Source organism: Clostridium brassicae (assembly GCF_026738875.1).
Taxonomy (GTDB): domain Bacteria; phylum Bacillota; class Clostridia; order Clostridiales; family Clostridiaceae; genus Clostridium_H; species Clostridium_H brassicae.
In genome coordinates, this window is the sequence record NZ_JAPQFJ010000009.1 from 57,672 (window position 1) to 167,691 (window position 110,020).

Here is a 110,020-nt window from a genome sequence, read left to right on the forward strand (position 1 = left end):
TTTTAATAGCTAAGATGTGTAAAGTTCCTATAGTACCTATAGGTATGACTGGAACAGAAAAACTTCTTCCAATAAATGAGGAAGGACAGATGGAGAAAGAAAAGTTCCATTACTCTGATATTAATGTGAATATAGGACAGCAATTTCTTTTACCAAAGAAAAAAGAAGAAGAAACAGGAAAAGAATATGAAATTAGAGCACTTGAGTTTTTAATGAAAAAAATAGCAGATCTTTTACCAGAAGAGTATAGAGGAGTATATCTATAAAGTCAATTGTAATCTTGGCTTTTGATTATTATTTCCTTTAGAGGGTAAAATTTCTCATGCAGGTTTATAGTGAAGTTTAACTCACCTCATTTAGTATGTTATATGTAATGTACATGGGATGAATTAAAATATGTTTATGTATAGGGGATAAATATGAGTGAAGATGATATAAAAAATGTTATTGATATATTGAGTAAAACTTATAGTGGAGCAAAATGTGGGCTTGAATTTAAATCTGCTTATGAACTTCTTATATCTACTATGTTATCTGCTCAATGTACAGATGAAAGAGTAAATTTAATTACAAAAGAATTATATAAAGAGTATAATACTCCGGAAAAAATAGTAACTTTAAGTGAGGATGAGTTAGGAGAAAAGATAAGAAGTTGTGGACTTTATAAAAATAAAAGCAAAAATATTTTAGCGACTTCAAAGGTCATTTTAACAAAACATGGTGGAAAAGTTCCTAATACAATGGAAGACTTGATAAGTCTTCCAGGGGTAGGAAGAAAGACGGCTAATGTAGTGCTTTCTAATGCTTTTGGTATTCCAGCTATTGCAGTGGATACTCATGTATTTAGAGTATCTAATAGAATCGGGCTTGCTCATGGTAAGAATGTAGAAGAGGTAGAAAAACAACTTATGAATAATATACCAAGAGAAATATGGAGTGATACACATCACTATATAATATGGCATGGAAGAAATATTTGTAAAGCAAGAAAACCTCAATGTGAAGTGTGTCCAATCGCACCATATTGTGAATCATTTAATATTAACAGCAAATAAAAAACAGTTGCTTATAGTAACTGTTTTTTATTTGCTGTTAATTCTTTATTATTTAGAACATTATTTAAGGTAGAACTTAAGTCCTCAATGGTATAGGGTTTATTTATAGCTCCTTTAAATCCGTAAGATTCATAATTATCAATTATACTTCCAGAAGAATATCCGCTGGAAATTATAGCACATACATTGGGATCTATATTTAATAAGAGGTTAATTGTCTCTTCACCGCCCATACCACCTGGTACAGTTAAGTCTAAGATTACTGCATCAAATGGACATAAAGATAATAAAGCTTTTTTATATATATCTATGCATTCGATTCCATTTTTAGCTAGTATCACTGTATACCCTAAGGATTCTAGCATTGAATATAAAATTTCCCTTATCTTAGGATCATCATCCATTACTAATAGTTTATTTTCTCTTCTTATTAAATGAGAATTGTTTTTTTGTAACTTGGATGGAGTACTTTCACAAGCTGGTAAATATATAGTGAAAGAAGTTCCTTTACCAGGTTTTGATTTTACATATATATGCCCATCATGTTTTTTTATTATTAAAAATGATGAGGTTAATCCAAGGCCAGTGCCCATTTTTTTTGTAGTAAAGTAAGGATCAAATATTTTCTTTAAATTTTTTTCACATATACCAATTCCAGTATCTTTTATGGTAATAGTGATATATTTACCAGGTTTTAATGAGTTAATTTCATTTTTTAATAACTGTGTATTTCTACAACGTATTTTGATTAATCCGCCTTTTGGCATAGCTTGATAAGCATTTATTATTAAGTTACTTATTACCTGACTAAATTGACCTTCATCAACTTCTACAGGCCATAAATTTTTAGGAATATTAAATTCACATAGTACATTAGAGCCACTTAAAGTTAAAGATACTGTATCTTCTATTAAATTATTAATGTAAATTTTATCTTTTAAAGGTGATTTATTTTTTGAAAAATTAAGCATTTGTTTTGTTAAGGATTTTGCGTGAATAGCTGTTTTTTCTATATTAGTAATAGTGCTGTTGATTTTAGGAGGATCATTAAGATTATTTTTAATTATATATGCATTTCCTAGAATTATAGTAAGTATATTATTAAAATCATGAGCAATACCAGCAGCTAGTGTGGAAATACAATTTTCCTTAAATTTTATACTAGTAATGTCATTTATAGAAAGTAAAGCTGAGCTTATATTATTATAAATTATTTTTGAAGCTTGAATATGTAGGTAAATAGTTTGAGATGATATTAGAACTTTTTTGTGAAAATCCATTTTTGTTAAATCACTTTTGAAAAATTTTTCCATTTTATCTTTTATAAATTTAGGAATGTATATATTATTTGAGTAATTATTACTATTAGAAATCAGTTGTTCTATAATATTTTCACCAGAAATATTTAAATATTCAATATCGAAATTTTCATTAAGAATAATCATAGGTGTGGATAAGTTCTGAAAAAGTGTATAGAACTGCTTATAATCGTTCATATTAACTTAACACCTCACAAAATTCATATAATAAAAGCAATAAATATTAATATTCTACATATTTCAAATAAAACCTTTTAATAGTATATAAAAAGATACTTAGGATTGTCTTATATTTGTGTTAATGAAGCTCTACAAATGTTTTACTTGTAAAGTATATTTAATTAATCTATTTAAAGAACATTTATTAAATTAAGGAATATAATATATTAGGTATTGATAAAAATACCTAATATTAAAAATCTAAATACTGTTAACGAGGAGGATACATTATGGGAAAAAATAATGAGCAATATTATGAATGTGGGCAATGTGAAACTGATAATATAAATAAACAAGGGGAATTTGTACTTGGTAACGTAACAAAAGAAATAGAAGTAACAAAAGATATAGAGTTCAGCGAAATAAGAGCTGATATAAATGTAAAAAAAGTAAAGACATTAAGAGTATGGGGACAGGTCAAAGATTGTGATGGAAAGCCTGTAAAAAATGCTTTATTGAAATTAGTACGAGTGGTTAAGGATCAATGTGGAAAAGTAGAATATGTAGGAGTTGCTCATGGAGTAAGCGACTGCTTAGGTTTTTATCAATTTGATATTTGTGTTCCACACAGTTGTAACGCAAATGTATATAGGATTTTTGTAAGTAAGCAAGCTTTAGGAAAAGAAGGATATATTACAGCAACTGAATGTAATCCATGCTTAGATAATTTAGAGTGTGCAAAGTAATCCCTTGTTAATTGGGGGGGAAATATGAAAAATAGTATGAAATATAAAATATATGATAGAATAATTGTTACAAATAATGTAGAGAAACGTGATTTGATCTTAGGTGATTTTTCGCCTAAGATTAAGTTGTGGAAATTTAAGGATAATGATGAACTAAGATTAGATTTTACTGTTAAAGCTGTACAATTGCTACAAATTAAAGGTAATGGAAAACAAGATAAATGTATGAAAAACAAACCCATAAAATTATTTCAAGAATATATGGATAAAAAAGGGACTGTAAGATTAAAAGAAATAGAAAGTTCAATGACTGAAGAAGATGGATCTTATAATTTTGATGTGTTGATACAGGAAAAGTATTTTCCTAAGTATTATACAGTATTAATTAAAATTTAAAAAATAGGTAATATTAAAATTTATTATGACATACAATAAGTTTTTGCTTGTTGTATGTTTTTTGTTTATGAGTGAACCTTATGTATAAATTTACTATGAACACAAATAAACATTATAAATATTATATATAGTAGGCTAGTAGTTTATTTAGGTCAATTAAGTATATTTATTTTAATAAAAATTGTAAAGTTATAAAGATTTATTTAGATGATGAAAAAATATTAGAATGGAGGAAATTTTATGGCTGCAACAATTACAGGAACAGTCTTTGACGACTTAAATCATAATGGTGTATTAGATCCAGGTGAACCCGGGATACCTAATGCCTATGTTGTTTTAAGAGATCCTAATGGAGTATGTACTACAGTACAAACAAATGCATCTGGAGTATATACCTTTACACCTATTAATTTAGCTGGTAGTTATACTATTTATGAAACAGCAGTAGATCCAGGAGGTACTTGTCCACCAACAACTTTTGGACAACCGGCAGGATACACTAATTCAAGTACTTTTAGAACAGATACAGTTAATGTAACATCAACACAAATAATCAATAATGTAACAATAAATGCTGCAAATTTTGGTCATGATAATCCAGACACTTTTTTTTGTGGACCTATTGCATATCAAGTTGCGGTAGAAGCAGGAGCTACCAATAGTGAATTTATAGAGATTAACTTAGTAACAGGTACTGCAACTGTAGTTAATCCTGATATTGGAGTTAACATTAATGCAATTGGATATAATATTTTAGATGATATGATATATGGTATAGAAGATAATAGTACAAATCTTGTAAGGGTGGCGCAAGATGGAACTACAACTAATTTCGGACCTATTACAGGATTACCATCACCATCACCAGGAAGGTATAATGTAGCTGATATAGATGATCAAGGGAATATGTATTTATTTAGACAAAATCAGACAACAATATATGTAGTTGATGTGAATCAAGACTCACCAACCTTTGGTCAAGTAATAAATACAGTACCATTATCATCAAGCGTTAATGTAGCTGATTGGGCCTATAGTGTAAGTGACGGTATGCTTTATGGTGTAGACGGCTCTACTGGTAATGTAGTAAGGGTTAATCCAGCAACAGGAGCTGTCACAGTATTAACAACAAATGGTATTCCTACTGGAAGCGCTTATGGAGCCACCTTCATGGATGCTGATGGTGTTTTGTATGCAATAAATAATAATACCGGAGTTGTTTATCGTATAACAATTTCAGGTAATAACGCTACAGGTGTGAATTTTTCCCAAAGTATACCAGCAGAGCTAAATGATGGGGCATTATGTGGCAATGCTAGAATTGAAGTAGATTATGGTGATGCTCCAGATCCAACAGCAGGAACTGGACCAGACGACTACAACACATTATTTGCTAATAATGGACCTAGACATTTAATATTAAATCAATTAACTTTAGGAACTCAAGTAACAGGTGAACCAGATGCTTATGCAAATTTAACTACAGATGCTACAGGAGATGATATACCACAGGGAATACAAGATGATGGTGTTACTTTACCACTTACGCCCTTATTAGCAACAGACACCACTTACTCCTTAACAGTAGATGTAGTAAATAACACAGGGTTACCAGCAAATGTATATGGATGGATAGATTTTAATAAGGATGGTGTATTCCAGGTAAATGAGGCTGCACCAGTTGTAGTAGTACCATCAGCCCCAGGAGTGCAACAAGTAGTATTAAACTTTACAGTACCTGCAGGGGTTATTTTAACACCAGATCATACCTTTGTAAGAGTTAGACTTACAACAGATGAGTTAGTAAATCAAAATCCTTCACCAACAGATGAAGATACAAGAAGTATAGGACCAGCGTCAGATGGAGAAGTTGAGGACTATTATTTAGAAATAATTCCAGAAGCGGATGTATCAGTAGTAAAGACATCAAGCCCAGACCCAGTAGCAGCAGGAGAGTTGCTAACCTATACAATTACAGTAACCAATGCAGGACCATCAGATGCAGAAAATGTAAGCCTGCAAGATATAGTACCACCAGAAATGCTAAATGCTGAATTCTCAATAGATGGAGGATTAACCTTTAATCCATGGGTAAGCCCTTATAATATAGGAAGCTTAGTATCAGGATCAAGTGTAACTATATTAATAAGAGGAATAGTAGACCCATCTTATACTGGAGGCAGTTTAAGTAATACAGCAACAGTAAGTAGTACAACACCAGATCCAGATCCAACAAACAATACTTCAACAGTAGTGACACAGGTAGAAACATCAGCAGATTTATCTATAACTAAAACAGTAAATCCAGATCCAGTGGTAGCAGGAGAAGAGGCCACCTATACAATTACAGTAAACAATGCAGGACCATCTGATGCATTAAATGTAATATTAACAGATGTAATACCAGCATGTATATTAAACCCAGAATTTTCACTAGATGGAGGAGTAACCTTTAATCCATGGGTGAGTCCTTATGTTATAGGTATAATAGCGGCGGGAGCTACAGTTACTATATTAATAAGAGGAACAGTAGACCCATCATGTACCGGAACAATAACAAATACAGCAAGAGTAGATAGTACAACACCAGATCCAGATCCAACAAACAATGAAACAACAATAGTAACCCCAATAGATACTTCAGCAGATTTATCTATAACTAAAACAGTAAATCCATATCCAGTAGTAGCAGGAGAACAAGCAACCTATACAATTACAGTATCTAATGCGGGACCATCCGATGCACAAAATGTAACATTAACAGATGCAATCCCAGCATGTATATTAAACCCAGAATTTTCAATAGATGGAGGAGTAACCTTTAATCCATGGGTAAATCCTTATGTTATAGGCACAATAGCAGCGGGAGCTACAGTTACTATATTAATAAGAGGAACAGTAGATCCAGCATGTATCGGAACAATAACAAATACAGCAAGAGTAGATAGTACAACACCAGATCCAGATCCAACAAACAATGAAACAACAATAGTAACACCAATAGATACTTCAGCAGATTTATCTATAACTAAAACAGTAAATCCAGATCCAGTAGTGGCAGGAGAAGAGGCAATCTATACAATTACAGCATGTAACGCAGGACCATCAGATGCACAAAATGTAATATTAACAGATGTAGTGCCAGCATGTTTGTTAAATCCAGAGTATTCACTAGATGGAGGAGTAACCTGGGCAGCCTGGACAGGGTCAGTAAATCTAGGCACAATACCAGCAGGACAATGTGTAACAGTATTAATAAGAGGAATAGTAGATACATCATGCACAGGAACAATAACAAATACAGCAAGAGTAGATAGCACAACACCAGATCCAGATCCAACAAATAATGAAACAACAATAGTAACCCCAATAGATACTTCAGCAGATTTATCTATAACTAAAACAGTAAATCCAAATCCAGTAGTGGCAGGAGAAGAGGCAACCTATACAATTACAGTAACCAATGCAGGGCCATCAGATGCATTAGATGTAACATTAACAGATGTAATACCAGCATGTATATTAAATCCAGAATTCTCAATAGATGGAGGAATAACTTGGAATCCATGGGTAAGTCCTTATAATATAGGAACAATAGTAGCAGGAGCTACAGTTACTATATTAATAAGGGGAACAGTAGAACCATCATGTATCGGAACAATAAGCAATACAGCAAGAGTAGATAGTACAACACCAGATCCAGATCCAACAAATAATGAAACAACAATAGTAACCCCAATAGATACTTTAGCAGACCTATTTATATCTAAAATAGCTAACCCAGATCCAGTAGTGGCAGGAGAAGAGGCAACTTATACAATTACAGCATGTAACGCAGGACCATCAGATGCATTAAATGTAATATTAACAGATGCAGTGCCAGTATGTTTGTTAAATCCAGAGTATTCACTAGATGGAGGAGTAACCTGGGCTGCATGGACAGGATCAGTAAATTTAGGAACAATACCAGCAGGACAATGTGTAATAGTATTAATAAGGGGAACAGTAGATCCATCATGCATGGGAACAATAACAAATACAGCAAGAGTAGATAGCACAACACCAGATCCAGATCCAACAAACAATGAAACAACAATAGTAACCCCAATAGATACTTTAGCAGATGTATCTGTAGTTAAAACAGCTAATGCGGATAATTTTACTACAGGAGATGTTGTAACTTATACAATAGCTGTGACAAATGCAGGACCATCAGATGCGCAAAATGTAATATTAACAGATGTAGTTCCACCACAAATTTTAAATCCAGAGTTTTCAATAGATGGAGGAGTAACCTGGAGTCCATGGGTAAGTCCTTATAATATAGGAACAATAGCTGCAGGAACAACAGTTACTATTTTAATACGTGGAACTGTAAGTGAAACTGCTATTGGAACAGTTAGAAATACAGCAAGTGTAAGTTCGGATACTGAAGATCCAGATCCAGCAAATAATGAATCAACAGTTGATGTGGAAGTTAAAGTAGCTAAATTAGAAGTAGTAAAATCCGCAGATAAAACTGCAGTAAAAGTAGGAGATAATTTAACCTATACAGTAACTATTAAAAATACTGGGAATACACCTGCTAATGATGTAGTATTCAAAGATCAAATACCTGTAGGAACTAGTTTTGTACCAGGAAGTGTAACTATTAATGGAATGCCAGATGTAGGTGCAAATCCGGAGGTTGGATTTGATATTGGAACAATAAATTCAGGTGAAACTGTATTAGTAAGTTTTGCTGTTAAAGTTGAATATCGTCCAACACCACCACAGGTTGTGAATGTGGCAGTGGCTGATTATAACTTTATAGTTGACCCTACTAGACCACCGATTGAAAAATCAGATACAAGTAATGAAGTGATAACACAGGTGGAGATAGTTCAAGTTGATGTATTAAAATCAGCAGATAAGACCTTTGCAGTAATAGGAGATATAATAACCTATACTGTTATAATAACAAATTCTTCAACAATACCTGTAAATGATGTGGTATTTACTGATTCAATACCAGATGGAACAAGTTTTGTGCCAGCTAGTGTAACAGTAAATGATAACCCAGTATCAGGAGATCCAAGTACAGGCATTAATTTAGGAACTCTTGATCCAGGTGAATCAGTAAAAGTAAGTTTTAAGGTTAAGGTTGAATTTGTACCATGTCCACCAAGAATAATAAACAAAGCTTTTGTAAGCTTTAAATATGCACTTGGAGATAATATTATAGAAGAAACTGTAGAAAGTAATAGTTCAATAATAGATGTAGGACCAACAAGCTTTAAACAATTAAGCAGAGAAGAATATGTTAAGATTCCATGTCAAAAACCAGATGCAGAAGAAATTTTAAATACAGTAGTGGATATTGAAATAACAAATACAAGGGTGATAAAAACTCCTATAATAACATCTTTAGAAGGACAAAATTTAACAGGCTTTAAATTGATAGTTGAAGGAGTACTAAATCAAAAGGTTGAATATATAGCTTGTGATGAGAAGCAGTCAGTACACGCAGCACACTTTAGAGTACCGTTTAGCACATTTATAATATTACCAGAAAGTTATGTAGAGGGTACTAATATAGAGATAGAAGCTGTAGTAGAGGATATTTACAGTAAACTTGTAAATAAGAGAACTGTATTTAAGAATATAACATTTATGATACTTGCAAAATTTTAATTATAAAATAAATTGAACTTATAAAGACATACAATAAAATTTTTATTTAATTGTATGTCTTTTGTTTATGTTTAAAAATCAAACTTATACAACTTAACTAGGCACATAAATAAGCATTATAAATATTATATATAGTAGGTAAGGAATTTATTTAGTTAAATTTAAAATTAATAACTAATAAGTAAATAAAACACCAAAATTTTGATACAAAAATTTATATTTGAGGTATATGTATAAAGAAAATAAATACTAAAATCATATATTTTACTAATAAATTGGAAATGAAAAGATTTTAAATTAGTTATAAAAATTTCATTTAAATGATGAAAAATATTAGAATGGAGGAAATTTTATGGCTGCAACAATTACAGGAATAGTCTTTGATGATTTAAATCATAATGGGGTATTAGATCCAGGTGAACCAGGGATACCTAATGCCTATGTGGTTATACGTGATCCTAATGGAGTATGTACAACAGTACAAACAAATGCATCTGGAATATATACTTTTTCAAATCTTATTGTAGCAGGTAATTATACTGTTTATGAAACTGCTGTAGATCCGGGAGCTACTTGTCCACCAACAACTTTTGGACAACCAGCAGGCTTTACAAATTCTAGTACCTTTAGAACAGAAACAATAAATGTAACTCAAACCCAGATAGATAATAATGTCATTATTAATGGAAGAGATTATGGTCATGACAATCCACAAACTTTTACTTGTATAGCTATTGGATATCAAGTTGCTATACCTGCTCCAGGTGCAAATAGTCAATTTTTAGAAATAAATTTAGTAACAGGTAATTTGACTGTTATAAATCCAGATATGGGAATTGCTATGAATTCTATAGGATATAATGTTTTAGATAATATGATATATGGTATAGAAGATGGTTCTAATAATTTAATAAGAGTTGCACAGGATGGAAGCATAACAAATTTTGGACCTATTACAGGATTACCAGCAGGCGTTGTTTATACAACAGGGGATATAGATAATCAAGGGCGTATGTATGCATATGCAAATGGTTCAACAACTTTTTATGAGATTGATGTAAATCAAAACTCTCCTACTTTTGGTCAGGTTATAAATACTGTACCAATAGCTTCTACTCCAATAGCAGATTGGTCATGGAACCCAATTGATGGACAATTATATGGTGTAACCAATACTGGAATTGTAGTAAGAGTAGATCCGTCTACTGGTAATGTTACCAATTTAACAACAGTAGGGGTACCAGCTGGAGCTTTCTATGGTGCTACTTTTATAGATGCATCGGGAACTTTATATGCTATAAGCAACGGTACAGGATTAGTTTATCGTATAACAATTTCAGGAAACAATGCAACAGGTGAAGAATTTTCTGAAGCTGTACAAACAACTGGAAATGATGGGGCTGCATGTGCTAATGCATTACTTGAAATAGATTTTGGTGATGCACCGGATCCAACACCAGGAACTGGACCAGATGATTATAACACATTACTTGCTAATAATGGACCTAGACATCAAATAATAAATCAATTAACTTTAGGAACTCAAGTAACAGGTGAACCAGATGCTTATGCAAATTTAACTACAGATGCTACAGGAGATGATATACCACAGGGTATACAAGATGATGGTGTTACTTTACCACTTACACCTTTATTAGTAACAGACACCACTTACTCCTTAACAGTAGATGTGGTAAATAATACAGGATTGCCAGCCAATGTATATGGATGGATAGATTTTAATAAAGACGGTGTATTCCAGGGAAATGAAGCAGCACCAGTTGTAGTAGTACCATCAGCTCCAGGAGTGCAACAAATAGTATTAAACTTTACAGTACCTGTAGGTGTTACTTTAACTCCAGATCATACTTTTGTAAGAGTTAGACTTACAACAGATGAGTTAATAAATCAAAATCCTTCACCAACAGATGAAGATACAAGAAGTATAGGCCCAGCATCAGATGGGGAAGTTGAAGATTATTATTTACAAATAGATCCAGTGGCAGATATATCTGTAGTTAAAACAGTAAATCCAGACCCAGTAGTAGCAGGAAATCAAGCCATATATACAATTACAGTATCTAATGCAGGACCATCCGATGCAACAAATGTAATATTAACAGATGTAATACCAGCATGTATTTTAAATCCAGAATTCTCAATAGATGGAGGATTAACTTGGAATCCATGGGTAAGTCCTTATAATATAGGCACAATAGTAGCGGGAGGTACAGTTACTGTATTAATAAGAGGAACAGTAGATCCATCATGTACAGGAACAATAACTAATACAGCAACAGTAAGTTCAGATGTGCTAGACCCGGATCCAACTAATAATACTTCAACAATAGTAACACAAATAGATACTTCAGCAGACCTATCTATAACTAAAACAGTAAATCCAGACCCAGTAGTAGCAGGAGAACAAGCCACCTATACAATTACAGTAAACAATGCAGGACCATCCGATGCATTAAATGTAACATTAACAGATGTAATACCAGCATGTATACTAAACCCAGAATTTTCACTAGATGGAGGATTAACTTGGAATCCATGGGTGAGTCCTTATGTTATAGGAACAATGGCGGCGGGAGCTACAGTTACTATATTAATAAGAGGAACAGTAGATCCATCTTGCACAGGAACAATAACAAATACAGCAAGAGTAGATAGCACAACACCGGATCCAGATCCAACAAATAATGAAACAACAATAGTAACACAAATAGATACTTCAGCAGACCTATCTATAACTAAAACAGTAGATCCAGATCCAGTAGTAGCAGGACAGCTAGCAACCTATACAATTACAGCATGTAACGCAGGACCATCAGATGCATTGGATGTAATATTAACAGATGCAATACCAGCATGTATATTAAATCCAGAGTATTCACTAGATGGAGGAATAATCTGGGCAGCATGGACAGGGTCAGTAAATCTAGGCACAATACCAGCAGGACAATGTGTAACAGTATTAATAAGAGGAACTGTAGACCCATCATGTACCGGAACAATAACCAATACAGCAAGAGTAGATAGTACAACACCAGATCCAGATCCAACAAACAATGAAACAACAATAGTAACACCAATAGATACTTTAGCAGATTTATCTATAACTAAAACAGTAGATCCAGATCCAGTAGTGGCAGGAGAAGAGGCAACCTATACAATTACAGCATGTAACGCAGGACCATCCGATGCACAAAATGTAATATTAACAGATGTAGTGCCAGCATGTTTGTTAAATCCAGAGTATTCACTAGATGGAGGAATAACCTGGGCCGCATGGACAGGGTCAGTAAATCTAGGCACAATACCAGCAGGACAATGTGTAACAGTATTAATAAGAGGAACCGTAGATCCATCATGTACTGGAGCGATAACAAATACAGCAAGAGTAGATAGTACAACACCAGATCCAGATCCAACAAACAATGAAACAACAATAGTAACCCCAATAGATACTTCGGCAGATTTATCTATAACTAAAACAGTAAATCCAGATCCAGTAGTGGCAGGAGAAGAGGCAATTTATACAATTACAGCATGTAACGCAGGCCCATCAGATGCACAAAGTGTAACGTTAACAGATGTAATACCAGCATGTTTGTTAAATCCAGAGTATTCACTAGATGGAGGAGTAACCTGGGCAGCATGGACAGGATCAGTAAATCTAGGCACAATACCAGCAGGGCAATGTGTAACAGTATTAATAAGAGGAACAGTAGATCCATCATGCATGGGAACAATAACAAATACAGCAAGAGTAGATAGCACAACACCAGATCCAGATCCAACAAATAATGAAACAACAATAGTAACCCCAATAGATACTTCAGCAGATTTATCTATAACTAAAACAGTAAATCCAGATCCAGTAGTAGCAGGAGAAGAGGCAACCTATACAATTACAGCATGTAACGCAGGACCATCAGATGCACAAAGTGTAATATTAACAGATGCAGTGCCAGCATGTTTGTTAAATCCAGAGTATTCACTAGATGGAGGAGTAACCTGGCTAGTATGGACAGGGTCAGTAAATCTAGGCACAATACCAGCAGGACAATGTGTAACAGTATTAATAAGGGGAACAGTAGATCCATCATGCATGGGAACAATAACAAATACAGCAAGAGTAGATAGCACAACACCAGATCCAGATCCAACAAACAATGAAACAACAATAGTAACACCAATAGATACTTTAGCAGATGTATCAGTAGTTAAAACAGCTAATGCTAATAATTTTACTACAGGAGATGTTGTAACTTATACAATAGATGTAACAAATGCAGGACCATCAGATGCACAAAATGTAATATTAACAGATGTAGTTCCACCACAAATTTTAAATCCAGAGTTTTCAATAGATGGAGGAGTAACCTGGAGTCCATGGGTAAGTCCTTATAATATAGGAACAATAGCAGCAGGAACAACAGCTACTATTTTAATACGTGGAACTATAAGTGAAACTGCTATTGGAACAGTTAGAAATACAGCAAGTATAAGTTCAGATACTGAAGATCCAGATCCAACAAATAATAAATCAACAGTTGATGTGGAAGTTAAAGTAGCTAAATTAGAAGTAGTAAAATCCGTAGATAAGTCTGCAGCTTTAGTAGGAGATACTTTAACCTATATAGTAACTATTAAAAATACTGGGAATGTACCTGCTAATAATGTAGTGTTCAAAGATCAAATACCACAAGGAACTAGTTTTGTATCAGGAAGTGTAACTATTAATGGAATGCCAGATGTAGGCGCAAATCCAGAGGCTGGATTTAATATTGGAACAATAAATCCAGGGGAAACTGTATTAGTAAGCTTTACTGTTAAAATTGAATTACGTCCAACACCACCACAGGTTGTGAATGTGGCAGTAGTTGATTACAATTTTATAGTTGATCCTACTAGACCACCGATTGAAAAATCAGATACAAGTAATGAAGTGGTAACACAGGTTGAAATAGTTCAAGTTGATGTATTAAAATCAGCAGATAAGACTTTTGTAATAAAAGGAGATACAATAACTTATACTGTTATAATAACGAATTCTTCAACAATACCTGTAAATGATGTGGTATTTACTGATCCAATACCAGATGGAACAAGTTTTGTGCCAGATAGTGTAACAATAAATGGTAATCTAGCTGGTGAAAATCCAAGTACAGGCATTAATTTAGGAACTCTTGATCCAGGTGAAACAGTAAAAGTAGGCTTTAAGGTTAAAGTTGATTTTGTACCATGTCCACCAAGAATATTAAACAAAGCTTTTGTAAGTTTTAATTATGTACTTGGAGATAATATTATAGAAGAAACTGTAGAAAGTAATAGTTCAATAATAGATATAGGACCAACAAGCTTTAAACAATTAAGCAGAGAAGAATATGTTAAAATACCAGTTCAAAAACCAGATGCAGAAGAAATTTTAAATACAGTAGTGGATATTGAAATAACAAATACAAAGGTGATAAAAACTCCTATAATAACATCTTTAGAAGGACAAAATTTAACAGGCTTTAAATTGATAGTTGAAGGAGTACTAAACCAAAAGGTTGAATATATAGCTTGTGATGAGAAGCAGTCAGTACACGCAGCACACTTTAGAGTACCGTTTAGCACATTTATAATATTACCAGAAAGTTATGTAGAGGGTACTAATATAGAGATAGAAGCTGTAGTAGAGGATATTTACAGTAAACTTGTAAATAAGAGAACTGTATTTAAGAATATAACATTTATGATACTTGCAAAATTTTAATTGTAAAATAGATAAACTGTACTGTTAAAGGAATAATTAAAAAAGCTTCAACTAGTTTTTTAGATCTAGTTGAGGCTTTTATAAGAAATCTAATTAGTTTAATATTCACATTAATAAAAATGGTATAAAGAAAAGAATTATATAAAAATAAATTTTTATGTAAACATTCATAAATAATATGAATATTATAAATTAGAGTCATATGTATTATAGTAAAATATTTGAATTTTATAGGGGGTATAATTTTATGGCCAGTGTAATGAGAAATTTCATTGAGATAGAAGGAATAAATTCAAATTGTATACCAGAAAATGTGTCAGCATTTAAACAATTTAATATAGAAGAAACTGCATGTTTACCAATTACAAAACCAGATATAGAACAAATTTTAAAAGTAATTGCAGATGTAGAAATTAAAAGCACAAGGGCAATAAGAACTCCAGTAGGAACCTCTCTTGAAGGTCAAGTTTTGACTGGTTGGAAGCTTGTAATAGAGGGAAAGGTAAATCAAAAGGTTCAATATGTAGCTGATCTTCCAGAACAACCATCTCATGCTGCACATTTTAGTGTGCCTTTTAGTACTTTTGTGGTATTGCCAGAGGATTTTGTTATGGGTACACCGGTAACTGTAACACCATTTTTAGAAGATATATATGTAGAACAATTAGATAAAAGGTGTATATTTAAAAATATAACTTTATTATTAGCAGTTGAATTTTGTTAAGAATAAGAAAGGGTGATATATATGGCAAAAATAATGAGAAATTTAGTTGAATATATAGGTATTGCTGATACTTTACCAACGAGCCCTAAATATTTTAAGGAATTAACAGTACAGGAAAATTTGGTAATACCAATGCAAAAACCAGATATAGAGCAATTGTTAGGAGTTATGGTAGAAGCAGAGGTAATTTCAACTAGAGTAGTAGAAACAGAAAAAGGAATATCCGATGAAGGGCAAAAGCTTTCAGGATGTAAGCTTATAATAGAGCTTAAACTTCATGAAAAAGTTAAATATGTGGCAGATGAGCCAACACAATCAGTTCATGTAGCAGAGTATGAATCACAATATAAGAGTGTATTTATAGTTGTACCTTGTGAAATAGATGGAACAGATGTATGTGAACTTGTTAGAAGAAATAAAATGAGTGTTAATGTATATATAGAAGATATATATGCTGAAATGATAGATTGTAGAAATATATTTAAAAATGTAACAATCTTTGTTGATGCTGTATTTAGAAAATAAAGATAGATATTTATGAGTTAAAAAATCAAGTTATATTTTAAAGAAAGGAAGTGTATATATGGCAGTAGTATTAACCAAAACTGCAGATAAAGTTAATGTTTTGCCAGGGGATATAGTAACCTATCAAGTTACGATAAATAATACAGATGACACTTTTAGCGAAACAAATATAACATTTACAGATATAATACCAAAAGGAACTACTTTTATCAAAGACAGTTTTTTTTTAGAAGATAAGTTACAACTAGGGAAAGATCCTAATGTAGGAGTGCCTATTCCTGATATACCTCCATTGGCAACAACAAAAGTTAAATATGATGTATTAGTTGATGAAAAAACTACTTCAGTACAATTAGTAAATATTGCTCAAGCAACTTCAATATTAAGTGGAACAATGATACCTATAACCTATGAAAGTAATCCATTTAATATAAATATAGCAGCGATAGATTTATTAAAATCTGCAGATAAATATAATATAGCTGTTACGGAAGAAATAACTTATAGTATTATTATTAATAATATTGGAGCAGTTGAACTTAAAAACCCTATATTAAAAGATTTAGTTCCAGAATGTCTTTCTTTTGTTGATGGGAGTTTTAGCATAAATGGTATTTTAGATACAAATGCCAACCCTAATAATGGAATTAATCTTGAAAATATATTACCAGGACAAATTTTAAATATAAATTTTAGAGCAACTGTAATTTGTACACCATGTTTACTAAAGTTTGTTAATACTGCTGCATTAAGTTATGAAATAGAAACAGTACAAAATGGACTAATTGAGACAAATACAATAACTACAAATAAAGTAATAACTACAGTTTCCCCATCTGCATTCAAACAATTAAGTAGAGAAGAATATATAAAAATTCCATGTCAAAAGCCAGATATGGAAGAAATTTTAAATACTCTTGTTAATATTGAAATAACAGATACAAAAGTTATAAAAACTCCTGTAATAACATCATTAGAAGGACAAAAACTAACAGGATTTAAACTAATAGTTGAGGGGGTATTAAATCAAAAGGTTGAGTATGTAGCTTGTGATAAAGAGCAGTCAGTACATGCAGCGCACTCTAGAGTTCCATTTAGTAGTTTTATTGTACTTCCTAAAAATTATGTAGAAGGTACTTCTATTAAGGTAGAAGGAGTAGTAGAAGATATTTATACTAAGCTTGTAAATAAGAGAACTATATTTAAAAATATAACTTTTATAATAAGGGCAACATATGAGTTGTAGGATAAATTATATAGATTATGAACTCCAATTGGAAATTAACTCTGATTGGAGTTTTTTTGTAAATATATTTATACCATTTAAAATGAAAAAGTATGGTTGTTAAATAGTTTAAACAGCTATTTGAAATTAATATTACTTTTTTATGGTAAATATGAATATATATAGTGTATAAGAAAAAATATATAGTTTTATATGGTGGGGAGGGTATAGAGTGAAAAACAATTATAAAGAATTTGTAGAAATTATAAATGACTCCAGTAAATTTTGGAATAATCCCAAGGCATTTAAGCAATTTTGTATACAAGATACATTTGATCTACCTTTAAATAAAATGAATATTGAAAAAATACTAAATGTAGTAGTAGATGTTGAAATAATAGATAAATTTATAATTGACACAATAATAGGGATGTCTATAGAAGGGCAACGTCTTAGTGGAAAAAAAATTATAGTTAATGGAAAAATAAGATATAGGGTAGAGTATGAAACTACAGAGGAAAGCCAAGTTATTAATACAATAGAGTTTGAAAAAAATTTTTCTAATCATGTAATGATAGAAAATCAAAAGTGTGACATATTACAAATAAAGGTGATAGCTAATGCTGAGTATGCATTAGTAAAACAAATTAACGAAAGGAAAATACTACATAATGCTGTAATATTGTTGAATGTAATTGATAGAATTTATGATTTAAATGATAATTATAATAAGATAAATTTAGCAAAAAATATTGATGATTTAATTGCAGTTAAAGATAAGGCAAACTATACTAAACATGATTTTTTTAAAAATTGTAGTATAGGAGAACAGTTACAAATTGATTGTAAGAAGCCGCTAGTTAAAAATGTGCTTTCAACAATTAATGAATCAGAAGTTATTTATTTTAAAATAATTGATACTATAGTAGGTAAATCATATGAAAGTCAATTTTTATCTGGTAAAGCAGTTGTTGCGATTATTAAAATAAGGCAAAAAATACTTTATGAAGCAGATAATAATGAAAAATCTGTACATGTTATAGAAAATCAATTATATAAATGTGTCCACGTGGTTATTCCAGAATTAATAGAGGGAACAGATCCTAAAAAATTGGTTAAAAATAAATTATTACGATATAATGCAGAAATAGAATATGTATCAGTAATAAATTCAAGTAATTATATATTTATAAATATATTTCTTAAAGTTACTATAAACACAATACCTACTTATGAAATATGCTGTTGTGAATGTGAAAATGATGATTCAAGTAAAATGTATATAATGTATGATGATGGTAGCTATAGTATTGAAATGGCTAAATATGATAATGCTAAGATAATAAAACCAACTTGGTCTCCGAATGGAAATTATATAGCATTTCTTTTAAGACAACATAATATGTGTAGATTTTATGTAATAAATTTTAGAGAATTGATGACTGAGAAAATTTTAAATTCACCTAATTTTAATAATATTAATGAGTATTGTTGGATAAAAGGGACAAATAAAGTAGTAATATCATCAACTTTGAATAACAAAAAAGATTTATACTTAATAGATTTAAATACTTTAAAATACAAACAATTAACTTTTGGAGATGGACTTAGTATGAGTTTAAGCCCAAAAAGTTTATCTGAAAATAATATATTATTTTTAAAATCAACTTCTAATATATCTGATATATGGAGCATAGATATTGAAGGACAAAATACAAAAAAGATTACTAAATGTGGATATATAAAAGAATTTAATTGTTCACAGGATGGTAAAGAGATTACCTATGTATTTGGTAAAGGGGGAAATGTAGATTATATATATATTATAGATGTTAGTACAGGTAAAGCAAAGTTAATAATAGATAGAGAAGATATTATTAGAAAAAAAAAGATTAAAATTTCTCCTAATGGTAGATACATTAGTTTTATAGGAAAGAAAAATGATATATTAAATATATATGTATTTGATAGAAATACTGAAATCATTAAATGTATTACTTGTTATTATAGTAGGTATATTAAAATATGTGATTATACTTGGAAGATAGATTCTAGAAAAATATACTATACATCTAATGAATTAGGATATTATAATGTATATTCTATAGATTTACAAACAAATAATAAAGAACAATTAACTAATAGTACAGCTTTAAATAGTTATATTTACTATAGGCCAAAAATAGATTAGAAATCATTAAAATAATTCTAGACATTGTTATAAAAATTATCAATTTTTTAAAATAACGTGGAAATTGCATAAGTAAAAATTCAAATATGTAATGAAATTTTTTCAATAATAATAAAAAGCAGTTAATGAACAATTTAAATTGTATTAACTGCTTTTAAAGTTAGAGCTTTCCCATATTATAAAGAAAGTCCCATTTAATTAGTGTATAGTATTAATTGTTTACTATTAAAATAAACATGGTTCTTGGCTTTAGGTGGAGTTTTACTCTATGTGAAAGTTTATTAACAGAATTCTTAGGCATTTTACTCCTTAGAAGTTGTTATTCTTTAGGAGAAACTGTTATTCATGGTAGTACCATTCTAATACTCCTACTTTAAAGAAGATAGAAGTATTAGAATGGTTAGAAATCGGATAAAATTGATTGACTCCTATTCAGTTATACAGCTATCATTATTTATTTGACTATGATGAAGACAATCGGTATCGCATGGATCAGGTTTTATGACTATAGGTTTAATTTTAACGCAATCATACCATATTTTTATTAAATAATGTGTATCGGCGCAAAGAGGACCAAAAAGAAATTGCCCACATTCATCAGTAAATGTATGTGTTAATGGTTTAGCTGAACAAGGATTGCATGGATTTACAAGTTCAAATAATTTAACTACAGCATCTTTAACAACATTATCGTTATGATCTTTTACTATACCATGTACAACACTTCTTTTTTCTTCAGGAACTTTAACCGTAACTTCTAGTTGCTCATTTTCTTTTGGACAAATATCAAATTTTACTAATCGTGCACCCATAAAAACCTCCTATAAAAATTAAATTTTATTAGCTATCAATTAAATTTATGCAATATAGGATTAAATTAGTATTTAATATAGAAAGTTACAAAAAATATACACAATACTTTATTTATATTAGAATGAAGTAAAAAAATAATATAAAATTACAAATATTATTTTTGAAAATATTATATGAATAAATAAATGATAAGGTTAATAAATATATTATTGATGTAGCTTAATAAAAAGGAGAAATATTATTATATGGGTATTATTAGGAATCATATAGATGTAGTTGGTATAACTCCAGAAGATCAACTTCCTAAAAAAATACAAAATGGACAGGTTATTGAATATTCAGAAGTGGAAAATATATTTATTCCTAGAAGCAACTCTAATATTAAGAGTATATATCAAATAGTATTAGACGTAAAAGTAACAGCAAAAAGAAATGTAAATATTCCTATAGGTAACATAGTTATAATTGATGGATTTAAAAAAATAAAAATAATTTATTGTGATAAAGGTCGATATCAAAAAGCTAATGTATTAGATTTAAAATTACCATATAATACTTTTGTTGAGATGCCGGAGGGCAAGGAGGTAGCAAGTGTATATATAAAGATAATAGATGCTTATTTTGACTTGATTGAGGGAAGAAAGTTGTATAGCCATATTGTATATTTGGTAGAGGTCAACTATAAAACAGATAGTTTTATAGAAGATAATTATGAAAAAGAAAAATTAAATGAAGATATTATAAAGGAAGTAGGAATATGTGATGAAAGGATCAATAACAATCAAGATAAATTTAAACCTTTAGTTAATATAGATGCTGAATTTTTATGAGGTGATTTTATGAAGGTGTGTATCGATGGAATAGGTCTAAATATGCTTCAAGGAACGAGCCTATGTTCATATACTTATGAATTCCTAAAAAATTTAACAAAGATATATCCAGAATTGAAGTATAATCTTATTTGGGATAATGATAAAGAAGAGAAGAAATACCTGGAAAATAAGTTAATCTATTTAAATTTAAATAGATTAACTAATGATTACAATATATTAGAAAATTATATAGAAGAAAATGACATAAATATATTTCATTCTATAAACAATGGATTTAGTATCCCTTATAATAAAAAATGTAAATATGTTAGTACAATATATGATTTACTTCCTATTTTTAATATGAGTTATACAGATAAACCGTATTATGAGAAATTTATGAATTCAATGCCTATAGCTATAGAAAATTCTGATAAAATTATTGCTGTTTCAAAATTTATAAAAGATCAGATTATTGAATATTTTCATGTGGATAATAAAAAAATTCAAGTAATATATCCTGGATGTTCTAATTATTTTAGAAGTATAGATAGTAATATAACTAAAGAATTTATTAAAAAGAACTATAATATATATGGAGAATTTTTACTTTATGTAGGCAGTATACATCCAAGAAAAAATTTACATGTACTATTAAAAGTTTTTAAAAGTATAAAGTATTATAATGCAACTAAAAATATGAAATTGGTAATAATAGGAAATTATAAAGGAAAAGCATATGAATATTATCTAAAGCTAAAATCATTAGCACGTTTTTTAAAAATACAAGATGATGTTATTTTTACAGGATCAATAGATTATCAAGATACTCTTTATTTTTATAATTCTAGTGAATGTTTAATAAATTTATCTTTATATGAAGGGTTTCCTTTATCGGTTATAGAGGCTATGGCCTGTGGAACTCCTGTTATATGTAGTAATAATAAGATATTTAATGAAATTATAGGTGATTATGCTATATTAGTAGATGTAGATGATGAAGTTTATATAAAAGAAAACATATTAGAATGTTTAATAAATCATAATTATAAAGAGAAACTTTGTAAAAAGGGGATAAAAAAAAGTCTAGAATATAAATGGGAAAACAATGTTTTTAAAATGCATGGTGTTTATCAATCATTAATGGACCCACATATTAAATGAATAAAAACTTGTGGTATTTGTTTAAAAAAGCATTTACTACAAGTTTTTATATGTTAGTTTCACATTTTCAATCATAATTATATGCTATAATGACTTATTACAATAGATATTATTAGATTGGAAACAATATATAATAAAAAATATATTAATAGTACAATTTAAACATATATTTAAGGAGATGTAAAAATGGGATATAAGTTGATATGTTTAGACATGGATGGAACTGTACTAGATGATAAAAAGAAAATTAGTCATAGAAATAAAGAAGCTATAAAAAGGGCTCATGATAAAGGTGTTAAAATTGCTATATCTACAGGAAGAGTATTTGCTTCAGCAAGATATTATGCTGAGATTTTAGGGATAAAAGCTCCTATTATAGCTTCAAATGGTGCATATATAAGAGAAAAAGATAAAGACGAAGTTATATACGAATCCTTATTAGATAAGGAAGTGTGCAAAAATATATGCCATATTATTGAAAAATATGATTTTTTTAATTATTTTAATACATATAATAGGATAATAGCTAATAAGCCTTTTCCAAAACAAAATATATATCGTTTAATGAATGAGGAATTACCTAATAATATGAAAATATCCTTGGATGTTGTATCAGACATTAAAGAGATTCTAGAGGATGATAGTAATAGAATTGTAAAATTTATATCCATTAGTGATGATTATGAAAATTTAAATAAGGCAAGAGAAGAAATAGATGCTTTAGGAGGACTTGAAATAGTAAGATCTAATATTAATAATTTTGAAGTTATGAATAAAGGTTGTTCAAAAGGAAGTGCAGTGGAGAGGTTATCAGAATTTTATGGTATTAAAAAAGATGAAGTGATCTGTATTGGTGATTCTGAAAATGATTTATCTATGATAAAATATGCAGGCATGGGAATAGCTATGGGAAATGGAGAAGATTATATAAAGAGTAATGCAAAATATGTTACAGATACAAACAATAATGATGGTGTTGCAAAAGCTATTGAAAAATTTGTTTTATAATATAAATAATGTTTCAGTGAATTTTTGAATTTATATAACTTTAAGGAAAATTCTAAGTTTAATAAAATTAAAAGAAAGTTTAAGATATAAATTTAAACCCAAATATACTAGATGTATTTTACACTTTACCTAAGATATTAATTAATGTAATATATAAGAAGTGATAGCTGAAGAGGGGGGAAAAAGATGAAAATAGAAAGTCCGAATTTACACATAGTTTTATTTGAACCAGAGATACCTCAAAACACAGGCAATATAGGAAGAACATGTGTATTAACTAACTGCAGATTACATTTAATTAAACCTTTAGGATTTGAATTGGATGATAAACATGTAAAAAGAGCTGGGCTAGATTACTGGCCTCATTTAGATATAGAGGTTCATGAATCTTTTAATGATATGATAGATAAATATCCAAATGCAACAGTATATCTTTCAACTACAAAAAACAGTAAACATCACCATGACGAAGTAAATTATAAAAAAGGAGATTTTATTGTTTTTGGTAGAGAGTCTTCTGGCCTTCCAGATTATATAAGAGATAGATATACCGAAAATAGAATCAGAGTTCCTATGATAGATACAACGACTAGATCTTTAAATCTTTCCAATACTGTTTCAATTGTAGCATATGAAGCACTAAGACAAATGGGTTTCCCAGGTATGAAATAAGGAGGAAATTCCATGGAAAAAATCAAGATAATAACAGATAGTACCTGCGATTTAAATGAAGATATAGTTAGTGGATTAAACTTAGAGGTTATTCCTTTGATAGTTAATTTTGGTGAAGAAAGTTATTTAGATGGGGTAACTATAGATGTTCATGAATTTTTAAGAAAATTAAAAGAACAGGATATTTTTCCTACTACGGCACAAATTAATCCTAAAAGATTTTATGATATATACAAGAAATATTTAGATGATGGATATAAAATAGTTTCAATACATTTATCTTCTAAAATGAGTGGAACGTATAATTCAGCTTGTATTGCAAAAGATATGCTTGAAACTGATGATATAGTTGTAATAGATAGCATGAATGTAACATCGGGTTTAGGGTTATTAGTTATGAAAGCTGCTGAGATGAAGGAAAAAGGCTATAATATATATGAAATAGAAAAAGAATTAAAAATAGTTATTCCTAGAATAAAATGTGCCTATGCATTTTCTAGTTTAGATAATTTAGTCAAGGGAGGAAGACTTTCAAAAACTGCTGGAGTTATTGGAAGTTTTCTTGGAATTAAATTAATATTATCTGTAGTGGATGGAGAAATGGCTTTAATCAATAAAGTGCGAGGTACTAAAAAAGCTATAAGAACTATATTGGAACATCTAGAGGAAAATGAATTAGATACTAAAGAAAGTTGTATACTACTTCATATAGATAATTATGATGTACTTCCAGTATTGAAGGAAGAACTGAAAAACAGGGGAAGTTTATATTCAGAATGTGAAGTAGGGTGTGTAGTTGGAACTCACAGTGGACCAGATGCTTGTGGTATAGCTTATATAGGAAAATAAGATGGTATCTTTTATAAAACACAAATATATAATTTATGATATATTTGTGTTTTATTTGAGTCGTGAAAACTAAATAAGTGTTAAGTTTTGTGGCAATTTGTATGATAATGTAAAACTATATATTTTTTTATATTTTAGATTTATGATATAATATAATTGTACTATATGTAAAGTGGTGATAAATTATGAAAATGGAGTTTAAACTGAATCTAACCCAAGAACAAAAGCTTATAATGACACAGCAAATGCAATTATCAGTAAAATTACTGCAAATGTCAAATTTTGAAATTCAAAAATATATAGAAAAAGAACTTCAAGAAAATCCTGTATTAGATGCTGAATACAAAAAAAATGATGATGATAAAATAAAAGATGAAATCGATTATAAGAAATTTATGAAATTTCTAGAATCTGATGATTATGGGCATGGAAGCTATGGCGGCTATAGTAAAGATGAAGAAGAGGTTTCACCCTTTAACTTTATTAGTGCAAAAAAATCATTAAAAGAATTTTTAATAGAGCAGGTTATAGAACTACAAGAAACAAATTATATAAAAGCTATATGTGAGTATATTATTGAAAATATAGATAAGAAGGGATATTTAGCTACCAACATAGAAGATATTTCAGAAGAATTATCTATTCCTGTAGAAGAATGTGAAAAATGTTTGGAAATTGTACAATCATTAGAACCTAATGGAATAGGAGCAAGAGACATAAAAGAATGTTTAAAGATCCAATTAATTAAAAAAGATTTAAAAGATAATAAACTTTTTAGCATAATTGATAATTATTTAGAATTGTTAGCAGATAATAAATATAATGTTATTGCCAAAAATTTAAGCATAACTCCTCAACAAGCTCAAAAATATGGAGATTTAATAAAAAATTTAGAGCCAAAACCATCAAGAGGTTTCTATACAGGAGAAGAAACAAAATATATTATTCCTGAAGCTTATATAAAGAAGATAGATGGGGAATACCATATTATAATGAATGACGGAGGTATGCCTAGATTAAATATAAATGCTTTATATAAGCAAATTATAAACAATGAAGAAGATAAGCAAACTGTTAAATTTGTAAAGGATAAATTAAATAGTGCTGTTTTTTTAATAAAAAGTATAAGTCAGAGAGAAAATACTATTTACAGAATTTTAGAAAAGATTTTAGAAGTTCAAAGGGAATATTTTGATTATGGGGATCAATATTTAAGGCCTATGACTTTAAAAGAAATTGCAGATTATCTTGAAATGCATGAGTCTACAGTAAGCAGAGCAATAAGAGAAAAATATATATATACAGATAAAGGGACAATTAAAATAAAAGATTTATTTACAACGGGCATATCAAGAGTAAATAGTTTTGAGGATGTATCAGCAAAAATAATTAAGAATAAGATTATAGAATTAGTAGAAAATGAAGATAAGAAAAAACCTTTTTCAGATCAAAAAATTGCGGATCTATTGAAAGATAAGAATATAGATATATCTAGAAGGACAATAGCTAAGTATAGAGAAGAGATGGGAATAAAGTCTTCAAGTAAGAGGAAAAGATTTTAGATCTTTTCCTTTTTTTTGGATGTGAATTTTACCTATAATGGTATATTGAAAAAAATTAACAATATTTTTTTATAAAATGGCTTTTAAAAATTGTGTATTCGGTTTATAATATTAGTGGGACATAAATCAAACAAGCGGGACATATTATGGCCGAAGAGGTGTTTTGTTTGCAAAATCATTTAGAAATTCAAAAAAAGATAGTTCCTGAATTATTAGAACTTTTAGAAAAACGATATAATATTTTAACTACTATATATTATAACCAACCTATAGGCAGGAGAATGCTTGCTAGTTATTTGGGAATAGGTGAAAGAATAGTAAGAAGTGAAGTTAGTTTCTTTAGAAAGCAAAATTTAATAGACATTAATAGTGATGGTATGACAGTTACAACTGAAGGAAAAGAAATCTTAGAAAAATTAAAAGAGTTTGTTCATGAATTAAAAGGATTATCTGAAATGGAAGAGTTCATGAGAAAAAATTTAAATTTAAAAGATGTTATTGTTGTTCCAGGAAATGTTGATGAAAACGAGTTGGTATTAGACGAGATTGGTAAAAGTGCTGCTAATTATTTAAAAGAATTACTAAAAGACAGAATGATAATAGCATTAACTGGAGGTACGTCTGTTAAAAAGCTAGTAGATAATATGTCTAAGATAAATGATTATAGACATTTGCTAGTTGTACCAGCAAGAGGTGGGCTTGGAAGAAAAGTTGAAATACAAGCAAACACCTTAGTAGCAAAACTTGCAGAAAAATTATCAGCAGATTATAGAATGCTTCAGCTATTAGAAAATGTTGATTATGCTGAGATATTTGCTATACTAAATGAAGAAAGTATAAAAGAAGTACAAGAAAACATAAATAATGCAAATATTCTTATCTATGGTATAGGTAAAGCAGATGAGATGGCAGCAAGAAGAGGTTTTCAAGAAGCAAAAATAAATAAGTTAAAACAGGCAGGGGCCGTAGGAGAAGCTTTTGGATGCTATTTTGATAGACAAGGAAACATAATATTCTCAACTTCTACAGCGGGTATAAAAAGCGAAAATACTAAAAAGATAGAGTATAGAATTTCAATTGCTGGAGGCCAAAGTAAAGCAGAGGCAATTATAAGTGTTCAAAGATATAATCCTCAAAATATATTAATAACAGATGAAGGGGCAGCAAAAGAAATTATAAATATCATTAAAAATGAGAATAATGATAAAGGTAATGATTAAATAAGATATATAAATTTAATATATAAATAAAAAAATATATATAAATATTAGGAGGTAATTTGAAATGAAAAAAGTTGCAATTAATGGATTTGGAAGAATCGGAAGATTAGCATTGAGATTAATGATTGACAACCCAGAATTTGAGGTGGTTGCAATAAATGACTTAACAGATGCTAAAACTTTGGCGCACTTATTCAAATATGACTCAGCTCAAGGTAGATTCAATGGTCAAATAGAAGTTAAAGATGGAGCTTTCGTAGTTAATGGAAAAGAAATAAAAGTTACTGCAGAAGCTAAACCAGAAAATTTACCATGGGGAGAACTAGGAGTAGATATAGTTTTAGAATGTACTGGTTTCTTCACTTCAAAAGAAAAAGCTTCAGCTCATGTAAAAGCTGGTGCTAAGAAAGTTGTTATATCAGCTCCAGCTGGTAATGACCTTCCAACTGTAGTTTATAATGTAAATCATGATATATTAAAAGGAGATGAAACAGTTATATCAGGGGCATCATGTACAACTAACTGCTTAGCTCCAATGACTAAAGTTTTAAATGATAGCTTTGGATTAACTAAAGGATTTATGACTACAATCCATGCTTATACAAATGATCAAAATACTTTAGATGCTCCACACAAAAAAGGTGATTTAAGAAGAGCAAGAGCTGCAGCTGCAAGTATCATTCCAAATTCAACAGGAGCTGCTAAAGCTATAGGTTTAGTTATTCCAGAATTAGCTGGTAAATTAGATGGAAATGCTCAAAGAGTTCCAGTTATAACTGGTTCAATCACTGAGTTAGTATGTACTTTAGGTAAAAAAGTTACTGTTGAAGAAATTAATGCTGCTATGAAAGCTGCTGCTAATGAATCATTTGGATATACTGAAGATCCAATAGTATCTTCAGATGTTATCGGAATCAATTTCGGATCATTATTTGATGGAACTCAAACTAAAATTATGGAAGTTAATGGAGAACAATTAGTTAAAGTTGCTTCTTGGTATGATAATGAAATGTCATATACTTCACAATTAATCAGAACTTTAAATTATTTTGCAAATCTTACAAAATAATTTAACATATTAAGTGAACTTATTAAGTTAATTAAAAAATTAACTTATGTAAACATAAATAAGAAAGCATCTATCTTGTGAAATCAACAAGATAGATGCTTTCTTATTTATATTAATAATAGTTACTAAATAAAATTAACAAGTAATTTTAGATCTACATGGAAAATTGATCAAAATCATAGTATTAAAAATAACAAAACAACGCAACAAGATGCATTAGAAAAGTGGAATATGGATATTTTTTATTTAGATTTTAAAATATGGAAAAATTAACTTGATTTTTCCATATAATTATCGTATATTAGAGATAAGATTTAATTGAAAATTAATAATTTATTGACTATTAATTTTATTAAATCTATTATTTTAAGTTTTAAAGTTTTCGGTAAGCGGTTACATATTGTAAACATTTACCGCACTAAATTAAGTTTATAATTAGGAGGGGAATAACAATGAAAAAAAGAAGACTAGTTGCTATTTTAGCAACAGTAGCTGTGGTTGCATCTTTGTTTGTAGGCTGCGGCGGTAAAACTGATAATAAGGATAATAAAGCAGGACAAGAGCAAAAGAAAGAGGAAGCTAAAAAATCAGATATAAAAATAGGCCTTTCAACTGATGAAGGTGGATTAAATGATAAGTCCTTTAACCAAGCAGCTGATATGGGAATTAAAAAAGCACAGAAAGAATTTGGATTTGAATATAAAGCTTTAGAATCAACTAAAAAAGAAAACTTTGTTCCACATCTTCAAACATTATCAACAAGTGCTAACTCTAATTTAACATTTGCTATTGGATATCAAATGGCTGAAGCTTTGGCAGAAGTAGCTAAATCAGCACAAGATAAGAATTTTGCTATTGTTGATTTTGCACCAGATAAACCTGAGGATGTGTTGAAGAATGTTCAGTATTTACGTTTTAATGATCATGAAGGATCATTTTTAGTAGGAGTTATAGCAGCAAAAACTTCAAAAACTGGTAAAATAGGATTCATAGGAGGAAAACAAAGTCCATTAATTGGAAAATTTGAAGCTGGATATATAGCAGGAGCTAGAGCTATAAATCCAAATATAAAAGTGGATGTTAGATATGCTGATAGCTTTAGTGATTCAAACAAAGGATATGAACTTGCAAAAGCTGAATATGGATCAGGATGTGATATAGTTTACCATGCAGCAGGTGGTGTTGGATTAGGATTGTTTAAGGCAACTAAAGAAATAAAAGATAGTGGAAAGCAAGTTTGGGCTATAGGTGTTGACCAAGATCAAGTATTAACAGTTACAGATGCAAATAAAAAACCTATGTATGCTGATATAATACTTACAAGTATGATAAAGAGAGTTGACACTGCAACTTATGAAGCAGTAAAAGAAATTGTTGAAGGAAAATTCCAAGGCGGAAAAATTAGAACATTTAGTCTTAAAGAAAACGGTGTTGGTATAGCTCCAACTTCAAGAGGACAAATACCAGATGACGTAAAAGATATAGTTAAACAAAATGTATCTAAAGAGGTTATAACTTTAGTTGATAAATATGAAGCAGCTATTAAAGAAGGTAAAATAAAAGTTCCAGAAAAACCAGAAGATGCTAAAAAATTCACAACTGATTTTAAAGCAGAATAAAAACCTTGATGGCATGAAAAAGCTAGATGTATTGCACATCTAGCTTTTTCAAAACCGCTTATATGTAAATTGCAATAAAAAATATTAATAAACAACTATATGTTTATTAAATCCTTGAAAGGAGGACAATAATGGAAAAAGTCATTGAAATGAAAGGCATTACCAAGGTTTTCCCGGGGACTACCGCTAATGATAATGTGGATTTTACATTGTTAAAAGGTGAAACTCATGTTTTACTTGGAGAAAATGGAGCTGGTAAAACTACACTTATGAATGTTTTATATGGGCTATACCAACCCGAGATGGGACAGATTTTTATAAGAGAGAAAGAAGTGAAAATAACTAGTCCTAATGATGCTATAAAGTTAGGAATAGGAATGGTGCACCAGCATTTTATGCTTGTACATAATTTTACTGTTGCTCAAAATATTGTATTAGGGATGGAACCAAGAAAAGGATTAAAAATTGATATTAATAAAGCTATAGAAGATGTTAAAGAAATTGCTAAAAAATACGGATTCAATATAAATCCTAAGGATGTAATTGAGGATATCAGTGTTGGTCAACAGCAAAAAGTTGAAATATTAAAAGCTTTATATAGAGGTGCAGAAATATTAATATTAGATGAGCCAACAGCTGTTTTAACTCCTCAAGAGATTGAAGAGTTAGGACAAATTATAGACAATTTGAAAAAGGAAGGTAAATCAGTAATACTGATTACACATAAGCTAAAAGAAGTTATGAGTATGAGTGATAGGGTAACAATAATAAGAAGAGGAAAAGTTACTGGTATAGTAAATACTAAGGATACATCTATAGATGAATTGGCAGAGCTTATGGTAGGAAGAAAAGTTCAATTGATAGTAGAAAAGAAAGAAAACGATTTAAAAGGTGAAATATTAAGAGTAGAAGATCTTCATGCTAATGATAATAGAAATTTACCAGCTTTAAAAGGGGTAACCTTCCAAGTCAATGGAGGAGAAATTCTAGGAATAGCAGGGGTTGATGGAAATGGTCAGACAGAGCTTTTAGAAGTATTGACAGGACTTAGAAAACCTATAAGTGGAAAAATAAGCATAAAGAATAAAGATATTTTTGGTAAGACACCTAGAGAAATAATAGATAGTGGGGTTGGACACATACCAGAAGATAGGCAGAGAAGAGGATTGATACTTAAATATTCCTTGTTTGAAAACGTTATTTTAGGAGTACATCATAAGAAACCTTTTAGTAAAAACAAAATTATAGATTATAAAGTAGTAAGAGAGTATGCTCAAAGAATAATAAAAGAGTTTGATGTAAGAACTCCTGGAGATGAAGTTTCAGCTTCTTCATTGTCAGGAGGAAATCAACAAAAATTAATTGTTGCTAGAGAAATATCAAAAGATCCAGATATTTTAATAGCAGCGCAACCTACAAGAGGAGTTGATGTTGGAGCTATAGAGTTTATTCATAAAAGACTTGTAGGGGAGAGAGATTCGGGAAAAGCTGTTTTATTAGTATCTTTTGAGTTGGATGAGATATTAGCTTTATCAGATAGAATTGCAGTTATGTATGATGGAGAAATAGTAGCTATTTTAGATAGAAAAGATGCAGATGAACAGAAATTAGGTATACTCATGGCTGGAGGAAGTTTAAACGCTGATAATAAAGGAGTGAACAAAATTGAGTAAAAAAGCATCCAATAGTAATTTTTTAAATATAATAAAACAATCAATTAAGAGTTTGATATTTCCTTTGTTTGCAATAATAATATCTATATTTGTTGCTGTATTCTTTGTTATGTGGTCTAAAGGATATGCTATAACACAATATTTTTCAGCTTTAACAGATTTATTTAGCATAATATGGGAAGGAAGTTTTGCTACTAAAAGGAATGCTCTTACTACTATTTCCTATGTAACTCCACTTATATTTACAGGTATAGCAAATGCTGTTGCATTTAAATGTGGTCTATTTAACATTGGAGTTGAAGGACAATTTATAATGGGTATGATTTCAGCAGCTATAATTGGATTAATACCAGGATTAAACCCTTTTATTCATATTATTTTAATAATACTTGGTGGTATGTTAGCAGGAACTATATGGGGCGGAATACCAGGTATACTAAAAGCTAAGTTTGGAACAAATGAAGTTATAAATACGATTATGATGAATTATATAGGTATGTACTTTGCAAATTGGATTGTTCAAAAGTCTGTATTTTCAGTGGCACCAACATATACAAATACTCCATTGATTCAACAAAGTGCCAGATTGATGCCTTTAAGCAAGCTTAGTAAAGCTAATATAGGTATATTTATTGCAATAGCTTTTGCCATATTAGTTTATTGGCTTTTATGGAAAACTACTATAGGATATGAAATCAGGGGAGTTGGAATAAATCCATCAGGAGCAGAATATGGTGGAATAAATGTAGCTAAAAACATGACACTTGCTATGGTTATATCAGGAGCACTTGCTGGTGTTGGAGGAGCAACACATTTATCTGGTGTATTATATCAATGTCAAGATTTTATGGCATTTCCTGGCTTTGGATTTGATGGTATAGCTGTTGCACTTTTAGCTAAATCTAATCCGATTGGATGTATTGCTTCAGCAATTTTATTTGGAGCTTTAAATAGTAGTGCTACTATGCTTCAATTTAATGATATACCAAAAGAGATAGTATTTTTAATTCAATCTATAATAATTATATTTGTTGCAACAGACTATGTAGTGAAATATTTTGCAGATAAGAAAAAGAAGGGAGAGATAATAAATGGATAACACAATATTCCCTTTAATAGCTTCTACTTTGAGAATGGCAGCACCGCTTATATTTACTGGAATCGGGGCAGTTTTTGCTGAAAGGTCTGGAGTAGTTAATATAGGATTAGATGGTATGATGATAATGGGGGCATTTTTCGCTGTTTTTGGTTCCAAAATAGATGGTCCTGTAACAGGTATATTATTTGCTATGCTAGCAGGTGGAGTTATGGCTACTATTCATGCTTTTTTAAGTATAAACCTAAGGGCCGATCAGATTATTTCTGGTACTGCAATAAATCTTTTTGCAACAGCACTAGCAAGTTTTTTAATAGGGCCTATATTTAAAACCGGTGGTCAAACTGACTTAGTTAAGGGACTTTCCTATGATTTACCAGGTTTTTTGGAAAAGGTGCCTATATTAAAAGATTTAAATTGGTTTGTAATAGGAGCTTTTATTTTAGTTTTTGTTGCTAACTTTGTGTTATTTAAAACTCCGCTAGGTTTAAGAATAAGAGCTGTTGGAGAACATCCAAGTGCAGCAGATACTCTTGGAATTAATGTTTATAAAATGAGATATTTATGTGTAATTTTATCAGGCATATTAGCAGGGCTTGGAGGAGCAGCATTATCTATAGGATTAACACCAGCTTATAAGGACGGTATGGTAGCTGGTAGAGGATTTATAGCTCTTGCTGCGATGATATTTGGTAACTGGAAACCAGTGGGAACTATGTGGGCATGCTTATTATTTGCTTTTGGTAATGCATTCCAAATACAAGCACAAGGTTTTACTATGATAAGATTACCAAATGAACTTTATTCTTCTATACCATATATATTAACAATGTTAGCTCTTGCAGGCTTTGTTGGAAAAACAACTGCACCTAGAGCCGATGGTCAACCATATGTTAAAGGACAAAGATAATTTAAATCAAGCTATGTTTTGATAAAAGAAAGTTTTAATTTATATTTGTTAGGTATAACTGAAATAGAGTTAAATTCAAAAATCTAGTGAAAAGATGAAAATATTTTTCACTAGATTTTTATTTATGTTAGATGGTTTATAAAATTTAAAAAAGAATATAATTCCAAATTCATTAAAAATAAGTTAAATTTATAAATTTCTATTTTTTTTTACGAAAGCTATTTTAAAATTAGTTACTTTACATTATAATGGAAGTGGGACAATATGAGTAACAGTGGGACAGAAAAAGACCTAAAGATTAAATAAATATTTAATAAAAAGTGTAGAATAATAGATAATATATTTAAATTGTACTTAATAAACAGGTTAATATCAAATTTTTATAAAATTGTTTATAAAAATGAAAAATTTTTCATTATAAATGGAGGAGATATTGATATGAAATTAAACAAAAAATCTGTAGAAGATATCAATGTTAAAGGTAAGAGAGTACTAGTAAGATGCGACTTTAATGTTCCCCTAAAAGATGGAGTAATTACTGATGAAAACAGATTAGTAGGTGCTATGCCAACGATTAAATACCTTATAGAAAATGGTGCTAAAGTAATACTTTGCTCACACCTTGGAAAACCAAAGGGAGAAGCAAAACCAGAATTATCTTTACAACCTGTAGCAAAAAGACTTTCAGAAATGTTAGGAAAAGAAGTTTTATTTGCAGCTGATGACAATGTAGTTGGAGAAAATGCTAAAAAAGCTGTATCAGAAATGAAAGATGGAGATGTTGTTTTACTTCAGAATACTAGATACAGAAAAGAAGAAACAAAGAATGAAGAAAATTTTTCAAAAGAATTAGCTTCTCTTGCTGATGTTTTTGTAAACGATGCTTTTGGAACTGCACATAGAGCTCATTGTTCAACAGTTGGAGTAACTAAATTTGTTCAAGAATCAGCATGTGGATATTTAATTCAAAAAGAATTAAAGTTCTTAGGTGATGCTGTTGAAGCTCCAGTAAGACCATTTGTTGCAATTTTAGGTGGAGCTAAAGTTTCAGACAAAATAAATGTTATAAATAATTTACTTGAAAAAGTTGATACATTAATCATAGGTGGAGGAATGGCTTATACATTCTTAAAATCTCAAGGATACTCAATTGGAAAATCCCTTGTTGAAGAAGAGAGAGTTGAATATGCTAAAGAAATGATAGATAAAGCTAAACAAAAAGGTGTTAATTTATTACTTCCTATGGATAATGTAGTTGGAGCTGAATTTGATGCAGAAACTGAACCAGTAACTACAGAAGATCAGAATATACCAGAAGGATATATGGGATTAGATATAGGTCCTAAAACATCTAAATCTTATGCAGAAGCAGTAAGAAATGCAAAAACTGTTGTATGGAATGGACCAATGGGAGTATTTGAATTTTCAAATTTTGCAAAGGGTACTATAGCTGTTGCTGAAGCTATGGCTGAGGCAGATGCTACAACAATAATTGGTGGAGGAGACAGTGCAGCTGCTGTTAACCAATTAGGATTTGGAGATAAAATGTCTCACATCTCAACAGGTGGTGGAGCTTCACTTGAATTTTTAGAAGGAAAAGAATTACCAGGAATAGTTGCACTTTCAGATAAATAATACAGAAATATAATATAGATTTACTGAAAATTAAAAAGGGGTGTTTTAATAATGAGAAAAGCAATTATAGCAGGAAACTGGAAAATGAATAATACTGTTGCACAAGCAGTTAAATTAGTAGAGGAATTAAAGCCATTAGTAAAGGATGCTATTTGTGATGTAGTAGTTTGCCCATCTACTATATGTTTAGATGCTGTTGTTAATGCAGTTAAAGGAACAAACATAAAAGTAGGCGCTCAAAATATGCATTTTGAAGAAAGTGGAGCATTTACAGGAGAAACTGCACCAGCTATGCTTGAAGAAATGGGAGTAGATTATGTTATATTAGGACATAGTGAAAGAAGAACATACTTTGCTGAAACTGATGAAGCATTAAACAAAAAGATAAAAAAAGCTTTTGAACATAATTTAATTCCAATACTTTGTGTTGGAGAGACTCTTGAAGAAAGAGAAGCTAATATAACAGAAGAAGTATTAGGAAAGCAAATTAAGTTAGATTTAGCTGGATTAACTAAAGAACAAGTTGAAAAAACTGTTATAGCTTATGAACCAATATGGGCTATAGGAACTGGTAAAACAGCTACATCAGAACAAGCTAATGAAACAATAGCTTATGTAAGAAGCGTTGTTGCAGGTATGTTTGGTAAAGAAACAGCAGAAAAAGTTAGAATTCAATATGGCGGATCAGTTAAACCAGCTACAATAAAAGAACAAATGGCTCAATCAGATATCGACGGTGGATTAATAGGTGGAGCTTCATTAAAAGCAGAAGATTTTGCTGCTATAGTAAATTTTGATAAATAATTATTTTAAGGCACCAGGTACTACTACCTAGTACCTTACGAAAGATGTATGGCGTTTTTCGTGTAACTCATTTATTGGAGGAGAGAATCATGACTAAAAAACCTACTATGATTATGATTTTAGATGGATTTGGTATGTCAGATCATGAGGATGGAAATGCTGTAAAAATAGCTAAACATCCCAATATAACAAAACTATGGAATGATTATCCTCATACAACTATAGCTGCTAGTGGATTAGCTGTTGGTTTGCCAGAAGGGCAAATGGGTAATTCAGAAGTTGGGCATTTAAATATTGGTGCAGGAAGAATAGTGTATCAATCATTAACAAGGATAACTAAGTCTATTAAAGATGGGGATTTCTTTGAAAATGAAGCATTATTAAAAGCTATAGATAATGCATTGAGTAATAAATCTTCACTTCATTTATTAGGACTTTTGTCTGATGGTGGTGTTCATTCCCATATAGATCATTTAAAAGGATTATTAGATTTAGCTAAGAAAAAGGGATTAGAGAAGATATATATACATGCTTTCTTAGATGGAAGAGATACTCCACCTTCTTCGGCTAGTAAATATATAAATGAAATAGAAGATTATATGAAAGAAATAGGAGTAGGAACTATAGCTACAGTATCAGGAAGATATTATGCTATGGATAGGGATAATAGATGGGAAAGAGTAGAACTTGCATATAATGCTTTAGTAAATGGAAAAGGAGAGTATGCTACTACTCCAGTAGAAGCAGTGGAGAGGTCATATCATGATAATAAAACTGATGAATTTGTACTTCCAACAGTTATCACTAAAGGGCAAGAACCTAAAGCTGTAATAAAGGATAAAGATTCAGTTATATTCTTTAATTTTAGACCAGATAGAGCAAGAGAGATGACAAGAGCTTTAAATGATAAAGAATTTAAAGGTTTTAAAAGAGATAACTTAGAGTTAACTTTTGTTACAATGACTGAATATGATAAAACCATTGAAAATGTAGAAGTTGCTTTTAAACCTGAGTTATATTCAAATACTCTAGGGGAATATTTAAGTAAGTTAGGTAAAAAACAGCTTAGAATTGCTGAAACAGAAAAATATGCTCATGTTACGTTTTTCTTTAATGGAGGAATAGAGGAACCCAATAAAAATGAGGACAGGGTTTTAGTACCTTCACCAAAGGTTGCTACATATGATTTAAAACCAGAAATGAGTGCCTATGAAGTAACAGAAAAAGTTCTTGAAAAGATAGATGCAGATGAGTATGATTTTATTGTTTTAAATTATGCAAATCCAGATATGGTAGGTCATACTGGAGTAATTGAAGCTGCAGTTAAAGCTGTGCAAGTAGTTGATGAATGTTTAGGTAAAGTTGTGGATAAAATATTAGAGAAAAAAGGTACTGTATTAATTACAGCAGACCATGGAAACTGTGAACAAATGATAGATTATTCTAATGGTAAACCTATGACAGCTCACACAACCAATATAGTACCATTTATTTATGTATCTGAAGAAGCAAAAGGAAAACAATTAAGAGAAGACGGAATTCTTGCAGATATAGCTCCAACAGCACTTACAACTATGGGAGAAAAAATCCCAACCGAAATGACTGGTAAAAGTCTTATAAAATAATGATAAACAAACAGTAAGAAGCTTAAAAAACATATTATTCTTACTGTCTGCATAAATAATTTTGTTTAGGAGGAAAGTATAAATGAAACAATATGTAGAAATAGTAGACGTTTTTGCAAGACAAATATTAGACTCTAGAGCTAATCCTACTGTAGAAGTAGAGGTAGAATTAGAAGATGGTACAGTGGGAAGAGCAGCAGTTCCATCAGGAGCTTCAACAGGTATTTTTGAAGCAGTTGAATTAAGAGATGAAGATAAGAATGTATATAAAGGAAAAGGTGTTTTAAAAGCTGTTGAAAATGTAAATACACTTATTGCTGATGAATTAGTAGGAATGAATGTACTTGACCAAGTAGCTATAGATAAAGTTATGATAGCTCTTGATGGTACTGACAACAAAGGTAAATTAGGTGCAAATGCTATGCTTGGAGTTTCTCTTGCATGTGCTAGAGCAGCTGCTGAATATTTAGGATTATCATTATATCAATACATAGGTGGAGTTAATGGAAAGGTTTTACCAGTACCTATGATGAACATATTAAATGGTGGTTCACACGCTGATAACAACGTTGACCTTCAAGAATTCATGGTAATGCCAGCAGGAGCTGAAAGTTTTTCACAAGCTTTAAGAATGTGTTCAGAAGTATTCCATACATTAAAAGGAATATTAAATAAAAAGGGATTAGCTACTGGCGTGGGTGATGAAGGTGGATTTGCTCCAAACTTAAACAGTAATGAAGAAGCTATTCAAGTTATAATTGAAGCTATAACAGCAGCTGGATATGAACCAGGAAAAGATATATTTATAGCACTAGATCCAGCATCTTCAGAATTCTTCAATACAGAAACTAATATGTATGAATTAAAAGGAGAAGGAAAAACTTTAACTCCAGCTCAAATGGTTGATTTCTACGCTAACCTAGTAGAAAAATACCCAATAATCTCAATTGAAGATGGAATGGCTGAAGAAGATTGGGATGGATGGAAGATCATGACTGAAAAATTAGGTAACAAGATTCAATTAGTAGGAGACGATTTATTCGTAACTAACACTAAGAGACTTGAAATGGGAATTGAAAAAGGAGTTGCTAATTCAATTCTTATAAAGCTTAACCAAATAGGAACATTAACAGAAACATTAAATTCTATAGAAATGGCTGAAAGAGCTGGATATACTGCAGTTGTATCTCATAGATCAGGAGAAACTGAAGATACTACAATAGCTGACTTAGTTGTTGCTGTTAATGCAGGACAAATAAAAACAGGAGCTCCTTCAAGAAGTGAAAGAGTTGCTAAATACAATCAATTATTAAGAATAGAAGAAGAATTAGCAGATATGGGAGAATATAGAGGATTAAAAGCTTTCTATAATATTAAAAAATAATCTAACTCTTGTCCATGTTTAATTAAATATATATTAAGATAGAGTCACAAATATAAAAATGTGACTCTATCTTTGCTTATGTATTAGGTTTATGTAAGGTTTTCTCGTATAGGTATAGTAAACATTTATTGTATTTTTATTTTTAATATGATAGAATAACTATTGATAATTGAAATTAATGGTTTTACATAAACTAGCTTAAAATTAGGAGGTGTATGTAGTGCATACATTTTTAGTAGCAATACAAGTTATTGTAGGAATAGCTTTAATTATAACTATTCTAAAACAGCCAGGAAAGACAGATGGATTTAACTTAGTTTCTTCAGGTGCAGAAACATTCTATTCAAAAAACAAAACTAAAACATATGAATCAGTATTAGCAAAAACAACTGTAATGTTGTCAATAATATTTGCTGTAGTAACTATGGCGTTAACATTAATAAAAAAATAATAAAATATATTTTTGTTATAGAAAAAGACTCCTCTATTCTAAAATGTCCTTAACAAAGGGTACACTTTATTCGATGGAGGTCTTTTATTTTTTGGATTAATGAATAATAAACTTAAAATATGTAAATATAATTATAAAGAAGTATTTTACTTTTATGGAAATAAATAATTGAAAAAATATATAGAATATTCTTTCGATTATTTGTTAAATTATAGAAAATATTAAATTTTTGATGTATAATAGGTTTAAGTTAATTTAGTTTAAAGATTATTACCAAAGTGGAAAGATTGACTAACTAAGGATGGCAAATATTACAAGGAAGAAGGAGGAGTAAAAAATGAATTTATATTTGCCAATTATATGTGGAATTTTAGCTTTAATTTTCGCGTTTGCTTTCAGTAGTGGAATCACTAAAGAGAGTGCAGGAAATGATAGGATGAAAGAAATAGCTGGTTATATTCATGATGGAGCTATGGCATTTTTAATGAGGGAATACAAATATTTAATAATTTTTATAGTCGCTGTAGCTGTATTAATAATAATAGCCATAGACATCAAAACTGCAATTTGCTTTATATTTGGAGCTATTTTCTCAATATGTGCCGGGTATTTTGGTATGAAGGTAGCAACTAAAGCAAATGTAAGGACTGCAGAAGCTGCAAGGACAGGTCAAGATAAAGCATTAAAAATTGCTTTTTCAGGTGGAGCAGTAATGGGGTTATCTGTAGTTGGTTTAGGTATTTTAGGTCTTACTATTTTCTATGTAGTCTTTGGAAATGACATTAATGTAGTTACAGGATTTGGATTAGGAGCAAGTTCAATAGCTTTATTTGCTCGTGTAGGTGGTGGAATATACACTAAAGCTGCAGATGTAGGAGCAGATCTTGTAGGGAAGGTTGAAGCAGGAATTCCAGAGGATGATCCAAGGAATCCAGCAGTTATTGCGGATAACGTTGGTGATAATGTTGGTGATGTTGCTGGTATGGGAGCAGATTTATTTGAATCCTATGTAGGATCTATAATTTCAGCATTAACTTTAGGATACACTTTGTTTAGTAATGATAAAACAAAGTTAATTTTTCCTTTAATTTTATCTTCTATAGGTGTTTTAGCTTCAATTATAGGAATTTTAATTGCAAGAAGAAGTAAGGGGGATAATCCTCAAAAAGCACTTAATACAGGAACATATATAGGAGGAGCACTTGTTATTATAAGTACATTTATTCTTAGTTCAAATATATTTGGAAATTATAGAGTTTTTGGAGCGATATTATCTGGATTAATTGTTGGAACTTTAATAGGTAAAGTAACAGAAATATATACATCTGCTGACTATAAGTATGTAAAGAAGATAGCTAGGCAATCTGAAACAGGTTCAGCTACTACCATAATATCAGGTCTTGCTGTTGGAATGTATTCTACAATGATTCCGATAATATTTATTGCAATAGCAGTATTATTCTCTTTTTATATTATGGGAGGAGCAAGTGATGTTGCTATGGGATTGTACGGAATATCTCTTGCAGCTGTAGGTATGTTATCAACAACTGGATTAACTGTTGCAGTTGATGCTTATGGCCCTATTGCTGATAATGCTGGAGGTATTGCTGAGATGTCAGAACTTCCATCAAGTGTTAGAGAAATTACAGATAAACTTGATTCAGTAGGTAATACAACGGCAGCTATAGGAAAAGGATTTGCTATAGGTTCAGCAGCGCTTACAGCATTAGCTTTGTTTGCTTCTTATGCACAAAAAACTAATTTAAATTCTATTAATCTTTTAACACCTGGTACTCTTGTAGGATTATTACTTGGAGCTATGCTTCCTTTCTTATTTGCTTCAATGACTATGGAATCAGTTGGGAAAGCAGCTAATGAAATGATAGAAGAGGTTAGAAGGCAATTTAAAGAAATACCAGGGTTAATGGAAGGAAAGGAAACTCCAGATTATAAAAAATGTGTTGATATATCAACTGCTGCAGCATTAAAAGAAATGATTTTACCAGGAATACTTGCAATACTTGTACCTATAATTATAGGTATTCTTCTTGGAGCAGAAGCTCTTGGAGGGTTAATAGGTGGTGCAGTTTCATCAGGAGTGCTTATAGCTATATTTATGGCTAACTCAGGTGGAGCCTGGGATAATGCTAAAAAATATATTGAAACAGGAGTACATGGCGGTAAAGGAAGCAATGCACATAAAGCAGCTGTTGTTGGAGATACAGTAGGAGATCCATTTAAAGATACTTCAGGGCCAGCTATGAATATATTAATAAAGCTTATGACAATAGTATCTCTAGTATTTGCACCTGTAATAGCAGCCTATGGTGGCGTTCTATTAAACTTATTTAAATAATTAGAATAATATTATGATGTAACATTATTTTAGTTCTTAGGTTAAAAGGGACTATGTACTAGATTAAGAGAGATTTTATTCTTAATATGAGAAAATCTTTAAGTTAAGTAAAAAAATAAGCCCATAATGAAAAATTAATTTTTCATTATGGGCTTTGTTATTTATTTAAACAAAAGAGCTGGTAAGTTCTTAAAAGCGATAGCTTATGGGATTCATCTCTTAACTTAAGATTAAAAGATAGTTGCTATAAAATACTGAATGAACATATATACTACCACTGAAAGAGTGAAAAAGCGTTTTAGTTTAAAGATTTTCTGACGTTAGGAAGAAAATCATCCTCTAGTATTCCTATCTCTCCCCAATATAGATTTTAAACTGTATTATTCATAAAAAATCAAGGCATAGGAATAAGATTTTCTTATATATGTAGTTAGCCGATTAAACGTTGAAGTAGCAATTAGAAGTACTTAAAGTGTAGAATTCTAAAAATCTGTAATTGCAGGAATGGATTCCTGCAGCCGAACTGCGTCATGGAAGACGCATAGTGAGGGTAGGATTTTTAGAAGGCTACGCCTTTAGTACTTCTTTGTATGCTGAAGGTTTAATGGATAACTACATATATTTAGAAAAATCTATTTCTATGCCGTTATTCATTACGTCACATTTTTATTCTACTGTGTAATAATTGTTTGACTACATTTTCCTTTTACTATACTATTGTAATATAAAGAAATGTTGAATACGATACATTTATTTAGTTAAAAATAAGAAATAGAGGAATAATACAAATAGTGGTGTGGTATATAAAATATTTTTGAAACAAATATTAAAAAAGATTGGAGGTAGAGATTATGAATATAAGAGAAGTTATTATTGGTTTTATGAGGGAACAGGCATATAAACCAATGGATATAAAAGAGCTAGCATGGGTTTTTGAAATACCAAAGAGAGAAATGGATGATTTTAAGAAATTACTTAAGGAAATGGAACAAGATGGTGAAATTATACAAACAAGAACAAAGCACTATGGAATACCAGAAAAAATGGGGCTTGTTGTAGGAAAACTTCAATGTCATCAAAAAGGATATGGATTTGTTATACCTGAAATTGATAGAAAAGACGTATTTATAACATCTTCTTTTATGAATGGGGCTATGAATGGAGATAGAGTTATAGCTAAAATTACAAGAGAAGAAAATGAAGGAAAAAAATGTGAAGGGGAAATAATACGTATTCTTGAAAGAAGTAATAAGACAATTATAGGAGTATATGAGAATAGCAAGAATTTTGGGTTTGTTGTTCCTGAGGATAAAAGGTTAAACTACGATATATTTATTCCTAAAACCGAAAAAAATGGGGCACAAACAGGAGATATAGTTATTGCTGAAATAACTGAGTGGCCAGGGAAAAGAAGAAATCCTGAAGGAAAAGTTACAGAAGTACTAGGTAAAAAGGGTGAAAAAGGTATTGATATTTTAACTATAATAAAAAAATATAAACTTCCTGAAGAATTTCCTATAAAAGTTAAAAAATTTGTTGCAAATGTACCTGAGGAAATTAAAGAAGAGGAATATGTAAATAGAGAAGATTTAAGAGATTTAAAAATGGTAACAATAGATGGAGAAGATGCTAAGGATTTAGATGATGCGGTATCAATACAAAAACTTGAAAATGGAAACTATTTATTAGGAGTACATATTGCAGATGTATCACACTATGTTAGAGAAAAAAATCCTTTAGATAAAGAAGCTTTAAAGAGAGGAACATCAGTTTATCTAATTGATAGAGTTATTCCTATGCTTCCTAAGGAACTATCTAATGGAATATGTAGTTTGAATCCTAAAGTAGATAGATTAGCTATGACTTGCTTTATGGAAATAAATGTTGATGGAAAAGTAGTAGACTATAGAATTACAAAGAGTGTTATAAAAACTAATGAAAGAATGACTTATACGGATGTAACAAAAATATTAAGAGATCATGATGAAGAATTAATGAAAAAATATGATTATCTATGTGAAGACTTTAAAAACATGGAAGATCTATGTGGTATTTTATATAACAAGAGATTAAGAAGAGGAGCAATTGATTTTGATTTTGAAGAGTGCAAAATAATATTAGATTATAATGGAAAGCCAGTTGAAATTAAGCCTTATGAAAGAGCTATTGCAAATAGAATTATAGAGGAATTTATGCTTGTTTGTAATGAGACAATAGCAGAACATATGTATTGGACTAAACTTCCTTTTGTTTATAGAATACACGAAGATCCAGATGAGGAAAAGCTTCAAAGATTTAAGGAATTTGCATATAACTTAGGATATTTTGTTAAGACTGGACAAGAAATTCATCCAAAGGCTCTTCAACAAGTTGTAGAAGAAGTTAGAGGTAAAAAAGAAGAAACTGTTGTAAATACATTGCTTCTTCGTTCATTGAAGCAAGCTAGATATGCTCCTCAATGTGTAGGACACTTTGGTTTAGCGGCGAGATATTACTGTCACTTTACTTCACCTATTAGAAGATACCCGGATTTAATAATTCACAGAATAATAAAAGAATCTTTAGATGGCAATATAGATGAAGAAAGAGTAAAACAATTGGATAAAGCTGTAGACTATGCATCAGTTCAATCTTCAGATATGGAAAGAGTTGCTCAAGAAGCAGAAAGAGAAGTAGATGATCTGAAGAAAGCAGAATATATGAGTGAGAGAATAGGAGAAGAATATGACGGAATAATTTCTTCTGTTACTAACTTTGGAATGTTTGTTGAACTTGCTAATACAATAGAAGGGCTTGTCCATATAAGTAATTTAGATGATGACTATTATATATATGATGAACAACACTTATGTTTAATAGGAGAAATGAGCAAGAACAAGTATAGATTAGGGGATGAGGTAAGAATAAAAGTAGCTAAAGTTGATTTAGATGCTCATGAGATTTATTTCGATCTTGTGAAACAAGAGAAAAATGACCTTGATCCAGAATTAAAAATAGATGAATTAAAAAACGAAGATGAAAAAGCTCAAGATAGAGAATTTGAATTGATATAATTGAATTTACCCCCATAATTCATTTTTGATTATGAATTATGGGGGTATCTGTTATTTTTGATATAATCCATATTTGATTATATCAATGTATTTATCAAATTCTTTAAATAAATCCTCATTATTAGTTAATAATTTATTCGTTTTACCCTTATATAAGCTGGTATATTTTTTACCTAATGCATCGAATAAAGTCATGGTAACAAATATAGCATCTTCTTTTGTTATTGATGGCTTTAATAATTTTACGTCCATGTATTTAATAATATAGTCTTCTATAAAATTCATATTGTCGCTATAATATTTTAAATAAAGCTTTTCTAAGTCAACCTTTATTTTTGGAGGCATATTTACAAATGCCTCCATAATTATTTTAGAATGCATAAAATATTTAACAATTATTTGTTGTTTAATTAGTGAGATATCTTTTATCCTCTCATAAAAATCATTAGATTGTATCTTTTCAGCTTCATTTAAAACTTCACTTGTGAGTAAATCAGCACAATACTCAACAATAAATAAAAACAAATTTTTTTTGCTCCCAAAATAGTGAAATAGACTGCCTTTAGCAATGCCTGCATTTTCTGCTATTATATCAGTAGAAGCGTTATCAAATCCCTTATCCCCAAATTCATTTATTGCTGAATTAATTATATTTTTTTGTTTTTCTTCCGATACTTTGTTAAATCTAATTGTCATAATATAGCTCCTTTAAATTACATATACTAATTATAATTCCCAATATAAGTATATTATGAATTACTATAATTTTAAATCCTTATTTTTATATTTATAAAAAGTAAATACTATTGAAATAATAATTACAATTAGTGATATTATTATATAGCTCATGTCAATAACTCCTTTTGATCTTAATAATTCATTTGGCATCACATATTGTACAGGAGATAGATATTTCATCCATTCAAGTTTTTCAATTATAGTTGAAAAAATACCCAATAAATATGAAGTGAAAAAAATACCTAAAGCTGTTGGTGTTGCAAGACTTACTTTGGAAATAATAGCAGATAATGCAAAACCTATAGACCAAAATATAAATTGAGCTAAAAACATTCCTTTATACATAAAAACAAGTTGAGAAATGTACTCATATCCTTCTTTCTTAAATATATGAAAAAATAGCATGGTTACAAGAAAAATAATTATATTAAATATATAAAGAATTGTAAAAGTAGAAAGCATTTTTACCATTACAATTTTAACTCTTGAAATAGGTTGAGCATATAAAAATTCTATAGTTCCCTCGCTTTCTTCTTTAATAAGAGAGTTAATTCCCAAAATAGCAGCATATATACAATTTCCTATTAAAATATATTGAGCGCAATATGCAAAGTATTGAAGTAAATCTGAAAAATCAACTGCGTTCTCTAGTCCAAAAGATTTTCGCATAGCTTCAGGAATAGCATCAATTTTTGTCTTAACTATTTCACTCATACCACTAGTGGACATAGAAGGAAACATAGACATAAATAATGTAATTATGCCCGCCATGATAATAGTCCAAATAATTAAGCTTTTTAACATGTTTTTTAGTTCAACTTTATACATATTCATACTAGTTATCCTCCTTTTCATAATAACTCATAAATGTATCTTCTAATGCAGGCTCTTCTATTTTAAGTTCTTTTAAATTAATTTCTTTAATTTTTTTAACAAGTTCATTAATATCTCCATCAAACAAAAATGATGTTTTATTTTCTTCTTTTCTTATCATTGAAATAAGTTTATTGTTCAATAAATCATTTAAATTTTCTTCACTTCTAATTGTAACTTTTACAACATTATTGCCTAGAAGTTCATCTATCTTTTTAACTTCAATAAGTTTTCCTTCTCTTATGATAGCTGCTTTATGGCAAAACTTTTGAACTTCTACTAGGTTATGTGATGAAAAGAATATAGTTGTTCCATTTTTATTTTCTTCTACTAATAGATTAAATAATTTTTTTTGCATTAAGGGGTCTAAGCCATTGGTAGGTTCATCTAATATCAGAAGCTTCGGTTTATTTAACAATGCTTGAATTATAGCTATTTTCTTTTTATTTCCCAATGAAAGTTCTCCTACCATTTTATTTCTATCTACTTCAAACATTTCACATAATTTTTCTAGTCTTTCAGTATCTTTTTCTTTCTTAAAGCTTTGGGCATAGTTTAAAATTTCACTAACCTTCATATTCTTATAATAGTTTACTTCACTAGGTACAAAACCTAAATCTTCTTTAATGAGTTTACTTTCTTTTATACAATCCTTACCAAAAATCTTCGCACTACCAGAACTAGGATAAATAAAATTTAAAAGTAATCTTATGGTTGTAGATTTCCCTGCACCATTAGGTCCTATAAATCCATAAAATTCACCTTCATTAATACTTAAGTTTATATTTTCTACTCCTCTATTTTTACCATAAGTTTTGGTTAAGTTATTAGTTTCAATTGCAAACATTTTATTCACTCCTATCTAAGGTATATTTAATAACCTATATATTGCAATAGTGTTAATAGTATATTAATTATTATTTACAAGGAACTGTTGTAATAAATCAATGTATTTATTGGGATAGAGTAAACTAATTTCTCCATGACCACTTTTTTCAATGATTTTTAAAAAGCTACCTTTAATAGTATTGTGTAGTAAATTTGCAGACTTTTTCATTATTGATAATTCGTTTTCTCCAACTAATATTAATGTTTTTGATTTTGTATTACATATTGTTGAGGGCAGTGAATAATTTCCATTACTTTTTGCAATATTAATTAGTGATTCTTTTGTCATTCGTGAACTGTCCTTATAATAGGTTTCAAATAATTCATCAGGTACGTTTAATGTTTTAGCCTGTAATTTTGAGTACCATGGTTTTTTTATCATTCCATAGAAAAGATTGTACATTGGAACAGTTAGTGCAACAGTCATTTTCATAGGATAAACCAAAGCACTTTCTATAACAGCATTTTCTGAAATATCATATTCTTTTGATAGTATCTCAACAACTATTTGAGCGCCAATAGAAAGGCCACAGATTGCAAGAACTTTTCCGTTGTGATTTTCTTTTATATATTTAATTACATCATTAGCTGATTTTTGTATACTTATAAAAGTTGTATCCCAGCCATCACCATGTCCATCTATAATAGGTGTAACTACGCAATAATCATTTTGTAATGCCTCAATTTGTGATTTCCATGACCACCATGACAATCCACCTCCATGAATAAGAACAATAACTGGCATGTTTTTATTACCGAATTCCTTAAATATCATATTTTTCCCTCCATTCCATAATTGGATAGATTAAGTGAACAGAAACTACTTCAAATTTTAATAAGTGTGGTTTATTCGTATCTTAATCATAATACAACCTCCAAGTATACATATATTAATTAAGTTTATAATTATATTGACTTACTAGTCAATATAATTATAAACCAGTACTGACTAGTAAGTCAATGTTGATTTATAACTTTAATGTTAGCATTTGTAATTATAATTTAATTAGTTAATGTAATTTTCTAGGCAATGAACAATGAACGTATATATATGCGTGCATTTGAGAAGATGTTTCATTTCATTAATTGACAAAATATTAAAACTAATTATAATTAAAGAAAAGGACACAAGCCATTTATTTCCTAAAAATAGATTTTAATGACAAATGATTATTATATGGTGGAATTTTTACTTAATTGAAATTATAAAAAAGTTTTTTATTAGTATAATAAAGAGACGAGTTATGATTAGGAGGTGATAATATGATAGTTAATGGTAAAGAAGTGGAGTTTAAGCCAGGAATGACTGTAGAAGATCTTCTTAGAGGATATCATTTACATGCATGCAGAGTTTATGTGGAAGTAAATTCAAAAGTAGTTACAAAGGAACATTATAGAGAAGTTCTTCTTAGTGAGGATGATAAAATTCAAGTTACAGCATTTATAGGTGGAGGCTGATATTACAACTGATACCTTTACAAATATATAATATAGAGTTATAATATAAAAGTAAAATTTAAAAATGAATAATTTGCTAGGAGTGCCTTATGGCTGAGATCGATTTATATCGGAATCCTTTGAACCTGAAATAATTAGTATTATCGTAGGAAAGCAGTGTTAAATAATTATGATATAACATTATAATGCTTTATTGTTATTATAATTATTATGAATGTATACAGCAAAGCTTACCTTCGGGTAAGCTTTTTAATTTTTTAAATATAATAAATTTTTAAAATTATATGAGGAGAATAAAATGCTTTATCTTATTACAAATAGGAGAATTATAAAACAAAGTGATATCTATGGAATTGTAGAAGAAGCTGTGAAAGGTGGAGTGGATAGAATTATTTTAAGAGAAAAAGACTTAGGATTCCAAGAATTATTAGAGATGGCAGAGAGAATTAAAGAAATTATAAAAAATAAAGATGTTAAGTTAATTATTAATGGAAATATAGAAGTAGCGAGAAAGCTTGGCGCTGAAGGGGTTCATGTAGGCTTTGAAAGTTTTATGAAAGAAAAATATAGGTTTGATGGCTTGATTGGAGTATCTGTTCACACTGTAAAAGAAGCTGTTATGGCAGAAGAAAATGGAGCTGATTATGTACTTGCAGGGCATGTATACGAAACAGATTGTAAAAAAGGGTTAAAACCGAGAGGAACAGATTTTATCAAAAGTATTACGTCTAAAGTAAATATACCTGTAATAGCGCTAGGTGGAATAAATGAAACAAATTTAAAATTAGTTGTATTATCGGGTGCTTATGGAATTGCAGTTATGTCATATATCATGAGTTCTAAAAAGCCTTATAATTCCACTAAAGTATTAAAAACAGAATTGAATAAAGCTAAATTAGATAGTTAGTTAAGAATATTTTTAATTAATAAAATATTAATAAAAGATGGAATATTCATAAAATATAAAATTTGATTTAATTAAGGAGGTGAGAAAATGATAGTTAATGGTAAAAATGAAGATATTAAATCAGGAATAACAGTTGAACATCTTCTTAAAGAATTTGATTTAAGTCTAGACAAAGTTGTAGTAGAAGTTAATTTTAAGATAATTTTAAAAGAAAATTATAAAGAAACACTACTTAATGAGAAAGATAGAATTGAAATTATAAGTTTTGTAGGTGGTGGATGATGTAATGAAAATATTTGTAAATGAAAAACAGTTAGAATTAGAGAATGGCATTACAGCTTATGAAGTTAGAGATAATATTAAAAAAAATGCAGATATAGTAATTTTAAATGGGTTTCCAATAGAAAAAGATTATATTTTAAGAGAAGGTGATAAGTTAGCTTTAATAAAAAAAGGAGAAGCTCCTACTAAAGAGGAATTAGAATTTCTTCTATTCTCACGTCATACTCCAAAAGTTCATGAAAAAGTAAAAAAAGCTTCAGTAGGTATTGCAGGCTTAGGTGGGCTTGGATCTAATGTGGCTATATCTCTTGCAAGAATAGGTATAGGTAAATTAGTTTTAGTAGATTTTGATGTAGTTGAACCTAGTAATCTAAATAGGCAGCAATATCTAATAAAGCATTTAGGAATGAATAAAACAGAGGCCATAAAAGAGACTATATCAGAAATTAATCCTTTTATAGAAGTAGAGACTAAAAATGAATATATAAAAGAAGATAATGTTTTACAAATTTTTAAAGAGGTAGATATTATTGTGGAAGCTTTTGATAATGCAGAATCTAAGGCAGTTTTAGTTAATACTGTGTTGAGTAAAGAAAAAAATAAATTTGTAGTAGCTGCTTCAGGTATGGCTGGATATTTTTCTAATAATATAATAAAAACAAAAAAGATCAATGAAAGATTTTATTTAATTGGTGATGAAACTTATGAGGCAAAGGTAGGATGTGGACTTATGGCACCAAGAGTTGCTATTGCAGCTAATCATCAAGCCAATACTGTTCTAAGAATAATTATGGATGAAAAAGAAGTATAGGAGTAAATCTATTTCTAGGTTTAGATGAAATATTAATATTATAATAAGTTTTTATTTATATAAATACGAAAACTTTATTTATCCGATATCTAATCAGCCTAATATCCCCATTTTCTTTAAAGTGGGAGTAAGCCATGGCACGATCATGGATTGGATAACGGTTTCCTTTAAGGGATAACGAATTCTAAGAAGTAAAGCTCCTAAGAATTCTGTTAATGATTTTCAGAGGGAGCAAAAAATTCATTTGGAATCAAGAATTCTATTTACGTTTTACTATAAATTATTAAATAAAAGAATAGGTGTTTTATTTTAAAAAAAGAGGTATATGGGAGGAAAAATAATGGATACTTTAAAAATAGGTGGAATAGAATTAAAAAACAGATTGTTTATTGGAACAGGTAAGTTTTCAGATAAAAAAATGCTTACAAGGGTTATAGAAAGATCAGAGTCTCAAGTTATAACTATGGCTCTAAGAAGAGTTGATATAACGGCTAAAGAAGAAAATGTTTTAGAATATATACCAAAGGATAGAATTCTTCTTCCTAACACTTCAGGTGCAAGAAATGCTGAAGAAGCTGTTAGAATAGCAAGACTTGCAAAAGCTAGTGGATGTGGCAATTGGATAAAAATAGAGGTCATATCAGATAATAAGTACTTACTTCCAGATAACATGGAAACTATTAAAGCAACAGAGATATTAGTTAAAGAGGGATTCATCGTATTACCTTATATGAATCCAGACTTGATGGATGCTAAAAGATTAGTGAATGTTGGAGCAGCAGCAGTTATGCCTCTTGGAGCACCAATAGGAACTAACAGGGGCATAAGAACTAAGGAAATAGTCCAAATTTTAATTGATGAGATAGAAATTCCTATAGTTGTTGACGCAGGAATAGGAAAGCCATCAGAGGCAGCAGAAGCTATGGAAATGGGAGCATCAGCAGTATTAGTAAATACAGCAATAGCCACTGCAGGAGATCCTGTTAAAATGGCAGAGGCTTTTAATTTAGCAGTAAAGAGTGGAAGAATGGCTTTTAATTCAAAAGCAGGAGCAGTTAGAAAATATGCTAGTGCATCTTCACCTTTAACAGGATTCTTAAATGAAGGGGAGGCATAAAAGTGAGTTTTTATAATGAATATTTAAAATATAAAGAATTTGATTTTGACGGTTTTTTTAATAATATAAAAGATGAAGATATAACAAGAATAATAAATAAGAGAAAATTAGATGAGTATGATTTTTTAACTTTATTATCTCCTACAGCAGAAAAATATCTTGAAGAAATAGCAAATAGAGCTAATGAAAGTACTCTTCAGAATTTCGGGAAAGCGATACTTCTTTTTACCCCATTATATTTAGCGAATTATTGTGTTAATAGATGTGCATATTGTGGCTTTAATTTTGAAAATAAGATAAAAAGAAAAAAACTTACAATGGAAGAAATAGAAAAAGAAGCTAGAGCTATTCGTGAAACAGGAATTAGACATATTTTAATATTAACTGGTTCTTCAAGAAAAGAAACACCAGTGTCTTACATGATAGATGCTGTAAAAATATTAAGGGATTATTTTGATTCTATCTCTGTAGAAGTATATGCATTAGAAGAAGAAGAATATAAACAACTTGTTGAAGTTGGTGTAGATGGAATGTCTATGTATCAAGAAGTTTATAATGAACAAATATATGATAAAGTACATATATCTGGCCCTAAAAAGAAATATAGATTTAGACTAGATGCTCCTGAAAGAGCTTGTAAGGCTAAGATAAGAAATGTTTGTTTAGGTCCTCTTTTAGGATTAGATGAATGGAGAAAAGAGTTTTTCTATGGGGTTTTGCATGCTAAATATCTTAGGAATAAATATTCTGATGTAGAAGTAGCAGTAGCTCTTCCAAGAATAAGATCTCATGCTGGAAGTTTTACGGATATACATGAAGTAAATGATAAGAATATAGTTCAGATGATAATAGCGTGTAGATTGTTTTTACCTAGATGTGGAATAACAATGACAACTAGAGAAAAAGCTGAGTTTAAAGATAATTTAATTCCTCTTGGAGTTAATAAAATATCAGCAGGGGTGTGTACAGAAGTAGGGGGGCACGATATTAAAGGAGATAGTGATCCTCAATTTGATATAATAGATCCTAGAAGTGTAGATAAAGTAAAAGAAGATTTATTGAAGATAGGTTATCAGCCTGTATTTAAGGATTGGATGAATTTCTAGGCATTGACTGGAAATTTTCTATATTGTATAATATATTATTACAATTGATTATAGTAAAGTAGGTGTTAATATGGCAAAAAATAAAAATGGTAATAATACATTAGCACAAAATAGAAAAGCTCACCATGAGTATTTTATAGATGAAGTTTATGAAACAGGGATTGTTCTTGTGGGAACAGAAGTTAAGTCAATAAGAGCTGGAAAAGCTAACTTAAAGGATAGTTATGCTCAGGTTAGAAATGGAGAAGTTTTTGTTTATAATATGCATATAAGTCCTTATGAACAAGGTAATATATTTAACAAAGATCCTTTGAGAGAGAGAAAATTGTTACTTCATAAAGATCAAATAAGTACTCTTCTTGGATATACTTCACAAAAGGGATATACTCTTGTACCTATTTCCTTATATCTTAAAAAAGGAAAAGTTAAGATGGCTTTAGGTGTAGCAAGAGGTAAACATAATTATGATAAAAGACATACTATAGCAGAAAAAGCTGCTAAAAGAGATATAGATAGACAAATGAAAGAAAGATATAGATAGGCCTGAAAAAGGGCCTTTTTTTATTTAGTAAATGGCAATTTCACTTGATTTTAAGTTGAATAATATATCACACAGATGTATAACTCTGCATAATCTATAATATACCAATTTATGCGGAGGCAAAGGTTAATATGGAAATAAGCTTAACTGGATTGCACTATGTTTATTTAATATTTATATTGATAATCATAGTGGCAATGGTAAAGAAAAGAGATATATCATTATTGTGTATCTTGGGAATATTTATATTGGGACTACTAGGGACAGGCTCTTTATATAAATCTGTTATGGGAGTGTTTGATAGTTTTGTTTATGCTACAAGAGAACTAATGCCAACAATACTTATAATTTCTGTAATAACTGCCATGAGTAATGTATTAGTTACTTCGGGCATAAATGAAGAAATGATATATCCATTTAGAAATATAATAAAATCTTATGGGGTAGCTTATTGGGTTATAGGATTAGTTATGATGACACTTTCATGGTTCTTTTGGCCTTCACCAGCAGTTGCTCTTATAGGCGCATTATTCTTGCCTATAGCTAAAAAAGCTGGGCTTCCGGCTATGGGAGTGGCTGTGGCTATGAATTTATTTGGACATGGCATAGCGTTATCTAGTGACTATGTAATCCAAGCAGCTCCCAAGCTTACTGCAGATGCTGCTGGAATTGAAGTATCCAAGGTAATAAGTGCAAGTATTCCACTTACTATTGTTATGGGAGTAGTAACTACATTAGCTGCTTTTTACATGATAAGAAAAGATATTAAATCGGGGAAAATATTTATTGAAGGTGAAGTTGAAGAAATAGTAGAAAATAAACCTGAATGTTTAATTACTTCAGGAAAAGCTAGAAGATTTTTGGCTTTACTTATCTTTATCTTATTTGCCTTAGATATAGTTGTAATGTATGTTGCCAAGCTTCAAGGTGGGGGGGCAACTGCTATAATAGGTGGTACTGCTGTGTTCATATTAAGTTTAATTGCTATCTTAAGTTACAAAAAAAATTCTCTAGAGGAAATAACAAACCAATTAGTTAAAGGGCTTCAATTTGGATTTAAAATATTTGGAATAGTCATACCAGTAGCAGCTTTTTTCTATTTAGGGGATTCTACGTTTATTGACATATTTGGTAAAATACTTCCACAAGGTTCTAATGGTATAGTAAACGATTTAGGAGCTGCTCTTGCAAGTAAAGTTCCATTAAATGCTATAGTGGCATCCATTACATCGACTATAGTAGGAGCTATAACAGGATTAGATGGTTCTGGATTTTCTGGAATTTCTCTTGTAGGATCTATAGCTAGATTGTTTTCAACTGCAATAAATGGTGGAATTGAAACTTTGACAGCACTAGGACAAATAGCTGGAATATGGGTTGGAGGAGGTACTATAGTGCCTTGGGCTTTAATCCCTGTGGCTGCAATATGTAATGTTGATGTCTTTGAATTAGCTAAAAGAAATTTAAAGCCAGTAGTATTGGGATTAACGGTTACGACTATTGTAGCTATGTTTCTTATATAAGGCTATGTTTTAATAAATTTTCATTATGATGAATTCAACAATTTAAAAACATAGCTTTAGGAATACTAAAGAAAGTTTTAAAAGAGTTTAAAAAACAACACTATTTTAAAATAGAATCTTGCATAAATATTATAATTTTAAAAGTTACTTAGTTTGCCTTATAATTCATAAGTAAAGATGAATTATAAGGCAAACTATTACTATAATAATTTTAAACATAGTTAATACATAAAATTTTACTGGACAGGTTATTATAAATAATGATAACTTTTCACCAATAGGAAACATATATGATAAATATAAAAAAATGAATTTATATGTTGTAAAATCCTATTGATAAGTTTAGGACTATGTTGTATTATAATACTTGTCTTCACGATGGAAGGTTGACGGTTATAAAGATTAGTGTTAAAATTTAAGAACAAGCAAGCACTTAGATTACCTCAGAAATGTGGTATAACACATGGGGGCGTATATGGCTTTCGACGGGGGTAAGTTGTGTTGCGGAAGCGAGTCGAGGGTTCCTGGGCCCGCGTTAAAAAACTGGGAATTAAATATAAACGCAGACGAAAATTACGCATTAGCAGCTTAGAATAGCTGCTCGTCCTACCTAAGAGTCCTACGGCTTGGGATAGGGCGCCAAATTAGTAGGGAAACGAGCCTAGCAAAGCTTTGAGCTAGGAACGGAATTTATGAAGCTACCGAAACTGGAATCCTGTCAGTAGGAGTCTAGAAGAGGGAAACTCTAAATTACTGACTGCACTCGGAGATGCCGCGGTGAGGCTGCTTTCGGACAGGGGTTCGACTCCCCTCGCCTCCACCAATAAATCCACGATAGAAATATCGTGGATTTTTACCTTTATTTATTGACATGTCATTTTTACAATATTTCTAATACTTCTACTGCATATTTTTCTCCTGGAGCATCAACCTCAACTATATCTCCAACTTTTTTTTCGTATAATGCTTTTCCTAAATTTGATTCTATACTTATACACATATTTTCAGGGTCTGAATCCATAGTAGTTACTAATGTTATAATATCCTCATCTTCATCTTCTATAAATTTAACTTTAGCTTTACTGTTAATTCCTAATATTGATTTATCTATAGTTGTATCATCTATTACAGTTGCTGTTGAGATCATAGTTAATAAATATTGAATTCTATTATCATTTTCTCTATAGTTTGCACAAGCTTCTTTATATTCTGCATTTTCTGATCTATCACCATGTGCAGCAGCTACTAATTTTTCCTTTGCTATTTCAGCTCTTTTTACGGTCATTCTATATTCTAATTCTTCTCTTAATTCTTTTATATTTTTTTCAGTTAGTGTATTATTCATAAAAAACTAAACCTCGATTCAAATATAGTATGTTAATATTATATAATATATAGAAAAAGAATAAAAGGTACTTAGTGGCTTTTAGTCAGAAAGACGACCTAAGCTAGTTAGAGATAAGAATGGGAAAATTGAGATATTAATGGATGAGGGACCAATTAACGATTATAAATAGGGTAGAGTTGAGGTAATGAAAAAGTTGAGACATTTTATTATGTAATTTAAACAAGGAGCTGGTTTAAGAAAAAGATCAATACAGATGAATTTCAAAGATTGATTATATAAATTGTAGTTCGTAAGTAAAAGGTATTTATGAAATGCGTATTAAAAAAACACCAAAGATTGATAATGTAATTTACTAATAAATCCACAATAATACTATGGATCAGTATTATTGTGGATTTTTTTAGTATAGGGTCATTGCAAAATTCAGGTCTAGATTGCATAATATATATTTTCAATATTATTACAAAAAAGCATAAATTTTTTGGAAGAAATATGTTACAATTGTACACATATGGTAATAAAATAAATTTTATACAAAATATGTGATTTGAATTATATAAAGATTATTTGTAAAGGAAGTGGATTGAGTGGCCAATATACTACTTATTACTCAAGGAACAGGGGGGGATGTTAAACCATTCATTAAGATGGGAAGAATATTAAAAAATATAGGCCATGCTGTGTTAATTTTGACTCATTATATATATGAAAAAGAAGTAAAAATAAACGGTTTAGATTTTGGAGCTATTGATACTTATGAGGAATATAAAGAAAAGAATGACAAGCTGACTAATTTGTCAGATGCTATGAAAGAATCAAAGCAGTATATTGAATTTAATAGAAAATATTGTGGTTCTGATAGAACATATAAAGAGTATACGATTATAAGTCAATACTGCAAAAGAGAAGATACTATTATTATATTTAGACATCGTTTTAGTTTAGCAGGATTGCTAGTTGCTGAAAAATATGGATTACCTGTTGCTTCTGTTTTTCTTGCACCTAATTATATTCAACATTTGGAATTACATGAGGAGCTTATTGGTGAAGTAATGAAGAATGAAATGAATATTGTAAGAAATAAGATAGGCTTAAGTGATATAAGCAATTGGACAGAGTGGATGTGTTCACCAAAATTAAAAATAGCATTGTGGCCAAAGTGGTATGCCAAAGAGGAAACTGAGAGTATTAAGGGTATGATTGCTATTGGTTTTCCTGAAAATAAGTATGAAAGCACTGATGAAATACCAAAACAAGTTAAAGAGTTTTTAAAAGGTGGAAAGAAAACAGCCATTATAACTGCAGGTACAAGCAATGCGATTAATCCAAATTTCTATAAAATTGCAGCAGAATCTTGTAAATGTGCTAATATAAATGGAATTTTAGTTACAGCTTTTGAAGAGTTTACACCAAGAAGATTATCTTCTAACATATTAAGGTTGCGAGAAGCTCCTATAAAAAGAATTTTACCATATGTTAATGTAGTTATTCATCATGGAGGTATAGGAACCTCTAGTGAAGCATTATCTTGTGGAACTCCACAATTGATTATGGCTCATTTAGCAGATCGCCCTGATAATGCAGCTAGGCTAAAAAAAATTGGTGTTGCAAAGGTGTTTCCAGAAATAAATTGGAAGATAGATTTAATTGGAAAATCTCTAAAAGAAATAATTTATGATGAATCCTTATCATTATCCTGTAAAAAATTATCAGAAAAAATAAATAAAGATAATATAGAAGAGGAATTGAATCTAATCATAAAAGAATTTTTAAAAAATAAGGAAAAGTATAAAGCTAATAATTTATATAAAGTTAAAAATAATACATTAAGTAATAAGAATACTAAGGAAAAAGTTGTTTCTAGTAATAAAGTTTCATTAGATTATATTCCAGAAAAAAAGAAAAGAATGTTAATGGGGTTATTAATGAGAAAATGTAAGAACTAATAAGTTCATGGAGGATAAGAAGTGGCAAATATAATTATTACTACACATTGGAGTGATGGAGATGTACTTCCATTTTTGCATATTGGAAAATACCTTAAGAAGAAAGGGCATGATATAACAATATTTACTCATTGTTGTTATGAGAAAAGGATAAAAGAAGAAGGGATTAATTTTGTTCCTTGGGATAATTGGAATGAGTGTGAAAATTTATTTAATGATTTAGTGAGTTGCTCAGATATAGTAGCATCAAATGAAGAAATTCAAGTTTTTAGAGATAAGTATGAAAGTGCTAGTGTAAGAATTAAAGAATATCAATTATTAAAACCGTATTGTGAAAGAAAAGATACCATTTTACTAGCTAAAAGCAGATCAAGTATAGCTGCTTTACTTATAGCTGAAAAGTTAAAGATTCCTTTAATTTGGGTATATATGAATCCTTATGAATATGAAAGTAGTAAAAGTTTTAATAGTATAAATAGAGAAAAATTATGTGAAGAGGCTAATAAATTAAGAAAGAAAATGGGATTAAAATCTATAGAAAGTTTGTTTTCTTGGCAGTGTTGCCCTAAAGGGAAAATAGGTTTGTGGCCCAACTGGTATAAAAGTGACATGGTAAATGAACCAGAGGATATTAATTTAGTTGGTTTTCCTTTAGAGCCTTTAAATAGAAGAAAAAATTTATCTATATCAATTACATTGAAGGATATATTACTGGAAAATCCAGCTCCAATAATAATATCTGGCGGATCAAGCAAGAAAATTAAAAAAGAGTTTTATAAAATTGCCATTAAATCCTGTTCTAATTTAGGAAGAAACGTTATTGTAGCAACGAAATATAAGGAACTATTACCAGATATAATACCTTCAAATGTATATGTATTTGATTATATTCCTTTACATGAGTCTTTAGCTTATGCAAGTCTTATTATTCATCATGGTGGTATTGGAACAGTCAGTAATGCTATTAATGCTGGAGTACCACAGCTTGTACTAGCAGATTGTTTAGATAGACCACTAAATGGATCAATAGTGAAAAAAATCGGATTAGGGGATTATTTACTTCCTATAATGTGGAATGAAGAAAATCTTATAAAAAGTATTAACAATCTTTTAAGTTCAGATTATAAGAAGAAGTGTACTAGATTTGTAGAAGAGCACAAAGAAGAAAATACTTTTCAAAATATAAGCAAGATAATAGAAAGTGTTAAGGAAGATGAAGAATATATTATTAGTTATGAAACTATAAAAGTTTGTTCCAGGAAAATCAATCATTATGTTAATGATAAAAAAGAAAAAAATAATAATTTAAATTCATTACCAAAGGATATGAAAAAGTATTTGTTGGAAAAAATTAAAAAAGAAAAAATTTTAAATAAAGTGGAAAGAGGATAATAAAATGAATGATACTATTGCAAAATGTTCAAACAAGAAAACAATGATAGAGAGCTTTGAAAACTCTATAAATGAAATTCAAGTTATAACAAAAGATGAAGAAGATTTAATATTAAAGAAGTTTAATGGCACATATGTAGAATATGATAAAGAAAAAACATTAGTAGATATATTTGAAGAACAAGTAGAAAAGACACCAGATAATATTGCTGTTGTATTCGAAAATGAAGAGATAACATATAAAGAACTTAATGAAAGATCTAATTCATTAGCTAGAGGTTTGAGAGAAAAAGGTGTAGGACCAGAATATATTGTAGGTATAATGGCAAAGCGTTCTATAAATATGATAGTAGGAATAATGGCAGTTTTAAAAGCAGGGGGAGCATATCTACCTATAGATCCGGAATATCCAGAAAGCAGAATAGAGTATATATTGAATAATAGTCAATCAAAAATAATATTAATACAAGGAAAATTTAAAGAAAAGATAAAGCAGAAAATAGTTATATGTGATTTAGAGGATGAAGAATTATATAAATATAACAATAATAATTTGAGCAAAGTCTCTAGTGAAAATAATTTAGCATATGTAATATATACATCTGGAACTACTGGAAAGCCTAAAGGAGTTATGATAGAGAATAAAGCAATAGTTAACTATGTTTTATATGCTAAAGAACAGTATTTAAATGAAGAAAATATGTGTATGCCGCTTTACACATCAGTATCATTTGATTTAACTATAACGTCTATTTTTACTCCATTGATAAGTGGAAATAAAATAATTATATATAAAGATAAAGATATTGATATATTAATGAAAAAAGTATTTCAGTCAGATAAAAATGCAGTTATAAAAGTAACACCTGCACATTTAAGTTTATTAAAAGATATGTCTAATGTTAACAAAGGCATTAAAAAAATTATTGTAGGGGGAGAGGAATTAAAGGAAGAATTATCAAAAGACATAAGTAATATATTCTGTAACGAGATAGAGATAATAAATGAATATGGACCTACAGAAGCAACTGTCGGATGTATAATGCACAAATACAATTATACAAAAAAATATAATAATACAGTGCTTATAGGTAAACCAATAAATAATTTTCACATTTATATTGTAAATACGAAAAATAGTATGGTTCCTATAGGAGCCATAGGAGAAATTTGTATAAGCGGCGATGGTCTTGCAAGAGGATATTTAAATGATGAGAAGTTAACAGAAGAGAAATTTGTGGACAACCCATATGAACAAGGAAAGAAAATGTATAAAACAGGAGACTTAGCAAGGTGGCTGCCAAATGGTAATGTGGAATACTTAGGAAGAATCGATGAGCAAGTTAAGATTAGAGGGTTTAGAATTGAACTTGGAGAGATTGACAGTGTTATCAGAAGAATAGATGATGTAAAAGATGTTGCAGTAATAGTTAGAGAAAATAATATTGGGGAAAATGAAATTAATGCTTATATTATTTCTGAAGATTCATCAATTATCAAAACAGTAAGAGAAGAGCTTAAGCTGTATTTACCTGAATATATGATTCCAGGAAAAATGATGATAATTGATGGCTTCCCATTAACATCAAATGGAAAATTAGATAAAAAAGCATTGCCTGAAATTAAAGAGGTAAGTGGTGAAACTACTTATAGTGCACCAACTAATCCATTAGAAGAGGAAATAGTTGATTTATGGAGAAAAATGTTAGACATTGATATGATAGGAATCGATGATAATTTTCTTGAAGTAGGCGGACATTCATTAATTGCTACTAAAATGGTTTATAAAATTAATGAAATTTATGATATTGATTTATCTCTAGTAGAGTTTCTTACAAATGGATTAACTGTAAGAACCTTATCAGAACTTGTTGAAGAAAAATTATTTAATTCAATCACCGAAGAGGAACTTGCGTGTATGTTAAAAGAAATTGAAGATTAATTCTAAGGTTTTATTTATTAGCTAAACAGATTACAGTTACATGATATACCTTAATCTTAGAGTTTATCGTTAAAAATCAAGATATGTTTTTTTTGAAGTGCAATGTTCATATAAAATAACAGGTTAGATTTACTATTTGGGGGGATAAATGAGTATGGAGAGCAAAAAAGAGCAAGAATTACAAAAAAGATCCTTACTAAAGACTATATTAGAAAAGAAAAAAAAGAATAAAATAGCATCAAATTCAATAGAAATACTATCAAGAAAAAAAGGAAAAAATTATTTTCTTTCATCATACGAACAAAGAAGGTTATGGTTTATACATAAATTGGATCCTGAGAGTATTGCTTATAATATTCATTTTGGATTTCGTATTTATGGTGATTTAAAAATAGATTTGCTTCAAGCAGCTATTAATGAAATAGGTATGGAGCAAGAAGCTTTAAGAACTAGATTTCAATATATAGATGATGAATTAATGCAAATAATCGAACCAAATTTCAATGAGAAAATAAAATATATTAACTTATCAAATATTGATTCAAAAGTTATTGAAAATGAATTAGCAAGAGTTTGTAAAGAGGAATCTTACAAACCTTTCGATTTAGAAAATGGACCTTTAGTTAGATTTATATTAATTGAAATAGGACCAGAAGAAAGATTGTTTATAACTGTAATTCATCATATTATATTTGATGGTTGGTCTATGGGTGTTTTTTATAGGAATTTATCTGAGAAATATAACAGCTTATGTAATGGGAAATGTCCTTTAAATAAAGAAAAAACAGTTCAATATGCAGACTATGCAAAGTGGCAAAGGAAACAATTATCTAAAAATAAAATGGAGAAACAATTTAATTATTGGAAGGATAAATTAGAAAATATTGATCAAAATGTTGAATTCCCACTTGATAAAAAACGTCCATCAATGTTAACAAATAGTGGAGATGTAGTATTCTTTGAATTAGATAATGATATTGTAAAGAATTTAAGGAAGTATTCATCTGAATGTAATTGTACAGTTAATACAGTTTTATTATCTGTGTTTAAATGTTTAATTTATAAGTATACAAAGAAAAATAATATTGCTGTAGGAACAGCAGTTGCTAATAGAAAAGTTGATGGAATAGAGAATATCATTGGATTTTTTGTAAATACAATAGTTTTAAGCACTGAAGTAGATGGAAATATGAAATTTTCAGAATTACTTGAAAAGGTAAGAAATACGACATTGGAAGCATATGATAATGAAGAGTTTCCTTTTGATCAATTAGTAGAAAAAATTAATCCATTAAGAGATAGTAATAGAAATCCTTTTTTTCAACTAATGTATTCTTATCAAAATACGCAAAAAATAAAGTTGGAGTTACAAGATTTAAAAGTAGAAGAATACGCACTAGGTAGCAAAAAATCTTCTTTTGATGTTACATTGCAGATTGAAGATAATGAAAATGGAATCTTTGGATCTTTTGAGTATAATTCAGATTTATTCTATAGAGAAACTGTACAAAAAATTTGTAATCAGTTTAAATTAATTCTTAAAGATGTTCTTAGTGATAATAAAAGAATAAATGAGATTTCAATTCTAAGTCAAGAGGAAAAAAATCTTATTTTAAATAAATTTAATGATACTTATGTAGAATATGATAAAGAAAAAACATTAGTAGATATGTTTGAAGAACAGGTAAAAAAGGTGCCAAATAACATTGCCGTTGTATTTGAAAATAAAAAGATAACTTATAAAGAGCTTAATGAGAAAGCAAATTCATTAGCTAGAATATTAAGAGAAAATGGCGCTGGAGTAGATAAAATAGTTGGTATAATGGTAGAACGTTCTATTGAAATGATAATAGCAATAATTGGAATATTAAAATCTGGAGCAGCTTATTTACCGATAGACCCTAAATATCCAAGAAATAGAATAGAGTATATGCTAAAAAACAGTGAAACCAATATATTATTAAGTTTGCCAAGGTTATTGGATAATATAAATTTTTGTGGAAATGTATTAGATATGTCTAACAAAGAAATTTTTAATAAAGAGATGGACAACCTAGATAATGTAAGTCATTCAAAAGATCTAGCATATATTATATATACTTCAGGTACTACAGGAAATCCTAAAGGAGTTATGGTAGAACATAAAAGCGCAGTTAACTTAATATATGCATTGAAAGATTGTATTTATAGTAAATATGGTGGTAATTTAAAAGTAGCTTTAGTAGCTAATTATGCTTTTGATGCATCAGTTAAACAAATTTTTGCTTCTTCGTTATTAGGAAATACATTATATATTGTTGATAATAACAGCATAATGCATGGAGATGATTTAGTAAGATTTTATTTAGATAAACAAATAGATATAACAGATGGTACTCCAATACATTTATCAATGATAAGTAATTCTAACTTATTAGGAAATAGTAAATTAAAATTAAAGAATATGATAATTGGTGGAGATAAACTTTTAAAAGATACAGTAAAAAAAATATATAGCAAATTAAAAACAAATAAAATTAGTATAACAAATGTATATGGACCAACTGAATGCTGTGTTGATACCACTTGTCAAAATATAGATATAAATAATATAAATAGATTTGAAGATATTCCTATAGGAAAACCATTAAACAACTATGAGGTTTATATATTAGATGAACAAAATAAATTACTTCCAATTGGTATTGCAGGAGAATTATATATAAGTGGTGATGGATTAGCTAGAGGATATTTAAATAATAGAGAATTAACAAATAAAAAATTCATAGACAATCCATATAAGTTAGGTCAAAAAATGTACAAAACAGGGGACTTGGCAAGATGGCTTCCAGATGGGAGTATAGAATACTTAGGGCGTATTGATGAGCAAGTTAAGATAAGAGGATTTAGAATTGAACTTGAAGAAATTGCAAATGTATTACGTAGAATTGATTATATAGAGGATGCAGCTGTCATAGCAAGAGATGATGCAAGAGGTGAAAAAGCTATTTACAGCTACGTAGTTTCTAATGTAAATATAGACTTTAAGGAAGTTAGAAAAGAAATTCGTAAAGAATTACCAGAGTATATGATACCAGCATACATGATGCAGATAGAAAAGATACCAGTAACTAGAAATGGTAAACTGGATAAGAGAGCATTACCCGATATAGTTCAAGAAAGCGGAGAAGAATATATTGCTCCAATGAATGAAATAGAAAGAGTTATTGTTAAAATTTTTGAAGAAGTTGTTGGAGGAAACAAAATAAGTGTAGATGCTGATTTTTTTGAAATAGGAGGACACTCTTTAAGGGCAATAAAAGTAGCAAATAGAATTGAAGCTGAAACTGGAATAAGAATACCAATAAAGATAATTTTTTCAGAGAGAACAGCAGAATCTATAGCAAGGTATATAGAAGAAGCTGAAAATAAAGAATATGAGTCTATACCAAAAGCAGAAAAAAAGGAATATTATAAAATGTCTTCAGCCCAAAAGAGAATGTATTTAATTTGGCAGATGGAAAAAGAAAGTACAGTTTATAATATGCCATTATGTTATAAGTTAGAAGGTAATGTAAGAGTAGATGATATAAAGAAGGCGTTACAAGAAATGATAGAACGCCATGAGATATTAAGAACACGTTTTATAACAAAAGATGGAGAGTTTGTACAGAAGATTTTAGACAAGAGAGAGGCAGACTATTCTTATGAGGAAAGTATAGATGACGTATCTGAAATACTTCAAAGGTTCACAAAGCCATTTAATTTAGATAAAGGCAATTTAGTGAGAATGAAGGTAGTAAAGAGTAAAAAAGAATACTATTTGCTTATAGACATGCATCATATAGTTAGTGATGGAATGAGTATGGGGATTTTTATTAAAGAATTTTCGATTCTTTATAATGGTGGAGATCTTGAAGATCTTGATTTACAATACAAGGATTATAGTGAATGGGCAAGAATGAGAAAATTAGATGATCAAAAAGCATACTGGGTAAGTCAATTTGAAGAGGAAGTACCAGTAATTGATCTTCCATATGATTACAAAAGGTCATTTGAGAAAAGTTATAAAGGAGCAATAACTAGTATTGAGCTGCCGAAAGAAATAAAAGGTGGAATAAAAGAATTATGTAATATTACCGGTACAACAGAATATATGGTACTTTTATCAGCATTTATGGTAGTTTTAAATAAATATACTCGTCAAGAAGATATTGTTGTAGGAACTCCTATATCAGGAAGAACTAATAAAGATATGGAATCTATGATGGGTATGTTTATAAATACACTTGCTATGAGAGAAAAACCTGAAGCTGGAAAGAGTTTTATTAAGTTTGTAGGTGAAGTAAAAGAAAGTTGTCTTAAGGCATATGAAAATCAGGAATATCCTTTTGAAGAACTAGTAGAGTCAGTAGAAGTTAGAAGAGATTTTTCTAGGAATCCATTATTTGATGTAATGTTTAGTTTACAGAACAATGAAAAAGTGAATCTTTCAATGGATAATCTTATGATAGATCAAATATGGGGAGAACATAGAATATCCAAGTTTGATCTTAGTATTATGATGGAAAGTGGAGAAGATAAATATTTTGTAGGTGCGGAATATTGTACAACATTATTTAAGAGAGAAACTGTAAATAGATTTTTAGTTCATTTTAAAGAAGTTCTTTGTAAAGTAATAGATAATCCAGAGGTTCTTATAGGAGAAATCCAGGTTATAACAAAACAAGAAGAAGATTTAATTTTAAATAAATTTAATAATACTTATATAGAATATGATAAAGAAAAAACAGTAGTAGATGTCTTTGAGGAGCAGGTAAGAAAGAACCCAAACAATATAGCGGTGGTTTATGAAGATCAGCAATTAACTTATAAAGAATTAAATGAAAAAGTAAACATATTAGGCCAAAAATTACGTGGTATGGGAATAAAACCAGATGATTTTGTAGCAATCACAGTGCAGAAGAGCCTAGAGATGATAATAGGAATTTTAGGAGTAATTAAGGCGGGAGGAGCATATGTTCCAATTGACCCCAAATATCCAAAAGAAAGAATAAAATATATACTTTCAGATTGTAAGCCAAAAGCTTTATTGACCTATAAGACAGACATAAAAGTTAATGGAATACCTGTAATTGATTTAAATGATAGTAAACTTTTTAAAGATGAGTGTGAAAACTTGGAAAAGGTGAATAGTTCGAATGATTTGCTATATGTAATATATACTTCAGGAACTACTGGGAAACCAAAAGGGGTTATGATTGAACATAAATCAGTCAATAATTTAAGAGAATATTTTATTAATTCACTTAAAGTAAGTCCTACTGATAGAATACTACAGTTCTCCAATATATCATTTGATGCTTCGATTTGGGATATAACAATGTCTTTATTAATAGGAGCCACATTACATGTAATTAATCAAGATAAAATGGTAGACGCAGATTTTATGAGTGAATATGCTAAAGATACTACAATAATGTTATTGCCCCCACAATTTTATCAGCAGCTAAAAACAGCAGGACAGAGGCTTGTTGTTACGGGGGGGTCAGAAAGTAGTAAAGATATTGTAATAAAAGCAATTGGAGAGGGAGCAGCATATTTAAATGCTTATGGTCCTACAGAAGCAACGGTAATTGCAACTCATTGGTTCTGTAATGAAATAGATAATGTACCAGAAAAGATTCCAATTGGAAAGCCAATAGATAATAAAAAAATATACATTTGTGATAAAGAAAGCTTATGTGGAATAGGAATTCCAGGAGAATTATGTATAGGAGGAGAGGGGCTTGCCAGGGGCTATTTAAATAGACCTAAACTTACAGCAGAAAAGTTTATAGATAATCCATATGGAGAAGGAACGCTATATCGTACAGGAGATTTAGCGAGATGGCTTCCAGATGGAAACATAGAATATTTGGGACGTATTGATGAACAAGTTAAGATAAGAGGATTTAGAATTGAACTTGAAGAAATTGCAAATGTATTACGTAAAATTGACTACATAGAAGATGCAGCTGTTATAGCAAGAGATGATGCAAGAGGAGAAAAAGCAATTTACAGCTATGTAGTTTCTAATATAAATTTAGATTTTAAGGAGATTAGAAAAGAAATACGTAAGGAATTACCAGAGTATATGATACCAGCATATATGATGCAGATAGAAAAAATACCAATAAACAGAAGTGGAAAGATAGACAAGCAGGCATTACCAGAGATAGTTCAAGAAAGTGAAGAAGAATACATTGCGCCAAGAAATGAAACAGAAAAAATTATTGTTGAAATATTTCAGGAAGTTATTGGAATAAATAAAATAAGTGTAGATGCTGACTTTTTTGAAATAGGAGGACATTCTTTAAGAGCAACAAAAGTAGTTAATAGAATTGAGGCTGAAACTGGAGTAAGGATACCAATAAAGATAATTTTTTCAGAGAGAACAGCGGAATCGGTAGCAAGATATATAGAAGAATCTGAAAATAAGGAATATGAGTCTATACCAAAAGCAGAAGAAAAGGAATACTATCCAATGTCTTCAGCACAAAGGAGAATGTACTTAATTTGGCAGATGGAAAAAGAAAGTACAGCTTATAATATGCCAGCATGTTACAAACTGGAAGGAAAAGTAAGAGTTGATGATATAAAGAATTCATTACAGAAAATGATAAATCGTCATGAAATATTAAGAACATGCTTACTAACAAAAAATGGAGAATTGGTACAGAAAATTTTAGATAAGGTAGAGATTGATTGTTTATATGAAGAAAATATGGATGACATATCTAACATTCTTAAAAAGTTTATAAAGCCATTTAACTTAGAGAAAGGTAATTTAATAAGAACGAAGATAGTAAAGAGTAAAAAAGAATACTATTTGCTTATAGATATGCACCATATAGTTAGTGATGGAATGAGTATGGGGATTTTCATTAAAGAATTTTCAACATTATATAATGGCAAAGAACTTGAAAGGCTTAATTTACAATACAAAGATTATAGTGAATGGATGGTAAAAAGAGACTTAGACGACCAGAAAGCATATTGGGTAAGTCAATTTAAAGAGCAAGCACCAGTAATTGATCTTCCATATGATTATAATAGACCAGCCAAACAAAGTTATGAAGGAGCAATAATTAGTATTGAACTGCAGAAAGAAATAAAAAGTGGAATAAAGGGATTGTGCAATACTACCGGAGCAACAGAGTATATGGTACTTTTAGCAGCATTTATGGTAACTTTGAGTAAATACACTCATCAAGAAGATATTGTTGTAGGAACTCCTATATCAGGAAGAACTAATAAAGATATGGAATCTATGATGGGTATGTTTATAAATACACTTGCTATGAGAGAAAGACCTGAAGCTGGAAAGAGTTTTATTAAATTTATAGATGAAGTAAAAGAAAGTTGCCTTAAGGCATATGAAAACCAAGAGTATCCTTTTGAAGAATTAGTAGAGGCAGTAGAAGTTAAAAGAGATTTTTCTAGAAATCCTTTATTTGACGTAATGTTTGTTTTACAAAATAATGAGAAATTTAATCTTCTAATGAATGATATTATTATAAGTCAAATAGAGGTGGAACATACAACATCCAAGTTTGATATTACTTTAATGATGGGAAGTAGAGAAGATAATTATTTTGTAAGTGCAGAATATTGTACAGAATTATTTAAGAAAGAAACTATAAAAAGATTGTTAGCTCATTTTAAAGAAGTTCTCTGCAAAATAATAGATAATCCAGAAAGTACTATAGGAGAAATTGATATTGTAACAAAAGATGAAAAAGAGTTAATTTTAAATAAATTTAATGATACCTATGTAGAGTATGATAGAGAAAAAACGTTAGTGGATATATTCGAGGAACAGGTAAAAAAGGCACCTAATAATATTGCTGTTGTGTTTGAAAATGAAAAGATAACTTATAAAGAACTTAATGAAAAAGCAAATTCATTAGCTATGGTATTAAGAAAAAATGGGGCTGGATCAGATAAAATAGTCGGAATAATGTTAGAACGTTCTATTGAAATGATAGTGGCAATAATAGGAGTATTAAAATCTGGAGCAGCATATTTACCTATAGATCCGAAGCATCCAAAAAATAGGATAGAATATATGCTAAAAAATAGTGAAACGAATATATTATTAAGTATACCAAAACTATTAGACAACATTGATTTCAATGGAAATATATTAGATATGTCTAAAAAACAACTATTTGATAAAAAGTTAAATAATTTAAATAATATAAATAGTTCAAAAAATATAGCATATATTATATATACTTCGGGTACTACAGGAACTCCTAAGGGAGTAATGGTCGAAAATAGAAATATTTTAAATACGTTATATTGGAGAAAAAATTATTATGAATTTAGTGAAAATGATGCAACACTACAAATACCATCATTTAGCTTTGATAGTTCTGTAGAAGATATATTTACTACATTAATTTCAGGCGCAAAATTAGTATTAATAAATGAAGAGAAACGATTAGACATACAATATTTAAAAAATATAATGTTAAAAGAAAAAATAACTAATTTTTTAGTAACTCCAAGTTTATATGCTTCTATTTTGAGTGTAGATTTGCAAAATGTTAAAACTTTAAGAAACGTTACAGTAGCTGGAGAAAGTATTCCAAGTGAACTTATAAAAGAACATTTTAAAAAATTTACCAAAGTAGATTTATTTAATGAATATGGTCCTACTGAAAATAGCGTATGTTCAACTGTATATAAATTTGTCAAAAATAATAATAAAGTTTTAATAGGTACACCGATTAGTAACACTAGAATATATATTATTGATGAAAAAAATAAAGTTTTACCTATAGGTGTTAAAGGTGAGCTTTGTATAAGTGGATTTGGATTAACAAGAGGATATTTAAACAATGAAAAGTTAACATCAGAAAAATTTGTAGATAATCCATATGAACCAGGACAAAAAATGTATAGAACAGGAGATTTAGCAAGATGGCTTCCAGATGGAAACATAGAATGTTTGGGACGTATTGATGAACAAGTTAAGATAAGAGGATTCAGAATTGAACTTGAAGAAATCGCAAATGTATTACGTAGAATTGATTATATAGAAGATGCAGCTGTTATAGCCAGAGATGATGCAAGGGGCGAAAAAGCTATTTACAGCTATGTAGTTTCTAATGTAAATATAGACTTTAAAGAAGTTAGAAAAGAAATACGTAAAGAGTTACCAGAGTATATGATACCAGCATACATAATGCAGATAGAAAAGATACCAGTAACTAGAAACGGTAAACTAGATAAGAGAGCATTACCTGATATAGTTCAAGAATGTGGAGAGGAATATATTGCTCCAAGGAATGAAATGGAAAACAATATTGTTAGAATTTTTGAAGAGGTCGTTGGAGGAAACAAGATAAGTGTAGATGCTGATTTCTTTGAAATAGGAGGCCATTCTTTAAGGGCGACAAAAGTAGTTAATAGAATTGAAGCTGACACCGGAGTAAGGATACCAATAAAGATAATTTTTTCAGAGAGGACAGCGGAATCTATAGCAAGATATATAGAAGAATCTGAAAATAAAGAATATGAGTGTATACCAAAAGCAGAAGAAAAGGAATACTATCCAATGTCTTCAGCACAAAAGAGAATGTATTTAATTTGGCAGATGGAAAAAGAAAGCATAGCTTACAATGTGCCAGCATGCTACAAGCTGGAAGGAAAAGTAAGAATTGATGATATAAAGAACTCATTACAAAAAATGATAGATTGTCATGAGATATTAAGAACACGTTTTGTAACAAAAGATGGAGAGCTTGTACAGAAGATTTTAGACAAGGTAGAGGTAGACTATTCTTATGAGGAAAATACAGATGAAGTATCTGAAATTCTTAAAAATTTCATAAAGCCATTTAATTTAGATGAAGGAAATTTAATAAGAATGAAGGTAGTAAAGAGTAAAAAAGAATATTATTTGCTTATAGACATGCATCATATAGTTAGTGATGGAATGAGTATGGGAATTTTCATTAAAGAATTTTCAACTCTATATAGTGGCGAAGAAGTTGAAAAACTTAATTTACAATATAAAGATTATAGTGAATGGATGATAAAAAGAAATTTAGATGACCAAAAAGCATACTGGGTAAGCCGATTTGAAGAGGAAGCACCAATAATTGATCTTCCATATGATTATAAGAGGCCACTTGAAAAAAGTTATAAAGGTGCAATAACTAGTATTGAGCTGCAGAAAGAAATAAAAAGTGGAATAAAAAAATTGTGCAATATTACTGGAACAACAGAATATATGGTACTTTTGTCAGCATTTATGGTGACTTTAAATAAATACACTCATCAGGAAGATATAGTTGTAGGAACTCCTATATCAGGAAGAACTAATAAAGACATGGAATCTATGATGGGGATGTTTATAAATACACTTGCTATAAGAGAGAAACCTGAAGCGGGAAAGACTTTTATTCAGTTTGTAGGCGAAGTAAAAGAAGATTGTCTTAAGGCATATGAAAATCAAGAGTATCCTTTTGAAGAATTAGTAGAGACGGTAGAAGTTAGAAGAGATTTTTCTAGAAACCCACTATTTGATGTAACATTCGGATTGCAAAATAATGAAAAATTTAATCTTTCAATGGATAATGTTATGATAAGTCCAATAAAGGAAGAACATACAATATCTAAGTTTGATCTTAGTGTATTTATGGAGAGCAATGAAGAAGGGTATTTTGTAGGTGCAGAGTATTGTACAGAACTGTTTAAGAAGGAAACTATAGATAGATTCTTAGTTCATTTTAAAGAAGTTCTCTACAAAATAATAGATAGTCCAGAAAGCTTTATAGGAGAAATTGAGATTGCAACAAAAGAAGAAAAAGATTTAATTTTAAATAAGTTCAATGATACTTATGTACAGTATGATAAAGAAAAAACAGTGGTAGATATCTTTGAGGAACAGGTAAGAAAGAATCCAAATAATATAGCAGTAATATATGAAAAGGAAAGATTAACTTATAGACAATTAAATGAAAAAGCCAATATATTAGCCCAAAAGTTACGTGGTATGGGAATAAAACCAGATGATTTTGTTGCAATTGCAGCACAGAAAAGTTTAGAGATGGTAATAGGCATTTTAGGAGTAATTAAAGCAGGAGGAGCATATGTTCCAATTGATCCAAAATATCCACAGGAAAGGATACTATATATTCTTTCAGACTGTAAGCCAAAAGCTTTATTAATATATAAAGCAGATGTACGAGCTAAAGAAATTCCAGTAATTGATCTTTCTGATAATGAATCTTTTGAAGGTAAGTTGAAAAACTTAGAAAAAGTAAATAGACCAGATGATTTATTATATCTAATATATACATCAGGGACTACCGGAAAACCAAAAGGAGTTATGATTGAACATAAATCAGTTAATAATTTAAGAGAATATTTTATTAATTCACTTAAAGTAAGCCCTAGTGATAAAATACTACAGTTTTCTAATATATCATTTGATGGTTCTGTTTGGGATATAACAATGGCCTTATTAACAGGAGCAACTTTATATGTAATTAATCAAGATAAAATGTTGGATTTAGATTTTACAAGTGAATATGCTAAAAATACTACAATAATGGCAGTGCCGCCGCAATATTATAAACAATTAAAAACAATAGGACAAAGACTAGTTGTTACGGCTGGCTCGGAAAGTAGTAAGGATGTTGTAACAAAAGCAATTGAAGGGGGAGGAACTTATTTAAATTCTTATGGTCCAACAGAAGCAACGGTATGTGCAACTCATTGGTTCTGCAATGAAAAGAACAATGTACCAGGAAGAATTCCAATTGGAAAGCCGATAGATAATAAAAAAATATATATTTGTGATAAATATAGCTTATGTGGAATAGGAATACCAGGAGAATTGTGTATAGCTGGAGATGGACTTGCTAGAGGGTATTTAAATAGACCTGAACTTACAGCAGAAAAATTTATAGATAATCCATATGAACCAGGACAAAAAATGTATAGAACAGGTGATTTAGCAAAGTGGCTTCCGGATGGAAACATAGAATACTTAGGACGTATTGATGAACAAGTTAAGATAAGGGGATTTAGAGTTGAACTTGGAGAAATTGCAAATGTATTACGTAAAATTGACTGTATAGAAGATGCAGCAGTTATAGCAAGAGAAGATGATAGTGGTGAAAAAGTCATTTATGCCTATGTAGTTTCTAATGTAAATGTAGATTTTAAGAAAATTAGAAAAGAAATCCGTGAAAAATTACCGGAGTATATGATACCAGCATATATGATGCAGATAGAAGAAATACCAGTAACTAGAAATGGCAAACTAGATAAGAGAGCATTATCTGATATAGTCCAAGAAAGTGGAGAGGAATATATTGCTCCAAGAAATGAAATAGAGAAAATCATTGTTAGAATTTTTGAAGAAGTTGTTGGAGAAAACAAGATAAGTGTAGATGATGATTTCTTTGAAGTAGGGGGACATTCTTTAAGAGCAACAAAAGTGGTTAATAGAATTGAAGCCGAAACTGGAGTAAGGATACCAATAAAGATAATTTTTTCAGAAAGGACAGCAGAATCTATAGCAAGATATATAGATAAATATGGAAATAAACAAAATGAGTCTATACCAAAGGCAGAAGAAAAGAAATATTACTCAATGTCTTCAGCACAAAGAAGAATTTATTTAATTTGGCAAATGGAAAAAGAAAGTACAGTTTATAATATGCCATTATGTTATAAATTAGAAGGAAAAGTAAGAGCAGATGATATAAAGAAGGCGTTACAAAAAATGATAGATCGTCATGAAATACTAAGAACATGTTTTGGAATAAAAGATGGAGAGCTTGTACAGAAGATTTTAGACAAGATAGAGGCAGATTATTCTTATGAGGAAAGTATGGATGAAGTATCTGAAATTTTTAAAAATTTCATAAAGCCATTTAATTTAGATGAAGGAAATTTAATAAGAATGAAGGTAGTAAAGAGTAAAAAAGAATATTATTTGCTTATAGACATGCATCATATAATTAGTGATGGAATGAGTATGGGGATTTTTATTAAAGAATTTTCAACCCTTTACAACGGAGGAAAACTTGAAGAACTCAATTTGCAATACAAAGATTATAGTGAATGGATGAGAAAAAGAAATTTAGATAGCCAGAAAGCATATTGGATAAGTCAATTTGAAGACGAGGTTCCAGTGATTGATCTTCCATATGATTACAAGAGGCCATTTGAGCAAAGTTATGAAGGTGCAATAGCTAGTATAGTGATAGAAGAAGAAATAAAAAGCGGAATAAAAAAATTGTGTAATATTACCGGAACAACAGAATATATTGTGCTTTTATCAGCATTTATGGTGGTTTTAAATAAATACACTCGCCAAGAAGATATTGTTGTAGGAACTCCTATATCAGGAAGAACTAATAAAGATATGGAATCTATGATGGGTATGTTTATAAATACACTTGTTATGAGAGAAAAACCACAAGCTGGAAAGAGTTTTATCAAGTTTGTAGATGAAGTAAAAGAAAGTTGTCTTAAGGCATATGAAAATCAAGAGTATCCTTTTGAAGAACTAGTAGAGGCAGTAGAAGTTAGAAGAGATTTTTCTAGAAATCCATTATTTGACGTAATGTTTAGTCTACAAAATAATGAAAAAGTTAATTTTTCAATGGATAATGTTATGATAGAGCAAATATGGGGAGAGCATAGAATATCCAAGTTTGATCTTACTGTAATGATGGAAAGTAACGAAGGAGGTTATTTTGTAGGTACAGAATATTGTACAGCATTATTTAAGAAGGAAACTGTAAATAGATTCTTAGCTCATTTTAAAGAAGTTCTCCACAAAGTAATAGATAATCCAGAGAGTCTTATAGGAGAAATTGAGATTGCAACAAAAGAAGAAAAAGAGTTAATTTTAAACAAGTTCAATGATACCTATGTAGAATATGATAAAGAAAAAACAGTGATAGATATGTTTGAGGAACAGGTGAGAAAGAATCCAAATAATATAGCAGTAGTGTATGAAAAAGAAAGATTAACTTACAAGAAATTAAATGAAAAATCAAGTATATTAGCTCAAAAGTTACGCGATATGGGAATAAAGCCAGATGATTTTGTGGCAATTTCAGCAGAGCGAAGCTTGGAAATGGTAATTGGAATTTTAGCAATTATAAAAGCTGGTGGGGCATATGTTCCAATTGACCCTAAACATCCAGAGAAGAGAATTAATTATATTCTTTCTGACTGTAAGCCAAAAGCTTTATTGACATATAAGACTGATGTACAAGCTAAAGAAATTCCAACAATTAATCTTTGTGACAATAAATCTTTTGAAGGTGAATTGAAAGACTTAGAAAAAGTAAATAGACCAGATGATTTATTATATCTAATATATACTTCAGGAACTACTGGAAAACCAAAGGGAGTAATGGTTAAGCATAGTAATATGGTTAATTATTGTTCTAACAATGAAAAGAGTACAGTGTCCGGCGTGTTTAATAGGAAATTGAATAATATGGGATCTGTTACTAATATGTCATTTGATATTTTTGGAACGGAAATAATATTAGTATTTGCAAATGGAATGACTACATTTATAGCAAATAGTGATGAGCAAGAAGATGTTGAATATTTAAGCTCTTTTATTGAAAGAAATAGTATTGAAATATTGCAAACCACACCAAGTAGAATAAAGATATTATTATCACAACCAGAAAAACTTAAAAAACTTAATTCTCTTAAATATATTATGGTTGGAGGGGAAAAAGTAGAAAGTGATATAGTAAATAAGTTGCATGAATATACAAATGCAGTAGTAGAAAATGTATATGGACCATCAGAAACTACTATATGGTCAACAGCTAATGAGTTATCACGAAATATATCAGAAAATGATATTCCTATAGGACAACCTATTGCGAATACACAAATTTATATACTTCAAGGATTAGATCTTTGTGGTATTGATGTTCCAGGAGAATTATGTATTGCGGGAGATGGGGTAACTAAAGGATATTTAAATAAACCTGAACTTACAGCAGAAAAATTTATTAATAATCCATATGGAAAAGGAAAGTTATATAGAACAGGAGATTTAGCAAGATGGCTTTCTAGTGGAAATATAGAATATTTGGGACGTATTGATGAACAGGTTAAGATAAGAGGATTCAGAATTGAACTTGGAGAAATTTCAAATGTATTACGTAGAATTGATTATGTAGAAGATGTAGCTGTTATAGTAAGAGAAAATGTAAGTGGTGAAAAAGCTATTTATAGCTATATAGTTTCTAATATAAATATAGACATTAAGAAAATTAAGAAAGAAATTCATAAAGAATTACCAGAATATATGATACCAACATATATGATGCAGATAGAAAAGATACCAGTAAATAGAAATGGCAAATTAGATAAACGAGCATTACCAGATATAGCTAAAGAAAGCAAAGAAGAATATATTGCACCACGAAATGAAAAAGAAAAAATAATTTGCAGTATATTTGCAGAAATTTTAGAAGTTAAGAAAGTTGGATTACAAGATAATTTCTTTGAACTTGGTGGAGATTCAATGAAGTTATTAAGATTGATTTCTTCATTAAGAAAAGAAGGCTTTAATGTAACATTCAATATTATCAAAAGAAGTAATACAGTCAAAATGTTGGCAGAAAATTTATGTACAATAAGTGATGAATATGGTGGTGAAAAAATAAAAAATGAAAATCAGATATTAATAAATAAGATTAATGTTCCTAAAGAAATGAAAGAAGATTTTATTAATTCTAATGTTTATAAGGAACTAAATAAATATAATAGGAACATAGAAAATGCTGTAAAATCCAGAGAGTATGTTCCACTAAAGGTTCAACAAGACTTTTTAAATAAAAATACACCATTTATATCAGCATTAGGTATAGAAATAATAGGAGAAGTATCAAAAGAACAAATATTAAATGCTATAAAAAATATTATAAATGCACAAGCTGCGCTACGCACAATATATAATAACAAAGATAATGTTTTGATAGAAGTATCTAAAAGAGATTGGTATATACCTTACTTCAATAAGAGTGAATATGATGAAGTTTATAATAACATAGGAGGAATTTTTGAGTGTAAAGAATTGTTTGAAACAAGTAAGTTGTTATCCAAAGTTATTACTATAGAAAAAGATAATAATCATCATTTAATATTTTTCTATGTAAATCATGTTCTTTGGGATTTCTTTACATCTCAAGTGCTTTTAGATATGGTTAAGAATACGCTGCTAAATTATAAAAATTCTTTTGTTCCTGAGGAAACGTATTACGAGTACGTAAATAGGAAAAGAAATAATTCTAAATCAGTAGAAATGTACGATTTAATAGAAAACATTGAACACAATGTTGAAAATTATATGAAGAAGATTAAAAATAATTATGATTATGTTTATAAGGTTCTAATAACAAGGCAAATAAATCAACTTGAGAAAAAAGAAATACTAGAAAGTCCAATTAAGTGGATATTAGATAAATATTATAAAATTATAAATATTAAAGAAATTACACAAATACCATTTACTATGATTTATCATGCACGTGAAACAAAAACATTAAATACATTAGGTTTATATGCTGACACTATCCCATGTTTGTATGATATTAACACAGGGAAAGTACAAAGATGGGGTAAACAAGAAAAAATGAATATTAATTCAAGTGAAAGTTATGAGTTATACAAAGAAAAGGTACCAACAGAATCTAATATATTTAAACAATTAAGTATAAATGTAATTACTGAAGATTCTAATACTTATTATAATAACTGCAAAAATAATACAGTTAAGGTTATTGGTAGATATGGTGTAGATGAGATACCTGAAGAAATTTCTATGTATATAGGTAAAAATGTATTGGAGATACAATGTCTAGTATATACAAAAAGAGAAGTAAAAAAAGAAAATATTGCTAATAATATAAAGAAAATTTTTGGTATAGTGTAAAAAGCGGAGGTAATATGAAAATTATTATATATGGATTAGGAAGTAAAAGTAAGTTCATTGAAAGTAAATTAAAGGATACTCATAAAATTATAGGTTATACAGATAATAATTCGAATATTCAAAGTTTTAATAATTTTAGATTTTATAAATTAGAGGAATTAAATTCTGTTGAGTATGATTATATAATATTGGCAATTGATAATGCAAAAGCTTGTAAAGTTATTACAAAGTATTTAATTGCAAAATATAAGATTGATTCATCAAAAATAGTTGATTTTTATCATTTGTATAACAATGGAATATCAACTCAGAAAGTAGATAGAGTTATGCAAAATCCTAATAATAAGAATGGGTACGATGGGGTTATTTTAGGGGTATCACATTCTGCCTTAGGAATTAATCCCCAGTATTTAAAAGGTGATTTTTGTAACCTAGCAGTATCTAGTCAAGATATATATTATAATTTGAAGACTTTAGAATATTGTATGGAAAATTATTTAGATAAAATTAAAAATTTAAAATATGCTATATTAGATGTTTTTGATTATAATTATTTTAATTATGATGTTTCTTTGACATCTGATATAATTAACTATTTATCTTGGGGAGGTTACAATTTAGATTATCATAATTATGAAAACAATAGAAATTTTACTTTAACTGTAGAAGAAGAACTTGCTAAAATAAATTGCAGAATTATTAGACCGTTAAGTGTTGAAGAAAGAAATGTAAGAGATGAACTCTTTGAAAATATTTACGGAAATTCGGAAGTTAAGATGTTTAGAGATTTTGCTTCTCCAGAGCAAAGAAGTAAAACAGTAGAAAAAGGTTTTAATGACTATTGTATGCCAGACAATATGCCTAAGTATGGTAGTAATCGCTATGATAAAACAATTGAAGAAAATAAAATTCATTTTGAGAAAACATTAAAGCTTTTATATAAAATAAATCCTAATATAAAGATTTATGCTGTAATGATTCCAAGATATGAAACCGTGGAAGAATCTCATAAAACAAAATATGCCCATTGGAAAGCAGAATTTGAAGAGTTCATTTATTATTTAAAAAATAAGTATAATTTTAAATATTTAAATTTTAAAGAGTGTAAGGAGATAAGTTCTAATAATGAGTATTATCAAGATGTAGCACATTTAAACTATAATGGAGCAACGGCATTTACTACTCTTTTAGATAGTTATATTGATTATGTAGTATAAGTTAAAATAAAGGCTCTGTTAACCTTAATGGTTCAGAGCTTTTAAATTCTAAATTTATAATATACTTAAAAAATATAGTAGACAAGTTACATTTATAAACTAATGCTATGTTTATTATCATTATTATAATGTAAATCTTCTTTTTAAAGAGAAAATCAGTGCTATATTTTCTTGTATATAAATAATGTAAAGAAAGGAGTTAAAAGTAATTTATGGATATTGTTATTGTTAAAAATTTAGACATAATAGATGTAAAATTAAAGAAATTATGTGAACATATTAGTTGTGAAAAAAGAAGCAAAGCTAACAAACTTTTAAATAAAAATGATAAAATTCAAACTATAGTTGCTGATATCATAATAAGGATTCAGCTTATTAAGCATTTTAATATTAGAAATGAAAGTATTTGTTTTAATAAAAATATATATGGCAAGCCATATGTGGAAAAGATTAAAAATTTTCATTTTAATATATCGCACTCAGGAGAATATGTTGCTGTTGCAATTAGTAAACAGAAAGTGGGAATCGATATTGAAAAAATAAAAAATATCGATTATTTTGATATAGCTGAAAACTTTTTTACTAATAAAGAGTTAAAGTATATTATGCGACCAAACAAACAAGAAAGCTTAGAGAGATTTTATGATATATGGACATTAAAAGAATCTTATATAAAATTTAATGGAAAAGGATTATCAATTCCTTTAGATTCATTTACTATTTTTTTTGATGATGATGGTAGTATCAAAGCTATTGATAATAACTGTTGCACTAATAACATATTTAATCAAATAAACATTTTGCCAGGATATAAATTATCAATATGCAGATTAAATAATGAACGTTTTTATATTAAAATATTAAATCAAAATGAAATAATCGACTATTTTTTAAAATTAATTAAAAAGGAGAATATATAATTATGTTATTATTTTGCTTACCATATGCAGGAGGTTCTGAGGATATATATTTTAACTGGACAAAATATTTAAACCCTTCAATAAAATTATGCCCTATATCATTAAAAGGGCGAGGTAAAAGATTTTATGAAGAATTTTATGAAAGTTTAGATGAAGCAATTGATGATATCTTTGATAATATTAAAAATAAATTATATGAGGATGACTACGCAATATATGGACATAGTATGGGAAGTCTTTTAGCATATGAGCTATACTATAAAATTAAAGAGAATGGCTTAAAAGAGCCTAGGCATATATTTTTTTCAGGATATGGCGCTCCCAATATAAAAGAAATGAATGACGATATTTATACATTACCAAACAATGAGTTTATTGCTAAAATCATAGAATTAGGAGGTACTCCAAAAGAAGTATCTGAAAATAAGGAGTTATTAGAGATATTTATTCCAATACTTCGTAGTGATTTTAAATTATTAAATAATTATATTTATACTCATAGAAATGATAAAATTGAATGCAATGTTTCTATTTTAAATGGAAAAGAAGATGATATTACTATAAATGAAATAGTGAATTGGAAATTACTCACAAGTGCTGAATTTAATATTTATAATTTTGATGGTAACCATTTCTTTATAAATGATAATATTGAAAATATAGTTAAAATCATAAATAATACACTACTTAAAAAATGAAGAAATAAGGACTGTATAAAAAATGCAGGCCTTATTTCTTCATTTTTAATTCAATAGAATGTAGTGATAGGACTGAAAATGTAATGATTGTATTTATTTTGGTATGTTTTTCAAGTATATGGATTTAATAACTTTAGTATTTTTATCAAAATCAATACGAAGTTCTTGTCCAAATTTACCGAGATCGCTAATAGAATAAGATATCCATCCCATTTGTTTCATATAATCAACTTTTGGAGTACCATAAATACTAATAACATTATCATATGTTGAGGTTAGAGTGATACCTTTTGGTAATACTACAGTATTTTTGTAATCAGGGATATTTTTTATTTTAATGGCGCCTAACATAGCATCATCAAATTTTACTTCAGAACCGCTTGTATTATAAAGTGTTACTGTAATACGAGTATCTTCACCTTTTTTTCCATCATCCATATAAACAGAGTCTGTGTAATAATAATTTTTTAAAGGTTTTCCTTTATCTGCATAGTCATTAAATTTCCATCCATTTTCTACTAAGCTCTGTGCTTTAACAGGTAGGGAGTACTTTATTCCGTTTAAGGTAATATCTCCAGATAGTGGATCTTTTTTCATTTGTGAAGTATAGGTTTTGATGTCTTCTGGTGTAAGTTTTTTAACTTTCTTAGATGAACCACAGCCAGTTAACATGAATAAGCATAAGCTTAAACATAAAATAAGTATCTTTCTCATAAATTTACCCTTTCTTTTTTAAAAAATTTATAATTTCATAACAAAGAAATTAATATTAATAATTTTTTCCAAAACAAATTATATCATAATTTGTATTATAATCAAATAAATTGTAATAAAATTATAGAACAAATTCAAAAATATAGTTTTATAAGAAATTATTAAACATAAATTATTATTTTAAGAAAAATTTTTAAAAATATAAATTATTGTAGAGATATTGTAATTATAAATTTTATCCCAAATATGTACAATTATGAAAAAATAATGTATTATTTTAATGTAAGTAGATTGTCCTATAATTTACAAGTAAAATGATGATCTGTATTTAGCATTGTAAATACAAAATTATTTTACCAATGTAAATTGTTTAACAATCTAGTAGCATTAAATATAATAAGTTAGGAGTAAAGATTTATGTCAGAAAAAAAAGATAAAAAAATTCTTTGGTATACCTTAGCGTTTATGGCATTTTCATCCGTATGGGGGTTTGGAAACGTTATCAATGGCTTCTCAGAGTACAATGGACTTAAAGCAATTGTATCTTGGATTATAATTTTTACTATTTATTTTGTACCTTATGCTTTAATGGTAGGTGAGTTGGGTTCTGCATTTAAAGATTTTGGAGGAGGAGTCAGTTCATGGATTAATGAAACTATAGGTCCTAAGGTTGCTTACTATGCTGGATGGACATATTGGGTAGTTCATATGCCTTATATTTCACAGAAACCTTCAGGGTTTATGATTGCAACAAGCTGGGCTATTTTTCAAGACAAAAGAATTAGTCAAATGAACACAAAAATACTACAGTTATGCTGTTTAATAATTTTTTTAGTGGCACTTTATATTGCATCAAAAGGATTAAATCCTTTAAAAAAATTGGCAGCAATTGCAGGCACATCTATGTTCATAATGTCCATTTTATTTATTATTTTAATGATGTCAGCACCTGCAATTACTAGTGCAAAACTAAATTCTATAGATTGGTCTTTTAAAACATTTATGCCGACATTTGATTTGAAGTTCCTAACTAATCTATCTATTTTAGTTTTTGCTGTTGGTGGTTGTGAAAAGATATCGCCTTATGTTAATGAAATGAAAGATCCTGAAAGAGGATTTTCAAAAGGAATGATTGCGTTAGCGGGTATGGTTGCTGTATGTGCAATTTTAGGTACTGTTTCACTTGGAATGATGTTTGATTCAAATAATATTCCTAAAGATTTAATGACAAATGGTGCATATTATGCATTCCAAAAGTTAGGTGGATATTATCATTTGGGTAATTTATTTGTAATTATATATGCAATTACAAATCTTATTGGACAGTTCGCAGTATTAATTGTATCTATTGATGCACCTTTACGTATGTTACTTGGTAGTGCAGATAGAAGTTTTATTCCTGAAAAATTATTTGTAAAGAATAAATATGGAGCTTATATAAATGGGCATAAACTTATTTTGGTTATTGTTTCTATTTTAATTATTGTACCAGCTTTTGGTATTGGAAATGTAGATGAATTAGTTAAATGGTTAGTAAAATTAAATGCTGTATGTATGCCTCTTCGTTATTTGTGGGTATTCGCTGCATATGTTGCGCTTAAAAAAGCTGGAGACAAATTTAATTCACAATATCATTTTGTAAAAAATAGGACGTTAGGTATTGTATTAGGATCATGGTGTTTTGCATTTACAGCTTTTGCATGTATAGGTGGAATGTATTCTAAAGATTTATTTCAGCTAGTGGTTAACATTGTAACGCCATTTGTGCTACTTGGACTAGGTTTAATTATGCCATATATTGCGAGAAAAAATAATCAAAATAAATTTTATGATGCATAAGATAAACATTTAGTTAAAGTGAAGATAAATATGTACAAGGATTTAGAAATAATAAAATATATTTTTATTAAGAAAAATTAGATAAAGATGATAGTTTAAATAAACAAGATGATTCCAGAATTAGATAGGAGTCATCTTGTTTATTAATCTATTCGTATATGTATTTATTAATAGTTTAATATCTCAGTATATATAATTTGTGGTAAGTTTAGGTTAAGATTATAATAATTAATGCCGATATTTATAATGAATACTTAAACTAAACTTGATTTCAGATTAAAAGAGGTGCGAAAAATGGAGAAAAATTGGACTTTTAACGTAAAAAAAATACACAAAGTAAATTACATAACTATAATTGGAATATGTTTACTCATGACTATAACTAGTATGGGAATGGTTAATTTTAAAGTAAATATGGATGACTTATTGCCATTTATAATAGTAGCTATAGTTTCAACAGTAATATATTTTTTACCAATAAAGGATACGATAAAAGCAATAACATTTAGTTCAGTCATAATATTTTCAAACTTTGGATATTTTCTATTAGAAAATTTTAGTCCAAAAACTATTGCTTCTGACATATTAGTTTTTGTTGCAGGAATCATATGTGCAACTTTATATTTTAGAAAAGAGTTGCTAGTTATAAATGCTGTACTTTTAGATATATGTGTTGTTATTTTATTTTTTGTTAATCCTCGAAGTATTTTAAGTAATGATTTTTCATATTCAAATATGTTGAATCTTTTTGTAATATTAAATGGTATTATAATTTTAATTTATTGTCTTACTAATTGGGGAGGAAAACTAATTGAATCAGCAAATAATAAATCAATAGAAAGTGGAGAATTAGTTGAAAAATTAGATTTACTTCTATTAAACATTAAAAATAGTACTAATAATTTAGATAACAATATAGAAGAAGTTTTTCAAGACATTACACTTGTTAATGCCACTAGCAGTGATATAAATAGTACTATGTCTCAAATAAATATTGCGGTTCAAGAAATAGTGAAGAATATATCAGATATAAATTTAAGAATAGATAAGTCAAATTTTTCATTGGAAAAAGTCACTAACATGTCTAATGAAATATCTATAATGGCAAATGAAATGCAAGAGAATGTTGTTGATGAAGCTGAAAAAATAAACTCTATGAGTAGTACCATGAAAACAATAAAAGGAGCTGTGGAAGTATCATTAGACACAGTTAATAAATTAAAAGAAAGTATTGATAAAATAAATTCTGAAATTAATAGTATCTATAAAATTTCAGCTCAAACTAATTTATTAGCATTAAATGCAAGTATTGAAGCTGCTAGAGCAGGTGAACATGGCAAGGGATTTTCAATAGTTGCAGAAGAAGTTAAGAAATTAGCAGAGCAAAGCAGTGAAATAGTAAAAAGTATTTATGAAATTATCACTGAAATTAATGTTATTACTAAGGATGCAGTCATAACAGTTTCTGATGGGAATATAGCTGCAGAAGATGGAATTAAAGTCGTTAATAACGTTTATAATTCTTTTAACAAAATTGAGGGGTACTTCGAAAAAATGAATAAATATTTAGGAGAAGAAAATATATTTATTGAAAATGTAGTAGAAAACTTTGTGCCTATAAAAACAGAACTTGAGGGAATAGGAAGTATTACTGAAGAACATTCAGCTTCTACGGAAGAGATTGAGGGAATGATTAAGGAACAAGGTGAAAAGATTAGTTCAATGACTTTATCTGTAGAGGATATTAAAAAACTAAGTAATAGTTTAAATGAACTTTCTTCTAATAGATAGCACTAAGGAAAATTGTAAAAATAATGGATCTAATATTATAATTATGCTAAATATCTTGTGATATAAGATAGTGAATATAAAATATTTAGGATGAAAATGTTTAATGTAAATATATAGAAAATAAAATTTAATGATTAATAATACGAAAAATGTGTTATAATGTCATATATCATACCAAAGACTCGTATATCATCGGTAATATGGTCCGGAAGTTTCTACCTGCTAACCCAAAATTAGCAGACTACGAGGTATTGGGTTTTAGTGAATGGGTATATGATATATTTATTCATTATAAACTCAACACCTCAACTTAAATTGAGGTGTTTTTATTTTTTGTCTTACGATGCTCTAGGTATGATTATAAGTATTTAAAATATTGAGGAGAGTGGGAATGGAAGCAGTAAAAACCAAAACAAATGAAAAAGATATTGAATTAATGTATGGTGTTGATGATAAACCACAAATATTAATGCAAATTCTGTTAGGATTGCAGCATATTTTTGCGGCTTTTGGTGGGATAATTGTTGTTCCAATAGTTATTTCAGCAGCATTAGGGCTTGATGCCAAAACATCAACAGCTTTGATAAGTAGTGCTATTTTAGCAGCAGGAGTTGCTACTTTTATTCAATCGAAGGGAATTGGACCTATTGGAGCACGTGTAGCGTGTATCATGGGAACCGATTTTACGTTTGTTGCACCTGCAATTGCTGTTGGAGCAAAATTTGGATTATCAGGAATTTTTGGAGCAACAATTTTAGGGGCAGTTATAGTAATTATTCTAAGTTTTTTTGTTAAACCTTTAATGAAGTTATTCCCACCTATTGTGACAGGAACAGTTGTATGTTTAATTGGTCTGACATTATTACCAGTATCAATAGATTGGGCTGCTGGTGGTGTGGGAGCATCTAATTATGGTAGTTTAAAAAATATTGGCGTTGCTTTATTTATAATGACTATTACATTACTTCTAAATCATTATGGAAAAGGATTAGTGAGTAGTGCTTCAATTTTAATTGGTATGGTTGTTGGATATATGGTTTGTATTCCACTAGGAATGATTAGTTTTTCATCAGTAGGTCAAGCTAGTTGGTTATCATTCCCTAAAATTTGGAGCTATGGCATAGATTTTAACTTAAAAGTTTTATTACCATTCATTCCGGCATATTTTGTTACTATTATTGGGACAGTTGGATGTCTTAAAGCTATTAATGAAGTTTCTGAGATTGAATCAGATGAGAAACGTATTGGAGCAGGAGTTTTCTCCGATGGAATAGGAAGTTTATTAGCAGGTGTTTTAGGGGCATTACCTAATACGTCATTTAGTCAAAATATAGGCTTAATTCCACTAACAAAAGTGGCTAGCCGTTATGTAACAATGATGGCTGGAATATTATTAGTTATTTTAGGATTATTCCCTAAATTTGCGGCATTAATTAATATAATGCCACAGCCAGTTCTTGGTGGAGTAGGAATTGTTATGTTTGGAACAGTAGCTGCGGCTGGGATTCAAACTTTAAGTCGTGTAAAGTTGAATAATCGTAATATATTAATAATTGCTACATCAATTGGGTTGGGGTTAGGAGTTACATTTCGTCCAGAGTTTATATCTCAATTACCAGAGGCTGTAAAAATGATCTTTTCATCAGGTATTTCAACAGGAACAATTGTAGCATTATTATTAAATGTACTATTAAAAGAAGAATAAGGAATTTTATGAGGTGATATAAGTGGAAAAATTAAAAAAATGTATTTTAGAAGAAGGACGAGCATTATCTGAAACTGTGCTAAAGGTTGATTCATTTTTAAATCATCAAGTAGATCCAGACTTGATGTACGAAATGGGAACTTATTTTAAAAAATATTTTGAAAAACATGGAATTACAAAGATATTTACAATTGAAAGTTCAGGAATTGCTCCAGCTGTTATGACTGCGATGCAAATGAATTTGCCAATGGTAACACTAAAAAAACAAACATCAAAAATTCTAACTGGGGATGTTTATCAAACAACTGTACATTCATTTACAAAAGGATCAGATTATGAATTAACATTATCTAAAAAATATATTACGGAAGAAGACAATATATTAGTGATAGATGACTTTTTAGCAAATGGTGAAGCTGCATTAGGAGCTGTACGTTTAGTTGAAGGGGCAGGAGCTAAAGTTGCTGGAATCGGAATCATTATTGAAAAATCATTTCAACCTGGACGTAAGATGTTAGATGAAAAAGGATATGATGTATATTCGTTAGCACGTATTAATAAGCTTGGAAAAGATTTAATTGAATTTGTAAAATAGAGAAATAAGTTGTCTCAAAATTTTATTTTGAGACAACTTATTTTTATTTATAATATTAATATTGGGGGCTATTTTAAAAGTATGTAGACCATCTAATTAGAGGATTGGGTATTATTATTTTGAGAATTTTGTCCATCGTTTTTACGTGGAGAATTTCCTCTTATTTTTTCTGTAACAGCATCGGCTTGAGCTTGTGTAATAACACCATTAGTTACTAAGTCACTTAATGGATTAAATCTTTGTCTATTTTGATTAGAGGTTTCATTATTATCTTGGCTAGAATTCTCATTATTACTTTGTTGATTACTTTGTTGATTACTTTGTTGATTATCTTGTTGGTCATTTTGTTGCTTATCCTGTGTTTTATTCTGCTGACTTCTAGCAGGACGTGTTGAGTATGCTGCTATAATTTTATCTGCTTGTTCCTGTGTTATAGTTCCTGCTGTTATTAGAGGTTGAATACTGTCTTGGATTCTTTCTTTCATTTGTTCTTGCGATGGTCTATTACCTTCAGGATTTTTACCATTGGCTTGAGATGTATTATTGGCATTGCTTTCACAACCCATAAGTATAAATATAGACATACCAATTGAAAGTAAATAGGTAGTTGTTTTACGAAAAAGACTATGTTTTTTCATTAATGTACCTTCCTTTACATATAAATAAATTTTATTTTTACACTTAAAAATTTTAATTGTACTATAGTTATATTCAATAATAATTGGTTTATAAATATTAAAGTATAGATCAATTTTTGGATACTTTTATTATAAAAACTGATTGTGGCAACACAGTGGCAATTGTGTAAACAAATAAAGTATTATAGAAAATAGCAGTTATTACTTAGAACAATAGATACAAATATAAAATGTATAATATATAATATTGTGTATAGGTTCCGAATAAAAACATGAGGATATATAAAAGATGTGTTTGCTATGTTTAAAAAATTTGTATTGGATAAGAATTTTAAGTAATTTTGAAAAAATAAATTATAATTGAGCAGAAAGGAAGATTCTTATGCTTAAGATTGCAGTTTGTGATGATGAAGTAATTCAGAGATTGGATGCCGTAAAGAAGATTAAAAAGGTTTTAGAAAATAATTATTGTGATTATCACTACGATATTGAAGAATTTAGTAGTGGAGAGCAATTGATTTCTTATGGTTCATATTTTGATATTGTGTTTTTAGATATAAAAATGAGGAAGCTTTCTGGAATAGATATAGCTAAAAACATCAGAAAAAATAATAATGATACAAAGATTATTTTTATAACAGCTTTTGAGGAATATGTTTTTGAAGCCTTTGATGTATCTGCATTTCATTATCTTATAAAACCTGTAGATGAAGAAAAAATATTAGAAATTATTAATAGAATTTTAAAAGAACTTACTCATACAACAAGTAATGAGCAATGTATTGTAATAAACAGAGGAAAAAGTACAATAAAAGTACTATTAGATAATGTAAGTTTTTTTGAGATACAGAATAGAGTTATAGATATACATACTCAAAGAGAAGTAATACAGTATTATGATAAGATTGCAAATGTAGAGGACAAGGTTCCTAAAGAGAGCTTTTTTAGGTGTCACAGAAGTTATATAGTAAACCTTAAATATGTAAAGAAATTTAATAAAACAGAAATAATTCTAGATGATAATACGAGAATAGGACTGTCAAAAAGCAAATATGATGAATTTTCCAAGGCTTTTCTAAAGTATATAAAGGGAGGTGCAATATAAAACGTGACCGTCTTTAGTATAATTGAAAAAATGCTATTTGTAGTTTCCTGTATACTAAATATTTACATACCATATATAGTAATTAAAAGGTTTTTGGGATTTAGGATCAAGCCCCAATATGTAATTATAACAATGCTGATAACAGGTAATATTCCTTTTTTAATTGTAAAGGAACTTAATATAGAAAGCGTTTATCAATGGATACCTACGACGGTATATATTTTTGTTCTTTCTTTAATATTCTGTAAGGGGACATGTCTCAAGAAGCTTATAGTTACTATAATTTATAATTGTTTTAATGAACTTATACAGTATATAACAGTAACTGTAATTTACATATCAGATTATATTGTTATATTAAACTCACCTGTTCAGACACAACAGATAAGAGATATTGTAAACTACTTATTTTTAATTACTTCACAATTAATTTACATCTTAATACTTAATTTTATATTAAAAAACTATTGCATTGATAATGGGATTAAAGATTTTAAATATATGTTATTTTTTGTTGTTCCTAATGTGTTTATAGTAGTTTTATTAAGTGAATATTTTAATTTTTATTACAAAAATAGTAATGTTGTGGATATTTCCTTGTTTAATAACTTAAAAATGATGGGACTTGCATGTATGGCTTTAATTTGTGCAGTGCTTACGGTAACAATTTTAGACAAGCTTATTAAAGAAAATGCTTTGCGCCAGAAAGAAGCATTATTAGCACATCAATTTAATATACAAGCCAGACATTATAAAGATTTGCAGATACAATTTAAGAATACCAGGGCATTCAAGCATGACATAAATAATCATCTGATTTGTATTAAAAATTTAATTGCTAATGGTGATATAAAAAGTACAGAACAGTACATAAAAAAGATAACTGAGTCATTTGAAAAGCTTAATTTAAAGGTAAACACTGGGAATCCATTTGCAGATGCTGTTATAAGTGAAAAATATAATATAAGCATAGATAAAAATATAGATTTTAAGTGTAATGTAAAAATGCTTAATGGAATAAAAATGGACCCTTTTGATTTATGTGTAATACTTGGTAATGCCTTAGATAATGCAATAGAGGCTTGTGAAAAAATTACAGACGAAAGTATAAAAAAATATATACATATAACAAGTACATTCAATAAGTCATTTATGGTATTTGAAATAAAAAATAGTATGCAAGGCTATATACATAAAAATCATATGAGTACAGATAAGGAGGATGATATAAATCACGGATTAGGGCTTTTGAATATTCAAAGTATTGCGGATAAGTATTTTGGAACTACTTATATTGAAAATAGTGAAAATATGTTTGAACTAAGTATTATGCTTCAAGTTTTATAGTGTTCTATTCACTACAAATAAAAGTCTATTCACAACAATAAGATTATTTTTATTTTATATGTTCCGAAGATATTAATAGATACACATTTATATTTATTAACACAAAAGGGAGGTATATATGTGAAAATAGGCGCAACATCAAATATGATTTTTAATTCTATGGGAACAGGACTAAAGTACAATAATCATTCAGGAAAAGGGATGAGTCCTTTAGAAAAACAAAAATTTCAGTTGCAAGAACAAATGAAAAAGATTGAGGAAAGTAAATCTTCTAAAGAAAGTAAGGAAAATTCAATTAAAGAACTTCAAGAAAAACTTGAAGAAGTTGAAGCACAGTTAGCTAAGGAAAAGCTTGAAAAATCAACCGAAAAACCAAAAGTTGAAAATGAAAAAGATAAAGAAATTGAAGAACAAAAAGCAGCAGAAGAAAGTAAAGAAAATCCTCAGGTAATAAATAAAAATGTTATGATTGGAATTACTTCAGCTTCATCTCATCAAAAAATTGGAAAAGTTGCATACTCAGTGTATAGACAGGCTGAAGCTAAAGGTGATATGGAGGTAGCACAAAGAGCATTAAGATATACTTCTTCTGAGATTAAAAAATCAGCACAAAGCAAAAAGTTGATTGAGAGAGGTATAAAGGAATACAAAAAACAAATGGATAATGTTAAAAAAGCTGACACTAAAAAAGTTGTCACTGATAAAATTATTAAAGAAAATAGTGTTATGGATATGAAAGTTGATTCAACTACTGTGGAGGAACATAGCAGGGATACCTCAAAGGTTGCTACAAATAGTGAAATTAAAGTTCAATCTAGTGAGGATACCTCAAAGATTGTTGCAAATGCTCAAACTAAAACTGAACCTAGTGTAAAAGAAACATTGAAATGATAAAGAAATGTCCTTAAAATAGAAAGCAATTTCTACTTTAAGGACATTTTTTTATTATGTATAGTATTGACATTTCCGTTGCGTAAAGATTTATAATTAGTTTGAAGTACTTCTAAAATAAATTTAAATAATATAACGTAAGATGGAATCCTTTAATGGAGGAGAAGGTATTGAATAAATTGATAAAGATTAGTGAAGCTTCTAAAAAATATAATATATCTGCAAGAACCTTAAGGTATTATGAAGAGGTGGGATTATTAAAGAGCATAAGGAATAAAGAGTCTAATTATAGGATGTATGATCAATATAATATGAAAAAATTAGAACAAATTTTACTTTTTCGCAATATGCAATTTTCCCTACAAGAGATTAGTGTTTTATTAACGTATAAAGATAATGAAAAAATGATGAAAATTTTTTTACAAAAATTAAAAGAAATAAATGAGAGCATAGAACAACTTACTAATTTTAAAGATATTTTAAATTCTGTTATTAAAATTAGTAAAGAAATAGGTATAGAGAACATAAATATTTGCAATTTATTAAGGGAACAAATTTATATTAATAAGAAAAATGAAGGGATGATTTATATGAAAAATAGTATTATAACTGTTGAATTTGGTACTGGTATTGTTCCTATGGTAGACCCTAATCAAAATGGAACAGTAATAGATAGAATCAAATCTATGAGAAGTTTGATAGAGAATAGAATGAGTAAACAAATTCCACTTATTAGATTGAAGGATAATGAGGAAATGAAGGAATTTCAGTATAGGATTTTTATTAAAGATAGAGTAGTTTTTGATGGCTGCTTATCTAATATTGGGTATGGAAGTAAAGAAGATGAGATTATAAGAGATATAGAAAATGTAATTATTAAGAATATATCTGAGATCGACGAATCTTCATGCGAGGATTAATTTTAAGTATGTAAGTACACTGTAAAACTGTAGTAAAGAAGGTTGTCTCAAAATGAATTTTAGACACAATGTATTGATTAATCTGAAAATTAATCAATATATTGTGTTATTTTTCTGTTTTGAGACAACCATCTTTTTTATATATAAATTTATTATAAAAAGTTTAGTTTATAAAATTGAGAAAATTGCATAATTAAAAAATTCAAATACGTAATGCAAGTTTTATATTTATAGAATTATGCAAATTCCTTAGTTTATTCTAAAGTATTTTTAGTTAGGCAGAGTATAGTAAAATAATTCACAATATCATATGATTTAGGAATTTATTGTTTTAATATGAAAACTTATGATATAATGTAACAAAAAATTTTTAATTCCAATAAAGAACATTATATATAAAGTTATGTAGCTAATAGTCGTATTTAATAATAGATATATACATCCAAGATATTTAAATTAAATATGTTAACAAAGTTATATAGAGATTTTAAAATATAGTTTTAGCTAGAAATGATAAAGGAAGTTTTAAAAGAGCAAAGCAATATTCTTTTAAAACAGAGCCAAATTAAAAGATTAAGGTGGTTTACTATTATGTCAAAGTTTATAAAAAATAACTTTTTCAAGGCGATTTCATCTTTAGTAAAATCAGAAGAAAAAGATAGCAGTAAAAATTTAGAGTCAGATAAAAAAGAAGTTAATCAAGAGGTTTCATTTCAAAATTCTAAGATACCAAAAAAAATATGGAAAAAGGAATATAACCCACTAAGAAAGATAGTTTTATGGGGATGGGATGGCGATGATAACCCTAGTTTTGTAATTTTCTATGGAAAACATGAGTTTAAAAATATTGAGAGCGGGAGAGAGTCTATAGACAATATACTGGAAGATGATGTTAAGTATACAAGCTATGCTATTTTTAAAGGTCAGGAAGGGCATTTACCTTCTTTTCAAGCTATAAAAATTATAGAGGAAAGTGGATATGGATACAATAGAAATAAGGATAATTCACCAGAAATGTATTTTAAAAAAGGTATAAAGTATGACTGGTATTGGAATGTAGATAAAAAATATTTGGTTAAAGAATTTAAAAATTTGGAACCAGAAGATCAAGTTGTTTTTCCTTATTTTGTTTCACAATCCCATGAAGAATATGTGGAAAAAATAGAGAAACAGGGCATTAAGTTTTCTGATTTCAGATTAGCAAAAAATCCAAATGAAGTTTTAAAATTAAATGAACAATTTACTAAGTACTATGAAATTATTAATGACATGATGAGTTATGACAATCTTTATATTAGAAGAAAAAGATTAAATGAATTATTAAATATGAATCCGCCAAAAGAAGTATATAATCTACTTTTAAACATAGGAAGCACTGAATTAATATCAGGGTTATTTTTAGAATTGGCAAGAAGAAATAATCCAATATTAATTGAAGAAGCAAAAACTTTGATAGAATCTAAAATAAAGTGGGCAGAGGATAATTACATAAAAGGTGTAAAGAGATGTGCAAATATATATTTGAATGCATTGGATAAAAAATTAAAAGCAGACAGGATAGAGTGGATACGTAAGTCGTTATCAGATATGGATTTAAATATTATTAAAATTAATGGTAAGGATATTCCATCAGATAAAATAATTGAAGGTTCAGCTTATAGAAAGTATGCTGTATCTGGATTCCTTATGGATTATTACGGAACATATGATTATGAGCAAGGTAAGTATGTTGAATATGAAGCTCCAAAACGTTATAAAGAAGGAAAATACACAGATGGTAGAATCTTAAAACTTATAGACTTTAAAAATACAATACAAGAATCCGAAATTTACGGACTAGCTGATGTTATTGGAAAAATAGCATATTATTTGGATGCACCACGATTAACTTATTATTTTAAAGGTAGTGCTAGAACTAAACAATTAAAATATTTTCATAGATATATAAGAAGAATAATTAACTCTTATGCTGAGAGTGATCCAGATAAATTTATGGAAGCAATGAAACAGCTTTTGACTAGTTATACAGAACATGATTATGTATGCAAATTCCATGGAAACTTCCAATTTAATGAGTTTATAAAATATTATTTATATTATGATTTTAAGGAAAAGCCACCTGTTGGATGGGATAATTGGTATGAAAGAGAAATTTGGATGAGTAATGACCAATTAATGAGGCTTGAAGGGCGATATGAATTTATGAAAGAAATATGGGACAACCATTTAGATGTTGTAGTAGATATTGCTATTAAGTCAAAGGTTAATCAAATTGTAAAAGCATGTTATTACATTTTAAAAGATTCTCCAAATAGAGATGCATTTATAGAAAATATGTCATATAAGCAATTGATTAATTTGACACTTGTTCCTTATAAGCCTCTTGCTGAAATGTTTAGGAATATTTTAGAAGATAAATTAAATAATCTAAATACATTTGAAGCAGAACTAATGATTAGTTTAATTGGATGTCCAGATAAAAAAATGCAGGAACTTGCTATGGAGTTTTTTAATAGGACTCAAGGTTTATTTTCTCCTTCAGATACAGCAGATTTATTATTCTTGGACAATATTGATAAATGGAAAGATTTATTTAAGCAAAATCTGTTTTCATTAGAGAAAGAACAATATGTAGAGTTTATAAGATACATTATAAATAATGCAAATAAATTCAAAGAAGCGGAGATTAATCTTCCTGAAAATATTAGAAATATGCTTTCAATGTCAACAGATCAAATAAAACATATTTCAAATATTGAAAAAACTACTTTGTTGATAGAGTTAATTAGTCTGTTAATTCAAGGAAAAAAGGTTTCAGAGTGGATGGAGACATTTATTGAAGAAATAATTTTTGCTTTTTCATATGAGGAATTAGAATCTTTACTTAAAGATATAACTATAGAACCTGCTAAAAGTTCAATTTCATCTAGAAATAGACAAGTTATTTCTGTTTTAGAATCAATTAAAAATAGAAAATTACTTTCTGATTCTGAGATTATAAGTATATTGGAGACTGGTACATCTAAAATGATTAAAATGTTGTTTAGTATTATTACTCAAAATACAGAAGAATTAAATAATAGATTTTCTACTCTATTAATAATGCTTGAATCAGAAGTAACTGTGTTAAATAAAAAGGTAGAAGAAATTTTTGATAATATGCCTCAAGAAAAACAAAAGAAATTACACGGAATTATTATTGATTCTCCTGTATTTAGAACATATTCATTTGGACTTGAAAAATTGAATGAAATTTATGGAGACTTAATTCCAGAAGAATTTATTATTCAGATGTTAGAGCATACCTCTCCTGATGTTAAAGCTTATATTTCAGATAAAACAAATGAAATTCTTGATAACTTAGGTAATGGAAATGAGAAAATTTTTATGTATTATATAAAAACTTTATTATTACTACCTAATAGAATTTCTAAAAGCAAAGAAAGAGTATATAAGACCATTCCGAGGTTTGTAAATAAGCATAAAGATAAATTAGAAGAAGTTGAAAATATGTTACTGGATATTGGTGGTTCCAATATCATTATGGATTCAGAACGTGCACTAATTGTGTTAGCTAAAATTAGAGGGGAGGTTATGTAACTTGAAAGTTAATTACCAATATGCAAGTCCATCAATGTGTATGCAACAAGGAGATCAGACAGTCTTAGGGCTTAGTCCGGATCTTTCTAGGGATGAAAAAGTATCTTTTAGAGGTAAACTAAAACATCCTCTTATTTTTAGAGATGCAATGCTTATGTTACGAGAAATTGTAGTTTCAGATATGAGTCAAAAAAAGAAAGAAAGAGTTGAATTTTTTGCATGGCTTGAAGATGAAATTGAAAGACGAGTTCTTAATCATAAACAATATTTACCTGGAGTAAGGGAAGATTTGCAAAAAAGTATGAATGAATTCATACAAGAAATGGCACAAAAGGATATAGATATAAAAAAATTAGTTGATATTAAAACTACTTTAAAAAAAGAGATTGATAATCATGATATCTGGAAGGATTATTATAAAATTGAAAAAGATTTTTGGAAATTTATAAAAGATAGAGATTATGCTCTTTGGTTTGTATTAGACCCAGTAATAACAGTACATCCTGATCAGGTATCTTTTGAAGCATTTTCTTTAGATGAATCTACATATGGATGTTTATCTGTAGATATGGATGAATTTGAGCTTCTACAAAATCCTCAACTTGGAACAACAAATATAGATTTTTCAGCTAAACTAGCTAAGGAAATGGAAAGATTTCGTACCTATACAGATGTAGAGTTAAGCGTGAATCCAGGCGGATTTACAGTAGATACGGGAATTATGCCTGAACATATGGAAAAGAAAATAGAGTTACCAGAAACTTGGATAAAGGGATTTAATCAGGTTTCTTCAGCAGCAAGTCTTGGAGGTATAGATATCGAATTATCACCTGTGGATATGTATGATATATGTTCATTTTTAAGAAGAAATAAAGCAAAGAAAAGTCCTAGGTATATGAAATGGATATTGGAACCAGACAAACCAGTAAAGATTCTTTTTGAACCATTTGGAAAAGAACTTACACTAAAAGCAATATACACTGGAGAAAAAAAGAGAGAAGAGAAGATGTGGGGAAGAAGACGTTGGCTCGTTATGGAGAAGATAATACCAATTTCTAAGTCTTTTAAAGTTAGATTACTTGGTTTTGGAATGCCACAATTCATAACGGCTGACTTAGGAACAATGAAAATGACGATAGGTTTTTCATCATGGTCCTCTAATGATTGGGTAAAAGGAACTGCTTTTAATATTTTAGGTGGATTTGTTGGTGATGGAAATTATGATGAAGTATATAAATTGTTAAAAGACCATAGATGTTTATCCATGGAAAATATTTATGAGAAGTTAAATGAGGCTTCTAAGAGCACAAATAAGGCAGGAGTAGGTATGCTGTTTAGGCGTGGTGAAGGATATTTCGATGCTGTGAATAACACAATAAGATTTAGAAAATTATGCAATACACCTATTCCTAAAGAACTATATGAGACTACTCCAATAGAATTAGAAGTTCAGCAACACTTAGATGAGGGAATGGAACATTTCAAGATAAAAATGACGCAGGACAATGAATTTGTTGCCATACATTCATTTAAGATGCCAAATAGTAAATATAAAAATTGGAGATTTCGTGGTACAGAAGACTATGATCGAGAATATAACTTAACAGAAACAGAATTAGTGATAGACGAAGATGGGCAAATTTCTAATGTTAAATGTAAATGTAGAGAATTCAATAAAGGACCAAGAAATATTTCAGCTCCTTGCTCACATATTCTTGCCTTATATTTGATTTCTTCAAAGTTTTTTAAATTGGAATTAAAACCAGATAAAGAATACAAAATGAATGATATTATGGAGATATTATTATGATGGATAATAATGAAACTGTGAAAAATACAAAGGCAGACTATAGAGAAATGGTAAACAATATGGGCAAAAAAGAATTTACATTGTTAAAAATGCAGGAATATGGATTTTGGCCAAAAGATTTACCTACACCTTATGAAAGACAAAATAGTGAAACAGCTGAGCAGTATGGAAAAAGACAAAAGCTTTTAAAAGAGTACCAAAAGGTAATTGACCAGATTGCGGAACTGTATAAAGAAAAAGGTGATATTAATAGAGAATTATATAAACTTAAAAAAGAATATGATGAAACATGGGATTATGAAAAAATTAGATTAGATGTATCTAAAAAAATTATGCAAGAATCTATTGCTAGACGTGCTGAAAGAAAAAAACAAAGAGAACTTGAAAAGCAGCGACGTTCAGAGGCATGGCAGAATAAAAAAGCTAATGAAATTGTGTTTATAGGAAAAGGCTATTCAGGACTTCTTCGTGATATGGAGAGTAACGATGAAAAATTATTAGCTCAACAGCTACCTATAATAAAAACAGATAAAGAGTTAGCACAATTTTTAGGTATTGAATATAAAAAACTTAGATTTTTAATTTACCATAGAGATGTAGTTTCTGTTGATCATTATCATAGATATACTATTCCTAAAAAGAAGGGTGGAGTTAGAAGTATTGCAGCTCCAAAATCAACATTGAAAACTGTACAAAAGAGAATATTAGAGGAAATTTTATCAAAGTTTCCTGTTTCAAATCATGCACATGGATTTTTAAAAGGGAAATCAGTGGTTTCAGGAGCAGCAGCTCATATTAAGCAGCCAGAAGTGTTAATTAATATGGATCTTGAAGACTTCTTTCCTACTATAACTTTTGAAAGAGTTAGGGGGATGTTTAAATCTTTTGGATACTCTGGGTATATTGCATCATTATTAGCTATGATTTGTACTTATTGTGAACGTATGCCTATAGAAGTTAGAGGAAAAATAAAATATGTTAAAACATCCCATAGAATTTTACCACAAGGGTCACCTGCAAGTCCTATGATTACTAACATTCTTTGTACTAAGTTAGACAAAAGATTAAGTGGACTATCTTCTAAATTTGGTTTTGTTTATACAAGATATGCAGATGATATGAGCTTTAGTTTAGCAGATAAAAATACCCTTTTAATTGCTAATGTTAAAGGGCAACGTTCTATGAAAGTTAATGTGGATGATATAGTAAGTCTAAACAGTGGAAGATTTTGTGGCTTAATTTCAAAGATAGTAAGTGAAGAAGGATTTAAGATAAATAAGCATAAGACTAGATTTTTACGAAAAAATAATCGTCAATGTATTACTGGTATTGTTATAAATAATGAGCAAATTGGTGTCCCAAAAAAATGGATAAAAACATTAAGAGCAGCTATTTATAATGCAAAGAAATTGAAGATGAGTGGAAATGTGCCATCTAAAGTAATAAATGAAATATCAGGTATGACAGCATGGATAAAAAGTGTTAATACTGAAAGATACAAAGATATTATTGATGATGCCATGGAAGTAATAAATAAATAGATCTTGTTTTAAAATATATAGTATAACGGATAATTAAATGTTGAATTTATTGGTTTAATCTGGTATAATATAATATATAGTTAAAATTAGATAATAGATTTCTTGGCCTTTATGCCTCGGTGTTGCGCCGAGGTGGAGATTTGCATAGCTTACATCACCAGGTTGCGCGCAATTCGCTCCACTGCCAATACTGTGCCAAGTTAAAATCGATCCTTCGGTTGTTGGACAGTATTGGCGCTCCGCTGAAGTGTCACAACCAGATAAAAGAATTGTTAGCAAGAAGTCTATTATTTGTTTTTATACAATGTATAGCTTTTAGATGGAGTAAAAAATCTATTTGAAGCTAAAAATCATGTTTATGAACTATGAACTATGAACTATGAACTATGAATATTATTGGAGATTTTGAAGAGGAGACTTCAACTCTATTAAATAGGGAACCATATGTATTTTTACATGTGGTTTTTTGTTATATATTAATATATAACTTAGATGTATAATCATATAAAAAATTGGCAAAATGGAGGTGTTGAATGATGATTCAATGTTTTGTCAAAGATAATAAAAAGGTTAGCTATAGTGAGAATATTAGTTTGAGATTGCTATATGCCTGTAAAACTGAAAAGACACATAGCGTGTTGCCAAGAGTTATGCATGTTCACAATGATCGATTAGAAATTATGTTTATTTGTGAAGGAGAGGGAACTTATACTATAGGTGAGAATAAATATTTAGTAAGCAGGGGAGATATTCTAATATATAATAGCGGAGTGATTCATGATGAGATATCTAATCCAAATGCAAGAATAAAAAGTTATTGTGTTGGAATAGATAAGATTAAATTTACTGGATTGCCTCCAAATTGCCTAATTAATAACGAAGAAAGCCCTGTTTTAAAATCAGTGCATCATTTTATTCTTATTCAAAGTATATTTGAAACTATTTATGATGAGCTTTATTATGAAAAAGAAGGTGCAGAAGAAGTTTGTCATTACCTTACACAAGCATTGATTTCTATGTTGTTTAGAATGTGCAAGCAAGCAACTACTACAAAAAAGGAAAATAAACAAAAACTTGGTGAACGTATTAAGAAATATATTGATCAAAACTACAATGAGCAAATTACACTTACGTCTATATCAACATCGCTAAATATTAGCTCTGACTATATGAGTCATGTGTTCAAGGAAACAACAGGATATTCTCCTATCCAATATATTATGCGTAGAAGGATTGGGGAGGCACAAACACTTTTAATCACAACAAAATATTCTATTACTATGATAGCTACTATGGTAGGATATGATAATTCTAGTTATTTTAATAAGATTTTTAATAAAAATGTGGGGATGTCTCCAAAACGATATAGAGAATGCTATACAAAAAAGAATAATCTTAAGTAAAAACAGAATAGTACATTTTTAAAAAAATTATCACAATAATCTCAATATTATTCACTCTATAAAAAGCTAAATACTTATATTTACTATTATAAATATGTTATATGATTTATATATAAATTTGTAATACGTAAAGAGAATAGTAATGAAATCTAAGGAGGGGAATATTGTGGATTTACGTGTAGGTGTAATTGGTACAGGAGCCATTGGAGAAGATCATATTCGAAGACTTACTGATGTAATTACTGGAGCAAAGGTTGTTGCATTATCAGATATAAATGTAGAAAATGCTAGGAGAATTGCTGACAAGTATGGAGCAAAATTTTATTCAACTGGTGAAGAAGTTATTAATGCAACAGAAGTAGATGCTATTGTTATTGCTTCTTGGGATGAAACTCATGCAAAATATGTAATTGAAGCTATTAATGCTAAAAAATTTGTATTGTGCGAAAAGCCATTAGCTACTTCAGCAGAAGATTGCAAAAAGATTGTAGGTGCTGAAATTGCAGGAGAAAGACAATTAGTACAGGTTGGTTTTATGAGAAGATTTGATAGAGGGTATAGGCAAATCAAATCAGTTATTGAAAATGGGAAAATAGGTGAACCATTAATGCTTCATTGTATCCATAGAAATCGTATACCAGGTCCTAAACACACTACTGAAATGAGTATTAAGAATTCTGTCATTCATGAGATTGATGTATTACGTTGGCTATTAGATGAGGATTATAAAACTACGCAGGTATTAATGCCAAAGAGATCTAGGCTTGCAGAAGAAGGCTTACATGATCCACAGATTGTATTATTAGAAACAAATAGTGGTATTCGTATAGATATAGAATCTTTTGTTAATTGTCAATATGGTTATGATGTGAAATGTGAGGTTGTAGGAGAAACTGGTACTGTTCGTTTACCAGATCCAGCTAACGTATTAATGCGTTCTAAGGGTACAAATTCTTATAAAATATTTCCAGATTGGTCAGATAGATTTATTGAAGCATATGACATTGAGTTTCAAGAATGGATAAATTCTGTAAAAAAAGGAATTGTAAAAGGTCCCACTTCTTGGGATGGATATGTTGCATGTATTACAGCAGATGCTTGTACTGAGGCAAGAGAAAAGGGAACAATTGTATCTATTAATATACCTGAGAGACCAACATTCTATAATTCTACTGTAGATAATAAATAAGGGAGGGCAAAATAACTATGAAGATATCTTATATACCAGATTCACTAGGATATATGTCCTTTGAAGAGATGTTAGATACAGTGAAAAGTCTTGGAATTAATGCTTTAGAAATTCCAACAGGTAATTGGTCAAAGGCGCCTCATTTAAATCTTGAGGAGCTTGTTTCTAGTAAAATAGCTAGAGAAAAATATATAGATGAGCTAAGAAAGAGAGATATTGAACTTATCGCACTTAATTGTTCAGGTAATCCTTTAGCATATAAAAAAGACATGGAAATCACTAAAAAAACATTTCAGCTTGCTGAGATGTTAGGGATTAAGAAAATTATTATGATGAGTGGGTTACCTTCAGGATGTAAGGGGGACAGTACTCCTGTATGGGTTACAACAAGTTGGCCTCCAGAAACACAAGATGTACTCAAATATCAGTGGGAAGAGGTAGCTATTCCTACATGGTGTAAACTAGTAAAGGATGCAGAAAATTGTGGTATTGACTGTATTGCATTAGAAAATCATGGATATCAGCTTGTATATAACCCAGAGACTCTAATGAGACTTCGAAGAGAGGTTGGAGATATGATAGGGATGAATATGGATCCAGGACATATGTTTTGGATGGGAGGAGATCCTATTGAAGCTGTAAGGGTTTTAGGAGAAGCATTATATCATATTCATGGTAAAGATTCCAGATTGGAGCGAAGAATGGTACAGTCAAACGGAGTACTAGATACAAAAACAATTGATTGTTTTAAAGATCGCTCATGGAACTATGTATCAGTAGGATGTGGTCATGATTTGCAGTGGTGGAAAGAATTTTTCTCTGTTTGCCGTATGATGGGGTACAATGATTATGTGTCTCTTGAAATGGAGGATATGACTATGACACCATTAGAAGGAGTAAAGACATCAATTGATGCATTAAGATTAACGATAAGCAAATAAAAAATAGGTCAAAATGTGAGCTAAAAAAATACCCTGTAGAGTAAAAGTCTAACTAAAGGGCATTTTGTTTTGATTATTTTAAAATAGAAAAGGATCAATTATTTACGGCGTTTAAGAAATTTTGATTTTGTATAGAATATTGGTATAATTAAACATGCAGATTATTTTAGAGAAGAGAGGTGAATAGTTAGTATTTAAAGTGTACTAACTACAAATTATGCTAAAAGAGTTATTAAAAAAAGATGAAATAGCAGCAATGAAAGCAAGAGATAAGGCAAAAGTAAGTGTCTTAAGATTAATAAGTGCGGATATTAAAGCTTTTGAAGTTAATGAAAGAGAAGATATTTCTGATGAAGGTGTTATAAAAATAATAGAAAAAAATATAAAGCAAACAAGAGAAGCTTTAGAATATGCTAAGCAATCAAATGATGAAGAAAAAATAGCAGAGGGAAATTTTGCTCTCCAAGTTTTAACTCCATATCTTCCGGAGCAACTAAGTGAGGAAGAAGTAACTAATATGTTAAAAGAAATTATAGCTAATGGAAGTTATACGGCAAAAGATATGGGAAAAATAATGAAAGAAATTATGCCAAAGGTTAGTGGTAAATTTGATAGATCCAAAATCAATCCTATGGTTAAAAACTTACTTTCTTAAACTTTCTTTGGTAGCTTAAGGCAATGCTTTTAATTGTTAAATCTATTGCAAAAGAAATTAGATTTTATTAGATCATATCTATGATCTAATAAAATCCTATCAAAACTACTTTAAAAGTGATTTTAATAGGATTTTATTTTATATAAGCTTACAAAGCAATTTAGAGTTTTAAATAATTGAATAATATTAAAGATTTTCTTATGTTTAAAAAAGTTCTATACTTAATTCTTTTAATTTTTCTTCTATATTTGTATCAAGGGTAGAATTTGTAATGATACCATAAAAATCTTCTAATTCAGCAAAGGCATAGGTGCTGTCTACATTAAATTTAGCATCTTCTATGACTAAAAAAGCTTCTTTGCTATGAGATAGAATAGTTTCTTTCACATTGCCATCTTCCAAATTTATGGTACCTACCTTATGATTTACAAAGTTTACTCCGGAACTTCCAATAAAAGATTTATTGAATTTATATTTTTTTATATTTTTGATTACTTCAGAGCCAAGTAAACTACCAGAATTTTTATCATATACACCACCTATACATATAAGTGTAGCTGTTTCATTGTTATTAAAAAGAGTAGGAATTATAGGCATATTGCTTATTAAAGTTACATTTTTTGTACTATTAGATATTAATTTAGCTAATAAAAAATTTATACTTGAGGCATCTAAAAAAATCGTGTCACCACTCTGTATTACATCAAAAGCTTTTTTAGCTATTATTTCTTTATCAGTTAAGTTTGTGTTTAATCTTGTATTTAAAGGAGTACAAATACTAATTTGTCTATCTAAGATAGCTCCACCATAAGTTCTTTTTATAGGATGAGTTTTTTCAAGTTTTTGCAAATCTTTCCTTATCATCCCCTCAGAAACATTAAATTTTTTGCTAAGTTCTTTTACTTTTACTCTTCCAGTTTCATTAAGTATATTTAAAATTTCTTCTAATCTTTCTTCTATAAACATAAATCAATTCTAGTGAGAGGGTGTAGTGGATTTGAAAAGAGTTAAATAATAAAGTTAAAAAGATAAACTCTCACTAAGATTCACCGCCTTTCAGTGTATTATAGCTTTAAATAATATATAAATATAATTTAATTATCATTTATTATTATCCTCTATTAGGTATTATAACATTTTTATACATAGTTAACACAGAAAAATATTTAATTATTCTTGCTTATCAATTTTGTTTAGTATAAAAATATATATTGCAAAAAAAGTTAAAATGTTATAAAATAATAATAAACAATAACAAATGATAATGAATGAAATTTAATTATAGTGATTAAAAATATATAGCTTTATATAATTTAGCGTCATAGGGTGATGCCTAGCGTGATATTTTATATATAGAATAAAGGGGGAGTATTACCCCCTTTTGCCTAATATAAAATTTAGGTGTTTTTAAAAATATTGATTTTATATAATCTCAACAATGACTCTAAATAATTAAATTCAATAAATTTAATTATTTAATAAAGATTAAAAGCAATTTAAAACATAGGAGGAGTATGATGTATAAGTTATTAGCTATTGATATGGATGGAACGTTATTAAATAGTAATGGAGAGATATCCAAAGAGAATAAGAATGCTATTAAAAAAGCAATAGAAAATGGTGTTAAAGTTGTAATTACATCTGGAAGATCTCTTAAAGGGATAGATAGATTTTTAGAAGATATGGGATTAAGAGCAGAAAATGAATATATTATTGCTAATAATGGAGGAACTATATATAGAACGGATAATTTTGAGTGTATTAGTTATAATGGATTAAAAGGGAGTGACTTAAAGGATCTCTATTCTTTAAGTTTAAGAACAGATATGCAGATTATGGCTTATACACATAAAAGTTGTATTTCACCAGAGAAGAACGAGCTTGTTAAATTTGAAAAAGAATGTGTTGGTAGTGATGTAAAAATAGTTAACTATAATTTAATAAAAGATAATGAAGAAATTACAAAAGTATTGTTTTATCATGATGAAGAAATAAGGGATGAAATGATGAAAGAAATTCCTAAGAGATATTTTGATAAATATAATATTATAAAGACACATCCTAAATTATTAGAAATAATGGATAAGGATTGCAACAAAGGATACGGCGTAAGTATATTAGCTGATCATTTAGGAGTAAAAAAAGAAGAGATTATTTGTATTGGAGATCAAGCTAATGACATAGAAATGATAGCAAATGCAGGTCTTGGAGTAGCTATGGGAAATGCTATAGATAAATTAAAATCTATGGCTAAGTACATAACTGCTGACAATGACAACAACGGTGTCGCCGAAGTTATAGATAAATTTATATTATAAATGATTTCCGTTTTCTGATATTATTATATATGAGATATGTATTTTCCCTTAATTTAACTTTTGCAAAATAAAATTAGTTTTAAGTGAAGGTAAATGTTCTATTCTGTGAAATGGTTTATACAATAGAATATTTATCGTAGATTTTACTTTTTAACTGTAAAAGTTGGGTTCTTAATAAATGTCATAAAACAGGATGAGGTATATTATGAATAAGACAATAGGAATATTAGCTCATGTTGATGCAGGTAAAACTACATTTGCTGAACAGATGTTGTATCATACAAAGAGTATTAGAAGTAGAGGAAGAGTAGATCATAAAAGTTCTTTTTTAGATAATCATAAAATTGAAAAAGAAAGAGGCATAACAGTATTTTCAGAGCAAGGTACTTTTGAATATAAAGATTCAAATTATTATTTAATAGATACTCCAGGCCATATAGATTTTTCTTCTGAAATGGAAAGAGCAATCCAAATTATGGACTATGCTGTAATTATAATAAGTGGAGTTGAAGGGGTACAGGGACATACAGAAACAGTATGGCAGCTTTTAAGAAAACACAATGTTCCTACTTTGTTTTTTATAAATAAAACAGATAGAGTTGGAGCTAATGTAGAAGAGGTATTAAAAGAGATAAGACTTAATTTTACTAAAGAAGTTTGTTTTATTGATGAATCATTAAATAATCAGGAATTTAGCAAAAGGCTTATAGAATTTATTGCAGAACAAGACGAAGTGCTTTTTGAAAAATATTTAGAAAATGAATATGAAAAAGATTTATGGTTAGATTTTATGAGAAAACTTATTAAAGAAAATAAGTTTTTTCCTTGTTTTAGTGGTTCTGCACTACAAGATATTGGAATAAAAGAATTTTTAGAAAGTTTACATATTTTAACTTATACAGAATATAATGAGCACGATGGATTTAGTGGACGAGTATACAAAATACGCCATGATGAACAAGGAAATAGATTAACTTATATAAAAGCATTAAGTGGCAGTTTAAAGGTAAAAGATGAGATACGTTTAGATGCTGGAGAAAATGATTTTTATGAGAAAGTTAACCAGATAAGAATATATAATGGTGACAAATTTATAGCTATAGATAAAATTTCAGCAGGACAGGTTTTTGCAGTAACAGGACTAACTTCTGCTAATATAGGTGATGGAATCGGAATTTTAAGAGAAAAGGTTACTTATGATATGATTCCAACTTTCAAATCAAAGGTTATTTATGATAAAACATTAAATGTAAAAGAGATATTGGGTAATTTTAAAATTTTAGAAGAAGAAGATCCTGCTCTAAATATAATTTGGGATGAAAAGCTTCAAGAAATTCAAGTTCATATTATGGGTGTTATTCAATTAGAGGTTTTGAAAAATTTAGTAGAAGATAGATTCGGTTTATTAATAGATTTTGGACCTTGTGAGGTATTATATAAGGAAACTATTTTAGAAGAATCATTAGGATATGGGCATTTTGAACCTTTAGGTCATTATTCAGAAGTTCATCTTAAGTTAGAATCCGGTGATCGAAATAGTGGTATTGTATTTAAGAGTATATGTCATACGGATGATTTAACAGTTGGAAATCAAAATTTAGTAAAGACTCATGTTTTTGAAAAGGAACATCATGGAATTTTAACAGGTTCTCCTTTAACTGATATAAAAATTACTCTTTTGACTGGAAGAGCACATAATAAACATACGAGTGGAGGAGATTTTAGAGAAGCTACGTTTAGAGCATTGAGGCAAGGACTAGAGAAAACTAAAAATATTCTATTAGAACCTTATTATTCTTTTAAAATGGAAGCTAGATTAGAATGTATGGGAAGAATATTATCAGATATACAAAAGTTAAGTGGAGTTTTTGAAGTTCCACAAACAGATAACAATAAAGTTATAATAAAAGGCAGAGGTCCTGTAGCTACATTTATGAACTATAGTTTAGAGTTTATTTCTCTTACTAAGGGAAAAGGTAAATTGAGTTTTATGTTTGATGGATATGATATTTGTCATAATCAAGAAGAAGTTGTGGAAAAAACAACTTATGATAAAGAGGCAGATATTGAATATACTTCAACTTCAATTTTTTGTTCTAAGGGGCAAGCATTTTTGGTTAAGTGGAATGAAGTAGAGAATTATATGCATTGTTTAAAGTAAATACAAGAAGGTTAAAATTAAAGAGAAATATAAATATTCATAAATTTCCTTTTTATGTCAACTGTTTTTGAAAATGTCCTAAAATAGTTTAATTATTAGCACCAGAAAAATCTGGTGCTTTTTTATTGCTACGCAACATCGGTTTTAAGGCGATGAGCCTGCATTTTACAATGTTTCTCAAAAGAAGATTGTCTCCAAGGGTGTGTCATTGGAGGAATATACTTTTTCTTTGGCTCTTTTGGTGTTTTTACAAAGTCAAAGTTCTTTGAAGCTGGTAAATGGTCTGGTATTAATTCCAAAGCATATACTTGATCATTTATACAAAAATATAGTTGTTTATCAAAAGATTCAATAACCATACCGGAGGTGCCTTTATGATAGTGCACAGCTATGCCATCTTTGTTTGTTGGAATATAGAATTTTGTTTTATATTTAATACAGCTACCGCTATCAATTTTGCGAGAATCTAATATAGCTAACGTAAGGTTAATTTTATCTAAACTAGGTTGCTTTTCAAATACAGATTTGATACTATCTACTGGTAAGGCAAATTTAGCATTGAATTTTTTTATGTAGGAGTTTAAAAATTCATTTGCTTGCTCAAGTGTTGTTATACCAGCTAGTCT

General features: G+C 29.1%; 71 protein-coding genes, 1 other RNA gene, 1 pseudogene and 2 riboswitches (1 of these 75 running past the window's edge). Of the genes and pseudogenes, 62 read left to right on the plus strand and 11 right to left on the minus strand.

The features are described 5' to 3' along the window. Positions 1-266, plus strand: the 3' portion of a protein-coding gene (locus OW729_RS10050; protein ID WP_268061370.1) for a lysophospholipid acyltransferase family protein. 436 nt of this gene lie to the left of the window's left edge; the window shows 266 of its 702 coding nt (coding positions 437-702); the start codon falls outside the window, past its left edge; the stop codon is at positions 264-266. Positions 267-419: 153 nt separating this feature from the next. Beyond that, positions 420-1,055, plus strand: a complete 636-nt coding sequence (gene nth / locus OW729_RS10055; protein ID WP_268061371.1) for an endonuclease III — start codon at positions 420-422, stop codon at positions 1,053-1,055. A gap of 11 nt (positions 1,056-1,066) precedes the next feature. Here the strand turns inward: nth and OW729_RS10060 are convergent, their stop codons facing one another. Continuing rightward, entirely contained in the window at positions 1,067-2,551 is a 1,485-nt protein-coding gene (locus OW729_RS10060; protein ID WP_268061372.1) for an ATP-binding protein, read from the minus strand. Positions 2,552-2,823: 272 nt separating this feature from the next. Here OW729_RS10060 and OW729_RS10065 point away from each other — a divergent pair, with 272 nt between their 5' ends. The 8 genes from OW729_RS10065 to OW729_RS10100 all read left to right on the plus strand — a co-directional run bounded on the left by OW729_RS10065 (position 2,824) and on the right by OW729_RS10100 (position 19,783). After that, positions 2,824-3,279 (plus strand): hypothetical protein, encoded by a 456-nt coding sequence (locus tag OW729_RS10065; RefSeq protein WP_268061373.1) that lies wholly within the window; start codon positions 2,824-2,826, stop codon positions 3,277-3,279. A gap of 24 nt (positions 3,280-3,303) precedes the next feature. Further along, entirely contained in the window at positions 3,304-3,675 is a 372-nt protein-coding gene (locus tag OW729_RS10070; RefSeq protein ID WP_268061374.1) for a hypothetical protein, read from the plus strand. Between the two features lie 240 nt (positions 3,676-3,915). After that, positions 3,916-9,348: a DUF7507 domain-containing protein gene (locus tag OW729_RS10075; protein WP_268061375.1), complete on the plus strand. Its 5,433-nt coding sequence runs from the start codon at positions 3,916-3,918 to the stop codon at positions 9,346-9,348. A 352-nt stretch (positions 9,349-9,700) separates the two neighbouring features. Continuing rightward, the gene (locus tag OW729_RS10080; protein ID WP_268061376.1) at positions 9,701-15,118 is read left to right on the plus strand and encodes a DUF6923 family protein; all 5,418 of its coding nucleotides are present in this window, start codon (positions 9,701-9,703) and stop codon (positions 15,116-15,118) included. A 247-nt stretch (positions 15,119-15,365) separates the two neighbouring features. Next, positions 15,366-15,842 carry a DUF3794 domain-containing protein gene (locus tag OW729_RS10085; protein ID WP_268061377.1) on the plus strand — a complete coding sequence of 159 codons (477 nt, stop codon included), beginning with the start codon at positions 15,366-15,368 and terminating at the stop codon, positions 15,840-15,842. A gap of 21 nt (positions 15,843-15,863) precedes the next feature. Beyond that, positions 15,864-16,367, plus strand: coding sequence for a hypothetical protein (locus OW729_RS10090; RefSeq protein ID WP_268061378.1), 504 nt, complete (start codon positions 15,864-15,866; stop codon positions 16,365-16,367). 58 nt (positions 16,368-16,425) lie between these two features. Next, positions 16,426-17,613: an SPOCS domain-containing protein gene (locus OW729_RS10095; protein ID WP_268061379.1), complete on the plus strand. Its 1,188-nt coding sequence runs from the start codon at positions 16,426-16,428 to the stop codon at positions 17,611-17,613. A gap of 211 nt (positions 17,614-17,824) precedes the next feature. Further along, a complete protein-coding gene (locus OW729_RS10100; RefSeq protein WP_268061380.1) occupies positions 17,825-19,783 on the plus strand; it encodes a hypothetical protein in 1,959 nt (652 codons plus the stop codon). Between the two features lie 428 nt (positions 19,784-20,211). Here OW729_RS10100 and OW729_RS10105 read toward each other — a convergent pair whose 3' ends face one another. Next, positions 20,212-20,595, minus strand: coding sequence for a carboxypeptidase regulatory-like domain-containing protein (locus OW729_RS10105; RefSeq protein ID WP_268061381.1), 384 nt, complete (start codon positions 20,593-20,595; stop codon positions 20,212-20,214). A gap of 246 nt (positions 20,596-20,841) precedes the next feature. On the opposite strand from OW729_RS10105, the gene OW729_RS10110 reads away from it, so the two are divergent. The 19 genes from OW729_RS10110 to rnr all read left to right on the plus strand — a co-directional run bounded on the left by OW729_RS10110 (position 20,842) and on the right by rnr (position 45,558). Then, entirely contained in the window at positions 20,842-21,426 is a 585-nt protein-coding gene (locus tag OW729_RS10110; RefSeq protein WP_268061382.1) for a hypothetical protein, read from the plus strand. A gap of 9 nt (positions 21,427-21,435) precedes the next feature. Continuing rightward, the gene (locus OW729_RS10115; RefSeq protein ID WP_268061383.1) at positions 21,436-22,572 is read left to right on the plus strand and encodes a glycosyltransferase family 4 protein; all 1,137 of its coding nucleotides are present in this window, start codon (positions 21,436-21,438) and stop codon (positions 22,570-22,572) included. A 186-nt stretch (positions 22,573-22,758) separates the two neighbouring features. Next, a complete protein-coding gene (locus OW729_RS10120) occupies positions 22,759-23,580 on the plus strand; it encodes a Cof-type HAD-IIB family hydrolase (RefSeq protein WP_268061384.1) in 822 nt (273 codons plus the stop codon). A gap of 186 nt (positions 23,581-23,766) precedes the next feature. Beyond that, positions 23,767-24,252, plus strand: coding sequence for a tRNA (cytidine(34)-2'-O)-methyltransferase (locus OW729_RS10125; protein WP_268061385.1), 486 nt, complete (start codon positions 23,767-23,769; stop codon positions 24,250-24,252). Positions 24,253-24,264: 12 nt separating this feature from the next. Beyond that, positions 24,265-25,101, plus strand: a complete 837-nt coding sequence (locus OW729_RS10130; RefSeq protein WP_268061386.1) for a DegV family protein — start codon at positions 24,265-24,267, stop codon at positions 25,099-25,101. A gap of 191 nt (positions 25,102-25,292) precedes the next feature. Then, positions 25,293-26,663: an RNA polymerase factor sigma-54 gene (rpoN, locus tag OW729_RS10135; RefSeq protein WP_268061440.1), complete on the plus strand. Its 1,371-nt coding sequence runs from the start codon at positions 25,293-25,295 to the stop codon at positions 26,661-26,663. 146 nt (positions 26,664-26,809) lie between these two features. Next, positions 26,810-27,883, plus strand: a complete 1,074-nt coding sequence (locus OW729_RS10140) for a sugar-binding transcriptional regulator (RefSeq protein ID WP_268061387.1) — start codon at positions 26,810-26,812, stop codon at positions 27,881-27,883. A 64-nt stretch (positions 27,884-27,947) separates the two neighbouring features. Further along, on the plus strand, positions 27,948-28,952 hold the full coding sequence (gene gap, locus OW729_RS10145; protein ID WP_268061388.1) for a type I glyceraldehyde-3-phosphate dehydrogenase: 1,005 nt from the start codon (positions 27,948-27,950) through the stop codon (positions 28,950-28,952). A 452-nt stretch (positions 28,953-29,404) separates the two neighbouring features. Beyond that, positions 29,405-30,571 carry a BMP family lipoprotein gene (locus OW729_RS10150; protein WP_268061389.1) on the plus strand — a complete coding sequence of 389 codons (1,167 nt, stop codon included), beginning with the start codon at positions 29,405-29,407 and terminating at the stop codon, positions 30,569-30,571. 131 nt (positions 30,572-30,702) lie between these two features. After that, positions 30,703-32,244 carry an ABC transporter ATP-binding protein gene (locus OW729_RS10155; RefSeq protein ID WP_268061390.1) on the plus strand — a complete coding sequence of 514 codons (1,542 nt, stop codon included), beginning with the start codon at positions 30,703-30,705 and terminating at the stop codon, positions 32,242-32,244. Beyond that, positions 32,237-33,343 (plus strand): ABC transporter permease, encoded by a 1,107-nt coding sequence (locus tag OW729_RS10160; RefSeq protein ID WP_268061391.1) that lies wholly within the window; start codon positions 32,237-32,239, stop codon positions 33,341-33,343. The genes OW729_RS10155 and OW729_RS10160 overlap by 8 nt, the downstream gene beginning before the upstream one ends. Further along, the gene (locus OW729_RS10165; protein ID WP_268061392.1) at positions 33,336-34,250 is read left to right on the plus strand and encodes an ABC transporter permease; all 915 of its coding nucleotides are present in this window, start codon (positions 33,336-33,338) and stop codon (positions 34,248-34,250) included. The genes OW729_RS10160 and OW729_RS10165 overlap by 8 nt, the downstream gene beginning before the upstream one ends. Positions 34,251-34,688: 438 nt before the next feature. After that, positions 34,689-35,885 (plus strand): phosphoglycerate kinase, encoded by a 1,197-nt coding sequence (locus OW729_RS10170; RefSeq protein WP_268061393.1) that lies wholly within the window; start codon positions 34,689-34,691, stop codon positions 35,883-35,885. Between the two features lie 51 nt (positions 35,886-35,936). Further along, a complete protein-coding gene (gene tpiA / locus OW729_RS10175) occupies positions 35,937-36,689 on the plus strand; it encodes a triose-phosphate isomerase (RefSeq protein WP_268061394.1) in 753 nt (250 codons plus the stop codon). 89 nt (positions 36,690-36,778) lie between these two features. Next, on the plus strand, positions 36,779-38,314 hold the full coding sequence (gpmI, locus tag OW729_RS10180; RefSeq protein WP_268061395.1) for a 2,3-bisphosphoglycerate-independent phosphoglycerate mutase: 1,536 nt from the start codon (positions 36,779-36,781) through the stop codon (positions 38,312-38,314). Between the two features lie 82 nt (positions 38,315-38,396). Continuing rightward, a complete protein-coding gene (gene eno / locus OW729_RS10185; protein ID WP_268061396.1) occupies positions 38,397-39,698 on the plus strand; it encodes a phosphopyruvate hydratase in 1,302 nt (433 codons plus the stop codon). Positions 39,699-39,918: 220 nt separating this feature from the next. Beyond that, positions 39,919-40,149, plus strand: a complete 231-nt coding sequence (gene secG, locus OW729_RS10190) for a preprotein translocase subunit SecG (protein ID WP_268061397.1) — start codon at positions 39,919-39,921, stop codon at positions 40,147-40,149. Between the two features lie 337 nt (positions 40,150-40,486). Continuing rightward, a complete protein-coding gene (locus OW729_RS10195; protein WP_268061398.1) occupies positions 40,487-42,505 on the plus strand; it encodes a sodium-translocating pyrophosphatase in 2,019 nt (672 codons plus the stop codon). An 851-nt stretch (positions 42,506-43,356) separates the two neighbouring features. Beyond that, positions 43,357-45,558 (plus strand): ribonuclease R, encoded by a 2,202-nt coding sequence (gene rnr / locus OW729_RS10200; protein ID WP_268061399.1) that lies wholly within the window; start codon positions 43,357-43,359, stop codon positions 45,556-45,558. A 51-nt stretch (positions 45,559-45,609) separates the two neighbouring features. On the opposite strand, the gene OW729_RS10205 is transcribed toward rnr, so the two are convergent. From OW729_RS10205 to OW729_RS10220, 4 genes are all read right to left on the minus strand, one after another. Next, positions 45,610-46,254 (minus strand): TetR/AcrR family transcriptional regulator, encoded by a 645-nt coding sequence (locus OW729_RS10205; protein ID WP_268061400.1) that lies wholly within the window; start codon positions 46,252-46,254, stop codon positions 45,610-45,612. A 63-nt stretch (positions 46,255-46,317) separates the two neighbouring features. Beyond that, entirely contained in the window at positions 46,318-47,130 is an 813-nt protein-coding gene (locus tag OW729_RS10210; protein WP_268061402.1) for an ABC transporter permease subunit, read from the minus strand. Position 47,131: 1 nt separating this feature from the next. After that, entirely contained in the window at positions 47,132-48,016 is an 885-nt protein-coding gene (locus OW729_RS10215) for an ABC transporter ATP-binding protein (protein ID WP_268061403.1), read from the minus strand. A gap of 63 nt (positions 48,017-48,079) precedes the next feature. After that, the gene (locus OW729_RS10220; RefSeq protein ID WP_268061404.1) at positions 48,080-48,832 is read right to left on the minus strand and encodes an alpha/beta fold hydrolase; all 753 of its coding nucleotides are present in this window, start codon (positions 48,830-48,832) and stop codon (positions 48,080-48,082) included. A gap of 488 nt (positions 48,833-49,320) precedes the next feature. Here OW729_RS10220 and thiS (OW729_RS10225) point away from each other — a divergent pair, with 488 nt between their 5' ends. The 9 genes from thiS (OW729_RS10225) (at position 49,321) to ssrA (ending at position 56,625) form a co-directional block, all read left to right on the plus strand. Next, the gene (thiS, locus tag OW729_RS10225) at positions 49,321-49,515 is read left to right on the plus strand and encodes a sulfur carrier protein ThiS (protein WP_268061405.1); all 195 of its coding nucleotides are present in this window, start codon (positions 49,321-49,323) and stop codon (positions 49,513-49,515) included. Positions 49,516-49,583: 68 nt separating this feature from the next. Beyond that, a riboswitch (TPP riboswitch) is annotated at positions 49,584-49,684 on the plus strand. A gap of 129 nt (positions 49,685-49,813) precedes the next feature. After that, positions 49,814-50,422 carry a thiamine phosphate synthase gene (gene thiE, locus OW729_RS10230; RefSeq protein ID WP_268061406.1) on the plus strand — a complete coding sequence of 203 codons (609 nt, stop codon included), beginning with the start codon at positions 49,814-49,816 and terminating at the stop codon, positions 50,420-50,422. A gap of 87 nt (positions 50,423-50,509) precedes the next feature. Beyond that, positions 50,510-50,704, plus strand: coding sequence for a sulfur carrier protein ThiS (gene thiS, locus OW729_RS10235; protein ID WP_268061407.1), 195 nt, complete (start codon positions 50,510-50,512; stop codon positions 50,702-50,704). A 4-nt stretch (positions 50,705-50,708) separates the two neighbouring features. Next, positions 50,709-51,515, plus strand: a complete 807-nt coding sequence (gene thiF, locus OW729_RS10240) for a sulfur carrier protein ThiS adenylyltransferase ThiF (RefSeq protein ID WP_268061408.1) — start codon at positions 50,709-50,711, stop codon at positions 51,513-51,515. A 337-nt stretch (positions 51,516-51,852) separates the two neighbouring features. After that, positions 51,853-52,632, plus strand: a complete 780-nt coding sequence (locus tag OW729_RS10245; RefSeq protein ID WP_268061441.1) for a thiazole synthase — start codon at positions 51,853-51,855, stop codon at positions 52,630-52,632. Between the two features lie 2 nt (positions 52,633-52,634). Beyond that, positions 52,635-53,738, plus strand: coding sequence for a 2-iminoacetate synthase ThiH (gene thiH / locus OW729_RS10250; protein ID WP_268061409.1), 1,104 nt, complete (start codon positions 52,635-52,637; stop codon positions 53,736-53,738). Positions 53,739-53,808: 70 nt separating this feature from the next. Further along, a complete protein-coding gene (smpB, locus tag OW729_RS10255; RefSeq protein WP_268061410.1) occupies positions 53,809-54,279 on the plus strand; it encodes an SsrA-binding protein SmpB in 471 nt (156 codons plus the stop codon). 131 nt (positions 54,280-54,410) lie between these two features. Continuing rightward, on the plus strand, positions 54,411-55,802 hold the full coding sequence (locus OW729_RS10260) for a hypothetical protein (protein ID WP_268061411.1): 1,392 nt from the start codon (positions 54,411-54,413) through the stop codon (positions 55,800-55,802). A 465-nt stretch (positions 55,803-56,267) separates the two neighbouring features. Continuing rightward, positions 56,268-56,625, plus strand: a transfer-messenger RNA (tmRNA) gene (ssrA, locus tag OW729_RS10265). Positions 56,626-56,682: 57 nt separating this feature from the next. On the opposite strand, the gene OW729_RS10270 is transcribed toward ssrA, so the two are convergent. Continuing rightward, positions 56,683-57,147: a GreA/GreB family elongation factor gene (locus tag OW729_RS10270; protein ID WP_268061412.1), complete on the minus strand. Its 465-nt coding sequence runs from the start codon at positions 57,145-57,147 to the stop codon at positions 56,683-56,685. A gap of 590 nt (positions 57,148-57,737) precedes the next feature. Between OW729_RS10270 and OW729_RS10275 the strand changes: the two genes are divergently transcribed. The 7 genes from OW729_RS10275 (at position 57,738) to OW729_RS10305 (ending at position 82,231) form a co-directional block, all read left to right on the plus strand. Continuing rightward, the gene (locus tag OW729_RS10275; protein ID WP_268061413.1) at positions 57,738-59,096 is read left to right on the plus strand and encodes a glycosyltransferase; all 1,359 of its coding nucleotides are present in this window, start codon (positions 57,738-57,740) and stop codon (positions 59,094-59,096) included. 21 nt (positions 59,097-59,117) lie between these two features. After that, positions 59,118-60,488, plus strand: coding sequence for a glycosyltransferase (locus OW729_RS10280; RefSeq protein WP_268061414.1), 1,371 nt, complete (start codon positions 59,118-59,120; stop codon positions 60,486-60,488). A 4-nt stretch (positions 60,489-60,492) separates the two neighbouring features. Continuing rightward, positions 60,493-62,430 (plus strand): non-ribosomal peptide synthetase, encoded by a 1,938-nt coding sequence (locus OW729_RS10285; RefSeq protein ID WP_268061415.1) that lies wholly within the window; start codon positions 60,493-60,495, stop codon positions 62,428-62,430. A gap of 154 nt (positions 62,431-62,584) precedes the next feature. Next, complete coding sequence (locus OW729_RS10290; protein WP_268061416.1) at positions 62,585-79,396, plus strand: non-ribosomal peptide synthetase; 16,812 nt, start codon at positions 62,585-62,587, stop codon at positions 79,394-79,396. A 14-nt stretch (positions 79,397-79,410) separates the two neighbouring features. Continuing rightward, positions 79,411-80,613 (plus strand): SGNH/GDSL hydrolase family protein, encoded by a 1,203-nt coding sequence (locus tag OW729_RS10295; RefSeq protein ID WP_268061417.1) that lies wholly within the window; start codon positions 79,411-79,413, stop codon positions 80,611-80,613. A gap of 212 nt (positions 80,614-80,825) precedes the next feature. Next, positions 80,826-81,533 carry a 4'-phosphopantetheinyl transferase family protein gene (locus OW729_RS10300; RefSeq protein WP_268061418.1) on the plus strand — a complete coding sequence of 236 codons (708 nt, stop codon included), beginning with the start codon at positions 80,826-80,828 and terminating at the stop codon, positions 81,531-81,533. Between the two features lie 2 nt (positions 81,534-81,535). Continuing rightward, entirely contained in the window at positions 81,536-82,231 is a 696-nt protein-coding gene (locus OW729_RS10305) for a thioesterase II family protein (RefSeq protein WP_268061419.1), read from the plus strand. Between the two features lie 93 nt (positions 82,232-82,324). Here OW729_RS10305 and OW729_RS10310 read toward each other — a convergent pair whose 3' ends face one another. After that, positions 82,325-82,945: a hypothetical protein gene (locus OW729_RS10310; RefSeq protein ID WP_268061420.1), complete on the minus strand. Its 621-nt coding sequence runs from the start codon at positions 82,943-82,945 to the stop codon at positions 82,325-82,327. A gap of 417 nt (positions 82,946-83,362) precedes the next feature. Here OW729_RS10310 and OW729_RS10315 point away from each other — a divergent pair, with 417 nt between their 5' ends. The 4 genes from OW729_RS10315 to OW729_RS10330 all read left to right on the plus strand — a co-directional run bounded on the left by OW729_RS10315 (position 83,363) and on the right by OW729_RS10330 (position 88,875). Beyond that, positions 83,363-84,784, plus strand: a complete 1,422-nt coding sequence (locus tag OW729_RS10315) for an APC family permease (RefSeq protein ID WP_268061421.1) — start codon at positions 83,363-83,365, stop codon at positions 84,782-84,784. A gap of 294 nt (positions 84,785-85,078) precedes the next feature. Next, positions 85,079-86,575, plus strand: coding sequence for a methyl-accepting chemotaxis protein (locus OW729_RS10320; protein ID WP_268061422.1), 1,497 nt, complete (start codon positions 85,079-85,081; stop codon positions 86,573-86,575). Positions 86,576-86,737: 162 nt separating this feature from the next. Continuing rightward, a riboswitch (purine riboswitch) is annotated at positions 86,738-86,839 on the plus strand. A gap of 127 nt (positions 86,840-86,966) precedes the next feature. Continuing rightward, a complete protein-coding gene (locus OW729_RS10325; protein WP_268061423.1) occupies positions 86,967-88,280 on the plus strand; it encodes a nucleobase:cation symporter-2 family protein in 1,314 nt (437 codons plus the stop codon). Positions 88,281-88,302: 22 nt separating this feature from the next. Continuing rightward, complete coding sequence (locus tag OW729_RS10330; RefSeq protein WP_268061424.1) at positions 88,303-88,875, plus strand: xanthine phosphoribosyltransferase; 573 nt, start codon at positions 88,303-88,305, stop codon at positions 88,873-88,875. Positions 88,876-88,967: 92 nt separating this feature from the next. Here OW729_RS10330 and OW729_RS10335 read toward each other — a convergent pair whose 3' ends face one another. Next, entirely contained in the window at positions 88,968-89,459 is a 492-nt protein-coding gene (locus OW729_RS10335) for a hypothetical protein (RefSeq protein WP_268061425.1), read from the minus strand. A 436-nt stretch (positions 89,460-89,895) separates the two neighbouring features. Here OW729_RS10335 and OW729_RS10340 point away from each other — a divergent pair, with 436 nt between their 5' ends. The 11 genes from OW729_RS10340 to OW729_RS10390 all read left to right on the plus strand — a co-directional run bounded on the left by OW729_RS10340 (position 89,896) and on the right by OW729_RS10390 (position 104,915). Then, the gene (locus OW729_RS10340) at positions 89,896-90,618 is read left to right on the plus strand and encodes a LytR/AlgR family response regulator transcription factor (protein ID WP_268061426.1); all 723 of its coding nucleotides are present in this window, start codon (positions 89,896-89,898) and stop codon (positions 90,616-90,618) included. A gap of 3 nt (positions 90,619-90,621) precedes the next feature. After that, a complete protein-coding gene (locus tag OW729_RS10345) occupies positions 90,622-91,965 on the plus strand; it encodes a sensor histidine kinase (protein ID WP_268061427.1) in 1,344 nt (447 codons plus the stop codon). A 120-nt stretch (positions 91,966-92,085) separates the two neighbouring features. Then, entirely contained in the window at positions 92,086-92,856 is a 771-nt protein-coding gene (locus tag OW729_RS10350) for a FlxA-like family protein (RefSeq protein ID WP_268061428.1), read from the plus strand. A 170-nt stretch (positions 92,857-93,026) separates the two neighbouring features. Then, the gene (locus tag OW729_RS10355; protein WP_268061429.1) at positions 93,027-93,776 is read left to right on the plus strand and encodes a helix-turn-helix domain-containing protein; all 750 of its coding nucleotides are present in this window, start codon (positions 93,027-93,029) and stop codon (positions 93,774-93,776) included. 591 nt (positions 93,777-94,367) lie between these two features. Then, on the plus strand, positions 94,368-97,376 hold the full coding sequence (locus tag OW729_RS10360) for a hypothetical protein (RefSeq protein ID WP_268061430.1): 3,009 nt from the start codon (positions 94,368-94,370) through the stop codon (positions 97,374-97,376). A gap of 1 nt (position 97,377) precedes the next feature. Next, positions 97,378-99,186: a hypothetical protein gene (locus OW729_RS10365; RefSeq protein WP_268061431.1), complete on the plus strand. Its 1,809-nt coding sequence runs from the start codon at positions 97,378-97,380 to the stop codon at positions 99,184-99,186. Next, complete coding sequence (locus OW729_RS10370; protein WP_268061432.1) at positions 99,183-100,727, plus strand: reverse transcriptase family protein; 1,545 nt, start codon at positions 99,183-99,185, stop codon at positions 100,725-100,727. The genes OW729_RS10365 and OW729_RS10370 overlap by 4 nt, the downstream gene beginning before the upstream one ends. A gap of 533 nt (positions 100,728-101,260) precedes the next feature. After that, positions 101,261-102,130, plus strand: a complete 870-nt coding sequence (locus OW729_RS10375; protein ID WP_268061433.1) for an AraC family transcriptional regulator — start codon at positions 101,261-101,263, stop codon at positions 102,128-102,130. 166 nt (positions 102,131-102,296) lie between these two features. Beyond that, the gene (locus tag OW729_RS10380; protein WP_268061434.1) at positions 102,297-103,319 is read left to right on the plus strand and encodes a Gfo/Idh/MocA family oxidoreductase; all 1,023 of its coding nucleotides are present in this window, start codon (positions 102,297-102,299) and stop codon (positions 103,317-103,319) included. Between the two features lie 17 nt (positions 103,320-103,336). Next, positions 103,337-104,260, plus strand: a complete 924-nt coding sequence (locus tag OW729_RS10385) for a sugar phosphate isomerase/epimerase family protein (protein ID WP_268061435.1) — start codon at positions 103,337-103,339, stop codon at positions 104,258-104,260. Between the two features lie 217 nt (positions 104,261-104,477). Beyond that, complete coding sequence (locus tag OW729_RS10390; RefSeq protein ID WP_268061436.1) at positions 104,478-104,915, plus strand: GatB/YqeY domain-containing protein; 438 nt, start codon at positions 104,478-104,480, stop codon at positions 104,913-104,915. Between the two features lie 204 nt (positions 104,916-105,119). Here OW729_RS10390 and OW729_RS10395 read toward each other — a convergent pair whose 3' ends face one another. Next, the gene (locus OW729_RS10395) at positions 105,120-105,881 is read right to left on the minus strand and encodes a DeoR/GlpR family DNA-binding transcription regulator (RefSeq protein ID WP_268061437.1); all 762 of its coding nucleotides are present in this window, start codon (positions 105,879-105,881) and stop codon (positions 105,120-105,122) included. Between the two features lie 551 nt (positions 105,882-106,432). On the opposite strand from OW729_RS10395, the gene OW729_RS10400 reads away from it, so the two are divergent. Beyond that, complete coding sequence (locus OW729_RS10400; protein ID WP_268061438.1) at positions 106,433-107,233, plus strand: Cof-type HAD-IIB family hydrolase; 801 nt, start codon at positions 106,433-106,435, stop codon at positions 107,231-107,233. Positions 107,234-107,438: 205 nt separating this feature from the next. Next, on the plus strand, positions 107,439-109,394 hold the full coding sequence (locus tag OW729_RS10405) for a GTP-binding protein (RefSeq protein ID WP_268061439.1): 1,956 nt from the start codon (positions 107,439-107,441) through the stop codon (positions 109,392-109,394). 128 nt (positions 109,395-109,522) lie between these two features. On the opposite strand, the pseudogene OW729_RS10410 reads toward OW729_RS10405, so the two are convergent. After that, a pseudogene (locus OW729_RS10410) lies at positions 109,523-110,020 on the minus strand (ISNCY family transposase); the annotation flags it as partial.

Bases quoted from the DNA above. Each gene is read 5' to 3' on its own strand.
- OW729_RS10305 (WP_268061419.1), top strand. From the start codon at position 81,536: ATGTTATTATTTTGCTTACCATATGCAGGAGGTTCTGAGGATATATAT.
- rpoN (WP_268061440.1), top strand. From the start codon at position 25,293: ATGGAGTTTAAACTGAATCTAACCCAAGAACAAAAGCTTATAATGACA.
- OW729_RS10085 (WP_268061377.1), top strand. From the start codon at position 15,366: ATGGCCAGTGTAATGAGAAATTTCATTGAGATAGAAGGAATAAATTCA.
- rnr (WP_268061399.1), top strand. From the start codon at position 43,357: ATGAATATAAGAGAAGTTATTATTGGTTTTATGAGGGAACAGGCATAT.
- OW729_RS10060 (WP_268061372.1), bottom strand. From the start codon at position 2,551: ATGAACGATTATAAGCAGTTCTATACACTTTTTCAGAACTTATCCACA.
- thiS (WP_268061405.1), top strand. From the start codon at position 49,321: ATGATAGTTAATGGTAAAGAAGTGGAGTTTAAGCCAGGAATGACTGTA.
- OW729_RS10130 (WP_268061386.1), top strand. From the start codon at position 24,265: ATGGAAAAAATCAAGATAATAACAGATAGTACCTGCGATTTAAATGAA.
- OW729_RS10120 (WP_268061384.1), top strand. From the start codon at position 22,759: ATGGGATATAAGTTGATATGTTTAGACATGGATGGAACTGTACTAGAT.
- gap (WP_268061388.1), top strand. From the start codon at position 27,948: ATGAAAAAAGTTGCAATTAATGGATTTGGAAGAATCGGAAGATTAGCA.
- OW729_RS10205 (WP_268061400.1), bottom strand. From the start codon at position 46,254: ATGACAATTAGATTTAACAAAGTATCGGAAGAAAAACAAAAAAATATA.
- eno (WP_268061396.1), top strand. From the start codon at position 38,397: ATGAAACAATATGTAGAAATAGTAGACGTTTTTGCAAGACAAATATTA.
- OW729_RS10310 (WP_268061420.1), bottom strand. From the start codon at position 82,945: ATGAGAAAGATACTTATTTTATGTTTAAGCTTATGCTTATTCATGTTA.
- OW729_RS10385 (WP_268061435.1), top strand. From the start codon at position 103,337: ATGAAGATATCTTATATACCAGATTCACTAGGATATATGTCCTTTGAA.
- OW729_RS10220 (WP_268061404.1), bottom strand. From the start codon at position 48,832: ATGATATTTAAGGAATTCGGTAATAAAAACATGCCAGTTATTGTTCTT.
- OW729_RS10090 (WP_268061378.1), top strand. From the start codon at position 15,864: ATGGCAAAAATAATGAGAAATTTAGTTGAATATATAGGTATTGCTGAT.
- OW729_RS10360 (WP_268061430.1), top strand. From the start codon at position 94,368: ATGTCAAAGTTTATAAAAAATAACTTTTTCAAGGCGATTTCATCTTTA.
- OW729_RS10340 (WP_268061426.1), top strand. From the start codon at position 89,896: ATGCTTAAGATTGCAGTTTGTGATGATGAAGTAATTCAGAGATTGGAT.
- thiS (WP_268061407.1), top strand. From the start codon at position 50,510: ATGATAGTTAATGGTAAAAATGAAGATATTAAATCAGGAATAACAGTT.
- OW729_RS10125 (WP_268061385.1), top strand. From the start codon at position 23,767: ATGAAAATAGAAAGTCCGAATTTACACATAGTTTTATTTGAACCAGAG.
- OW729_RS10335 (WP_268061425.1), bottom strand. From the start codon at position 89,459: ATGTCTATATTTATACTTATGGGTTGTGAAAGCAATGCCAATAATACA.
- nth (WP_268061371.1), top strand. From the start codon at position 420: ATGAGTGAAGATGATATAAAAAATGTTATTGATATATTGAGTAAAACT.
- OW729_RS10375 (WP_268061433.1), top strand. From the start codon at position 101,261: ATGATGATTCAATGTTTTGTCAAAGATAATAAAAAGGTTAGCTATAGT.
- smpB (WP_268061410.1), top strand. From the start codon at position 53,809: ATGGCAAAAAATAAAAATGGTAATAATACATTAGCACAAAATAGAAAA.
- OW729_RS10070 (WP_268061374.1), top strand. From the start codon at position 3,304: ATGAAAAATAGTATGAAATATAAAATATATGATAGAATAATTGTTACA.
- OW729_RS10405 (WP_268061439.1), top strand. From the start codon at position 107,439: ATGAATAAGACAATAGGAATATTAGCTCATGTTGATGCAGGTAAAACT.
- OW729_RS10075 (WP_268061375.1), top strand. From the start codon at position 3,916: ATGGCTGCAACAATTACAGGAACAGTCTTTGACGACTTAAATCATAAT.
- OW729_RS10320 (WP_268061422.1), top strand. From the start codon at position 85,079: ATGGAGAAAAATTGGACTTTTAACGTAAAAAAAATACACAAAGTAAAT.
- OW729_RS10295 (WP_268061417.1), top strand. From the start codon at position 79,411: ATGAAAATTATTATATATGGATTAGGAAGTAAAAGTAAGTTCATTGAA.
- OW729_RS10080 (WP_268061376.1), top strand. From the start codon at position 9,701: ATGGCTGCAACAATTACAGGAATAGTCTTTGATGATTTAAATCATAAT.
- OW729_RS10195 (WP_268061398.1), top strand. From the start codon at position 40,487: ATGAATTTATATTTGCCAATTATATGTGGAATTTTAGCTTTAATTTTC.
- OW729_RS10300 (WP_268061418.1), top strand. From the start codon at position 80,826: ATGGATATTGTTATTGTTAAAAATTTAGACATAATAGATGTAAAATTA.
- OW729_RS10170 (WP_268061393.1), top strand. From the start codon at position 34,689: ATGAAATTAAACAAAAAATCTGTAGAAGATATCAATGTTAAAGGTAAG.
- gpmI (WP_268061395.1), top strand. From the start codon at position 36,779: ATGACTAAAAAACCTACTATGATTATGATTTTAGATGGATTTGGTATG.
- OW729_RS10390 (WP_268061436.1), top strand. From the start codon at position 104,478: ATGCTAAAAGAGTTATTAAAAAAAGATGAAATAGCAGCAATGAAAGCA.
- OW729_RS10110 (WP_268061382.1), top strand. From the start codon at position 20,842: ATGGGTATTATTAGGAATCATATAGATGTAGTTGGTATAACTCCAGAA.
- thiE (WP_268061406.1), top strand. From the start codon at position 49,814: ATGCTTTATCTTATTACAAATAGGAGAATTATAAAACAAAGTGATATC.
- OW729_RS10215 (WP_268061403.1), bottom strand. From the start codon at position 48,016: ATGTTTGCAATTGAAACTAATAACTTAACCAAAACTTATGGTAAAAAT.
- OW729_RS10370 (WP_268061432.1), top strand. From the start codon at position 99,183: ATGATGGATAATAATGAAACTGTGAAAAATACAAAGGCAGACTATAGA.
- OW729_RS10155 (WP_268061390.1), top strand. From the start codon at position 30,703: ATGGAAAAAGTCATTGAAATGAAAGGCATTACCAAGGTTTTCCCGGGG.
- OW729_RS10165 (WP_268061392.1), top strand. From the start codon at position 33,336: ATGGATAACACAATATTCCCTTTAATAGCTTCTACTTTGAGAATGGCA.
- OW729_RS10285 (WP_268061415.1), top strand. From the start codon at position 60,493: ATGAATGATACTATTGCAAAATGTTCAAACAAGAAAACAATGATAGAG.
- OW729_RS10260 (WP_268061411.1), top strand. From the start codon at position 54,411: ATGGAAATAAGCTTAACTGGATTGCACTATGTTTATTTAATATTTATA.
- OW729_RS10210 (WP_268061402.1), bottom strand. From the start codon at position 47,130: ATGAATATGTATAAAGTTGAACTAAAAAACATGTTAAAAAGCTTAATT.
- tpiA (WP_268061394.1), top strand. From the start codon at position 35,937: ATGAGAAAAGCAATTATAGCAGGAAACTGGAAAATGAATAATACTGTT.
- OW729_RS10115 (WP_268061383.1), top strand. From the start codon at position 21,436: ATGAAGGTGTGTATCGATGGAATAGGTCTAAATATGCTTCAAGGAACG.
- OW729_RS10315 (WP_268061421.1), top strand. From the start codon at position 83,363: ATGTCAGAAAAAAAAGATAAAAAAATTCTTTGGTATACCTTAGCGTTT.
- OW729_RS10150 (WP_268061389.1), top strand. From the start codon at position 29,405: ATGAAAAAAAGAAGACTAGTTGCTATTTTAGCAACAGTAGCTGTGGTT.
- OW729_RS10095 (WP_268061379.1), top strand. From the start codon at position 16,426: ATGGCAGTAGTATTAACCAAAACTGCAGATAAAGTTAATGTTTTGCCA.
- OW729_RS10140 (WP_268061387.1), top strand. From the start codon at position 26,810: ATGGCCGAAGAGGTGTTTTGTTTGCAAAATCATTTAGAAATTCAAAAA.
- thiF (WP_268061408.1), top strand. From the start codon at position 50,709: ATGAAAATATTTGTAAATGAAAAACAGTTAGAATTAGAGAATGGCATT.
- OW729_RS10400 (WP_268061438.1), top strand. From the start codon at position 106,433: ATGTATAAGTTATTAGCTATTGATATGGATGGAACGTTATTAAATAGT.
- OW729_RS10065 (WP_268061373.1), top strand. From the start codon at position 2,824: ATGGGAAAAAATAATGAGCAATATTATGAATGTGGGCAATGTGAAACT.
- OW729_RS10290 (WP_268061416.1), top strand. From the start codon at position 62,585: ATGGAGAGCAAAAAAGAGCAAGAATTACAAAAAAGATCCTTACTAAAG.
- OW729_RS10395 (WP_268061437.1), bottom strand. From the start codon at position 105,881: ATGTTTATAGAAGAAAGATTAGAAGAAATTTTAAATATACTTAATGAA.
- OW729_RS10270 (WP_268061412.1), bottom strand. From the start codon at position 57,147: ATGAATAATACACTAACTGAAAAAAATATAAAAGAATTAAGAGAAGAA.
- OW729_RS10325 (WP_268061423.1), top strand. From the start codon at position 86,967: ATGGAAGCAGTAAAAACCAAAACAAATGAAAAAGATATTGAATTAATG.
- OW729_RS10105 (WP_268061381.1), bottom strand. From the start codon at position 20,595: ATGGGTGCACGATTAGTAAAATTTGATATTTGTCCAAAAGAAAATGAG.